Source organism: Neobacillus niacini NBRC 15566 (assembly GCF_001591505.1).
GTDB classification, from domain to species: domain Bacteria; phylum Bacillota; class Bacilli; order Bacillales; family Cytobacillaceae; genus Neobacillus; species Neobacillus niacini.
This window is the reverse complement of the sequence record NZ_BCVA01000021.1, coordinates 1-93,198: the sequence shown is the minus strand read 5'-3', so window position 1 is coordinate 93,198 and position 93,198 is coordinate 1. Positions and strand designations below refer to the sequence as shown.

General features: G+C 35.1%; 69 protein-coding genes and 2 pseudogenes. 21 read left to right on the top strand and 50 right to left on the bottom strand.

Going from position 1 to position 93,198, the window contains the following annotated elements:
• Positions 1 to 44: 44 nt before the first annotated feature.
• A complete protein-coding gene (locus BANA01_RS16075; RefSeq protein WP_063253820.1) occupies positions 45 to 1,313 on the bottom strand; it encodes a mechanosensitive ion channel family protein in 1,269 nt (422 codons plus the stop codon).
• Positions 1,314 to 1,602: 289 nt separating this feature from the next.
• Here BANA01_RS16075 and BANA01_RS16070 point away from each other — a divergent pair, with 289 nt between their 5' ends.
• Positions 1,603 to 3,156, top strand: a complete 1,554-nt coding sequence (locus tag BANA01_RS16070; protein WP_063253817.1) for an ABC-F family ATP-binding cassette domain-containing protein — start codon at positions 1,603 to 1,605, stop codon at positions 3,154 to 3,156.
• 58 nt (positions 3,157 to 3,214) lie between these two features.
• On the opposite strand, the gene BANA01_RS16065 is transcribed toward BANA01_RS16070, so the two are convergent.
• Complete coding sequence (locus BANA01_RS16065; protein WP_063253815.1) at positions 3,215 to 4,069, bottom strand: hypothetical protein; 855 nt, start codon at positions 4,067 to 4,069, stop codon at positions 3,215 to 3,217.
• A 739-nt stretch (positions 4,070 to 4,808) separates the two neighbouring features.
• On the opposite strand from BANA01_RS16065, the gene BANA01_RS16060 reads away from it, so the two are divergent.
• The gene (locus tag BANA01_RS16060; RefSeq protein WP_063253813.1) at positions 4,809 to 9,491 is read left to right on the top strand and encodes a glycoside hydrolase family 84 protein; all 4,683 of its coding nucleotides are present in this window, start codon (positions 4,809 to 4,811) and stop codon (positions 9,489 to 9,491) included.
• Between the two features lie 162 nt (positions 9,492 to 9,653).
• Here BANA01_RS16060 and BANA01_RS16055 read toward each other — a convergent pair whose 3' ends face one another.
• The 7 genes from BANA01_RS16055 to BANA01_RS16025 all read right to left on the bottom strand — a co-directional run bounded on the left by BANA01_RS16055 (position 9,654) and on the right by BANA01_RS16025 (position 20,539).
• Positions 9,654 to 12,041: an FIMAH domain-containing protein gene (locus tag BANA01_RS16055; protein WP_235847166.1), complete on the bottom strand. Its 2,388-nt coding sequence runs from the start codon at positions 12,039 to 12,041 to the stop codon at positions 9,654 to 9,656.
• A 211-nt stretch (positions 12,042 to 12,252) separates the two neighbouring features.
• A complete protein-coding gene (locus tag BANA01_RS16050) occupies positions 12,253 to 13,086 on the bottom strand; it encodes a carbohydrate ABC transporter permease (RefSeq protein WP_157411812.1) in 834 nt (277 codons plus the stop codon).
• Complete coding sequence (locus BANA01_RS16045) at positions 13,083 to 13,964, bottom strand: carbohydrate ABC transporter permease (RefSeq protein ID WP_063253809.1); 882 nt, start codon at positions 13,962 to 13,964, stop codon at positions 13,083 to 13,085. The genes BANA01_RS16050 and BANA01_RS16045 overlap by 4 nt, the downstream gene beginning before the upstream one ends.
• A gap of 99 nt (positions 13,965 to 14,063) precedes the next feature.
• On the bottom strand, positions 14,064 to 15,347 hold the full coding sequence (locus BANA01_RS16040) for an ABC transporter substrate-binding protein (protein WP_063253806.1): 1,284 nt from the start codon (positions 15,345 to 15,347) through the stop codon (positions 14,064 to 14,066).
• Between the two features lie 241 nt (positions 15,348 to 15,588).
• Positions 15,589 to 17,097, bottom strand: a complete 1,509-nt coding sequence (locus BANA01_RS16035; RefSeq protein ID WP_063253804.1) for a glycoside hydrolase family 31 protein — start codon at positions 17,095 to 17,097, stop codon at positions 15,589 to 15,591.
• A gap of 89 nt (positions 17,098 to 17,186) precedes the next feature.
• Positions 17,187 to 18,752, bottom strand: coding sequence for a response regulator transcription factor (locus BANA01_RS16030; protein ID WP_063253801.1), 1,566 nt, complete (start codon positions 18,750 to 18,752; stop codon positions 17,187 to 17,189).
• A 2-nt stretch (positions 18,753 to 18,754) separates the two neighbouring features.
• Positions 18,755 to 20,539, bottom strand: a complete 1,785-nt coding sequence (locus BANA01_RS16025) for a sensor histidine kinase (RefSeq protein WP_063253800.1) — start codon at positions 20,537 to 20,539, stop codon at positions 18,755 to 18,757.
• A 177-nt stretch (positions 20,540 to 20,716) separates the two neighbouring features.
• On the opposite strand from BANA01_RS16025, the gene pssA reads away from it, so the two are divergent.
• A complete protein-coding gene (pssA, locus tag BANA01_RS16020; RefSeq protein WP_063253797.1) occupies positions 20,717 to 21,403 on the top strand; it encodes a CDP-diacylglycerol--serine O-phosphatidyltransferase in 687 nt (228 codons plus the stop codon).
• Positions 21,404 to 21,456: 53 nt separating this feature from the next.
• Positions 21,457 to 21,930 (top strand): DUF2062 domain-containing protein, encoded by a 474-nt coding sequence (locus BANA01_RS16015; protein ID WP_063253795.1) that lies wholly within the window; start codon positions 21,457 to 21,459, stop codon positions 21,928 to 21,930.
• A gap of 487 nt (positions 21,931 to 22,417) precedes the next feature.
• Here the strand turns inward: BANA01_RS16015 and BANA01_RS16010 are convergent.
• Both BANA01_RS16010 and BANA01_RS30635 read right to left on the bottom strand, forming a co-directional pair.
• Positions 22,418 to 23,239, bottom strand: a pseudogene (locus BANA01_RS16010) (IS110 family RNA-guided transposase); the annotation flags it as partial.
• Between the two features lie 266 nt (positions 23,240 to 23,505).
• The gene (locus tag BANA01_RS30635) at positions 23,506 to 23,637 is read right to left on the bottom strand and encodes a hypothetical protein (RefSeq protein WP_268875094.1); all 132 of its coding nucleotides are present in this window, start codon (positions 23,635 to 23,637) and stop codon (positions 23,506 to 23,508) included.
• Positions 23,638 to 23,832: 195 nt separating this feature from the next.
• On the opposite strand from BANA01_RS30635, the gene BANA01_RS16005 reads away from it, so the two are divergent.
• Both BANA01_RS16005 and BANA01_RS16000 read left to right on the top strand, forming a co-directional pair.
• Entirely contained in the window at positions 23,833 to 24,594 is a 762-nt protein-coding gene (locus BANA01_RS16005) for a M15 family metallopeptidase (RefSeq protein ID WP_063253793.1), read from the top strand.
• 171 nt (positions 24,595 to 24,765) lie between these two features.
• A complete protein-coding gene (locus BANA01_RS16000; RefSeq protein ID WP_063253791.1) occupies positions 24,766 to 25,683 on the top strand; it encodes a LysR family transcriptional regulator in 918 nt (305 codons plus the stop codon).
• A gap of 1,284 nt (positions 25,684 to 26,967) precedes the next feature.
• Here BANA01_RS16000 and BANA01_RS30820 read toward each other — a convergent pair.
• From BANA01_RS30820 to BANA01_RS15925, 16 genes and pseudogenes are all read right to left on the bottom strand, one after another.
• Positions 26,968 to 27,201 carry a DUF5661 family protein gene (locus BANA01_RS30820; RefSeq protein ID WP_411835061.1) on the bottom strand — a complete coding sequence of 78 codons (234 nt, stop codon included), beginning with the start codon at positions 27,199 to 27,201 and terminating at the stop codon, positions 26,968 to 26,970.
• Between the two features lie 93 nt (positions 27,202 to 27,294).
• Positions 27,295 to 27,860 (bottom strand): annotated as a pseudogene (locus BANA01_RS15990) (cupin domain-containing protein); the annotation flags it as partial.
• Between the two features lie 847 nt (positions 27,861 to 28,707).
• A complete protein-coding gene (locus tag BANA01_RS15985) occupies positions 28,708 to 29,679 on the bottom strand; it encodes a hypothetical protein (RefSeq protein WP_063253788.1) in 972 nt (323 codons plus the stop codon).
• 564 nt (positions 29,680 to 30,243) lie between these two features.
• Positions 30,244 to 30,477 carry a hypothetical protein gene (locus BANA01_RS15980; protein ID WP_063253787.1) on the bottom strand — a complete coding sequence of 78 codons (234 nt, stop codon included), beginning with the start codon at positions 30,475 to 30,477 and terminating at the stop codon, positions 30,244 to 30,246.
• Positions 30,478 to 31,376: 899 nt separating this feature from the next.
• Positions 31,377 to 31,973 (bottom strand): hypothetical protein, encoded by a 597-nt coding sequence (locus BANA01_RS15975; protein ID WP_063253785.1) that lies wholly within the window; start codon positions 31,971 to 31,973, stop codon positions 31,377 to 31,379.
• 50 nt (positions 31,974 to 32,023) lie between these two features.
• Positions 32,024 to 32,500: a hypothetical protein gene (locus tag BANA01_RS15970; RefSeq protein ID WP_034675124.1), complete on the bottom strand. Its 477-nt coding sequence runs from the start codon at positions 32,498 to 32,500 to the stop codon at positions 32,024 to 32,026.
• Between the two features lie 327 nt (positions 32,501 to 32,827).
• Entirely contained in the window at positions 32,828 to 33,094 is a 267-nt protein-coding gene (locus BANA01_RS15965) for a hypothetical protein (RefSeq protein ID WP_034675127.1), read from the bottom strand.
• A gap of 273 nt (positions 33,095 to 33,367) precedes the next feature.
• On the bottom strand, positions 33,368 to 35,545 hold the full coding sequence (locus BANA01_RS15960; protein WP_063253784.1) for an HNH endonuclease: 2,178 nt from the start codon (positions 35,543 to 35,545) through the stop codon (positions 33,368 to 33,370).
• A 25-nt stretch (positions 35,546 to 35,570) separates the two neighbouring features.
• Positions 35,571 to 35,726, bottom strand: a complete 156-nt coding sequence (locus BANA01_RS29940; protein ID WP_169803704.1) for a hypothetical protein — start codon at positions 35,724 to 35,726, stop codon at positions 35,571 to 35,573.
• Positions 35,727 to 35,883: 157 nt separating this feature from the next.
• Positions 35,884 to 36,423 carry a helix-turn-helix domain-containing protein gene (locus BANA01_RS15955; protein WP_063253782.1) on the bottom strand — a complete coding sequence of 180 codons (540 nt, stop codon included), beginning with the start codon at positions 36,421 to 36,423 and terminating at the stop codon, positions 35,884 to 35,886.
• Positions 36,424 to 37,014: 591 nt separating this feature from the next.
• Positions 37,015 to 37,464 (bottom strand): hypothetical protein, encoded by a 450-nt coding sequence (locus BANA01_RS15950; RefSeq protein WP_063253780.1) that lies wholly within the window; start codon positions 37,462 to 37,464, stop codon positions 37,015 to 37,017.
• Positions 37,465 to 37,815: 351 nt separating this feature from the next.
• Positions 37,816 to 39,195 (bottom strand): hypothetical protein, encoded by a 1,380-nt coding sequence (locus tag BANA01_RS15945; protein ID WP_063253779.1) that lies wholly within the window; start codon positions 39,193 to 39,195, stop codon positions 37,816 to 37,818.
• 16 nt (positions 39,196 to 39,211) lie between these two features.
• A complete protein-coding gene (locus tag BANA01_RS15940; protein WP_063253776.1) occupies positions 39,212 to 40,924 on the bottom strand; it encodes a HEAT repeat domain-containing protein in 1,713 nt (570 codons plus the stop codon).
• Positions 40,925 to 40,941: 17 nt separating this feature from the next.
• Positions 40,942 to 42,726 (bottom strand): Hsp70 family protein, encoded by a 1,785-nt coding sequence (locus BANA01_RS15935; RefSeq protein WP_063253774.1) that lies wholly within the window; start codon positions 42,724 to 42,726, stop codon positions 40,942 to 40,944.
• A gap of 1 nt (position 42,727) precedes the next feature.
• The gene (locus tag BANA01_RS15930) at positions 42,728 to 44,314 is read right to left on the bottom strand and encodes a hypothetical protein (RefSeq protein WP_063253772.1); all 1,587 of its coding nucleotides are present in this window, start codon (positions 44,312 to 44,314) and stop codon (positions 42,728 to 42,730) included.
• Positions 44,315 to 44,322: 8 nt separating this feature from the next.
• Positions 44,323 to 46,824, bottom strand: coding sequence for an MBL fold metallo-hydrolase (locus tag BANA01_RS15925; RefSeq protein WP_063253771.1), 2,502 nt, complete (start codon positions 46,822 to 46,824; stop codon positions 44,323 to 44,325).
• A gap of 588 nt (positions 46,825 to 47,412) precedes the next feature.
• Between BANA01_RS15925 and BANA01_RS15920 the strand changes: the two genes are divergently transcribed.
• The 3 genes from BANA01_RS15920 (at position 47,413) to BANA01_RS15910 (ending at position 49,591) form a co-directional block, all read left to right on the top strand.
• On the top strand, positions 47,413 to 49,038 hold the full coding sequence (locus BANA01_RS15920; RefSeq protein WP_169803702.1) for a hypothetical protein: 1,626 nt from the start codon (positions 47,413 to 47,415) through the stop codon (positions 49,036 to 49,038).
• A gap of 97 nt (positions 49,039 to 49,135) precedes the next feature.
• Complete coding sequence (locus BANA01_RS15915) at positions 49,136 to 49,339, top strand: hypothetical protein (RefSeq protein ID WP_063253768.1); 204 nt, start codon at positions 49,136 to 49,138, stop codon at positions 49,337 to 49,339.
• A gap of 63 nt (positions 49,340 to 49,402) precedes the next feature.
• Entirely contained in the window at positions 49,403 to 49,591 is a 189-nt protein-coding gene (locus BANA01_RS15910; RefSeq protein ID WP_063253766.1) for a hypothetical protein, read from the top strand.
• A 358-nt stretch (positions 49,592 to 49,949) separates the two neighbouring features.
• Here the strand turns inward: BANA01_RS15910 and BANA01_RS15905 are convergent, their stop codons facing one another.
• Entirely contained in the window at positions 49,950 to 51,014 is a 1,065-nt protein-coding gene (locus BANA01_RS15905; protein WP_063253765.1) for a DUF790 family protein, read from the bottom strand.
• 47 nt (positions 51,015 to 51,061) lie between these two features.
• Here BANA01_RS15905 and BANA01_RS29165 point away from each other — a divergent pair, with 47 nt between their 5' ends.
• The gene (locus BANA01_RS29165; RefSeq protein ID WP_082799551.1) at positions 51,062 to 51,280 is read left to right on the top strand and encodes a restriction endonuclease; all 219 of its coding nucleotides are present in this window, start codon (positions 51,062 to 51,064) and stop codon (positions 51,278 to 51,280) included.
• A 389-nt stretch (positions 51,281 to 51,669) separates the two neighbouring features.
• Here the strand turns inward: BANA01_RS29165 and BANA01_RS15900 are convergent, their stop codons facing one another.
• The 5 genes from BANA01_RS15900 to BANA01_RS15880 form a co-directional block, all read right to left on the bottom strand.
• Positions 51,670 to 51,879, bottom strand: a complete 210-nt coding sequence (locus BANA01_RS15900) for a hypothetical protein (RefSeq protein ID WP_034674268.1) — start codon at positions 51,877 to 51,879, stop codon at positions 51,670 to 51,672.
• Between the two features lie 192 nt (positions 51,880 to 52,071).
• On the bottom strand, positions 52,072 to 53,859 hold the full coding sequence (locus BANA01_RS15895; RefSeq protein WP_034674266.1) for a DUF262 domain-containing protein: 1,788 nt from the start codon (positions 53,857 to 53,859) through the stop codon (positions 52,072 to 52,074).
• A 3-nt stretch (positions 53,860 to 53,862) separates the two neighbouring features.
• Positions 53,863 to 55,164 carry a DUF262 domain-containing protein gene (locus BANA01_RS15890; protein ID WP_034674265.1) on the bottom strand — a complete coding sequence of 434 codons (1,302 nt, stop codon included), beginning with the start codon at positions 55,162 to 55,164 and terminating at the stop codon, positions 53,863 to 53,865.
• A gap of 174 nt (positions 55,165 to 55,338) precedes the next feature.
• On the bottom strand, positions 55,339 to 57,240 hold the full coding sequence (locus BANA01_RS15885; protein WP_034674263.1) for a UvrD-helicase domain-containing protein: 1,902 nt from the start codon (positions 57,238 to 57,240) through the stop codon (positions 55,339 to 55,341).
• An 8-nt stretch (positions 57,241 to 57,248) separates the two neighbouring features.
• Positions 57,249 to 59,243: an ATP-dependent nuclease gene (locus BANA01_RS15880; RefSeq protein ID WP_063253764.1), complete on the bottom strand. Its 1,995-nt coding sequence runs from the start codon at positions 59,241 to 59,243 to the stop codon at positions 57,249 to 57,251.
• A 970-nt stretch (positions 59,244 to 60,213) separates the two neighbouring features.
• Between BANA01_RS15880 and BANA01_RS29575 the strand changes: the two genes are divergently transcribed.
• From BANA01_RS29575 to BANA01_RS15850, 9 genes are all read left to right on the top strand, one after another.
• A complete protein-coding gene (locus BANA01_RS29575) occupies positions 60,214 to 60,354 on the top strand; it encodes a hypothetical protein (protein ID WP_157411811.1) in 141 nt (46 codons plus the stop codon).
• Positions 60,341 to 60,478 (top strand): hypothetical protein, encoded by a 138-nt coding sequence (locus BANA01_RS29570; protein WP_157411810.1) that lies wholly within the window; start codon positions 60,341 to 60,343, stop codon positions 60,476 to 60,478. Before BANA01_RS29575 ends, BANA01_RS29570 begins: the two co-directional genes overlap by 14 nt.
• A 54-nt stretch (positions 60,479 to 60,532) precedes the next feature.
• Positions 60,533 to 60,715, top strand: coding sequence for a hypothetical protein (locus tag BANA01_RS15875; protein ID WP_063253763.1), 183 nt, complete (start codon positions 60,533 to 60,535; stop codon positions 60,713 to 60,715).
• Complete coding sequence (locus BANA01_RS15870) at positions 60,705 to 61,151, top strand: recombinase family protein (protein WP_063253762.1); 447 nt, start codon at positions 60,705 to 60,707, stop codon at positions 61,149 to 61,151. The genes BANA01_RS15875 and BANA01_RS15870 overlap by 11 nt, the downstream gene beginning before the upstream one ends.
• Positions 61,152 to 61,267: 116 nt before the next feature.
• Positions 61,268 to 62,650, top strand: coding sequence for a recombinase family protein (locus BANA01_RS15865; RefSeq protein ID WP_063253761.1), 1,383 nt, complete (start codon positions 61,268 to 61,270; stop codon positions 62,648 to 62,650).
• Positions 62,651 to 62,655: 5 nt separating this feature from the next.
• On the top strand, positions 62,656 to 64,146 hold the full coding sequence (locus BANA01_RS15860) for a recombinase family protein (protein WP_063253760.1): 1,491 nt from the start codon (positions 62,656 to 62,658) through the stop codon (positions 64,144 to 64,146).
• Between the two features lie 364 nt (positions 64,147 to 64,510).
• Positions 64,511 to 64,855, top strand: a complete 345-nt coding sequence (locus BANA01_RS15855) for a recombinase family protein (RefSeq protein WP_063253759.1) — start codon at positions 64,511 to 64,513, stop codon at positions 64,853 to 64,855.
• Positions 64,845 to 65,021, top strand: coding sequence for a hypothetical protein (locus BANA01_RS29565; protein ID WP_157411809.1), 177 nt, complete (start codon positions 64,845 to 64,847; stop codon positions 65,019 to 65,021). Before BANA01_RS15855 ends, BANA01_RS29565 begins: the two co-directional genes overlap by 11 nt.
• Positions 65,018 to 66,496 carry a recombinase family protein gene (locus tag BANA01_RS15850; RefSeq protein WP_063253758.1) on the top strand — a complete coding sequence of 493 codons (1,479 nt, stop codon included), beginning with the start codon at positions 65,018 to 65,020 and terminating at the stop codon, positions 66,494 to 66,496. Before BANA01_RS29565 ends, BANA01_RS15850 begins: the two co-directional genes overlap by 4 nt.
• Positions 66,497 to 67,146: 650 nt before the next feature.
• Here the strand turns inward: BANA01_RS15850 and BANA01_RS30630 are convergent.
• The 16 genes from BANA01_RS30630 to BANA01_RS15770 form a co-directional block, all read right to left on the bottom strand.
• Entirely contained in the window at positions 67,147 to 67,275 is a 129-nt protein-coding gene (locus BANA01_RS30630; RefSeq protein WP_268875093.1) for a hypothetical protein, read from the bottom strand.
• A 414-nt stretch (positions 67,276 to 67,689) separates the two neighbouring features.
• A complete protein-coding gene (locus tag BANA01_RS15845; RefSeq protein ID WP_063253757.1) occupies positions 67,690 to 70,146 on the bottom strand; it encodes a P-loop NTPase in 2,457 nt (818 codons plus the stop codon).
• A 342-nt stretch (positions 70,147 to 70,488) separates the two neighbouring features.
• Complete coding sequence (locus tag BANA01_RS15840) at positions 70,489 to 71,127, bottom strand: DUF1643 domain-containing protein (protein WP_063253756.1); 639 nt, start codon at positions 71,125 to 71,127, stop codon at positions 70,489 to 70,491.
• Positions 71,128 to 71,214: 87 nt separating this feature from the next.
• Positions 71,215 to 74,205 carry a type I restriction endonuclease subunit R gene (locus BANA01_RS15835; RefSeq protein WP_063253755.1) on the bottom strand — a complete coding sequence of 997 codons (2,991 nt, stop codon included), beginning with the start codon at positions 74,203 to 74,205 and terminating at the stop codon, positions 71,215 to 71,217.
• Between the two features lie 15 nt (positions 74,206 to 74,220).
• On the bottom strand, positions 74,221 to 75,474 hold the full coding sequence (locus tag BANA01_RS15830; protein WP_052106353.1) for a restriction endonuclease subunit S: 1,254 nt from the start codon (positions 75,472 to 75,474) through the stop codon (positions 74,221 to 74,223).
• Entirely contained in the window at positions 75,471 to 77,483 is a 2,013-nt protein-coding gene (locus tag BANA01_RS15825; RefSeq protein WP_034674771.1) for a type I restriction-modification system subunit M, read from the bottom strand. Before BANA01_RS15825 ends, BANA01_RS15830 begins: the two co-directional genes overlap by 4 nt.
• A gap of 824 nt (positions 77,484 to 78,307) precedes the next feature.
• Positions 78,308 to 78,526, bottom strand: coding sequence for a hypothetical protein (locus BANA01_RS15820; RefSeq protein ID WP_034674768.1), 219 nt, complete (start codon positions 78,524 to 78,526; stop codon positions 78,308 to 78,310).
• Between the two features lie 56 nt (positions 78,527 to 78,582).
• Complete coding sequence (locus tag BANA01_RS15815; RefSeq protein WP_034674766.1) at positions 78,583 to 78,852, bottom strand: DUF4258 domain-containing protein; 270 nt, start codon at positions 78,850 to 78,852, stop codon at positions 78,583 to 78,585.
• Positions 78,834 to 79,610 carry a hypothetical protein gene (locus BANA01_RS15810; protein ID WP_052106352.1) on the bottom strand — a complete coding sequence of 259 codons (777 nt, stop codon included), beginning with the start codon at positions 79,608 to 79,610 and terminating at the stop codon, positions 78,834 to 78,836. Before BANA01_RS15810 ends, BANA01_RS15815 begins: the two co-directional genes overlap by 19 nt.
• The gene (locus BANA01_RS15805; RefSeq protein ID WP_034674764.1) at positions 79,603 to 80,313 is read right to left on the bottom strand and encodes a hypothetical protein; all 711 of its coding nucleotides are present in this window, start codon (positions 80,311 to 80,313) and stop codon (positions 79,603 to 79,605) included. The genes BANA01_RS15810 and BANA01_RS15805 overlap by 8 nt, the downstream gene beginning before the upstream one ends.
• Positions 80,314 to 82,662: 2,349 nt before the next feature.
• Complete coding sequence (locus BANA01_RS15800) at positions 82,663 to 83,436, bottom strand: DUF1385 domain-containing protein (RefSeq protein ID WP_063253754.1); 774 nt, start codon at positions 83,434 to 83,436, stop codon at positions 82,663 to 82,665.
• Positions 83,437 to 83,922: 486 nt separating this feature from the next.
• A complete protein-coding gene (locus tag BANA01_RS15790; protein WP_157411808.1) occupies positions 83,923 to 84,750 on the bottom strand; it encodes a hypothetical protein in 828 nt (275 codons plus the stop codon).
• Positions 84,751 to 85,186: 436 nt separating this feature from the next.
• Entirely contained in the window at positions 85,187 to 85,897 is a 711-nt protein-coding gene (locus BANA01_RS15785; protein ID WP_063253753.1) for a hypothetical protein, read from the bottom strand.
• A 329-nt stretch (positions 85,898 to 86,226) separates the two neighbouring features.
• The gene (locus BANA01_RS15780; RefSeq protein WP_063253752.1) at positions 86,227 to 86,598 is read right to left on the bottom strand and encodes a hypothetical protein; all 372 of its coding nucleotides are present in this window, start codon (positions 86,596 to 86,598) and stop codon (positions 86,227 to 86,229) included.
• A gap of 208 nt (positions 86,599 to 86,806) precedes the next feature.
• Positions 86,807 to 87,850, bottom strand: coding sequence for a hypothetical protein (locus BANA01_RS15775; RefSeq protein ID WP_063253751.1), 1,044 nt, complete (start codon positions 87,848 to 87,850; stop codon positions 86,807 to 86,809).
• Positions 87,851 to 88,233: 383 nt separating this feature from the next.
• Entirely contained in the window at positions 88,234 to 88,632 is a 399-nt protein-coding gene (locus tag BANA01_RS15770; RefSeq protein WP_063253750.1) for a helix-turn-helix domain-containing protein, read from the bottom strand.
• Between the two features lie 683 nt (positions 88,633 to 89,315).
• On the opposite strand from BANA01_RS15770, the gene BANA01_RS29560 reads away from it, so the two are divergent.
• On the top strand, positions 89,316 to 89,486 hold the full coding sequence (locus BANA01_RS29560; protein WP_157411807.1) for a hypothetical protein: 171 nt from the start codon (positions 89,316 to 89,318) through the stop codon (positions 89,484 to 89,486).
• Positions 89,483 to 90,997: a recombinase family protein gene (locus BANA01_RS15765; RefSeq protein ID WP_063253749.1), complete on the top strand. Its 1,515-nt coding sequence runs from the start codon at positions 89,483 to 89,485 to the stop codon at positions 90,995 to 90,997. Before BANA01_RS29560 ends, BANA01_RS15765 begins: the two co-directional genes overlap by 4 nt.
• Positions 90,998 to 91,020: 23 nt before the next feature.
• On the opposite strand, the gene rlmD is transcribed toward BANA01_RS15765, so the two are convergent.
• On the bottom strand, positions 91,021 to 92,403 hold the full coding sequence (rlmD, locus tag BANA01_RS15760; RefSeq protein WP_063253748.1) for a 23S rRNA (uracil(1939)-C(5))-methyltransferase RlmD: 1,383 nt from the start codon (positions 92,401 to 92,403) through the stop codon (positions 91,021 to 91,023).
• Positions 92,404 to 93,198 lie beyond the last annotated feature (795 nt).

The following is a 93,198-nucleotide window of genomic DNA, read 5'->3' as shown; positions in this document are numbered from 1 at the left end:
GGGGCAGTTCATTAAACAGTCGCTTTTTTCGATGATTTAGTTTTTCAATAGCTTCTTTCACCAATTAAGTCTTTGTTGCTTGATTGTTCTACCATATTTCTTAAATCAGCCCCAGATGGATTCTGGAATACTCTTAGTCCAAACTCTGGTGCAACGGCAAATAGATGGTCAAAAATATCGGATTGCACAGATTCATAAACTGCCCACTGTACATCATTGGTAAATGCATAAATTTCTAGAGGCAATCCGAATTCATTATGTGCTAGCTGTCTCACTATTATGGTCATATTCTGATTGATTCCAGGATGATTTTTGAGGTAATTGCTGATATATGCCCTAAATACACCGATATTGGTTAGGGCTCTTCCATTCACGCGAATGTTCCTGTCTATTTCATTTTTGGCATTGTATTCAGCAATTTCCCTTTCCTTATGAATAATGTAGTCTGATAGGTACTGGACCTTTATAAATTTGTCAATCATATCCTCTGTGCAAAACATAATACTGCTTGTATCTATATACAATCCGCGTTTGATACGTCTTCCACCTGAGCCTTGCATCCCCCTCCAGTTCTTAAAGGAATCGGAAATAAGGGCATAGCTGGGTATCATCGTAATCGTTTTGTCCCCATTTTGAACCTTTACGGTATTTAAAGAAATATCAATAACATCTCCATCCGCCCCATACTTTGGCATTTCAATCCAGTCACCAACCCGGACCATATCATTGGCCGTCAACTGAATTCCTGCCACTAGTCCTAATAACGAATCTTTAAATACTAACATCAAGACGGCCGAGAGAGCCCCAATTCCACTTAATAAAAGTAGAGGACTCTTGCCTATTAAATTCGAGATCAATAAGATAAATCCGATAGTCATGAAAATAATGTTAATCACCTGAATATATCCTTTAATAGGCTTGACCTTGGATATTTCAAAGGTTTGATAAATATCATTAAATGCATTTAGTAAGCTTTGAATAAACACTAAACCGACAATAATGATATAGGCAATCGCCAATTTTTCAATAATTGATTGATAGGCCGGAAAGGTTGAAGAAAACGAATAAATAATGATCGCAGGAACAATATGGGATAACTTTCGAAAAACCTGTCTATCCAAAATGATTTTACCCCACTTGACTTTGGAGTTTATCACGATATGAGTAATGACCCTGATCACGATTTTCTTTGAAATAAAATTTGCTGCGATACAGATAAGCCCTATTAGCAGAATTTTGATGATAATTGAAAGATATTCTACTAACCTAGGATCTAGTTCCATATCCAGAAGTAGATTATTAATGAATTGCATTTTTGTATTCCTCCGTATTCATTTGCATCATAAGCAACTTTACGGGTAAAGCATCTAAACTGTCAATTCCTTCTTCCTCAATAATGAAAAAATGGTACCTTAGCCCCTGAGCTACTGACTTTTAAACCATAAACTCGACTTTTTAGATACTAACGAGATATTTAATTTGGGGGCAGACTACAATTTAGTCCATAATCGAATTACATTTTTTACAAAAAATTCAAGATAGAAAAAGCGGCCAAAATCTAGTATGATATCCACATGTGACATTAGATAAGGGGTTAAAAAAATGAGCGTATTAAATGTAAAAAATTTAAGTCATGGTTTCGGTGATCGTGCGATTTTTAATAATGTGTCTTTTCGACTTTTAAAAGGTGAACACGTTGGACTAGTCGGGGCAAATGGTGAGGGTAAGTCTACTTTCATGAATATTGTTACTGGGAAGCTGCAGCCAGACGAGGGGAAGGTTGAGTGGTCACGAAAAGTTCGTGTTGGTTATTTAGATCAGCATGCTGTCCTTCAAAAAGGTACAACGATGCGTGAAGCTTTAAGTACTGCTTTTCAATATCTTTTTGATGCTGAAGCAGAGATTAATGAACTTTATGCAAAAATGGGTGATGAAGGTGCTGATATCGATGCCTTACTTGCAGAAGTTGGTGAGCTGCAAGAAACGTTAGATAGTAATGATTTCTATCAAATTAATTCAAAAGTTGAGGAAGTTGCCCGCGGTCTAGGATTAGACGATGTTGGACTTGATCGAGATGTAGATGATCTTAGTGGCGGGCAGCGTACCAAAGTTTTGCTGGCTAAGCTTTTGCTAGAAAAGCCTGAAATCCTATTACTTGATGAGCCTACGAACTATTTGGATGAACAGCATATCGAATGGTTGAAGCGCTACCTGCAGGAATATGAGAATGCATTTATTTTGATTTCACATGATATTCCATTCTTGAACAATGTTGTTAACTTGATCTATCATATGGAAAACCAAGAGTTGAATCGCTATGTTGGTGACTATGATAACTTCTTAAATATATATGAAATGAAGAAGCAGCAGCTAGAGTCTGCTTACAAGCGCCAACAACAAGAAATTGCTGATTTGAAAGATTTCGTTGCGCGTAACAAGGCAAGTGTTGCGACTCGTAATATGGCGATGTCTCGTCAGAAGAAGCTCGACAAAATGGAAGTTATTGAATTGGGTAAAGAAAAGCCGAAACCAGAGTTTAATTTCAAAGAAGCTCGTGCAGCTAGTCGTTATATCTTCACGGCTGAAGATCTTGTTATTGGTTACAACGAACCACTTTCTCGCCCGCTGAATTTGAAAATGGAACGCGGACAAAAAATCGCATTCGTAGGTGCAAACGGTATTGGTAAATCTACTCTTTTAAAAAGTATTCTAGGGTTGATTGATCCGCTGGAGGGTAAAGTGGAACGTGGTGAGTATCAACACATCGGTTACTTCGAGCAGGAAGTGAAACAGTCCAACTACAACACTTGTATTGAAGAGATTTGGAGCGAGTTCCCAAGTATGAATCAGGCTGAAGTCCGTGCTGCACTTGCAAAATGTGGATTAACGACGAAACATATTGAAAGTAAAGTCGAAGTCCTTTCCGGTGGCGAAAAGGCAAAAGTTCGCTTGTGTAAAATTATTAACACACCAACAAACTTATTAATTCTAGACGAGCCTACAAATCACTTGGATGTGGACGCAAAAGAAGAATTGAAGCGTGCTTTAAAGGCATATCGCGGAAGTATCTTAATGGTATCCCACGAACCTGATTTCTATCGCGAAATTGCGACCGATATTTGGAATTGTGAGGATTGGACGACGAAAGTGTTTTAAATAAAGATTAAGGGGTACCCAATTTAATTTGGGTACCCCTTTTATTAATGGCTAACGATTAAATACGCAATAATGCACCATTAGGCTTTGGTAACTCTTGTTCTGTTATCTGATTCATTTTACAAAAGTGTTCAAAAAATTTTTGTGCCTGCTCTTGTTCCTTTGGTTCACTTTTCAACGAAACGATATCATGCAAAATTTGAGCCATCCACAGATTTTCAAAATAACGGTATTTCCCTGTATTCCATGTCATTTTATGGGGGAATTTTTCATTCACGTAATAATTCCAGAAGAGCATCTGATCCGATTCTTGTTCTGTAAGTTGGAGTCTGTATTCTGAATGGGCAGGAATAAATCCATCCTCACAAAGCTTACCGATAAAATCTTTATTCACCATATAAACACCTAAGATACGCCTGTCTTTTTCAGGCTTCTCGGAATCTATTGCTGTTAACAGGACAGCGCTATTTTGGTGCAAGCGGATGGGTTTGTTTGGCTTTCCCTGATTATTACCACTTTTTATTACACCTGAAAAAACCTTCCACTCTGAAAAAGAACGATTCTGTTCTTCTGTGTCACACCAAAAAACCATTTGTGATTCGGGATGAAGTTTATGATTTTTCATAAGTTTTTCATGTTCCAAGCGAAGTTCCTGTTTTTTTTGTTGAAGTTCTTTTTCCGCTTCCCTCTTCCACTCTTCCTCTTTTCGTTCCATTTCCTTCTCTTGTATAATTTTTTCGAGTGAATTAGCAACAATTTTATTATGTAATTTTAGGTGTTTTCCAAATACATCGGGGAAAACAAACTTTTTATTTTCCGAAGCGAAATTTATTTCAATACTAGAATCATTATGTTTAACAATACTACCCATACCAAAACGCTCGTGTGTAACTTTCTCATTGATAAGATTCATTATTCTAGTCCTCCTTAGAATAAAAACTCGGTTAATTTTCGGAAATTAATAATTTCATTCAACTAACTTCCTTTAAAGCTCATACGAATGTCTGAATTTTCCTTAGATTTAAAATAGATATTAAAAAAACGTATCCATAATTCTATCTGCAAAAAATACAGCGGAATTTGGAATACGATTAAAAATGTTATTATAAAAATATAATAACATTTTTTTGATAATATTGCAAATTTCTTATTGACAATATATTTTATACTGAGGTAAAATAAAATTTTATTCTTTTCAATACCTTTTAATACATAAAATAAAGACCCTCAAATAGCAACTAAACTTCTCAATTTTTCAAGTCCAAGGCAATTGTTTGCACTAAGCCAGCAGGGCTGCACTGGCTATAAAGCTTGGCTGGCTCTGTTAACAGCATGTCCATTCCCGCTTCCAAGCTACCATGCCCTTTGAAGGAAATCTCCCAAAAAAACTGAATAGTTCGAAAATTAATTGACTTAATTTTGTAAACGCTTTATAATCTTGTTAAATATGAGGTTTCATGTGACTGGTTCATACTAGGCATGGAAAGCAATGCAAGGTTCCTCTTAGGGATTCTTGTATTTGTTTTCCATGCCCTTTTGCTGTTATGAAGTTTTTATTTAAGGAGGTGATCATTTTTCTAATCGCTTGATTGTAATTAGTCTTGAGACTCAATAAAAGAACGATTTATTTTTTTAGAAGGTAGGGGGAGTAATTGAAAAAAAGTATTTTGTTAAATCTAACGATTATATTTGCTGTGCTATTTAGTACCCTATGTGGATTTATGATTCCGGCATACGCTGCTACAGAAACAATGAAATATCAAATCTATCCAAATCCTCACGATATACACTATCATGGTGAGCAATTCCAAGTAAGCAATTCCATCAATCTCGTATATGAGTCGAAAGTAGATTCCTATACGAAAAAACGAGTAGAAGAAGTATTGGCGGTTAAGGGCATTCCATTTACCGTTTCAGAGGCAATGGTTGAAAATAAAACAAACTTCTTGGTTGGTATTTATCAGTCAAATGAATATGTCGATCAATACTTTGCAGAAAAACAATTAAGCGATGAAACAACTCTAGCAAAGCTTGACGCTAACATTGTTTCTATCCAAGATAATGTCATTGCTGTCCTCGGTAAAGATGTAGATTCTGCGTTTTATGGTGTGACCACTGTCAAACATATCTTCAAACAGATGACGGATCGAACCATTCAAGAATTAACCATTAAAGATTATGCAGATGTCAAAGGACGGGGATTCATTGAAGGATATTATGGGGAACCATGGTCCAATGAAGATCGTGCTGAATTAATGACCTTTGGCGGCGAGTTCAAAATGAATTCCTATATCTATGCGCCTAAGGATGACCCAAAACACAATGCCAAATGGAGAGAATTATATACAGAAGATGAACTAGTGAAAATTAGCAAACTTGCTGAAGCGGGCAATGCCAGTAAAACTAGATTTGTTTATACACTGCATACTTTTATGAATAATCCAATCCGCTTCAATACAGAGGAAAATTATCAAGTAGACTTAAATATTATTAAATCGAAATTTACGCAATTGATGGACGCGGGTGTTCGAAAGTTTGGTATTTTGGCGGATGACGCTGGAGTACCTGCACAAGGGCCCAAAACATATGTGAAACTGATGACAGATTTGACTAATTGGTTAATTGAGCAACAGGCAAATTATGAAGGTTTAGTGATTGACATGATCTTCGTTCCAAATGATTATATGGGATGGGGAACGAGTGCACAAATCCAGACATTAAGAGATTTGCCAAAGTCTGTTAGTAATGTCCAAACCGGTGGCAAGGTATGGGGAGAGGTTTCAAATAACTTCACTCAAACATTTACAAACAACGCCGGGAGAGCCCCATACTTATGGATTAACTGGCCTTGCACCGATAATTCGAAGCAGCACCTCATCATGGGCGGAAATGAAACATTCCTGCAGCCTGGTGTGAACCCTGCCAATATCGAGGGGATTGTGCTAAATCCAATGCAACAATCAGAAGCTAGTAAATCAGCCATTTTTGCCAATGCAGATTATGCATGGAATATTTGGGATAATGTCGATCTGGCCAAGAAAAACTGGAATGATTCATTTGCTTACATGGACCATCTCAATATTAATGAAACTCCTGCTTCCATTGCACTCAGAGAACTGTCCAAGCATATGATCAATCAAAATATGGACTCTCGAGTTTCCAAATTGGAAGAATCAGTTGAATTAGCTCCTAAGTTAAATGAGTTTAAAGCTGTCCTAGGAAAAGAAAACATTACAAATAAAGCCCAAGCGTTAATCAAAGAATTCGAAATGATTCGGGATGCCGCTCAAACCTATAAAGCCAACCCTGGTAATTCAAGAACAAGAGACCAGATTGTTTATTGGTTAGATAGTGCGATTGATACGGCCAATGCCGCTATTTCCTTACTACAGGCAGAGATTGCCCATGAACAAGGCGATAAGGCTGCTGTATGGGAAAACTACAGTCAAGGTCAAGCTTCCTATGATTCCTCAAAGAATCATCCGTTCCGCTACATTGATCATTATGAGTATGCCGAAGTAGGCGTACAGCACATCGTGCCATTTATCAGAACTCTATTAAATGATGTATCCATTAAAGTCCAATCGATTGTAAATCCTGATAGTAACACAGCTAGAGTTATTACAAATCGGACAGATTCTCCTACTGGCAGCTTGGAAAATCTGTTGGATAACAAATTGGGTACTGAAGTGGTGTTTAAAAATCCTAACTCCATCTCTACCGGCACATATATTGGAGTTCTATATGAAAAAGCACTCACTATTCATACAGCAAGGTTTGAATTAGGTGCAATTGCAAATAGTAATGATACTTTTACTGCCAGTAAGGCACAATATACCGTTGACGGAGAAAATTGGATTGATATCGAAGGGGCTCAATATGGCCATGTCAGTAAAGTAGTGCTAGAGAATTTAAATCTTAAAGCTAGAGGGATCCGATTAATTGCAACGACAGATCGTCCTAATACATGGTTAGGTATTAAGGATATCGTTATCAACGAGACCTCAGCAGGAGACGAAACACCACAATACCAACTCATGGTTCCTTCCCACTTTAAAGTCTATCAAGGAAGCGCAGCTAATTTATTTGATGGCAATGACGTGACTCATATCTGGTACGACCCTTCAGGTACGATTAAGGATACCTCAGTTGCTGGTGATTATATTGGTGTTGATTTACAAAAGGTCTATGATTTAGGCAAAGTTTACTTTGCTGTTGGCCGGGATAATGGTGATAAGTGGACCGAGTACCAGTTGGAATACTCCACTGATAATGTGAATTATACCTTATACAAAAAATATACAGGCAAGGCCTCAGGGATGGATAAGGTAGAGGAAGACTTAACCGGCATTAAAGCCAGATATGTCCGCCTGAAAAACCTAAAAAATGTCCCTGTTTGGATCAAGTTTAGCGAAATTCGGGTCAATGTAGCAAAGTCGTCTTCTGAATATACGTATACGAATAACAATGATTATAAAAAGATTACTTCCCCGCATACACTAGAAAAAACAAGTTTAGCAACGACAACAAATATAACACTGAAACCAAACGAGTATGTAGGTGTGAAATTGGAACGTATTAAAGAATTAGATAGCGTGACGGTACAGGCAACGAGTGAGAAATTAACCTTACAGGCCTCTATGAATGAGGTAGAATGGACCAGTCCAGTTGAAGGAACGATTGCCCGTTATGTACGATTACTCAACAACACCAATGAAGAAATTACTTTCGACCTGAATGAATTTAGCGTTTCATCCAAGGAAATCTATGGACCAAGTTTCGTCGGAACGGATATGGGCATCTCCTCTGCCTATGCAGCTAGTGATTCAAGAAATGCGGGCACCCTGTTAGCTCCTTTCGATAAGAAGTTTGGTACGAAAGCTATTTTTACTGATTATCAGGTAAAAGGAAAATCGATCACTTACTCCATTGGTGAGCCTAGAATTTTCAACAGTTTACGCGTTTATAACGAAGAAAATAATATTAACTATATCCGCGACGCCAAAGTCCAGTTATCGATGGACAATGAAAATTGGACAGATGTGATTACGTTAGGTGATGGTGTGGATAATCTGGCAGGCGGTAAGGCTGATTACGCCGACATGATAGCAGATGGATACACCCATGATTCTGCCAATCCAGGAAACTATTATTATGGTAATGATCATATTGGCGGGATTCAGGCCAAATATATTAGAATTCTTTTTACAGCCAATTATCCATACAGATTTGCCCATATTAATGAATTCGTCATTAACGGCGGCGAATACGTTAGAACCGAAAACAATCCAACCTTTGTCATCGATCCAATTGAAGAAGATGGATTTAGTCCTGGGCGTCTATTGGATGGTAATTTGACAACAGCCTTTAAGCCAAATATGACAGGTAAAAGCAATGGATCACTGACCTACCGTCTCTCTGAAAAAACAGATGTATCGACCATTACCATTGTTCAAGGCTCAAATGCAATTTCAAACGCGGTCGTAAGTGCCAGGGTTGGTAAGGATAAATGGATTGAACTGGGTGTCCTGAATAAAAGTTTAAATACATTCTATAATCCACTCTATGATCGTATATTTGAAATAAAGTTGACTTGGGGAAATGTTCAACCAGTTATTTATGAGTTGAATACGTCTACCAATAAAGAATTGTTGCCAGACCGCTCCGGTTTAAAAGGATTATTATCCGAACAACTGGATGAATCTCTTTTTACAGAGGAGTCCTATAATATCTATAAAACTGCCTATGAAAAAGCAAAAGTAGTGTGCAACAACAGCCAAGCCACTCAATCTGAAATAGATGCTGCAAGCAAGGATCTCGGTGCAGCCAAAGCACAACTAATCCTTTTTGTTGACCTTGGCAAAGAGCATTCTGCGAAAGTGTCAGTCACAAAAGAACAAGCCCAGCTTTCGAAGGATCTTGGAATTCCTCTAAAGGTAATGAATGATGAGGTTACTCTCTTGATCCCTTCGTCTATTATCTCTGAGAAAAGTTTTGAGCTGACTTTGGACCGTTTAAGAGATATCAACAAAGCGAAAAGCCCTGCCTATAACTTTACAATCCTGATTGATGGTAAGGAAATTCGCCAATTTGAGAAACCAATAACGTTAACCTTTACTCTTGATGGCAGGAAAGTGAAAGAGCCTAATAATTTGAAAGTATTTTATTTCAATGAGCAAGCAAAACAATGGGAACTGATACCAGGAGCAGTTAACAACGATGGCAAAGTCTCAGTGGAAACCAACCACTTTAGTACCTTTACAGTCTTAGAAACGGACGGGGAACAGGCCGAACCAGGCACACAAGTACCTAAGATGAATAAAGAGCAGGAGTAATGGCAGAAACATAAGTAAACATGTTAAAAGCAGTGTGAAGAGAAGTCATTTTCCTTCACACTGCTTTTCGTTTCTCCTTATCCATGGATAGGCTTTGCGTAGCGACTCGCACTTTTTTAACTTCTTTAAATACTAACTGACCACTTCATTTTGGTCAGAGATTTAGATTTCAATTAAGCTAAAGATTTTTTGTAGTTTTGTATGTGTGTCTTCCGCTATATCCGTTTCTTTTGCTTTTTCAAAATGCTTGATCGCATCCTGTAAATGTTTTAAAGCTTGTTCTTGTCTGCCCATATCTCGATGATGAATCGCTGAACTTATAGATGTAGAAAGCTGCTTGCTTAATGAAGTTGTGATATTCCCCTCATTTGTGTGCTTTTCGATAAATTTCAGTGCTGATTCTAATTCTACTGCTGATGGTTTTTTAACTAGCTGTTGGATGGCTTCAGTCAATTCATGGAGGGCTGCATCTACCTCTGTTTGCGTCGCAGCCTCATTCTCTATTACCTCTTTTGCCTTTGCTAGGGACACTTTTAACACCGACCAGCTTTCTTCAGTATAGGTAGTTTCGTCTTTCTGCTCTGTCTCATCTACCACTTGTTTTAGAGAGGATTTATCCACCACTTCATCATATTGGAAGGCGATTTCTCGCATTGCCATTTTGTTGATCCATTTTAAACCAACATCAGTGAGAATAATTTTCACCTTTGTTGTCTCAATTGGAATAATATCAATTGTTTTTGTTTCACCAAGCTCGGTATTACCAGCAGAAGTCCATGGGATACTGTATTCCGTACTATTTAAATCCCAGCTATTCGTTTCTACGTTCCAAGCAGCTACTTTGAATTTTCTTATTCCTTGGTCTTGACCATAGTTTGTTGAGAATGAAATGGATTGTAATTCCACATTCTTGTTAAAATCATACTGAATATTTACTTCTTTGTCCGTCGGTAAATAATTATGTTCAAAGATAAACTCACCACTATTGCTTTTAAGGTTCCCATCAAATAATTTTGCTAATTCAGTTTGGCTGTTTGCCTTACCTAAATTTTCACTTACGTATGGTGGTGAAGGTGGTGCTGGGGTTACATCAATAACCAATGTCGGATTTTCAGCCCCATTTAAATCACTACTATTCGGAAGCACACCATTTTTCGTGATGGATTTCCCGCTATTTAATGTTTGTAAATCCTCCACGGTAATTGGATCCCATTTTACAAATTCCTGTGTAACGACACCATCATTCCAATTCACATTTACATAGGATGGTGTATTTGGTAGATTAGGCTCTGTATATACCTCGCCCTCATGTCCCTCAACAGCTGATGTATACTTCTTTAGAGAAGCCTTTCCTTCTTGTACGGTTATCTTTGCATCCTCAATTTGCACTATTTCCAGCTCACTTGCAGATAATGCAGGCTGATTTTCAGGAAGCTTTTTATAAACCCTTACATAATCAATTTCAAATGAGTTTGGATATGGCATCCACTCCCAAGGTCCTGTCCATCCACCAGCACGCTTCTCATAGAGTGAGAATAATTGAATCATTGGATAATCAATGTTTACATTTTTACTGCCTACTTCTATACCGTCCACATAGAATACTAGTCGATCTGGAAAAGCCCCTGAGCCAGTTCCCTCTTGCCAATCCATTCCATAAGTATGCCACTCATCATGGAAATTAGCTTTACTATTTCGATATGTCTGTCCCTCATCTTTAACGTTAAACGCATCTGGGTCATTCCAACCGTGATAAGCTCTTGGAACAGAAGTTGCGTCTCTTCCTAAAACTTCAAAAATATCAATTTCCGCAGAGTGATCCACGCTATCCTCGAATCCTGTTAACCACCAAGCTGCATGTCTGGATGATCCTGCCTGCCCCTTAGCTCGAATTTCATAAAACCCATATTGATTAATATGCGTTACCTCTGTTTCAACCGGATTCCTTACCACGTTGTTACCATTCCAATTATGAAGAGCATTCCGGTTACCAGTAGTAAAACCGCTTACAACTGTTTGACCATCAAATTCTGGTGCCCACGGAAGGGTATCTTCATGAATTTGCAATACCATCGCTCCATTTTTTATTTCATAAGTAGGCGATGCCAACTCAGGAATTCTTGTCCATGATGACAAATATTTATCCACCCAACGTTCTGGGTCCAATATGCCAGTCTCTGGGTTAAATTCATCATTAAAAATTAAACGATATCCATCTTTTTCGATTGGACTTGGTGCTGTATGTTTCCCCCATTTTGCTGTGAGTATCATGTTTCCTTCAGGTCGAAAGGGAAAGATTACCTCGTATTTAAGATTGTTTCCATAAAACCAGCCAAGGAAGTCATAACCCTCTTTTTCAAGTTTTGAAAATGGTACATTGCTTTCTACTAGTGGTTCTCCCACAGTAACAATTTTCGCTTCTTCCCCATTATTCGGATTAAATGTTACCTCATATTGTGTGGAAGCATCCTCCGCATAAGCATTTTTTGTAAAATTGCCAAAATTAAAAGTGGTAAAAAAAACAATTGTAATTAATACGATAATCTTCATTTTCTTCACTATCATCATCTCCTTTTTTTGTTGGACAGTTCACTCTGTCCCTACATCTTTACGAGTGACAAGGGGCTAGCCTCCCTTGTCACAAAGTTTTTTTGATGGGCTAGCCTCCGTTAAACAAGGTACACTCATGGTGAGAATTGGAACACAAGATCTGCCCCATTGAACATATTGAGAGTGACACATGAGTCCTGTCTCATCCCTTTTATCCTTTAACAGAGCCGGCTACTACACCTTCAATGACTCGTTTTTGCATGATGATGTAGAATACAACTAAAGGAAGTGTTGACATAACAAGCATTGGGAAGAAGGATGTCCAATTTGTGGAGAATGGACCAACATTCTTGTAAACTTCCTGTAGTAATACTGCCTTGTCCGGTGATTGTAAGAATAACAATGGGGTTAAGAAATCATTCCAAATCGCCAGTGTATTCAAAATTACAACAGTTGCAATGATTGGTTTTAATAATGGAAAAATAATCAACCAAAAGCAGCGGAAGGTCCCACAGCCATCCATATAGGCTGCCTCTTCCAATTCGATTGGAACGGTATGAATGAACCCACGCAATAAGAAAATCGTTAATGGTAGGTTAATACAAAATACACTGACCAAAATCACTCCAAGATGGGTATTCATTAAGTTCATTCCAGAAATAATCTGGTACAGTGGTACAATGGCAATTTGAAATGGAATAATCAACCCTATCAAAAAGATAGCGAACATAATGTGATAGATCTTCTTCGTACTCCTTGCGATTACGTAAGCAGCCATCGAAGCAAAAAAGACAAGTAAAATAACAGATACACTTGTAATGATTATGTTATTTTTCATGGCCTGAAGATAATTCATGGCATCTAAGGCTTTCATATAATTAGAAAAATCAAGTGATGCAGGCAGACCTAATGGGCTCGCTGCTGCCTCCTCCGGTGATTTAAATGTTGTGATTACCAAATAATAGATTGGCAAAAACATCACAAAACTAATGAAAACAAGGCCAACGATATAAGATATCTTTCCTAATAATCCCTTTTTACTCATGATAGCTTCCTTTCCCATTTGTTTAGGAATGTAATCACAATTCGTGATAAGATGAAGACCGCAATAAAGAATACGACGGCAAGCGCAGAAGCGTAAGCGTTCCTTCCACTATTGAAGCCTTCCCGAATGAGGGTCGTCATAATAGTCTCAGTCGCATAGCCCGGGCCACCTTTTGTCATTGAGAATATGACATCGAACACCTTCATTCCCCCAATCAGACTCATTAGTAAATTGAAGGAAACTGCTGGATACAATAAAGGCAATGTTACTGAGAAAAACGTTCGAATTTTACCTGCGCCATCAATTTCTGCAGCTTCGTATAAAGCAGTATCAATACTTTTTAAGTTTGCAATATAAATAACCATCGACCAACCTGCCCATTGCCATACCTGAGTTACTAGGACGGAATAGATTGCAATCTTTGAGTCACCCAGCCAGTTCACTGGATCTCCCCCAAAGAATTGAATAATATTATTTAAAAGTCCATAATCTGCAGAAGTCATAATGTATTGAAAGAGGAATCCAACGACTAAGATACTCAACACAGCAGGTAAGAACACTAAAGATTTTACAAAGTTAACTGCCACCATTTTCTTATTCAAGTACACAGCCAATAGGATTGCAATGATGTTCTGAAAAATGGTGATAAGTATTGCGTATTGTAATGTAGTCTTAATCGCTGAAACGGTTTTGACATCTTCAAATAACATTTTATAGTTATCCAAACCCACAAATTTAATATCAGGATTATAGACTGACCAATTTGTAAGACTATAGAAAAAACTCATCGCAGTTGGGGCGATAAATAAAACAATAAATCCAATAAACGCCGGAAGAATCATTAACATAAAGACCCGTTCACGCTGCTTGTTATACATGATAGTCCTCCTATCCCTATTAACTCTCCCATTCGATAAAAATAAAATGGATAGAATCAAAGGAAAAGTGAACTCCTTTTCCTTTGATAATAAATTTGATTAGTTAAGGGTCTTTCTTAAATTATCATTTACCGAGTCTGCTTCTTTAAGTGCATTTTCAATTGTCTTAACGCCCGCAAGTACTTCTTGTAGTGACTTACCATACGCTTCTACAATTGGATTTCCGGAGGTCCATACTGCAGTCCAAGGAGCATATACATTACCTGCTTTGAATGCTGCCTCACTATCTGTATAAATCTCACCTAAGTCTACTTCAACACCTTCTAAGAAAGAGCTTCCTGCGTTATCCGCAACGAGTACTTTTTGTGCTTCTTCTGTTGCTGTTAATTCAAGTACTTTTAATGCTTCTTCAATATGCTGTGATTTTGCATTGATCGCTAATGCAGAACCAGGACCACCGATTAACCAACCGTCTCCTTCTGTTTTACCAGGGATTGGGAACATTCCTAATTCTATATCAGGATTTTTCTCTAAAATGGTTTCAACTGCCCATGGGCCACTTTCCCACATTGCTGCTTTACCTGTTGCAAATTGATCAAGCGCCTGGTCATAGCTTAGTCCTAGCATGTCTTCTGTAATAATTCCTTCGTCGATCACTCGTGCCCATTCTTCTACGTATGGAAGCCACTCTTCTGCAAGCTTTGCTTCTCCTGCGTTAAACTTCTCATCAAAATTCCTGTTAGCTTCATCTGAATAAAATTCATTATTAACGAGTCCAATACTTTGCTTCATCATTGGCTCCCATGATTGAGCTCCCATGATTTGTGGCTTCACACCATTTTTAGTTAATTGCTTACTAATTTCAATAAACTCATCCCATGTTTTAGGAACTTCAACATTATTTTCTTTAAAAATGGCTTTATTATAGAAAATACCTTCAAACCATGATTGTAATGGGCTTGCATAAACCTTACCATCTACCATATATGGTTTTAATCCTGATTCTACATACTTACTTGTAAACTCTTCATCTGTTAAATCCAATAGATAGTTCGCTTTTGCAAGTAGCTTTGCTTCGCCGCCAACCTCAATTAAATCTGGACCTTCACCAGCTTGCAGCTGTGAGTTTAGAACATTATTAAAATTATCAAGTGCTACAAATTCAAATTCAATTTCAACATTTGGCAGCTTCTCATCTAGATATTTTAAATAAGTTGCTCTTGTTGATTCTGGATTATATCCCATCATACGTAGTGTAACGACATCATTGCCATTTTCTTTTTCTTTATCAGCCCCATTACTTGTATCGCTTCCACAGCCAGCAAGAATAGTAGCCAATAGAATAAGAACAGATAAAAATAGAGTAACCGTTTTCTTTTTCATAAAATGAATCTTCCTTTCTATTTAATATAAGCCAATTGTATATGAATGCGTTTTCCCGCTAAATAAACAATATTACCATCTTTATATAACAAAAATACGATTTTAAGAAAGCAACACATTTACACTATTATTTAATAACTGAACTATCCCTCCTGGCATTGGCCTCAATAAAAAAGGATTCAGAATCTAGTAGATTCCGAATCCTTTTTATATCATATTATACTGTTTTTATAGTAATTTTTTATTGCTTAATTAGGACGATGGGTTGTCCTGGTTGGCTAGTGAAAAACTTATTTCCCCCGGTACTTTCGATAATATCGTTTTCATAGTGCCAAATTCCCTTTGGAAGGTATACACTTCTTCCTGTTTTCCCCTTTTCAGTAACAGGAGCTACTAAAATAGTCGATCCTAGCATAAACTGGTCAGTAATCCGCTCCACAGGCTCATTTGGAAATTCATAGATCATATAACGAATGATTGGCTCTCCTGTTCGTTGGGCATTCTGAACCAAATACTCTATAACTTGTATGAACTTTCCCCTGATTTGAATACTGTTAAGAATCGATTGAAAATTAGTAGTATCCAGTACTCGAAAAGGAGCAGCAGAAAATTGCATTGCAGGCATGAGACACGCAATTTCACTGTGTCGAACAAATAGCTCCTGATCAAGTGAGCCATCTTCAATCTCTTGGAAATTAAGATACTCGCCTCCACCAATCATATCAGGGCTGCAAAATGGATGACCGGTTATCCCTTGTAATAGACTATTAGGTACAAGTGCATTAATACCTGTATTCCCCCAAGCGTGTTCTTTGTCACATAGACGTTGAAGTAAAGCCATACCACCGGCTTTAGGTGTTACACGGAATTCGTTAAAGGCATACTGTTCTCCGAATTTCGCCCATAGCATGGACTGTTCATCTGGTGAAACATTTCCAAAGGTCACAAGATCCTCACTGTAATGAGTGCTGTCTCCTCCATCAAACTTAAATCCTGCCACACCTATCTCGCACAATTGATCCAACTTCTCCTTCAACCATACGTTTGTTGCTGGGTTGGACATATCCAGCACAGCAGAGAATCCATTCCACCATTCCGTGATATAGGGCTTACCATCTTTTGTTTTAATTAACAAATCCTTATCCCGCAGTTCCCGGTACTGAACCGTATCGGGAGTAACATATGGAGCGACCCAAAGCATTACATGGAAGCCTTTGTCATATAGCTGTCGGATCATTTCTTTCGGATTTGGGAATTTTCCTTTACTGAAAACCCAATGGCCGTAATAATCGGTCCAACCGTCATCAATCATCAAGACTCCAGGTGGCATACCATTGTTTAAAATTTGGTTTGCATACGCCATGATATCTTCTTCATTTTGATAAAAGGTCAGTTCAATCCAGCTATTATAAATGGGTTGACGGAAAAGTTTCATACTGAGCTTTCTCTCCTGAAAAGGGAAGTATTTTTTCATCGCATGAAGGTAAGCGCCTTTTAAATTCTGATATCCTGCACTCACGACAACTTCCTCCGGCACTTCAATGATTCCGTTTTCAAATCGAATCACAAATCCATGGTCACTCCAAAGATAGCGCCCTTTTGATGACAGAAATAATGGCATTGCTTGATTTGGAGTCTGATTGACTCGTAAATCAAGTGTACACATAGCATCCTTACCAATTGGCTGATTGACACCCTCATGAACATACCCACCAAACCAAAATTCCTGCTCCAGCATTTCAATCCTCATTTCCTTCACTCCTTATGTCTAGTTTTTTACAGAATAAAGAAAACAGTGCCATAAGGAAAGCAAAGAAATTATGCATTTCTAAAACTTTATTACTTTTTCACTCTCCGATATTCATTAGGTGTCATAGATTCAGATTTTTTAAAGAGCATTGAAAAATAACTAGGATTCTCATATCCTACCTGGAAGGAAATTTCATAACTCTTCATATCTGTCTCGATTAGAAGCTGCTTCGCCTTCTCTAATCTAAGCTCCGTCAGATAGTTCCATAACGTAATACCTACTTCCCGTTTAAATAAATAACTAAAATAATTTTTACTAACGGCAATTTGATTACAAATCTCTTCAAGTGTAATATTTCGATTATAATTTTTTCGGATGATTTCAATCGCCTCTGTCACAAGATGACTATAGGTTTCCTTCTCGTCTTGCCCATGTTTTAGCGTTTCTATAAGTGCATTCAACATAAATTCCTTAAGGCTTCTCACATTAGTGAGTTCTAGAAGACTTTCATACGAGACATTTAATAGGCTGTTCATCGTTTCAGTTTTATCATGATTCTGAAGAATCAATTTCTTGAGCATCATAATAATTTGAAAACAAATCTCATAAATTTGATGTAATTCCAGTGGATTGATATTTTTAGATAAATAGAAGATTTCATTGATGATTTTCTCTGCCCTTCCCAAATCCTTCTCCACCATAGCCTCTTCTATTTCCTTGACCAAATCGATGCCTTTAATTTGTGTGAAGTCTTCTTCCTTGCAATTATAGCCAAATCCTAAAATATCTTCTGCATCTACATAAAAATTATAGCGACAAAGGAGTTTCGTTCGTTTATATTCAATAGGTAACTGATTGATTCCAGGAATGACGTCACTAAAGCAGGCCATTACATTCAGATTAAAATGGGTATGCAAAGCTTGTATCATTTCCTTTGAAAGAGCAATCCGTGTGTCCGGAGCAATGTTTGAAAGCAAGATAACCCAGGAATCCTCTACATATTCGAATAAAATATGCTCATATTCCTTCAAAATCACTTCCAGAATGTGATTGATATAGCTCATTTGTAAAAACTCAATTTGATGCATGTTCACATATTCATCAATAGTACGATGATTTAATTGAAGGATTAGTAGATAATAATTGTCAAAATGAAACGAAAAGTGCTCTTGCACCTTTTGAATCCTTTGGATATCCTTCCCCGTTCTCATAAAGCTGTGGAGCTCCATTTTCTTCATTTGAGACTCACTTTTCTCCAGCATATGTTCTTTTTCCTTTTCACCCCGGATTTTATCAGTAGCTTTCTTCAGTGCATCATCAAGTTCCAGTTCATCAATTGGCTTTAAAATATAGTCTGTACACCCTAACTTCATCGCTTTTTGGATATAAGAAAAGTCACTATAAGCACTAACTAAAATGAATTCAGTCTGACGGTTAAGAGTCTTTACCTTTTTTATAAATTCAATACCCGTCATATTAGGCATATTAATATCTGTAATAACAATATGGGGCTCATATTTCAGCAGGGCTTCATAAGCCTCCACCCCATCCTGTGCGTAGCCCACCGGTTCCAGATTGAACTTTTCCCAATCTATTAAACTCTGTAGCATGCGAATTGTCAGCATTTCGTCATCTACTAATAGTACTTTTAGCATGTCTACCCCTCGATCCTCATTGGAATTGTGATAATTACACTGGTACCACCATGTTTTTTGGAGTAAATACGCAATCCATATTCCTCTCCATACTCACTTTTAATCCGTTTATCTACATTTAATAGTCCAATGCTTTTTTCGGCTGTATAGGAATCTCTGTATTTTAAATCCTCATGTAGTTGTTGGACCCGTTCTGCCTCCATGCCATCCCCGTTGTCGGTAATCATAATCGTAAGGTCTACTTCCTCCCTATCAACGGTAATGTGCAGCAGTCCACTCGCTTTGTTTCTGAATCCGTGTTCAATTGCATTTTCTACTATTGGCTGGATAATCAGCTTAGGTACCATTACACACTCTAATTCGGGATTGCACATAATAGAATAAAAGATTTTATCATCAAAACGGATGTTTTGTATTGAAATATATTGTTCAATATAGCTTAACTCCGTCTTAATTTTTACTTTCTCATAAGGCTGGTAAACCGAATAGGTCAACATTCTTCCTAATAATGTACTTAGTCTTGATATTTTTTCCAAATTTCCATCTACTGTGTATGCCTTAATCGATTGTAAAACATTATTTAAAAAGTGGGGATTAATTTGATGTTGAAGAACCCGCATTTGCTCTTTTGCAAGCTTTTTCTGCTCTAGTAACACCTCATCTGACAGCGCCAACATATTGTGAATCATATATTCTGCTGTTTTCGAAAGCTTTTGGATTTCTTCACTGCTGTTTTCTTCAAATGTAACCGAATAGTCACCATCCGCAATCCGATTAAACTTTCCGATTAGCAGATTTACAGGGTTCAGGATGGTTTTTGAAATTAATCCAGATACGATAGCGATTATTATCCCTGATAAAAAGAGAAGGGTAACAAGAAAGAGTAGTGCAGCAACTTTAAAGTCATATATGCTTTTCAGACTTTTGATCCCCACCACGTTCCATCCTGTAATGCTAGAGGTCTTCATAACGACTAATTGATCATAGTCGTTCCAATTCCCTCCCTCTATAAAAAAATATTCTTCGCCATCCTCGATCTTCTCCTTGATGTGAGCAATCTGCTTATCTGAAATATCCACTAATTCTGGTAAATGCAGCCACCCTGTATGGTTATAGATTGCTAATTCGACATCATTGTCCCCCATATTTTTGAGCAAAATTGAGGACAAATCCACATCACTGATCAGGTATGAACTCTCAGTCGGTTTATAAGAAGCCGTATTTTGTATCGGCGTCACCATTGATATCGTTTTTTCACTCTTACTACTTAAGAGATAGTCCGTATTGTGAAAATCCGTAAAATAACTATTACTAAAAGCAATGTTTTTTTGAAAATGACGATACCATTCCTGATCTCCAAAATCATACTTTTCCTTCATATTTCCTTTATATGAATAAATCCCCTCATCATTACTTCCAACGATGACAGCGTTTCGGATATAGGGCATTAATTTTAACTGCTGTAATGTATCATGCACATTTCGCTGGTTGTGCAGTTCAATCGAATAGTCTATCTCATCTGTTTGATTTCGATAGTCTACCGCCGCACGGACATCCGGGTCACTCGCAATCACATGTGCTAAGCTTTGCAATCTCGCAAAATTACTATCCAACAATTCAAGATTAGACTCTACCATACTCTTCAGATTCTGGTAGCTATGCTCCTGAAAGTTTTGATTCACAAACTGCATCATTGTAAAACCAACAAGTAAAATAACCGTAAAAAAAATCAACGAGAAAAAAACAATCATCTTATTCTGCAATGTATTTTTTATTTGTAATTTCATTTTCACTAAATCTCCACTTCCGAAACATCCTCAAACTTTATTCTAACACAGGATCATGAGCTCACCTCGACACCACCTTATGTTAGGTGGTAAAATTAAACAATTAGAGATGAATGATCAAAATTGAGCAATGCAAACTGTTTAGTACTTATAAATATAATTAGTAGGTGATTGAATTTGCGTTTTTCAAAAAGTATCCCAAATATGCTAACCTTAGGTAATTTGTATTGTGGTTTTCTTTCAATCGGATTTGCAGCAAATAGTCATTTTAAAAACGCAGCGATTTTGATCATCATTGGGATGATGCTGGATAGTATGGACGGCAGGTTAGCTAGAATTTTAAAAGCTGATAGCTCTTTAGGGAAGGAGTTAGATTCATTAGCAGATATTGTTACTTTCGGTGTCGCTCCATCTTTTCTAATATATTACACCTATTTTTATCAATTTGGATTACTCGGATTAGCTGTTGCTGGATTGTTCCCGTTGTTCGGTGCTTTTCGATTAGCGAGATTTAATATTAGCACCAATAAATCATCTCAACATTATTTTATTGGTGTTCCAATTACTGCAGCTGGTGGTATTTTAGCATTACTTACTCTGTTTGGTAATCTCATTCCGAATATTGTTACAACCGTTATCTTTACAGCGCTTTGTTTTCTAATGATTAGTAAGATTAGAATACCTAGTTTAAAGGATGTACCATTACCAAAGTATGGCACGATTGTTACTATTTTTTTGGGATGTTTATTATTTCTAATATATAAAGGAACATACGGAAGGTTTCCTTATCTGATATATATTGCAGCACCTACTTATATCATCTATTTATTTTATCAATTAGTAAAAAGGATAAAAAATAGTTAATCATTAACTTTTTTAAGCGATCGTGTTTGGATACCTGGAAGGGATGTAAACAGATGAAAGTAACACGTAGAATTAAATATAATATCATCCGTCTATTTCGCCTAAAATCAAGTCCTCATCAAGTAGCGCTGGGTTTTACTGTGGGTTTTATTCCAAACTGGATTCCTACGTTCGCGCTAGGCCCCTTCCTTTCGGTTGCTTTTGCAAAACTTGTTAGAGCGAATACCGTTTCTGCCATTGTGGGGGGTGTAATAGGAACTCCTATTTGGCCACTACTTTTCCTATTAAATTATAAGGTTGGAAGCTTACTATTGGAAAAGAAAACTAAGATTGATGAACTTGAAGAAGTTGATTACATTGATGCTATTCAACATACATTTGAAGGGATAGATGGATCCCCTTCGGTTGGATTCTCATTTCTAACAGGTGCAGTAATTAATATCCTAATCTCATCAATCCTCATTTACTTTATTGCGTATTTCCTATTTAAGATGTACCGGGTAAGGATTTTAAATAAAATTAGATAAAATCAATAGGTGGGAAGGCCATGATAATAATTAAGTTATTAGTGTAGAGCTCAAACTTCTATAGTTGCCAATCAGTAAATACAAATGAAGTTAGCATGTGAAATTTAATACGATTACCATAGCTAAGATTGAACTCAATTATTAAGTCTGAAATGTTCTTCATTACAATGGGGAGTGGAGGTACAGGTCTTATTGATCCAGCTACCGTAGGCCCTTTCAATGTTGAATAGGAGTAAAGAGGGGGCAAATCTTAAAGAGGTTAAGATATTGGCTTTTGACTCCAAATTATTAATATTAGATTGCGTGGACATTACTAAAGAAATTCCATTGAATAAGTTGAATTAAATACTATTCCCCCTAATACTTTGCCATGTATTAAGGGGGTTTTTATATTATTAAACGTACTATTACTTTTTCTATGGAGTTGTATTTTCCACTTCTTGTGTTATTACCCAAATAAATCCTGCTAATTCTCTAGCCACAGCAGTCATGGCCTTACCAGCTGCCTTTCCTCGTGATAACAAGCAAAAGTATTTTTTATGGAGGCGATTTTGTGTTTTCCATGAGATTGCTTGAATACTAGGTAACTACTTTCTTGTCTTTTCTTTAGTTCTCCTTTTACGGCGGGCTGGTAACGATAACTCCATGCTGATTCTACCAATAAACGGCGAACATGGCGGTTCCCTGTTTTTGTGATTTTCCCCTGTCTTCTCGTTTCACCACTAGAACTTTCACTTGGAATTAATCCGGCATATGCCATTAACTTTTTGGGAGATTCAAATCTTTTGAAAGATCCAATCTCAGCCACCAAGTTGGTAGCGGTAATATGTGCCACACCTCTTAAAGATTGAAGGGCTTGAATTATAGGCGCACGGACACCTTCAGTTGCTTGTATTTGAATCTCTTCTTCTAATCGTTTCACTCGATGTTCAATTTCTTGTATTTGATGCAGATACTCTTGGAAAACAATTCTAGATGCTGAATGCTCAAACTTTAGAGAATTCAACCATTCTCGATTTTTACAAGTCCATTTTCTTACTCCAGAAGGAGGATGAATATCATACCGTAATAGGAATTTAGTTAGTCGGTGTTTGGCTCTTAATTCATCTTCCTTCGCATCTTCACGGGCTTGTACAAAATCCCTTAGTGCTTCATCGTCTTCAGTTGGAACATAGACCGGTGTTAATTCGCCTGAACGAAATAATTTTGCTAAATTAATGGAATCCCTGCGGTTCGTTTTAATGCATTCGCCATGTTTCTTTGGAATTAACGATGGTGCAATGACTTCACACTCAATTCCTAGAATGAGAAAGAGCCTATATAACCCATAACCAGTTGGGCCAGCTTCATAACATACGCGAAGATTTTCTTTTTCTCCAAGTTTTTAACTAACTTTCTTACAGATTCCGGAGTGTTTGTGATCATTCCCCAATACCTTGGTTCTCCACGGCCTTCTTCAGCAATAGCAACTGCAATTTTTTCCTTTGATAGTCTAAACCTACATATCTTATGGTATCTTTCGTAATGTAGCTCTGATTTGGTTTGTTTTCCAGTAAACATTCTAACCAAATTAACCTACGCTGTTACGAGTAAGGAGCTAGTTTCGTTCATGATAACTTCAAAAATTCTTTCCCAGTCGTCAATAGCATCATCATGCACTCTGTTCATTAACATTTCACCGAATAAATCTAGACCTTTTTCGCTCATTTTATCGTTTCTTTCTATCGTCTTAATACTCTTACGGTTTAAAGATCAGACGGACAAGGTTCTTTGATGTCAAAGTTCGGTCAATTTAAGCTTTACTTCATAACATATTAAGTTTTCTGGAGTTCATTAAACGAAAGGCACCATGATAAAATTTAACCTGTTAATTTATAAGTTTTTATTATGGATGTGTTCAAATTGGACAAATTATTAATCAGGGATTGCATCATTATATTAGCAGTGATATTAACTGGCTTTACTGACATGTTTCTAGATACAAACAGCAAACCTGAGTTAACACCGTCCGCTCAAGGCAAAACTGAATCAACACCGTCAGTTCATGCAAAACAGATTGATGACAGTATCCACGTTGACGTTAACCCAGAGAGCATTTCTGTTCTTGTAAATAACCTACATAAGCTGCCAGAAAGTTATTCTCCACCAGATCTTATTTATGTAGATATTCCATTTGTTTTCCAAGATAAAACTGAAAAGCGAAAAATGCGTGCTGAAGCCGCAGGTGCGATTAAAGACCTATATACCGATGCAAAAGAACAAGGCATTTCATTATTAGGTGTTTCGGCTTATCGTTCACATGCAACTCAAACAGCATTATTTCAATCTTATGTTAGGAAAGATGGGTATGAAGAAGCTAAAACGTACAGTGCTTTGCCTGGCACGAGTGAACATGAAACCGGTCTTGCAATCGATGTTACTGGAGGAGATGGCAAGTGTCCTGCAGAAGACTGCTTTGGGGGGACAAAAGAGGCCATTTGGCTAGAGGAGAATGCAGCCGATTACGGCTTTATTATTCGATATCCGAAAGGAAAAAAAGCCATTACTGGTTATCAATATGAGCCTTGGCACCTACGTTACGTTGGTAAATCGATTGCTCTAATAATTATGAACAAAGGAATTACACTGGAAGAATATTTTCATGTACAACCAGTTAATAAGTAATTAATCATTTCTTTTGGAGATGGATGATTTTTGATGTTCTGTTTACTTTTTATATCCATTATTTTTTTAAATCTTTGTAGAACCACTGTGTCTGGCGGAGAATTAAGAGCAAGTGTAAAATGTTTTCATAGATTAAATGTGGATTGGATCAGCTGAAGTTGAGGTGGTATAGTGAATTTTGAACAAATGGAGTATATTGTCAATGTTGCAAATGACATGTCCATTACAAAAGCAGCAGAAAAATTATTTATTTCGCCATCAGGGATGAGTCAATCAATTACACAGCTAGAAAATGAGCTTGGAATAAAAATCTTTAACCGTTCAAAACACGGAATTACTCCAACTTTTGAAGGTAAAATAGTTATTTCCAAAGCAATGGCTATACTTAAGACCATGAAAGAACTGAACAAAGAAATTTATGATTATAAAAATAGTAATCAAATTCATTTGAAAATTACTACAGCGCCGACTTTTTCTTATGTAATTCAAGAAACAATGGTTGAGTTTAATTCGAGAAATAATGAGATTACATTCGAATTTGTAGAGCAAAACCCTACAGATATCATTCAAAATTTCAACAAAGAAAACTATGACTTCGCATTACTACCTGCATCTATTAATGAATTAAAAAAAGAAAAAAATATTTGTTTTGAACATATTCATGAGGGTCACATCTGTATAGCGGTCGGTAAAAATTCACCCTATTATACTTTTGATTATGTAACTCTTAGTGATTTAAAGAATTCAAAATTTGTTCTATATAATTCAACGGATTATACAAAGGTATTAAAATTAATAAAAGTAAATCCCAATCAAGTTTTAATTAGAACAAATAGCAGCAGCCTTCTTTTCGAGTTGGTAAAACAAAGTCAGGCCGTTTTATTTTTGCATGATTTTTCTATTCAACATAGTCCCATGGTTAAAAATGGAGAAATAAAAATCATCCCTCTAGAGGAGGAAAATTATTTTCCAATTGATTTCTGGCTTATATATTTAGAAACAAAAGGTTTAACAAAAGTAGCGAAGGAATTTATTGGTGACCTTTTTAAAAACCTAAAAAATAGTAAAACAAATAATATAGATAAATAACGAAGCTAAATCGTTTCAGCTTGTAAGCTAAAGTCTAAATGTTTTCAGAAGCCTCTTAGTGGTTCGATCACTGATTTCAATAAAACCTAATTTACTAATGCGTTGTCGATAAAAAAGGGTTTAGGAATGGTTTTCTATAACCTTTTTTGCAATTTTGAGAAAACAAGAGAAATATAGCGAATGAGTGAGATAATCATAGATGATTGACGCTTTCATCATCATTGTTTTCGTTTTCATCCCCTTTGTTTCCGTTTTCAGCGACGTTGTGGAAAACCCTTCCAATGATAGATAATAAAGGTATCAAATCGCTAGGAGGAAATGAATATGAAAAAGTTTTTTGAAAAAATCATTGAGACAATCGAATGGATTAACTACCTTCCAACAGATAAACACAAACAAACCAATTCACCTAAATAATAGTGAATTGGTTTTTTTATTTAAATAAAACTGATGGAATCTTCATTCTCCTCTTGTTTAATGGTAGACATTTCTCTGATTCCTTGTTTTTGGGATCAGGAGCGGGTTTTGAGGAATGTAGTTTACTATCTTTCGGTTACCATCTTTATTAATAAGTTACTAACTATAATGTCATTGGTTCCCTACTTTCTTTTCACTTGGTTCCAGACTTTATTAACTGGTTCCGGACTTTTTTAAAATGCCATGGCGTTCGTACTCATATAAGGTTATGATCATGTAAGAGTCCCTCTCCCCCTGCTGCAGCTTCTTCCTCTGCTACCATGGAATTTTATGAATTTGTTTTTTTGAATAAGGACACCAGTTTCGGTTTTAGTTGATGGAGCGGTATTTTTTGTTCTAGATAGCTCCCATTTCTTCATCATTCACTACTCATGGAGAAGCTTCCCCGATATGGTGAGGTGCATAAAATGAACAGGGTACGGAGAATTAAGCCGGATATTTAAAACAAAGTCATACATTAAATTCTTCTTGCTTCACCCCCAACAAAATCCTACTAATTCCCTCAAGCTGTACACTATATAAAGGTAGTCCTTACGCAAGAATTTTAGTATTACCTCAATTTTGAGGAATCTACTCAATATAAATAGGTATTTAAAATTGGATTACTAGACTAAAATTATTTAAACAATATTTAACAACTGTGACCAACCAGCGTCCAACCACCTATATGCGGACATTTTATTAACCGTTTTGATTGACTAGAAATATAGAAAAAAACACGCTTTAGCGCGTGCTCCTTTCCTTCTTATTAGTTTTGGTTTTTGTTTTTTATTCAATTAAGGTGGAAATAATAAATTGTCTGGTATATTATTTGTTCCAATACGCTTTTGCTTCTTCCTCAAGAACTTTTAACCTTTTATAATAATCAGGAAATTCGTTGAGATGAGCCAATGCAATTTTTCCAGTAGTGATAGGTTCATCCGCAGTAACATTTGTCAGATTGTATTTTCTTCCATGTTCAAGTTCTGTATTTACTCCCAACCAAAACTCATTTAAATCAAATTTACTCTTGGTAAAATCAATGCCTAAAAGTAAAGCTATTGCTGCTGCTTCCTCTTTAGAAAAGCTAGTTTTAGAGATGTTTGAATTAGTTGTATTAATATTTTCTGGTCTAAATGTATTTAAATTTTTTGTAGTTATATTTTTTTCATTCCGATGACCGTAGGCTTTTTCCACAGCTACTGCATCTGATTTGGTAACATGGACAGTACCAAATGGATGGTTAGGAGGAGCGTAAATCGAGTAAAGTTTTAGTGGAATATTACCTGTGTTGGTTAGATTATGCCATGTTCCAGCAGGTATCATTTTGCAAAATCATCATTGACATTTCTTTCAAAGTCAAAATTATCTTTACTCTTGCCCATTTGAACAATCCCCTGTCCTAGTTCAATACGTAAGAATTGATCAACGTCGGGATGCATTTCCAAACCGATATCTTCGCCAACATTGAGACTCATTAAAGCAACTTGCAAACGATTCCCTGTCCATAAAGCGGTACGATAGGTTTTGTTTCGCTTCGTAGCCTCATTGATATTAACTACAAATGGTTCTGGTCCATAATCTTTAAAACTATATTGGTTAGTACCATTAGGAATATTCCTGTAAACAGACTGTCTTTCATAGTTATGCATTGGTGCAGTATCATAATAATGATATTGATATTGATTTTGATATTGATACGTACTAGGGACATTGTACACTTTTTTCATTCCCTTCACAGATATACAAAAACATCATATGCCTATGCTTAGGGAATGTTCTTCTAATTATTTAAACTACCTTATCACCTGATTCTCCACTTTTCCCACCACTTAGTGATGAACACCGCTAAAACTACAAATTTCATTATTAACGACATAAGAAAACTTCATTCTTTCTAAAGATTATGTAAATTGGTAGAGAATGTTTGGACAAAGATGTTAAAATCAAAAAAAAAGTTTTTTTGTCCCCGCACATCATGACAATTAATTAAGAGCCTCCCAATTCAGGAAAGGCTCTCTACTCACTAGTGCATCTTTAATTATCTTTTCTTACAAGTATTGAACAACACTCCACATGGCTTGGATGGTGATGGCAGACTATTTCAACACTAACTGCGACACGCATTCAACATGGCTTGAGTGGTGATGGCAGACAATTACGATGTAGTAGTGTTTACTATCTTAATTTCACAATACAACAAATATTTTAAAGTACAGTCTGAATCTTCTTTAAACATTTGATTATCTCTTCTACTTCTTTAGGATATATCCTTTTGTTTTATTCCTTTTGATGAAGCAATCGTATGAATTATACTATCCGTAATTTATAATAAGTTAACTTTAATATTTGTCTTTCTCTTATTACTTTTAAGAATAAATGCATACCTTTCATATGGTTGATGACGATATGACTAATATATATATTACAATGCATTTAATAATCTATATTGCAAAAAAAGTGATATTATGGCTTTCACATTGTTATCCCAAACCTTCAGGAGAAATAAATCCTTTCCAAGTTCATCAATATGTTCGTAAAGAGAGTAAGAGTAGTTTAAAAACAGGGTCATTTTTTCAAATCTAGTGTAGTTTTACTAAATGTTAATCGCCTAATAAATTTCTTTTGATCTTCAATTACAAAAGACATTACAGCTAAATAAGGATTATCTACTATAGCCATTTCAAATAGTTCATCGTACTTATCCCTATTTGGATTAATAAAGTTTCTGCCTGCTAAAGCTCCAGATAAATAATCTGGCATGCGTACCATTTCGTCATACCACAAAGATTTTACTTTTAAATCAGGTTCCGCTACTGCTATTTTGCGACATTCTTTATCTGTAATTTTTTCCGCATCGCACATATTATGGTAGTTCATCTGCAGTAAATCGTATAAAATTCCACCATAAGATGTTATCAATTTATCACGATCTGAAAACCAACCGATTAAATCTGGTTTAATAATTGACTCTTTACTAATAATGAGCATTAAATAAGACACAATAGCCTGAATCATATTGATATTTTGAAAAAGCTTCATACTAAATGTTTTTCTTTCCATTTCCTGTTTCAATTTCTTTACCTTTTTTATAACAGAGTTAAAGTAAACTTCGTTAGTTGGTGTTGTTACTATCCATAATTCAAATTGTTTAATAATTTTATCTAAGTCTTGAAGATACTGTTCTTTTGAAGAAATTCCAAAATAATGATTTTTTCCTTTTTCAAAAACAATTGAAATATTAAACATATAACCTGATTTCATAAATGCACAAAAACGCTCATCTACGGAGGATGCTCGTTTAAGATCTACTGGTGCCATTTTGTTTATTATTTCTTTTAATTCTACAATATCATCAATATAAGGAAGTATAGTAAATGTAGCAGCATTATATAGTTTCTTTTCATCATCAAAACAATAGTCACTATAAATCATCCACTTTGTAACGCCTATTTTATTAAATGGATCAATAAATGAGCGAAAGTCAGATATTGTAGATTTATGAAATGTATCGTGAAATACTTTAAGTTCACCTTGCATGATTACCCTCCAAATTTAGTATATGATCAAAAGGAATCTCAAACCCTTTTGCAATACAACATAAATACCTCATATAGTATTTTAATCAAGATCAAAGTATTTAGAAAAAGTATTTGCCACCCCCGGTGACACTCTAAATACCCCACCACCCTCTGACATTTTATTATTTATATAAAATTGAACATTCTGGTAATATGTATTAGTGAAAAATTGTAAAGGAATAATAGAGTTAGCCATAATCATTTTACCAAATATTATAGGATGAATAGTATTTATACAAAAAATTAATAACAAATAATAAGAAAAAAGCAGTGACCATTTGGTCGCAGCTCCTTTCTTATTAAAGATTTATATCCAACCTAAATGACTTGGATGGTGATGGCAAATAGATTGCTGTAGTGGTGTTTACCTAATTTTATTAATAATATCAACTCTGCCAGCGAAATTAGAAAGTTTTTAAAAATTATTTAAAGAGTTGAAATGTTTGCATTTTGGTAGTCTAATTCTTTGGAAAAAACAAAAAGGTAGATTAAGAAAAAACTACCTTTTTAAATAGATGAATATTTAATAATTAAGTGAATATCCCAAACATTCTAAGACTAATTTCATCCCATCTAGTTTATTAATAATCTCTAATACTTCAGGGTCATTAGCTATAGCTTGCTCGGGAGCCTTGATGTTATACTCGTTTTCAAGTTTTTCTGCTTTTTGTTTTACACAATCAATTTCAGTGTTTGTTAAATTCCCATTACCAGTAATTGTAACAGTAATGTTAGGTGTAAAATTTTTAAAGCCCATTTGATACATACCTCCATAGTAACATTGATTTGATTTGATTTGATTTGATATCAATCTACCATATTATAACATCAAGGGGTCTAGTTTTATAAATTTCATATTGAATATAGTATAGTAACAACCACGGACCAACCGAATCTTATTCCATTATGTATTTCAAGCAACAGTTTTTGTTAAATAGAGAAATATAATTCATCCTATTTATTTAGGATAGATTTGGGTACATCAAGGTACTCCTCACTACTATTATAAAAAATTACACTTTCGATTGGACCTGCTTTTCCATAACAAAAGGATTGACCATATTGATTAGTTTAGTAGTGGAGGGAAATTGGATGCTATGGTCACCTTTTCTCCTTTTATACTCATAGTTCATTTAGGTCTTCATTTGAATCTATGAAAGCCCTATTTACGATTCGGAAGTAGCAAGAGCATTTCAGTGTTCTACATACTATATTAAAGACAAATAAAAGATTTGCTCGATACCTCCAAAAACAAGAAACCATTATTCATACATATAAGAAATTTCTAGAAAATAAGCTTTTGAAATAACTTTTAGCCCAGTTTGATAATAAATTTAATTAATATAATTTACCTATAATTAAAAAGATTGATTTCAAAACGTTAACTATTAAGAATAGACTTAAACAATTAATTAAATTATCATTTCCTTGTGTATATTGATATGTATGTCAATTATCGCCCCTCTGTTACTTCGCTTGACCACTCTTTAATTCCGTTTGGCTCTTAATTCTTTTTAATTGGTAATTCTTTTGTAATAAAATGTGATTCTTACCAATACTCTAGATGGCTTAGGTCCTATTTCTCCTACAAATAAAAGATGATCCTCATACATTTACGAGAATCGCCTTTTATATCAAGTTTTAGTTTTACATAACTCACTTAATAAAAACCACATATACCTTATCCTTCTGCAATTGAGTTTGGTCATTATATACCTCAATTTTCCCTCTATAATCTAGAGGGATGTTCTTGATCAAGTGTTCCGTGGCTTTTAAGGTATGTTCTCCAAAATCATACATAACTAGGAACTTGTAAGCATGAATCGGGTTAAAGTTCACTTTTGTTTTTCCCTCTAGTAAACCCTGAATATCCTTAATAATACCGTTCTTTTGTGCAGACCCAAACTTAAACCCATTATTAATAGGTTTATTACATTTAATTTCGGCAACTATATTAACCTTTCCAGTAACCATAATATCGTAGCCATTAACACTCGGCTTTACTTTTAAAAGATCCTCCAAATAAATCTCATAATTCTCATTTACATACGAAAAGTGATCTCTTAACCAATCCATAAAACTAATTGTAGTCTTATATGTAATTATATTGTTAATATCGCTCAATGTGTTTTTAATATCTACAAAATCTTCTATTGTTAACTTTGAATAATAGTCTTTATTCTCACCAGTTACTTTTGACATGATGAACTGGTTAAAGCGATTTTTCAATTCAGCTTCCTTATTATAATTCATGCCTATTTTTACTACCTCTCTCCTGCTATTTAGGTTGAACTGGAAATTTATTAAGTTTCTCTAAAACTATTAAACACATTTATTGTACCCAACTTGATTGCTGCATATATTTGAAAAATCGCGCGTTCATTTTCATCAGGCACCTTAATCATTTGCACTGAATAGTGTTTATACATATACTCTCTAGCATCTCTTATTGTGATTAGGTTAGGATACTCATCCTTTAATGTAGTTAGTTTGTATGAGATGGTTGCTTGCTCTCTAGTTAATGCTCGTAAATCCACACCTATTCGCGTGGCTAAATTTCTAGAACGACCAACATAGAGTACTTTATTGTTGGTATGGTCGCTAATAAGAAAAACACCTTCAATTGGTAAGCTGTCTTCTCCAAAAACTTTCTTAATAGTACCCTCTGTTAAGCTTTTTATTTCATACTTTGGCGCACTAATCAATTCATCTAGTAGCTTGGGTAAACCTTCATATATATCTTCAAATGAAATTACAACATTATCAAATTTGTTTTTCATTATTCCACCTCCATTTAAAGTCACTGTGTATCACTTTCATTTGTTATTGCTATAATGTCTTCCAATGATTCTTAATCATTTCCATAATTAATTGTGTATTGAGTAGCAGGGAGTGTAGAGTTTAATGATTTGAACTCTCTTTTTATATCTTTCTTAAATTTTGTTAATTTCGTTTGATTTAAAAATGATAATCAACATGATTCTTCCCTTCAAATTCATCTCCATTTTGAAGTACCGGTACCTCACACTCCCTTTTATATTCTTTTCAAAATGTTGAGGCAAGAGCTTCTTTAAATTTGTTGTTCTCAATAGGCATGTATTGACCGTTTATAAGTAGGTTACGCCCAAAATATCAACAAGCGAGGCTGACTTCTCTTCAAGCAAGGACGGATTATTTTCCAGTATCCTATTAACACTATCCAGAATTTCCGGAGTACTTAGTTTCTCTATTACTTCTCTTCCCTCTATGTATGCTCCAGGTATATCACGGTCTTTTCTGATACGAGAATTCGACAGTTTTCTTATCTTTGCGCAAAGTATAGCTGTAAGTATAAATATATCAAGAAGCTCTCTCTGGGCCTCTTCACTGGTCATGCATGGCTACTTTTGAATTCTCAAACATTTGTTTTAAGGCAGATTTTTTCTCCTCGCAATCAATGTCATAGGCGGAAGATTGCAACCAAAATTGAACAGAGTTTTAAGTAGTTATCAATGCCATCTGAAGCTAACTTTTTTAGTTTTTGTATTATGCTAAGGGTATCTTCTTCATAACCTTTTCTATATTATCTTTAAAATTCAATTAAAGGGAGTGTCGCTCTTTTGTAGTAGCATAGGTGATAGAAACTCGACAGCTCCTCCTTTCTGTTGCTATTTTATTAAGGTAGGTTTATTAGTCTCCGCCCAAGCTTCGTACATTTCCTCTCCCCAATCCTCTAACTCTTCTTCGAGCACAAGGATTTCATCAGGAACTTCAAGGGTTTCGGTCATCCCTTCTACTTGCAGATGGTAGTTTGTAACGACTTTTAAAACTGCTCCGTTTTTCGAACGGAAGTGCAAGCCATTCTCTTGATCGTAGCAAAGCTCTTCATAACCACCGTCTGCATAGTGAACTACCTTATGATGGTGGGCACAAAGACAAGTGACGTTTAAATATGAATCTAGGTTATCTTCTTCCTCGGTCATCTCCAACCATTCTGAGATTTTTCTAATATGATGAACCTCAGTATAAAATTTCCCGTTCCCCATATCAATTAAAGGGATGTGATTCCCCTCATAATCACAAGCTTGGCATTTATGACCATAAAGTAACTTCAATTCGTTGGCTAGAGTCCGACTTCTCTTAATTCGTAACTCTGTAACTTCAGCTACTTCTAACATGGTTTGGATGTTTTTCAGTTTTTCTAATCGATCCTCTCGATCCATAGGAGTATCAGCAGATTCATCATCATTGTCATCCTGCTCCATATCCTTCCGCCAATCATAAGGTGCTAAAGAGGGATCCAATTGAGGACGATAATATCGTTCATAACCCCAATTTTGCAGCAATTCATTTAAAGACATATTCTTTTTTACTGATAAGTCATAAAGGCGAGAATAAAGTGGATCTTCCGTATGGATATAAACCTTATTAGAACCCTCTTCGATAACATACTGTTTCAATATCTCAATATATTTCTCTTCCGTTTCCTCTCCCACATTTACCTTGAAATCCTTACGCCAATCATACGGAATAAATCCTCCAGGTAATTGATGTGGTAACAAACGGTTGAAACCTAAGTCCCCGATAACTTCATCAATTTTGAGGCCTCGTTTAAAAGCGAATGTATATAAACGAACATAGAGTGGGTCATATGACTTGATATAAACCGAGTTGCCATTCACAAGATATTTCTTCATTTCCTGCTTAAACCCATCGAGGTTTCGTTGATACATATACTCTTTATAGTAAGAGGTATAATCAAAGCCAAAACTTCTTACAAATGCCTCTAACGAGGGATAACCAGAACGACTTGCACGATTAGCCATGTTATAGTGAAGCGGGTCATCACAAGGAATATGGACCATATTCCCCTCTACAACGTACTTTTTTAGTGTCTCTTTTAACTCTGTTTTAGTTATTTTATTTGGGTGCAGACGACGATACCCTAAAAACTCCGTAAATTCAGCCACAGACATATCACGTCTTGAAGCAACACTCCGAATTTTACTTTGCAAATCGTTGTCTTTTACTCTCGTATAATTTTCATAAACAAGATGCTCTTTTAACGCCTCAATAAGCTGTAATTCCTCTTTAGTATATTGATTGTACCCCTTTGAAGATAACGCTTCATTAATTTTCTCAGGCATATCAAATAAAACTTTAATAACATCGTCACGTTTATAAAAAATGGCCACTTTATCATTCATATCATTAAAAATATAGAACACAGAGGAATCATCTTCGTAGGTGAATTCCCTTTGTTCCAGTAAGTCAAAAAACAAGCGATACCCTTCTTCATCCAAATCTTCCACAATCCAGTTTGCTGTTGAACGGGTGTTGTTCGTCACCTTCTTCCTTATGGCTTCTCTAGTGACACCAAGCCATCTTGCCATAGTCGCTTGATTGCAAGAAAACTCATCATGTAGTCTCTTCATCGCAGCTATGTCATATCTGCCACCTTGGGTTCCTACCGTAAAACCTATTCGTGCAACCAAATCTGAACGTTTAATGTCCTCTTCTCGACAGAACTTCAGTAATAAGTTGTTCGTTTCAATTGAAATATCCGACAGTCGAACGATCACTTTGTCAGGAAATTGTTCCACTAATAAACTCTCTATCTTACTTAGTAATTTTTCATTACGCAACTTTACCTTCTCAGGCGACTTTGAAGCTTGTCTCCGTCTTTGTTCAAATCCAAGCGATACGAGATAGTCCTTCACAGACAGCCCTTTTTCCCTTGCCTTTCCATTTACTAGAGCGTAAAGAGATGAACTCTTATCGTGAAGTGAAACGACTACTTTATCAGGATATATATTTAAAAGCTTTTGTTTAATAAACGAATCCATCTTCCTTACACCCCTATTTTCAGCTTTACAGCATACCTCGACTTCGTAGTTCTTTTTCAATAGCAACCTTTACAAAATCTTCAATGGTCATGTTCCCTTCTTGCTCAATAACCTGAGTAACCTCTTTTATATCAGACGGAATCACAGTATGAATCGTTTCTAAGTCGCTATCCAGCGTCACACCTTTATGGCGGACGATTACCTTCTCTTCAGTGCAATTATGTGTAAAAGGTCTATTGCTGACTTATGTTCTTCTTTATTCAGTAGAAGTAAGGTTGGCTTTACAGATACCTCAATGCTTGTTTCATCTACTTTTAACTTCATGTTATTAGGTCCGATTAATTGGAAAACATCTCTACCACATCATATATTGGTGATTGCAAATGACTTGGCTTAACAAAGCGGAATACACAATACCCACGCATGTTATTGGCTGTTTTTTCTTCCAACTGAACAGATGACTGATAACCTGTACTTACAAGGGTTTCTAAAGGTAAATCCGTACCTCTTTCGGTTTTGGCTAAAACATCGCCGTCAGTTGAAACTTCAGTAACCCTTGCTAATTCTCCAGTTGTAGAGTGAACAAAGGATTGAAACAAAAAGGAATTGGTCTCTTTATCGTAGATTGGAGTTTTTCGTTCAACTTTGTATTGTTCCTTAAACACTTCTAAATCCTCTTTCCTTACAAACGACACCGTTTTCCCTAAATAAAAGGCTGTAAACGAAGGGATTTCTTTTTTAATCAATTTTTGAGCAGTCGATAGAGACACTTGTAGTTCCTCAGCAACTTCTCTATATGTCAGACCTGGCTTCCGATACAGCTCCTTCACTTTTTCAACTGTCGCAGCATCAAAACCCCTTAATCCTTTTGTTAGCAACTAGCGGAATGCGGATCCAAGAAGTAGCGAAAGCCTGATGGGGAGAGCTGTTTTATGATGAGTCCATGGAAGTATACTTTTTATCCAGTGTCGGTAAAAACGATAAACACCGAGACGTTGTAATATTCCCATATGTTTTAGATGCTTTGAAGGTCCTTCGAAAAAGAAGGAGATTACCGGTTGAATTGGACCAAACTGATGTAACCCCTCTTATCCCTAGTCAAAAACAGCAATTTTACGATTTCACTTACCTTAGTCGTTATGTCAGGGATATTATTAATTAAACGAATTTGCCATTTTTAAAGCACAAAGAAAGCGATATAACACCCGATTTTTTCAGGCATTATTTCCGCCTCCCAATCACTTGATAACAGGGCTAATCCTTCAATATATAAGGCAAAAAATAGGACATACTATGCTGAAAACTACACAGGGTTACTTGAGGAAGAAAATAGAGCGCAGAAAAAATGCTGCTCTTACATGGAATCAACAAGAATTCTAAACGAGAAAAATAAAGTTGGAAACCGAGATAACTCATAAAGGGAACACGGTTTCCAACTATTTAGTTCGGTTTACGACTTTTTGGAAGGTTTAAAGTTTTTGTTTTTTCCATTCTGGATACTCAATCCCTTGTTGATTCAACCATTCTAGCCGGTCCACAAACTGACCAAATGTTCTCATCTCATTAAGTTTGGTAAAACCAGAAGGAGTTGGAAAAAAGGTCACGCCTCCTCCGCCAGAGTTTACAGACCAAGCCCCTAGATGGTCTCTCGGAATGATATCCTTGGTTAACTCTCTGAAATGTTTATTCGATGGAGAATCGTGGTGTACTACGATGTAATGTACATCCTTGAACCATTCATTCTTAAAGAAAGCTTTCGCTCTAGACATTGCTTCTTTACTATATTCGTGAGTTTCAATTGAATCAATATCTTCAAAATCCATTTCATCTTCCGTATATATTCTTTCGCTCACATTAATACGAATGGTAAGTGTCTCCTCATTACCATAAACATATATTCTTTTCGTAACTTCTTTCATTTACAATTCCTCCCAAAAGATGGAATAATTTCATAGATAATATGATTGTACTTCAATCGCTGGGAAAATGGGAGAAGTTATCCACCCCGTTACCAATATTTCATTAACAACATATTCCTCCGCTAACAATTGAGGGTCAACTACTACGGCCTGTATGCTGTGTTTATCTTGGTGTTTCCTCCTCGTGATAATTGAATAAATAAAAAAAGCGCACATCAACTCTACAAGTGTTTTGCAAAGTCAATCCGCGCTTTGGCGTTTTTAAAATCATTTGATTTAATCTATCTTAACTATACCTAATCTGCAATTAAAGAGCATTAGAGAAGTTTAGCCAACACACCACAGATAAGTCTAGTTTCTTGTTGGTTTGTTATCGAATTCAACAAATTCTTCAAGGTCTTCTTCATCGAAACCAAATAACAAGTCATCATCGTTTTCAGGGGCAACTTCATTCGGTGCTGGAGCGTTTTTCAATTGTTCCGCTAATACATCACGCTCTTTTTCTACTACCTGTAAATCATTTTTCACAGTTTTTAATTGGTGTTCTTTTTCTTCAAGGTTACTCGATAAAGTTGAGGTTTTAGCTTGTTCTTCCACTAGCAACCTTTTTAATTCATGAATCTGATTTTCCAATTCATTTGTAGTTTCATCAAAGTGCATTTGCATCTTAAGAACTTTCGTGTCATGTTCTTTTTCAAGTTCTTTTTTGGTTTTCTCAGCAACAGAATCCGCTTTTTTTTCAAGAGTGGCTATGCGCTTTTCCAAAGTATTATTAGCCTTTTCAAATGCCTCTTTTTCTTTTCGGATATCACCTACCAAACCGCCTAATCGCCCATTTTCTTTTTGCAGATTCTCAATTTTGTCGTTAAGGGTATAAATAGTTTTCGTATGGGTTCGGTTTTCTTTTAAAAGAGATTTCACCTGTGAATCCTTCGATTTCCCTTCTTGGGCTAGGTTATCGACTTTTGCTTGAAGAGTTTCTGTCTTTTCTTTTTCCAATTCGTACATCTCTCTGAGTGCTTCTGTTTCTTGTACATCACCAATGCGTTCAGAAACACCTAAGATTAGCTTTGCTGCTACCAGTAGTGCATCTTGAGGGCTTTGGTCAAATAAATCAGGTGTAAATTCGTCATCATTTAAGTCATCCACTAAATCGGGATCAAATGGATAATCATTTTCTATGGAGTCCCAATCAATATCAAAGTCTTCTACCTTTACACCGGTATCTTCGAAGAAATCCACCACAAAGTCCTCTTCTTCAAAGTATTGTTTAATTAAATCTTTAAATTCTCCATTTTTATAAAAACGAAGAAAGTTAATGACTCCATAGGTAGGCATTTCATCCATATACAAATTTCTGATTTCTTCGTCCCATTCCGCTGCTGTAAACTTCGTATAGTCTACATCATGAAAATGCTTTGCGAGAGTGTTGTGCAGGATTTCATCCCACTGATTTGCTAAAAAGTTATAGAAATCATAATTCTCTAGCAGATTCTGAGAAACTTTCTCAATTATCTCTCGTTGACTATAAGTATTTCGTTTCAGGTCTTGTACCGAAATTCCAGCTTTTTTAATGATCTTTAATTCATCGGACAGCGAGTGCTCTAAAGCAGCCGGACCGCATGTTCTCAAAAGAGCCGCATCAAGATAGTGGTTTTTTATACCTTCAACCTCGATGTAAGGGAACCGTTTTGTTTTGCTAGGTTTCTTTCTTTTTGTACTCTTGACCATTTTGAATCTCCATCTCCTATTCTTCGTCCCTAATAGTTGAAATACGGCCTTTTTCTTTTCTCATATTATCTATAATTTGGTCCAATTCACGCACAATTCTAGGGCTGGTTTCCTCTTGTCTTGCCTTATAAAGAACATCCTGAGATAGTAACTCACGCTTTTTATTAACGTGCTTTCCTATTAAGCGATAGATTTCAAGTTTTAATGCTGGAATAGGGTTTTGATTAAGTTTCTTCTGTAAAATCGGCCCTACCTCTTGAGGAATCAAGTTTGCATTTTGCAAAGCTGACACCAGCAATATTGCTTTATCATCCGGACATGACAAAACTTTCTCAGCTATTTTAGAAAGTAACCTGAATGGCAACTTTATCAAATGTTTTTGCAGGATGTATTGCTCACCTTCATCACCGTTAAGCAGTAGATCCACGAATTTATTGAATGCTTCGAGATCCCCCATACGCACCATACAGTTCAAAGCATCTAGATACAGCTTGCTTCGTCGTTCATTGAGGTAAGGTTTTACCACAGGAATTAAACTTTTATCATTATCGGCAAGGAAACCGATTGCACCTAAACATTCCTGTTTAATTCTTAAATCTTCTGATGATTTAAGTTGCTCCACCAATAAAGGAAGCACTGATTTGTCCTTTGTATGACTCAAACCTCGAATAATAGCTCTCTTTTTATCTGGATATTTTCTTAATGCTTCCACTAACAAGTTAGTAGAAAACGACATTTGTAATCCGCCAAGTGTCATGCAGATTGGAACTAGCTTATTTTCATCCGTTTCTTTCGCCAACACTTCCGATAATACAGGAATAGCGTCTTCTTTAAAGGAACGAAGGGCAAAGGTGAAAATAGGACGAATGGATTTCTTTTGGTTACTTAGATAAGCTTCAAATACTGGTTTAACCGCTTCTGGACCGAAATCAGAGAAGCGATGAGACAGGGAAATAGATTGATCAATTAAATCATTACGGTTCACGTCTAAGTCGTTAATTCTCTGTATCAGTGGTTCTACGGAGTTTGTATCCCGAATCTTTAAAAGGGCCTCAAATCCATTTACAAAGAGATCAGGATTTAGCATATGTTCCAAAATACCTTGAACTGCTTCACGTTCACGCACCGAACCAGCAGCTAGAATCGCTAAAGCAATGTGCTGAGAACTGTTTGCCTTTTCAAGAACAGCTTTGATAATTTTTCGCCCTTTTAAACTCCTAGCAGTTAATCGGCTTAATAAATGGATAAGTTCTTGCCTTCTTTGGTCAAGAGATAGGTCATATTTCCGACATTCTCTAAAGATGACGGTAATGGCGCGTTCGCCAAATGCCTCAATTTCCTTTGAAGCTTCCCTCCGCTTTTGAGTGTCATCGCTATAAGCCATTACCTCACATGCATCAAGTATCTGTCGGTACTCTTTTTCATTTACATCTTCATCTAGGTTTTCAAACGAAATGTCCACATATCCTATACGTCCAAGGTATTCGACCTCCACTAGTTTCTCATTTCCGTCTTCTTGTGTAGGGCCAGACAATGACGTAAAAAAGTCATCGTCTATCCCTTCGCCTTCATCTTCTTGTTCCGCTTGTCGCATTAATTCTTCGCGTATTTGAGCCTCTTCTTCTTCAGTAAACACGCCTTTTTCATGTAGTTCTTCCTTCGGCAACACTTTTTTCATGTCGGTTAATTTTTGAAGAACACTCGCAGACATTCTATCTTGTAACGACATTCGTTTCAGCCCCTTATTCACTTGATTTTATTGATACGCTCTTGTTTTGCTTTCAAGTTTTCAATTTCCTTTTCCGTAAATTCATGACCGCCAATGTTTACGTCAATTACTTCTGTTTCATCATTTTCTAACCATGCTTTAACAGAAACTTCACGTTCTTGGTTACATTCCACTTTAAGAACCAATTTTGAATTAACAGGTACTGGTTTTTTAAAGTTGACTGTCGCTGATTTCAGCTTTTTCGTATGAATGGATTTAGCAGAAGTAGCAGTGAAAAGTTCTAACTGCATTGCGTTTACGGTCTTTGTTGCTCCTGTACCGGTTACAATGAAGCGATCCTCAATAATCCGTTCAAATGGTAACTTTGTACCTTTTTCTAGTAATGCTACTGGGTCAGCCCCTATTACATCTATATAAACGTTGTTTGGAATCGTATTTGTAAACACTACATCTTGGCTGGAGATTTCAGTATCCGCTATCGAGATTTGGTCACTTGTTTTAAAATTGATTTTGTCGATTTGATGATGATACACAGCTGCACCACGACTTACAGCAAACATTGGATTTATGGATTTGATCGGTCTAATGCGATGGCCAAAAATGTCATAAATACGTTCTTGAACAGTGTGGTAATACGTCATTCCGCCTACTAGGAATACTGCATCAATATCATTTACGGTCATTGTGCCTGTTTTAGCGTGCTCTAGTGCATTTAAGATAGGTTCCTCAATGTTTTTACCTTGTTTGCTCTTTTCGCTATAAAGCAATTCCTCAATAACCGTATCATACTCTTTCTTTGTGATACTTAATGTCGTAACTAGATCCGTAGGCAATTGAGAAGAAAGCATTTCACGAAATGAAAGGTTATCAAACTTTTCCTTGCTCTCAAAGTAATCAAGTTGTTGGGTACGAAGCTGGTTCTCGATTCTTGTACTAAAACTTTTCTTTGCTTTTTCAGCGAAATCAAGAAGGTTTTCCCAAAGGCGCAAGATATCCTTTTTATCGTACTTTTCTTTTAGTTGTTTGAAACTGATGTTTAAATGTTTCAATAGCTTCTTCATTAACTCGTTAACTACTTTTCTATCAAAATCTATACCACCTAACTCGGTATATTGAGAGATAGATAATTCTTGAATATCAATTCCACCGTTAGTGGTTTCACCTACTTGTAGAATTGAAACGTCACACGTTCCTCCACCAAGGTCAAACACCATTAGATTCTTTTTGCTTCCATCTAACTTTAGACGACGAGCTGATGGATCCAGCTTCTTTTCTTCATTTAGGAAGTCAATTAACGCGGCAGTTGGTTCAGGAATCATATGAATACTATCTTTATCAAATCCACTTAACACACCCGCTGCTTTCGTAGCTTGCTGTTGTTGAAAGTTGAAGTTTGCAGGAATCGTGATTACTACGCTGCTGATTTTCTCGCCACCGTAATACTCCTCTGCTTGAGCCTTCAAGATTTTTAACACGTATGACGAAACCACTTCAGGGCGGATTGTTTCATCATCAATAGGCCAAGACACATCTTCACCTATATGTCTTTTCGCTTCTTTAATAACTCGTTGAGGGTACACACCGTTCATGCGTTTTGCAAAGCGCCCAACATACGGATGCCCTTGATCATCTATATAAAGTACAGATGGGAGAGTCTGATCCTGTACAATTGAATTCCCGCTTTCATCTACTTGTGCTACTTCCAATGCGTGAGCCTCTATATCTCCTCGAACAGTAAGGTTAGCAACACTTACAGTCGAGTTTGTTGTTCCAAGGTCAATACCGATATATCTTTTTGTCATACTAGACTTCCTCCTTTATTTCAGTCACTAATGGCTGAATTACAACCCTTCCATTGATTGTCCATCCATATTTCAGCAATTTTATTTTGATTTCGTCGCCTTGACTTGTTACTGGACCATCAATGCGATAATTTTTGATAAGTTCATCTTTACCTACTGAGAATGTATCTCCTAATTCATAGCCGTTGCTGTGTTCCTCTAGGCCGATAGCAAGACTTAAGCTTGAAAATAGGTTTATGAGTCTTCCTGCACTGATGTTAGGATTACTAGGCGCTTTTCCTTGGCTTTCTTCGAATAAATCAGATAGTAGATAATTACTGCTTTCACCACCAATAGCTTGAAGTACTTTCTGGTACGCTTTTTCTTCTACCTGTTCTACCTTTTCTTTTTCTTGCTGAAGAGCTGATTTCAACCGATTAATTTCTTCTTCCGCTATTTTTAGTTGACCAGGTGAAGCTGACTTCTCTGATATCTCAATTTCTTTTTCTACCGCAGGTAATTGTGACGCTAAAGCAAGAGCAGATTGCACCGCGGAAAGAGCATTTTCTAATGATGAAACAATTCCATTTTTCGGCTCGGCATCAGTTTCTGCTTTCTCAACACTTTTTTCCTCTTGAACTGAAAGACCTATGCCACCGACTTCGATAGGTACTTCGCTATCTTCAATGTTTTGTTCATTTTCAGCGGACGGAACTTCTTCTTCACTGGAAATTACCTCATTTTCAGTTTGAGTGGGATGCTCATTATCCTGTTTTGGCTCTAAAGAGCTAGGCGCATTTATTTCCGGAACGTGTTCATCCAATAAATCCTCAACTTGAAAATCCTCTTCGGTTTCATCAATTTCATTTTGCAGTTCCTGCTGACCTAACGATTGTAATTTTTCTTTGAGCGGAGCCAAGAGTTCATCTTCGACATTCGATAAAGCTTCCAATAAGATGGTCCGAATTCCCTCACCATAAACAAGGTTTTCAACACCTATGACTCTTTTGTAAGCATTCATCTTTCCATAAACCAATTGCCCTTTTCTGTTTTGGAAGCCCAATCGGTTTAAAGCATCTCTGTAATCTGACCTTGAAGAACCCTCCATTAACAATGGCATTATGCCTTCGAGGACACGAAGAATGTTGTTGATTTGTTGTTTTCCGCTTATGCAAGTGAAATATCGAATTAATAAGTCAAGGAACAATCTTGGTTTACTATTAAAGGTCTTATAGCTTTGCAAATCACCATCACACACAGACATAAAAGCTTTACGAGAATTTAAAAACTTTAATTGAACCGTATATAGAAAGCTTAGAACAACCGACTGGTTGATTTTCGGCTCTTTTGATTGATTCCAACCCCCAACAATCATTTCAGCTAATCTTTCGTTATCATCCGAAGCACCATGCTCAGCTACGCACTTTTCTACAGAGGTTTGCAATTCCCAAAAGAACGTATCCCGATGGGTGTATTCTGAAAGGTTTAGCTTGTTAAGTTCATCCATAAAGACCTCTTCGTTTACATTTTCCAAGCTAGAAAGAAGCTCTTTATCCGGCTTTCCATATTTCCTTAAAACAGAATCTAAAACTTGAGTTTGAATATCCATAATTCCTCCTAACCTCTCTTATCCAAAAAGTAAGTTTTACCGTTATAAGCGGGAGTCACTTCAATTTCTTTTTTTAGATGACCCAATAAATTAATAACAGTAGGATAAATTTTCTCGCCCCCCACAATCGCTTGTGTTGGTTCAAATTTTTTATTGTGTTCTCCATGCATCAGAAAAACTCTTTTAGGCTGCAGGTCTGCAATCAACTGTACGATTTGTTCTCGGCTCGCATGAGCAGACAATCGAAATGACTCAATTCTTGCATGAAGCTTTTTATCAACACCATTTACTCTTACAGTTTCATCTACATCTGCCTTAGCTGTTTGAATAACGTGATGACCAGGACTTTCTTCATCCATATAACCTGTAAAGGATATGGAATTTCGTTCCTCTTCTATGAGGTATTCAGCGTAGCGAGCGGAAGCACTGTTAACCGTCAACATCCCTGAACTAGCAACAATACAATTATTGCCCGATGCGATATAGTCCTCGATGAAGTCCACAAATGTAAAATCACTGTTACGACGGTTGGAGTATATTTCTTGTGCTGATTGAACGCCTCCGCCAAAGAATAAAGGCTCAGTTTCTTCACTTTGATAGAATGCCGGGTTGATGTAACGGTGTTGTTCGGAAAACCTTTGATACACACGACAAACATCAGTTACTCTCCCGTCTAAATAGAGATTAAACGGCAAATACTTTTCATTTTTGAAAGAGTCTTTCAAAATAAGAATGATCTCTTGTGCCCTTCCCACTGCAAAAGCAGGGATTAACATAGAACCGCCTTTATCCATAGTTCGCTTTATCGATTCAATAAAAAGCTTTTCTTGCTTTGTTCGGTCCATACTGGCGTTGGTAGGTAAAAATCCATAGGTGGACTCGGTGATTAGCACATCTACTTGTAAGTTATCTGGCAAGCTGAGTCCCGTCACAGTCTTCTGTTCACCAACGGAATAATCGCCAGTAAACAAGATCGATATTCCCTCAATCTCCATATGAATGGCAGCCGCGCCTAAGATATGTCCAGAAGGATAATAAGTTATCTTCCATTCCCCTTCTTTTGAAGGTATGGTAAATGTTTTATTAAAATCGACATTGTTTATGGATAACAAAGTGCTCTGAATATCCTCTTCACTGTACATATTCGAGGATTGCTCCTTGCCGATACGAACAGAATCAGTAAGCAACAGTTTCATTAATCTTACCGTCGCTTCCGTAGCGTGTATGGGCAAGTCTTTACGGAGATTATGCACATAAGGCACCGCTCCCGTATGATCCATATGGGCGTGTGTAATTAACAATGCATCGATATCCTCAAATGAGAGGCCTTGTTCAGATAAAGGGGAATAATCGGGGTGATACACATCTTCATGCAAGTGCATCCCGGCATCTAATAGTAAGTGATGTCCTTTCACACTGACCAAAATCGAGGTGCCACCAATTTTTTCTCCGCCACCAAAAAACGTTATTGTGCAATCGTCTAAATTCAGACTTTCTTTCTCTTCTTTTTTCGAAATATTCCAGTAGGCCTTGACCGCTTCTGCCCTATCCGCGTGTTTTGGAAACTCCGCTTTCCAGAATGTTTTTAATTCCTCTGGTCGGACTGCTTTTAAATAATCAGCATAAAGGAGAGTTGTTAATAGGTCATCGGGTGCTTGAATCCGATCTTCCTCTATACCTTCAAACCAATCCACGCCACCTTTTAACTTCATAATGAGGCGAAGATATGAATTTCTTTTGCTCTCTAAAATCACATCTTTGAAAGGTTGTTCTTGAAGTTGGTCAACGGTTTGCTTTGTGAGAGCACGCTGAGATAGTTCTCGATAAAACTGACAAATTATTAGGACATCTCCAGATAAAGTGGCCTCAAACTCAGACCAGTCTGAGCGGATAACCAGGCTAGGTATTTCATCTAGAATCGCAGCCCAATATGCAATATCTTGGATCCTCGTCATTCGTTCTTTGTTTAGGAATAGTAATTTTCGTAAATGGAATCGAGCTTGATTGAAGTTTTTAAACACATACTCCAATTCGATCAAATTCAATAAAGCATGAACATAAAACGTAAATTCACTAGGATTATTACGGAATAGCCTTTCCATTTTATTGGCCACCTCTAGCGAAACCATATACGCTTTATCGGTTTTTCCATATCTGAAGAGATGTTTTGCGATAACCAAACGCTCTACGGAAAGATAATCCATGCCTGGTTGATTTAAAAGCCACTCTAATTCGCCAATATCTCGACTTACCTTTTCCCAAGCCAAGATGAATAAAGGCGCTAGTTCACGTATATCCCCTAATTTTGCAATCCCGAGCCGAGAAGCCTGTAACACAATATTGGATTCATCTAGCGAGTCATAGAATTTGCTGACAAAGGTTAATTCCTCAACATTTAACAAATCAAAATGACCCTTCACCTGGTCATAATGACGTTTTGCTTCGTTTTTAAATCCTCTATTTTCTAAAAATAACGCTTCTTTTAAATTCTTTTTTAGTGATTCTTTCAATCCAATCCCCTCCTTTCTACTGCACCTGTCATTATTAAAAGTTAGTTTAGGAGACCTATGATAATTGTACTACTTTGAAAATTTAAAGGATATGATTTTTCGACAAAATTAGGTAAAAGTTCCAATTTTTCTGATGTAATCAGACTCCGTTCCTTAACAATAAGACCTAAACAAAATGTCAGCAAATTTCCTTACCCCTCTGCACTAGGTATGGAGAGAAAATGCAGGAAGAATACAGTTTTTCATACTAAAATTACCACCATACTCGCAGTATTCGTAACAACGCTTTGAATAAATAAAAAAGCGCAGAGAAACTTTACAATTGTTTTGTAAAGTCAATCTGCGCTTTGGCGTTTTTAAAATCAATGATTTTATCTGAAATTTCATTATACATTCGCTCAATAAAGGTAATTGGCAGGACCCACAATGACCCCTTCCTGTTATATTACAAATATTAGTAACATAAGCTGTTGTTATATCAATTATTTATGATACATTTTTTTATTTTTACTTGGTAACTAGGGTTAAATCGCATTCTATTTTTATTTATAATATAAATAACTATCTTGAGAGCTTATATAAAGGGACGTGTCAGTTTTGGAAGCAGCCTTCTTTTTAGGTACGGTTTTTGATATTGAATTTAAAAGGAAAGAGTTAGAGGAACAGAATTTAAGTAGAAAAGAAGTTAAGGATACACTAGAGAAAGAGTATAGAACATTCTCTAAAAAAAGTGCTTTTACATGTCTTTGTTGCAACAAGCCAGTTAACATGAATCTTACAAAAGACGAAGGAAGACCTTTCTATTTTAAGCATATTGACGGCGAAGAGTGTACTTACTCCGAAAACAGCAAAACCTATGATAAACACATTGATAAGCACGAAGATAAGCGAAAGAAAGATATTGGATTAACCTTATTCAAAGAGATTTTAGAAGGACAACTAAAACCACTTGGTATTGAGATCGAACGCGGATTCTTGTATAAAAAGAAGTTATCGATTATTCCTGACTTCATTTTAAAGTTCCGGAATTCTAATAAAATTTGGGCGGTGGATTATTTCACTTCATTTGCCCAAGGATTAACAACTGGTTCATATGCCCGTCATTTAAGAAAACGGATGGAAACCTATAAAAATGAAGGTTTTTTACCATTTTCCTTTATAGATAGCAGTTGGTTAGCAATTGATAGAGCTACTGACAGAGGAACTTTGTTGTCAGCTGAAAAGTGCGTGATCAACAAAAGCGAACAAGATTATAATTGGGATGAGTTTTTGAGCAACCAAGTCCCTAAGGAAGTATTGCAACACCTTAAAGATGATTTAGGTGACAGCGACTTATACATCGACGTTAATAGCATTTCTTATGTTGATATCGATAAACGGACTTGTAATATAATACGATTCTTAGAATTTGCACAATCCGAAAGAAATATATCGTTTTATAAAATTTGTGACTCTACTATCCCTCTAGAGAGGGCGTTATCCTACAATCCAAAACAAAAGCAATTTCAGTTATTTTCAGAAACTGAACAAACACTAATGCTGGATTTCCAGAATTCTTTAGTAGCAAAGTGGGAAAAAGCCCAAATTGAAATTCAACAAAGAGAAGAACAAGCCAGACTAGAGGCTTTCGAAAAAGCGAGAATGGCAGAGGAGTTAAACAAAAAGCGGGTACAATTAGAAACGGAAAGAAAGTTTATCAATGAGAACTATTACAGAGAGAAATCGATAGGCGACCAAGAGCTTACGCTTGAGATGGAGCAAATCATGAAAGAAGCTGCTCAACGCCCCGTAGATATGTCTCCTGAAGAATGGGAATGGTACAGAAAAACTGGTAGGAGATTCACGAATAAGAGTAAATATACTCCTACTCAACCAGCGATCGCATATGAAAGTACCGAACAAAGGATACAAAGAGAAAAGCGGGAAAAATTCAAAGAAAAATTATTGACCCACCCTATTTCAGGTGAAAATTATTTGGCCGGCGAACGCGAATATTGGAGACTATTTATTTTAAAATGGATAAAAGACCATAAACAGAACGATGTGTTAATGGTTCCAATGAGCAAATTGTTAAAGGACATGAAAACAGCAGGGATCAGTTTTAATCAAATAGATAAACTTGTTCAATATCCTGTAAAAAGCTTTATCACCTTTTATCAGCAGGAACTTAAAAAGGATTTAAAAGAGAAATTAATCCTTACTTATATGGATTGAATTCACTCATTTTTGTTGAACTAATTATTAAACAAACTGGTAGATTCGAAGGCTAGTTACAAGTTATTACTAATCTATATAAGAGGAGTGCAAAAAAATGTTGTGTAAGTATTGCAAATCAGAGATGATGGGTCAAGATAACGACCATATGGGAAATGGTAGATATTCTAAATATTATGGTTGTACGAAGTGTGAAGGAGTATATGAAGAATGGACAGATAAGAAAGGAAAATTTATGTTCGGTAAATGGTGGAATCCTGAAACTAAAGATTATGATGGGGGAAGTCCTTTTGCAGAATAACTCTATGAACCACTTGTATCAGAACTAGTTGTATTCAACACTAATCTATTTTTGGGGGAACTTATGACTAAAGCACACTTTAATACAGATGGAAGAATATTAAGGGACTCCGGTAGAATTATCTATTTTAAAAAAGGCGGAAAAATTGAAGTCATTGGTGAAGACCATCGGAGCTACTTTATCAGGATATTAACAGGAAAACACAAAGGACAGGAAACCAAAGTTTACAAAGAAGATGTAGACTTGGACTGAAATAAAATTTTAATGTTGGTAAATGAGTAAATTAAAAGGGAAGCCTTTTAGTGAAGGTTTCCCTTAATATATATTTCTTTCATCTTGATCGTTATTTTAAATATAGTTTAAGAAGAAACTCACTAATGTACTTTCGTTGCTACGACTATCCAAGAATATGAACCAAGCAAGGTATTTATCGAGATATTTTGAAGGAGCCAATAAAAAGGAAAACTTTATTGATTAAGTTTCTCTCTCACCTTAAAAATCTATCTTTTCTAATAGTTTGATTGATTTATTAATGGCCATAATTTTAATTGTGATAACTCTCTCTTCGATTTCCTTAACAGTAGCTTTGTAAATAAAACCACAATCAATTTTAAACGAAAAGATACTGGCCCATTCCTTTGCAACAAATCCAATCTTCACCGTTCATTGTAGTAACCAAAATTGCGTTCCTATCGTATGGATTATTTGGTTGTCTTATTAGCATTAGTGATTCACCAGTTGATAATTTCTTAACGTTCATTCTTCTCTTCCCTATAGTTATTCCTATTACAGGTAATTCAAATGATGTATTGTTACCTATTTTGCTCGTTTCCCAATTTGGAAAGGACTCTTTAAATTTTTCTTCTAACAAAGAATAATAATCCGAGTCAATAATAATGATTTTCTCCTCTTTCGCTTGGGTAATGGCAGCAGATACTTTTTTTACACTTCTTTGATCCCATCTACCCTTTACTTCGATAACATGTACTTCACCACCTCTATACACTATAAAATCAGGTATGTATGCTCCTAATTCACTATCATAAATTTTAGTTCCCTTTTCATATTTCCACTCAACACCTTGATAATTTAAGATGCGGGCGATATTTGCCTCCCATGATGATTTAAAACCTGGATCTAGATCCGTTCTAAATCCACCAGCTGAGTAAGAAAAATCTCCGTATTCATCTTCGTCTATTGGGAAACTTCGTATATTACTTAATGAAATATAGCTATATCTATCCGGATCTGGCTTTTCATGGTAATAATAATATCCAACTCGAATTCCTGCACTTTCCGCTAAACGGAAGGCGTTTCGTACAGGATGTTCTTGTAGTGAATATTGGCGAGGATTATTTAAGAATCCAATATAAAATGTTAAAATCCGTCCCTCTGTTAATTCCCTATGGTACTTTGCTGGATTTAAGTTTTTATATTTTAAAATCTTATCCATCTCGTCATCCATTTTGCTATTAATCACAAAAATATACTTTTCTGCTTCCCCTTCGATTTGTATAAAATCGATTAATGTAAAAAATTCTGGGAATCGTTTCAAAAAGATTTCTAAGCACTTCCATGCGTTTCCTTTAACACAGTATCTATAATATCCCTGTGTTTCAATGTGCTGGATTCTATCCCTATATTCAGCAGTTATCTTCCCCATTTTTACAAACATAGCTAATTCTTTATGTAATTGTTTACCGTAATCTGTTTCTAGAAAAGATGAAAGTGTGTGGCGGTGCGGGTTATTGGAATGCACAGAATAAAGTCGTCATTACGAATCGATACTTTACAAAATCAGCTATTCTATCTGCTGAAAGAAACAATGTCAAGCTAATAGATCGTGATGGCTTACAGCTTCTATTACGTGAATATCGGGATAGTCTGGAGAATAAGAACTTATTTCGATTCTTTCCACTTAGTAAGCAAGCAATTAACTAAGTCTATATTAAAAGAATAAGCTGAAGATATGTATAAAATCTACATATCTTCAGTTTATTTATAGTTGATATAATGCAAAATTATTTTTGTGAAGATAAGTGTACGTCTAGCAATTGATCTCCTTCAAGGCTCCCGTATGGTTGAATATCTTTCTTTTGAATAGTATCCTTGTACTGTGCAATAGTTGTTAAACAAAGAAGCACAGTCAATCAAATATTTGGGCATTAAAATAAAATGAATTTACTTCTACCGAAATATGAACTTTAGCTTATGATAGTTTTCAATTGCTATAAAAGAAGTTGCTGCCTTTTCGTGGCATAGCAACCTCGCTAGGAAACAAGTTTTGAAATACTTACGGTCTAAAGCATTCACAACTCGATAAATAATAATTAGACACCCTGTTCATAGTCTTCGATTTCCAAAGAATTGAATGCTTGCCAGTTATCTTTGAAGATCTGATGAAATTCTCTTTGTGAAACAGGCTTTTTATTACTTGGCGTTAATTGCACATAGGCTGCATAAACTGCCGCTTGAATGCTCACGCGCTGATCAGCTATTATTGCATTAATTATTTCTTCATCTCTCGGTGAAAGATACATATTTTCTTCCTCCTGTCTCTTTTCTTTTAAGTTTCTTAAGAATATATAAACTCCTAATTAACCCCATGTCTTTGCCCTAAGTCAATCAGCAAGCTCCTGTGTTCTAGTCAGCTGCTCTGTTTCAAGGATTTATGTCAAGTTAAATACTCTTGAGCCCACGCGCCCTTGGACTACAATGCCTTGAGTAGTGTTCTACCCTTTATTTTTCAAAATGTTGAACATTTCATCTTTATGTCTACTTGCCTTTTCTTCTGTCCACTTCCCATCGCCAAGTCTTGTCATTTTTTCCATGACTTTTAATTTCAGACTTTGATTGATGATACTCGGATATGAATTGATTTTTCCAGCAGGTGGCAAGTTAGAAAACTTTGAGTTCCCCGAAACCGTTAGTAACGCTAGATTACCGAATCCGTTCAAGTCATGTTGTTCCCAACATTCTCCTTCAACCGGATGTTGCGGTTGGAAATGTTCAATGGAACTTCTAAACTGGAATTGCCAATCATCTTGAAATGGTGATATGATTTCTTTTCCATCATATGAATAACCATCTCGATAAATTAAATAATCAAGATAAGAAAATACAATTCGTTCAACTCCAAAACCATTCCTGTTTTGATAATCGGAATCAACAACCTTCTTATTACAATAGTTTTCTAACAAGGGAATAATGTCAGTTGCCTCGTTTTCTAACAAGTTAGATAAAACCACCGAAATCCAGTGCATAGTTTTTGGTGATGTATAAGTAATACGTAAACAAGATTGAAGGGTTCTTAGCTTCTTATTATCATTACCTTCATCACCGAATGTGCCAACGTATTTAGGTTTATCGCTATTTTTCTTATTATCATGATATTTTTCTAAACGTTGCAGAGACCATTTACCCGTTTCTTTGTAATCTCTAGCAAACTCACGTTTTAACACATACTTGTCAAATAGCACTCGACACTTCAATAGAATGAATAAGAAATCTTTTGCTTTTTCAGGTGTTGACCATGCCCAAGATAGATTATTAAGGAAGTGTTTATCATCAAGACTTGCATCTTCTTCTCCGAGTTTTCTCAAAACAGCATTGACTTGCAATAAGAAGTTTGGAAAAGAAATAGTTGATTCAAAACGTTCATTCTCATCTTCGGATTGCGTGGTTAACACATTAAGCATTTTATTATCTCTTAAGATTTCAATCAAAGTTTTTTTATCTATTGATTCATTAGCTGTCGGGATTTTACTTTTTATCGAATCAAAATCCTTAATTGATTGACATAGACTGCTCCAGTTCTCAGTAAAGATACTTCTTCGCACTTTCACATCAAAATTCATCTGAACATACGAATTCATATCAGAACATTTTTCCCAAATCAGCGCTGCTATATTTTTGTCGAGGTCGCTTTCAAGCACTTCTAACAACTTAGCTTTAGCGATTTCATGAAGTTCTAATTGTTCTCCACGGGTATTCATAATTTCAAAGTAATGGTTTAAATCAATATTCTGCGGGACTTGAACTCGAATAAGAAAAACTCGTTCCAACTTTTGAACAAAGCTGCTTTTATCGATATTTTTATTCTTGAAGTAGTTATCAACGATTTGAAAACCATTCAAGATTTCTGGTGATGATAATTCTTCAATTAATTCCGGATTACTACTATCACTGACATAAGATAGGGTACGATTTGATTTTTCACGAGCCTCAAATCTCAACGCTTCTTTCGCAAATACAACACCTAAATACTTCTCGAGAAGATATAAAGTCGTTAATCGCTGCTGACCATCAATTACTTCGTAAACATTGTTATCCGTTTGATTAACAATCAAATTACCTAAAAAGTAGTTTTTATTAGAATCGTCAATAGAGCTCTCAATATCTTCAATCAATTGTACTATTTGCGTTTCACTCCAAGCATAATTACGTTGATAAATCGGCACTAGGTAATTGATGTTGGCAAAAACGTCTGATACCGGTATTATTTTTAAATCGGCTGTCAACTTCTACCACCCATTCCATTTACAAAGCAATTCATATATTGCTTTATATTTCTCTTTATTATTATCATCAATGTCTGGCTGTGTAAGCACAAGTAAATTCAACCCCTCTGGATCCCTCATTTCGCTGATTGCAGAAAACATATCGATTCCATAGTTTGCTCGTTCATGCTGACCTTTTGCATATTTATTGATGGTCTGAGGATACACCGCAGTCATTGTCAATCGTAATGAATAACTCCATGAATAAAGTTGCTGCATCACAGATTGGGTTAAGCTCTCGAGACCAAACCTATCGGCAAAGAATAATAATGAGCATTCATACAGCTGCTTAATGTAAATATCGCCTGAACGCTTGCTTGGAATTTTATCTTGGTCATGAAAGCGATTAATTTTTTTTTGTATTTCTTCCAATAGTTCTCCGTAATGAAGTGTGTAATTAAAGAATCGGTTCCCGGCTATCAAGGGTTGTGTTAATTGGAATTGATTCAAAAATTTTGAGGCAAGCAATTCATTACTACCATTAGCATTGAATTGTTCTACATAAAGATTACTAGCTTTATGGTAAATTGCATAATTGTAGATATTTGCTCCCTTAATTCCTTTGAAAGAATCAATTTTACTTGAAGAATAACCTAAACCATCTTTTCCTTTATACCATTGAGCCAGTGGGTACAAATAGCTTTTAAATAAATCGGCTAGATTGTCTTGGTTCATGTTTTCCCAACGATTTATGATTTTCACTTTTTGGTTTTCAGCTTCACTATTCATTTCTCTCAAATGGTATGATTTTAACAAATCATGTGGGTCTAACTCTTTACCACGAGAATTTTGTGAATCGAAGAACTGAAATGCCTCTTGCTCACTGTCTGTGACAATTTGAACTGTGGTGCATTGATTCAAAAGATAATCTTTATATTTTTGACGTTCATCATAGGTTAATTCGTTAGTTCTTTTAGAAAGGACGGCAAAATTTGTGACAATAACATCGTTCGATAGTTTACTGTATTTTTCTTTCAACAGACTTTGTTTGTCATCTCCTAAACTATAAAGTAGAATTGATAATGTAGTTAGCCTTTGTTGACCATCAACAATATTATATTTTTCAGAGCGTTCTTTGTGTAAGATTACCGACCCAATACGATATTCATTGATTCCATCTTTAAACGCCTCATATGTATCAGTAAATAAGGTATTGGTTGACTTCACGCTCCAACTATATGGTCGCTGATATGATGGCAAGGTTAAATTTATAGCAAGCAAGTCTTTTAATTTGGTTATTTTTAATTCATCTTGAATTAGTGCCATTATTATTCTTCTCCTCATATTTTCTATTAGCACCATTATGCCAGAATAAATCCCATTTTATTTTAATCTCAATATATCTAAGATTATTGGAAGGATGAGGGGAATGAAAAAAGCTATACATTCAGGTTCAGCCGGCTAAACTGTCACTTAGATACTAGTTTCTAACAGAAAAAGTTAATAATTTTTCGTTTCAACCTGCGCATTCATTAACATCTGATATAAAGAAGATATATTACTTCTATTTTGATTAGCAGTCTGTAATCTCCCATATTTTTTTATTTCTCTCGAATCAGAGAATGTAAAATAAACTTCATTTTTTGCCCTAGATAGGGCAACAAAAAATGCCCTTATATCTGATTCTGACTGGTTCCTAAAGCTCCAAAATGCATCATCTTCTAAGCCTATAAAGAAGACTGTATCGTACTCTAACCCCTTACTTTTATGAATTGTCATTATAGGAATGCTGAACTCTCCTAAAAAATCCAAAATTGCTTTTTCCCATTCTCGATGCTTTTGAAAAGATTCACTCATTTTTTCAATAGCTTTTTCTCTAGTTTTTTCTAGTAAGTTACCGGTTGAATACTTTACAAAAAAACTTTTTATTTTGTCTAGTCCAATAAAGTTAATTATCTTATCAAACAAATGGGTAATATAAGTCTTAACCTCTGCAGTATTATCAGAGATATTCTTCATTTCTGCCCTTAGTTCACCGATGAAATTCTCCAATTGTAACTCTAACTTCCATAGTTTCTCTATTTCTTCATTATAATCAATACCATTTATGTCTGTTAGAACTCTAATAAGGGATTGCCAACTATCAAAAGCATTTTTAAAGTGTGCAATCTTTAAAATATCAACAATTAAATTAATATATTCTTCTGAAAGAATATCCTGAAACTCTTTCTCAACTCGTGATTGGATTCCCATTTTATTTAATTCCTCTATTAGTTGTTTAGCATAGATACTTTCTTGTTGCTTTACTAAAATGCAAATATCACGAGGTTTTATTTGTTTGAGTTTTAATTTTACGAACTCTGAAATATGCTTTGCTTCTTGCAAATGATCTCTAAAAGTCCATACTTCACATATTCCGTCTTCACTTGTCCACTTATCTGAACATCTCACTTTTACTGAGTTAGAATTAATAGATTGTGATAGAACATTTTGAACCTCAACTAATCTTGGTGCTGACCGGTGATTTAAGACTAATTGCTGAACCTCAGCGTTAAAGTCTGAAGAAAATTCCTTAAATGAATTTTCCATAGCACCTGCCCACCCCATGATCCTCTGTTTATCATCTCCTACTGCTGTTAAAACAGTACTCGACCCTAAGAATCCATTTTTTAACAAACCATATTGAATATATGTAGTATCTTGAAATTCGTCTAAAAAAACGTGACTATAGGTTGTTCTTAGAGCAGTTGTAATCATAGGATTTACTTTCAAAATATATTCTGCCAATCTCGCTATCATTGGAAATGTTAACGAACTTTGTAATGAGCCTTTTCCTTTAACCATTGCATTCCACAAACGGAGACCAATCCAACCATATAAATCATCAAATCCTTCATAAAAGGGTAAAGGGGATTCTGTAACCCTTTTGAAAAGAGTGCCAAAATTTATCTCATATTGCCAATTAGGATGGATTGGATGTTGCTCTGTTACGAACCCCTTTACAATATCCTTTAACTCCCCGTCATTAAATATCAAATTATATTCAGACGATGGTTGATATTCTGATGGAAGCGCAAGTCTAAATCTATCAAGTATGGATTTAGCAAAAGAATCAAATGTCCTAGATTCAAATCTCTTTGCCAATTCAGAACCAACTCTTTTTTCAACCCTCTTTTGTAAATTATCAGCGGCATCTACTTTAAAACTTATGGCAAGAATTTTTTGTGGATCCTCACAAATATTTGATTCCAAAAGATAGGATGCTCTTTGGGCAAGTAATTCTGTCTTCCCAGCACCTGGACCAGCTATTACTAAAGTATTTAGGTTACTTTTAACCGCCAATTCTGCTGCATATTCAAGACTTATTCCACCAGAAGGTTGCCAATTTATCTTTTTAAACATAAAAACACCTACATCAATATTTTTAGCTTAATCCGTTCGAGTAATCTTACCAAGACTTGAGGACAATCATTTAAAAGTGCGTTTTCACTAATCTTAGTTAAAGCTTCTATATGTGTACTAGGCTTACCTCTTCCTAAAAATAATGAGTTGTACCACACCATTAATTCATGTTGCTCTTCTGAATATGTCTTACCAATTGCATTAATATTTTTCAAGGTTGCTTGAATTGAAGAGTTAATCTTTTTTCTATATTCATCGGGCTTATCAGATCTATCTGGTAACCTTGGTCCTATTTTCATTATTTCCTTATACGCCGAAGGGAACTTTTCAAGCATTAGAAAGTCCATATCTAATGGACCAGAGAAGAAAACATTATATTCTGGTTCTTCTAACCTATCTAACCATGTTTTCATTTCATCTAAAGAATCCTTATCTAAGCCCCATTCATGCATTTTCTCAAACTCTTGTGCAGTTATCGTGGAACAGTTTCCTCTCTCATTAGACAATATTTCATCCCTATCATATCCATTATTAATCAATTCTTGTAGAATATATTTTATCCTTCCCCAGCCTCCACCGCCTCGTTCAAGGTCTAAATCTAATAATGTGATATGTGGTATATCTAATTGATTGAGTAACCTCCACATATGGTTGACGTGTCTACCCCCTAACGGAACAATAGATATACAAGACTCAAAAGATGAAATCTCTTTCACCTTTAGTAGTTTAGGGATAATAATTTCTTCTGTATCACCTTCACCTAAAATAACAAGCTTAGCGAAATATATCTCAGGAAAGGCCCTAACAGCTTCTTTGATATACATATATGCTTCAGATTCCTTACTAGGAAGATCTATTTTTTTTGCAATCGTTTGGCCCGATTTTTTATCAATTCTAAGGTGACAAATATCCTCTGGAGAAACATTTTTTATTATTGTTTCACTGTGCGATGTAAGTAAAACTTGTGCATTATTTTTTTCTGAAATTTCTTTTAAATTCTCAACAACTTTCCCTAATAAATGCGGTGAAATATGGTTCTCTGGTTCCTCTACCGCAAGAATCGTTAGTGCAGCAGTTGGCTTTTTTGTGATTTGCTGTTCTACTTCTAATAACGAAGAAACAAGTGATAAGTAAAATAAAGATCTTAATCCATCACCTAACTTTTCTATGGTATAAGTACTAGATTCTTGTGTAGGAGAAAATTGCACTTCAATTTTTTTTAATATTGAGTCCAATGTTGTACTATTGAATTTAATATTTGCATCCTGATATCGATCTTCAAAATGATATTTCTTCCACTGTTCTCCTATTACGTTTTTTATTTCACCTACACCTTCAGTTTTTTCAAACAAGGCATCAACCGATTTCATTTCTAATTCTATTTGTTGGTCCATATCCTCTGGCCAATTTATGCTATTCAAGATTCTCCATAGAATGGTTCCAGAAGCGTTCTTTAATTGTGTTAATGGTTCTCTAATTGCAGGTACATAGATCATTTGAATTGCTGAGCGCTGATGTGGAGATACTGGCGAAATAGTAGTTTCATTAACATCTTCACCGTAGGGGACAGTAATAAAATATAGTTTTTGTTCTATTTCACCTTCAGGTGTAGTACCAGCACTCCATTTCCCCACTAATCTCATTCTTACGTATGGACATTCATTAAGAGAGTTTATTGTAAAATGGTTAAAAAAAGGAGGGATACTAAGCTTACCTTCTAGCTTTTCTGTGTTCTTTAATTCAGGAAAGTCGATTCGCACCTCTATGTATAGATCCCTTTCACTAGTAGAGTCAACTTGTGAAAGAGCTGAAGTATGAAAATCCCCTTTAACTAAAGTACGTTCACTTGCGGTTAACCCAAAGAGTTTTTGAATTGCTTGAAGTACTGCAGTCTTACCAGAACTATTACCACCTACAAATGTACTTATTTTTGATAAATCAATAGTGGTTTCAATATTCCCAAAAGATCTAAAATTTTTGATTGAAATACTTTGTATTATCATAATCTCTAATCTCCTATTTATAAAAAATAAATCGCTTTTCTATTGTTCTAACTGTCTATTTCCTTTCAATGATGAATCAAATTTACCTTATTTTACTTTTTGAAATTAAGGTAATTATAGTAAGGTTATTGAATATTTACTAAATAGACTTTTGCTCCCTCCCCTCTCCTTATCTAGTACTAGTTACCTTAATTGTATAATTTACCCACACGCTTTTCTACAAATTCCGCTAATATTTTACACATCTCAATTAAATAAAAAGGAAAAAGATAATTATTATTAAAATTTGGCACGCACTTAAAATGTCTGTATAATTTGTATGACAAAAAAGATGAGGTGCTAAACAGTTCTTCATTTTTTTGTTATTTCAATTCATTTTTTAGGTTTGAGGTAATAAAAATGAATGAAATCAGCGAGAGTTACGGAGTTATATCTTTTTATATTTGTTTAGGAGCATAAGAAGTGAATAATATTCATAATAAAAATCAGATATTCTTTTTTTGCGCAAGAAATGAAAAAAGCTTCCCGCAAGTTTAGTGAACTTATGAGAAGCACTATATATTTATCAGTGGTTATTGGCCTTGATTTTCATTTTATCCCCCTATATGGTTCATATATTTCTATAAGACTATTTATCTATGATATTATACCTTAATAGGAAATGTAAAAAATGCTGAATTCCCCATTAATTTCATAAAATAACTTTTTGTGGTTATTTGCTCGCCTAAGTCATATAATTGCGGTAAAGTGTACCTCTAGCGCTGCCCCACCTCTTTCATCAAGAAAAAATTTTAGTGCTTTTGTTTGCCATCTATCCAAATATGTCTTAAGATAATAATCGTAAAATAAAATATTGTAACTATTGCGAAGCACGCATAGGTTCATGGTGTTATCAATCTTTCAGAATTGATACGCCATGTTTCCTAGCGTGCTTTTTTGTTTTTGGTTAGGTTACAGGAAGGGAGAAGTGATGGTAAAAAAAACACACAAAACGCCATCTTGGTTTAATGAATTACTAATAAATCAAGTTGTGTCAAAAGAAATTCTTTTGCATTTTAAAAAGCATTACCTTAAACCAATTGGAATGGAGGAAGAGAATGAAGGACTTTAAGGAAGTTAAGATACCTGGAATGCAAACGAGATTTGTCATAAAGAGAATACCTGGCCGAGTAAATTCTGATGATTCTATTCAGTTAGCTCTGCCTATATCCCTCACACCTAAGAAAAAAGTATAAAAATGTTGGCTCCCGTCAATCTTCTTAATAACAGTTATGACGGGAGGAATTTCAGTGGACAAAAAATTTAAAATAGGCAAAGTGTCGTTTTCCGAGGAGATGCCCAAGGAATCAAGACAATGGCTTGATCACTTAGTGGAACGTCTCCTATTAAAAGAGCTTAACTTAGATCCATCAATTGAAGCTAAGTTGATAAGTTATTCCACAAAATCATCAGGGGGAACAAATGGTAAATAATAAAAAGACAGTCGTTTATGCTAGAACGAGTACAAAAAAGCAAAATTACGAATTGCAGCTAGAAGCCGCAAAACCCTTTCTCAAAGGTAATCAGGGAGAAAATTTGATTTTTATTGTAGACCACGGTACTCCTGCAACTTCGAAACCAAATGGTCTCCAACAGTTACTTGATTTAATCAAAAAAGATCAAGTTGATACCTTGATTATCTATAAACGGGATCGTTTAACTCGAAGTGAGGATGAATATCTAGATATTTTAAAATCAATCTACGCCAATAGGATCAAGGTTGTACTTACAGCAGAAGAATCCTTACCCTTCAACCATGATCAAAAAAGTGGATTTTTATCTGAAAGTCTCATCATCAAGGTAATTAATATGGAAAAAACTCATATGTCAAACCGGATTAAAGCCGCTTTAAAAAGTAAGCAAGCCTAATAACCAATGATGCAGAGGATATCTAAATTCCTAGAACATTTAATACGCATATTTATCCTCTGCTTCCTTTGGATATCTCAAGAATTATAAACTTTTGTACAAGGAGGGTTCTATTATTGTTAACAAAAGGAAAAGTTGTTGTCTATACAAGGGTAAGCTCTGATCAACAAAGTTTGGAAATGCAACTAGAAGCGGCTAAACCTTATGTAAAAAACTATCAACCGGATGAGGTGATATATTTAAACGATCCCGGAGTATCGGCTACAAAGAAAAAAATTGAAGAACGTCCTAAACTAAAAAAATTACTTGAAATGATAGAAAGTTTCCAGGTTGACACGTTAATTGTTTACCAGCGTGATCGCTTAGCACGAGATTTTTATGAGTATCTCGAAATTATCTTGTTAATTTATACCTACAAAATCAAAGTGATTTTTACCGCTTCGGGACATCTTCCTTTTAATCACGATTTAGAAAGTGGGATTTTTAGTGAGGGGGTGTTTGGGATGATGAGCCAAATAGAGGGATTGAATATCGTGAATCGTACAAAAGATGCATTCCAAAAAGCTCCTCATAGTATCTTGGGATATATTGTATCAAAAAACAATGGTGCAAAAACATACACTATCAATCCAAAATATAAAGCGACTATTAAGCAATTATATAGAGATTGTGTTTCCATAACCCATGCTAAAGAACTAATTGAGCTTTTATTGAATTATAAAAAGCTTATAAACAGAAAAGAAATAGATGTTTTCAACATCTTAATTAGACCCTTTTACAGCGGTCATGTCGAAGTTAATGGTGTTTTTGAAAAGCTAGACAAGGTTCCAGAAATTATTACAATTGAGGAATTTAAAAAGGTGCAAGATAAGTTGCGACAATTAGTACCGAATTTTAATCTTAACACTCTAAAAGATGGAGAAATGCCATTAATTGTCCCAAAATGTCATATATGTAACGAGGCATTGGTACCCAGTAATTCTTTAGAGAATACTGTTTTGAAGTGCAAAAGACACCAAAAAGTTTATATTCGGACAGATACATTTAATGAACTTATTGATGAGGTTCTTGATGACATTTTTAAGCATACAAATCTAGATCAAATTGATAAACAAACATTAACAACATTACACAAATTGATATCGTTCATTAAAGAAAAAAAGGAAGCCATTCAAAGAGAATTTGAACAAGTTCAATGGAAGTTATTTACTGAAGTTAATTTTGCAAAAGAAAAAAATCTAGTTAACAAAATGAATCACACTCTTAAGACGTTGCAAGATGAATTCCAAATGGTTATTGAGTATGAAATAAAAATTGAAAATCAAATTGAAGATGTTACACAGTTGGTTAACCTTGTTGTAAGCAAATTAAATATTGAAATCAAAGATTATCGTGAGTTGATGATACGATGTTTCGTAAAAGATATTATTATTCATGAGGGATATGCGAATTTTGAATTGTATTATTCAGATTTTTATGTCACGACTAATGTGGGGTGAAAACAATGATTGTCATAGTCAAAACAGCTGTTGGTTATTGCAGACGTTCCAGTAGTAAACAAAAAGGAAATCATTCTATTGAGTTCCAAAAGGAACAAATTATATTAATGGCAAATCGTATGGGATATGTAATTGAGGGCTGGTGTATTGATGATGCCGTAAGTGCTTTTAAAACTAGTGCCGGCGAGAGAAAAGGATTAAAAGAATTATATGATTTGGTATTAAATGATAAGGCATCCGCTGTATTCTTCTATGATGAAACACGAATAGACCGATCTATTGTTACATTTGTGAATGAGATTTATAAACCTTTGAAACTTGTCAAACCTAATGTAAAATTTTATTCTACCACATCTAATCAAGAGTGGGATCCGTTCCAAATTGATGTTGAACTCAAATTAATAAATGCCTCATATGAATCAGTTACTAAATCGCAAAGAACAATAGATAGCCAAAAGAATCTTATGAATCAAAAGAAACGCCCTGGGAGCCGAACACCATTTGGTTTAAAGAAAATTCCAAGTTCAGATGTTCAGAATGAAAACTTTATAGAAGATGAGAATGCCTCACTTATAAGGTTCATCTACTATCTATATATATGGGGGTACAGCATAAAGCATATAACTAAAATTCTTCATAATAGTCAGGCTCCAGCCCCTGGAGGCAAAGTTTGGCATAGGAGAACCGTTGAAGAAATATTGAAGAGACCCCTTTACCGGGGGGATAATGAATGGGGAAGTCAAAAAAACATAATTAAAAATCCAGTCATTGAACCGGAATTGTACGAACTTGTGTTGCAAGCAAAAGACTTAGAAAAGAAATTTGGACAATTCAGCACAGCTTTTACATTCCGATCGATTGCTTACTGTATGAAGTGCAATGTACCGCTAAAAACAAGAAATGATACTCCTTCAAAGGCTACATCTCCACGAAAGTATCAAAATTACTTTTGCCCAAATTGCAACCAGAAAGCTAATCTTAATAGAGTCCATACTGTTGTAAACGATAATTTTTTCAAACATTGGGCAGTGGCATTAAGGTCAATGGAACAAGCAGGTTTACAGAAATTAAAGGAAATGAAGAAGGTTATTGAAAAGGAACTGGATCGGCTAAAAGTTCGTGAAGATATGCTCAAGTACAATGAATCATTTATTCCGAGTCTTGAAACCCCCTCTTCAATCGAAAAGCATTATATACAGGTCAAAGCAAAACTGAATAGCCATCGTGAAGCCTTAAATAATACATTAGAACAAATATTAAATTTACTTGAGGATGAAAGATCCTTACGATTCACTTTACATTTGTCTCTTTCAGGTTCTTTTAACAAGCTAACAGACGTTGAAAAAAGGATGATTGCCTTAACTTTTATTGGGAAAATCAGCATAAATATGGACACTATGAAGGTTGATATTGATTATAGGCTACACCCATTTATTGAGTTGGAAGACAAAGTGAGTCGTCTTACCGAAATAAATAATTATAAGATGGATGCCTAACCGAATTATTTTCCTCTAAAATTTTATTAAAATTTAAAAGATCAGCGAAAGCCTATGAAATCAAAGGATTTATTCCATAGGCTTTCGGTAGGCTGCACATAATGGGATACCTTTATGTGCAGCCTACCGAATAGTAAATAAAGTAAAGATGGGCAAGTTACCGAATTACAAAAAATTTTTTTTATTTTAATGTGTACTTGTTGTTGCCGCCTACTGCACAGCAAGATATGATTGAATCAGGAACCAAAAACAAAATATTTTAACACGGAAGCACCGTTAATTTTCTTTTGCAGAGAGTATATCCTTTCTCTTCGAAAGATTAATTAACGGTGCTTTTTTGTATACCTTGAAAGGAATGAACCATATGAGTAACAAAATTGAGAATGTGCTTTATATTCGCTCTGCTAACAATTCTATACCCTCCATAAATTCACAAAGATTATATGGTGAGAATTATGCAAAGCAAAATTCCCTACATCTGAGTATTATCGAAGATGCTCATATATCTGGACTTACTCCAATAAATGAGCGTTCTGGATTAAGGTGGCTAATACACCTAGTGGAAGTGGGGTTGATTAAAACTGTGATTATTGACTCTTATCATAGAATTAGCCGTGATTTAATTGAATTGTCTTCATTTTTATCACTTCTTAAAAAACACAATGCAAAGCTAATTGTTCTTGTTGGAGGTGGAGAGTTTGATAAGTAAGAAGACAAGCTTAGTTGAACGTGTTTATTCACATGATAATGGCTGCGACTTCAATATCTTATTGGAACGAATAATTACTAATAAAATTGAAGAACTTGTCAATAATGCTATTAAGGTAAACACTGCTACATCTCAAAACACTCAAAAAGGAATTGATGTACTATGAGATGTGCAATATACACGCGGGTTTCGACTGATAAGGAAGAACAAAAAGCTTCTTTAAAATATCAAAAAGAACTGTTTTATCGGTATGTAGAAGAGCAAGGCTGGGACATCTATGATTTTTATATTGATGTCAAGACAGGAACTACAGCTAAGAGGGAGCATCTTCAAAGAATGATTGAAGACGCTCAAGAAAAAAAATTCGATATCATTTTAGCTAAAGAGCTGTCCCGTTTGGCTCGAAATGGAGAATTATCCTATAAAATCAAAAATCTTTGCGAAAATCAAGGGATCCACATTATCACCTTAGATAATGCTATCAACACTTTGAAAGGCAATACCTCGATGTTCGGGTTGTACGCCTGGATGTATGAACAGGAATCACAAAATACAAGTAATCGCGTTAAAGAGACCTTGCGTACTCGGGCAAAAAAAGGCCTTTTTAAAGGATCTAATCCCCCATTCGGCTATGAGGTTCAAGAAGGTAAACTATATGTTAAAGATGACAATACACCAAACATTGTTAGAAGAATCTTTGAAGAATACCTTGCTGGAAATGGGCGCGATAGTATCGCGAGAAGATTGTACAATGAGGGCATTCCTACACCTGCTGAAATTGCAGGAAAAAAGAATGCAGGAGATAAATGGAATGACTCAACAATTAAGCTTATTCTCATTAATCCTCATTACGCAGGCGACTTAGTTCAGAACCGTACAACCACAGTTAGTGTTACCAGTAAAAAAAGAAAAAAAGTTGATCTAGAAAAGCAAATAATAATTAAGGATACTCATGAAGCTATAATTCCCCGTGAAGTATTTAATACCGTACAGCATCAAATGAAAATTAGAACCAAATTTATAACAGCACCTAAAAAACATCTATTTACGAATGTTCTATTCTGTGCTGACTGTGGAAAAGGCATGTGGTACCGGAGTAATCGAAAAGGATATATATGTGGGAATTATGCACGACATGGTAAGAGGGCCTGTAGTAGTCATTGCATTGAAGAGGATTTACTCAAAGATACAATTTTGACTGATTTTCAAGAATTTGTGAAACAAATTGATAAAGAGCAATATCTAAAACAGTTAGAAGCCCAAACAAAGAAATCCAAGCAAAATCTTCAAAAACAACTGTCAAAATTAGGTAAGCAGATCGATTTAATAAAGAGCAGAAAAAGAAAATACATCAATATGTTAGCCGAAGAAATCATTTCACACGAGGACTACCGTGAAAATGTAGAGGCAAATAATATTGAATTGGCCGAATTAGTGGAAAAGAAAAATGAGTTACAAGCAGCCATAGAAAGTGAACAAACGGTAGATAACCTCGAACAGTTAAAACAAGAGTTACTTCAGTTTCTTAATTTTGATGAATTAACACCTGAGATCTTGCACCGCTTGGTAAATCGTATTGATGTAAAAGTTGATGGAATTCCTAAAATCCACTATCGATTTTCGGCTCCGAAAATCGAATAAACGCAGCAGAATCCCCTATTTGGGGTCTGCTGCTTCTTTTAAAACTATCTGCGAGACGCACTCAACGTGTGAGGAGTTGATAGTGCATACAATTAAAAGAAACTATCAGAGTAGCACTTGCCTGTATAAAAAGAACCCAATTTTGAGTTGGGTTTAATGCACTCCTCAGTTTCAAGTAGATTTTCTTTGTTGTTATAAAAAATTCTGGTAGACGATTTTTCGTTGTACCAGTAAAAAATTCACTTGCCCATTTCCTTGCTTGATCCAAAGTTTCAAAGCCTTTACTTGGAAACTTTGGACGATATTTAAATGTGTGAAATATCGCTTCCTAATACGAATTATCCTTACTTGCACGCGGTCTTGAAAATGAACTTTAAAGGCTCATTTTCTCAAGCAATACATGAAACGTCATCTTTTTCATTAGGATACCGTTATATGAATGAAGGACTGTAGCTCCCCTTAAATCTTTTCTTTAATGACCGCTTTAAATTAATTACTTCGTAAGTTTCACTTCTGCTGATTCGTCTCCTTCCCAGCCTACTGCCTTTTCTTCACTAAATAACCGAGAATTAAATAGAGTCGGCGGGAGTCGAACCCGACTTTTCCTGAAACAGCTTCACATCAGTATTCACGTAGCCTTTTTATGTATTTTATAAATTACTAACATCGGTTTTCTTAAAAACACCAATTCGGAGACAAGGACCTACAAAAATAATAGATTCATCTAAATATAAGATAATACGATGGTCAGGGTAATTAAGTTGAGATACGTTAGCCATAGTGGCTTTAAAGAGACTAAGACATATTCTTCTCAAAGAACAATCTCTATAGATGAAGTTGATTCTAATATGTTATATGATTTTATAATTCAGCAACAACAACTCTTCGAACAATTTAAAATAGAAAATCCGCTGAATCAGATTTTTTATCCTTACATTGAAGGTATAGTATCTATTAACTCTGTAAATCAATCCTTAAGACGTGCATACATCTAGGTATTACACCTTTAATTATGATGCATGGTCAATTCATACTTTTGGAAGTATCCTGATTTATAAATGAGTAGACATAGCTGTTGAGTCTGAGATTCTAGGTCATAAAGATACCCTATTACAAGTAAAGTTTATATACATGTAATTAAGGAACTAAGAGAGATAAATAAGGGCATTATAAAGTTAATAACTAGAAATTTATTATTGAGTAACAAGAGAATTGAATAAAATTAGTTCTAATTTATTTAAATCGTCTATAATCTTTGTTTGATTCTTTACAGAATATTTATTTTTTAAATATTTTAAGCGTTTCCTAATTGCTTCTTTTTGTTTCGAATTCCAAGATAATATATATTTCACCATAAATGGTTCAATTAATTTAAATTGATTTGAGATATAAAAATATTGTTCAGGCCTTTGTACAAAGGCTTTTATCCAATAATCTAAAGACTTAATCAAATCATCCGCAGAATCAACTACATCTTCATTAAGACCTCGTTCTAATAAAAATCTTCCATATTGAGTATCTACCTGATAAGTATCAAAATCACTTCCTTTTTGTACTTTTTTCGCAACTTTGAATGAGTTTTCAAAATATGTTTGAGCCCGCATATATTCTTTTGCATCTACAGCAGCCATGCCATATTGTAACCAGAAAAATATGTTGTTACTATATTCGGGATAAGCATCAAATTGACTATAATAACTTAATATAATTTTGTCGACATCATTATCATTATAATTTTTATTTTTCACTAATAGTTTTCTCATTGTAGATACTGAAATTAACTTTTGTCTAACCTTTTCACATTCACTAGGTGATAATCTTGAAGCGTTATCAATCATTCTTTTTAACACACCCAGTAACTCCTGATTAAAATCGTTGCTTTCTAAAATATACGATGATAAAACTGAAGATTTCATTCTTATTTCATCGTTATAAACATCTACAAACTCAGAAAAATCTTCATCTCTTTCGATATATGAAATTTCATTATAATTTTCCAATAGCTCAATTATATCCTCAAAACTCAAATCTAAAGGTACAGTATTATTAATTATAATTGCTAGTAATGATTCTTTTTTTACTTCATTTGAAATTACTGAAGCCACTTTCTTGTCAATTTCTCTACGAATATTAGGAGACTTAATTAGAAATAATAATATTTGTGATAGTTTTTCACCACAACTTTTTACTAAAATATCTTTTACTGTATCTGCATTTTCTTTAAAAACAGGTGTAAATCTTCTCTCAATTAAATATTGAGCAAATTTATTTAAATCAGTTCTTGAAAGCTTATTTAAATCATATTCACATATTTTCTCTTCATCTATTCTCTTGGTTAACCTATAGTAAAGGTTTTTAACAATATAAGTTCTCCCTGAAATAATGATACTAATATTATCATCAATAGTTTCCAGTATTTTATTTAGCACTTCAATATTGTTATTATAATTATCGATTATTATAACCTTACGACCTTCTAATTTTATTATTTCTTCAATCTCTAATTCCCAATTATCCATTAATTTATCAAATTGGAAAACCTCTATGCTCTCTGCTAATTTATAAGCTAATGTTTTTAGTGCAACTGTTTTTCCATTTCCTAAGTTAGAATGAACTACACTAATTTGAAATTTATTATTTAATACTTCGTCTATTATTTTATTAATCTTTGTTCTTTGAACAAAGTATTCATTATTATCAATATTATTTCTAATAAAGCTATCATTGATTTCTCCTGTAAATAAGAAGTTCCATATATCTGTTTCATCTAATTCTTTATGTACATAACTTTTATCATCTCTTATTTTTACAAATGTTTTCCAATCAATTTTATTTTCAAGTTTTTTAAAACTTTTTGATTGTGTTGCTATCATTTCGCCAAAATTTTGGGCACCTATCTTATATTGAATACCTAACTCCAACTTTGTAGAATCTTCAATTTCATCAACTTCTTCCCCTTCTTTTAATGGTCTATCGATAAAGACTATTTTTTCTTTATTTCCCTTATTAGCTAATATTAATCTTTGGATATCTAAATCCGAATCTAAAGAAACTCCAATAAATACAACTACCTTTGAATTTTTAACATCATGCTTGAATGCTTGATAAGAACTACTATTTAAAAACGAATCGGATAAATAGCTTCTCTGAGTCAATTTAAATTCATTGTCCAATGAATCCGTTGTAACAGTTCTACAATATCCATTGAGATGTACTATTCCAGGGTTTTTTAAAATTATATTAGTATCCGTATTCATATTAAAAATCTTAATTCTGTCTTTACTCGATTTTTCTACTACATCATCATAATTAGTTGTATATATTCTTCTCCATGGGCGATTAATAATTGATTTATGATATCCTTTTACTTCACGTGTAAAATATAAATTTTGTATGTATGTAACTAGATTTAACTTCCTTTGTTCTAATTCCTCTTTACTAACACTAGAGCTTTTCAAGTAATGATTTGACACTTTTGCTAAGTTATTATTTATCTTAACTCCAAGCTCCCCACATAATAGTTTACTAAGTTCAGATGCATCTGGCATATTATTACCTTCTACATTTACAGCATCTCTAGAAAATCCAGCACCCAAAAAGAGTATTCCATCGCCATTTAGTATATGATCAATAACTTCTTCTAACTCCATGCAAATCACTCCTATAAATTGAACTTATTTAATTATACATTATTTGTATTTAATTTTAGTTATACTTTAAAACCTTTATCTACAAAATTTTCTACATAAAAAAAGAACCCTTGATAAATAAGGATTCTTCACTGCAATAGATACCGATAGTCAAAGTCGAAATAACGGTCAAAGTTCTGAGTAAATAAGGTTGGTAGTGGCAATATGTTAATAACCCTTGCTTTATAGCCCCATAATCAATAGCTAGGGTGTAAGTCGAATAAATACACCTGACAGCTATTTAAAGAAGAAAATCAACATTTACCTTTACTGGTCCTTTTCTATAGCGGCACTACTCCCCCTTTAATTTAATCCTAATAATTCATCAATACTTGTTTTGACTAAACCATTTAAAATTGCTGACCATCCAGCGTGCCTTGGATCACCATGTTCGGTAAATTTTGTGTTTGTATTTCTCATATTAAATACATAAATATCTTTTTCCATGTTCGAAATTACTTCTATGATTTTATACACTTGAGAATAATAATAAATATTATGTATTGTTTTTACATCAGGTTTTCCCCATGCAAACACCACTATATCTGAATGACTCATAATTGAACTCACTTTATTAATATTATTCTTTTGGACAGGTTCTAAAAGATTTGTACTATATAAGCCTTTTAATTTTAATAATGTATCTGCTGATTTTTGTGCATAAATAGGTATAATGTTTCCGATATGAAGCTGCTTCACTTGATTTCCGTCAATAGAGTAATTAAAAAAGAAATCTATTAATTTATTTACAGTTTTATCTGAGATATTCAAATCAGCTTCTGCTGGGTTCATTAATATTACTATAACTGTAATACCTTCCCTTCGGTTTTTAAAAGGAATTGATAAGCTATATCTTAAATCCACACCCGGTATAATATTTTGCTTATAATCAATAGTAATAGACGAAATATCTACCTTATTAGAGTCGTAATAACACGTCAATAAAAACTTCCTTTCTGTAAATTATATAAGTAACGGAGCCAAGACTAACCAAAAGATTAAATTCTTAACTCCGTCCAAACTAAAAAGCTAACTATTCACTTCGCCATAAACCTCATTCATCATATCTTCCATAATATACGTCTTAAACTCGTCGTTCTCTAGTATCTTCATAAAGAACTCTTGATTGCTGCTCATACGGTCAATAACGAAGTCCATAAAGGATTTTTCAAAGGCGAATTTGAAGTTTTCTTTTGTGTTATTTTTTGCTTTTTGGCGAAGGTCTTTATCATTTAACATGTCCTCTTTCACTTGCTCACGAGAAAGGAAATCTGTTTCTGTGAATTGCGTGCCAAAACGCTCATTTAACTTATCTAAAATACTCGATAATCGTACTTTTTCGTCTTCAGGTGCACCACCAGCTCCGTGTTTCTGTGGATCAAGTTCTACACCACCCGTTTTCTCAAGCTCAATGCTGCCTTCAAATACTTTTTGATTGCGGTAGTATTCAAGTGCTGCATCATCCGCCAAGTAAACGTCCTTATCACCTCGACCACGTGGCAATTTACGTAACAAGTACTTCAGGTAAATATATTGCTTGTGTAGATCTAAATCGATAAATGTTACAACTTGTAGTACAAAGCCATACGTACGTGTATATTTCGTAGCCACTTGTTTAAATGCGAATTGTTCTTCTCCCGAAAGCTTCTTAAAACGCTCCACACCTTTATCGAGAACCGAATTTAACTCGGCTTGAGCCTTCGTAGACTTCTTCACATCGCCTATTACCTCAAGCTCATTTACCCTTTGCACTTCTTCTTCCGTAAACACTTGATATGGTTCTAGCTCGGCCTGCATATCATAAAGGATATTCGGATCAGTAATTTCTGATAGACTTGTCGATTCATAATAAGGCTGGAAAGAAGCTTTCATGTCTTCTGGGTCATTTACAAAATCCAATACGAATGTATCGTCTTTACCAGGGCATGTACGATTTAAACGAGATAGCGTTTGCACCGCCTTAATACCGCTTAATGGCTTGTCTACATACATTGTGTGCAACAGTGGTTCATCAAATCCAGTTTGATATTTTTCCGCTACAAGCAGCACTTTGTATTCGTCAGAGTTAAATTTTTCAGGTAACTCTTTTTCAGAAAACTGATTCATTTCTGGCTCGGTATAATTAATTTCACCATCTTTCACAGTACCTGAAAAAGCAACTACTGTTTTTAAATCATTGTAGCCCATTTCATTAATATACTTATCGAAAGCCATTTTGTAACGTATTGCATGTAAACGGCTCGCTGTTACAACCATTGCCTTTGCACGGCCGCCAATTTTGCGCTGTACGAAATTACGATAATGCTCGATAATAATTTCTGTTTTTTGTGCGATGCTATGTGGATGAAGTGACACGTATTGTGCTAGCTTTTTCGTTGCTTGTTTTTGTGATACCTCTGGATCATCGTCTACAGTCTTTGCAATTTTCCAGAACGTTTTATAGGTCGTATAGTTTTCAAGTACATCTAAAATAAATCCTTCTTCAATTGCTTGTCGCATTGTGTACTGATGGAATGCTACTGGCTTACCATCTACACCAACTGTACCGAATTTCTCTAATGTCTTGGGCTTTGGTGTCGCCGTAAATGCAAAGAAAGATACGTTATCTTGCTTACCACTTTTCATGATTGCTTCAACGATTTTTTCGTCCACATCATCTAAGTTTTCTTCCGCAATACGGTCTTCCTCATAAGCTGCTTCTAACGTTTTATCCGATAACACATTTGTTAATGCAGTTGAAGCTTTACCACCTTGGGATGAGTGCGCCTCATCAATAATGACCGCATACTTTTTACGCTCTAAGCCCGCTACTTTTTCTAAAATGAACGGGAACTTTTGAAGCGTTGTAATAATAATACGTGTCTCATTATTAATGGCACGTGCTAATTGCTCTGAATCTTTATCAATCGGCTCTACCATCCCTGCTTTATGCTCTAGCTGGTACACCGCATCTTGTAATTGCTTATCTAACACTCGGCGATCGGTAATAACGATCACACTACTAAAAATTGATTCATTGTCCTCGTTATGTAGCTTCGCTAAACGGTGTGCAAGCCACGAAATCGAGTTCGTCTTGCCCGATCCCGCAGAGTGCTGAATTAAATAATTATGACCGACAAGCTTTTGTGCAACATCTGTTTCTAACTTACGTACAACATCAAGCTGATGGAAACGGGGGAAAATGAGCATTTGACGCTCACCAATAGTTTCACCGTTTGAATCTTTAATGTCGTCCTTCTTAATAAAGATGAAGCGGTATAAAATGTCGAGCAAACTATCTGGGGCTAAAATTTCTTCCCATAAATAATGCGTACGATAATTGTCACCGTAAGTTAACGGATTACCTTTCCCACCTTTATTGCCTTTGTTAAATGGTAGGAAGTATGTTTTGCCTTTATCAAGCTTTGTCGTCATAAATACTTCATCTGGGTCAACAGCAAAGTAAACGGCAACACGCTCATTAAATTTAAATAGCTGCTCACGTGGATCGCGGTCATTCTTTAGCTGCTTCATCGCATGTTCAACTGTTTGATTTGTTAATGGATTTTTAAGTTCCATCACAACAAGCGGCAAACCGTTTAAAAATAGCACCATATCTAAGCTATTGTTATGCTTATCACTGTAATACACTTGGCGAGCAATTTTAAAGCGGTTTTTCCCATACTGCTCATTTAATGTTTTATTCATATCCGTAGGTGGCTTATTATACGCAAGCTGTAATGTCACACCACGGTCTTTAATACCTTTACGTAAACATTCGACCAAACCTTGGCGATGTAGCTGGTCTTTAATACGTTTTAAAACTTCTTCTTTATAAGAAGGACCATACGATTTCTCTAGCGTACGCATACGTTTTTCCTGCGTATCCTCTAAAAAAGAAAATAGCTCTTCTACATCGATGGCATGCTGCTTGAAAGAACTGCTTTCCTCACCTTCTAGCACACGCTTTTTATAGCCATTCGCAACTAATGCTACTTCTATATTAGCTTCAAAGCCTTTTTCTGAAGTGTCCACTGCCATCACAACTCACCTCACTTAATCAAGTTCCATATCACGTACATCAATTTTTCCTGTTACCGCTTCGTAGATTAGGGACTGGCGGTATTCTTTGAGTTTCTCAATTTGTGTTTTTAACATATCAATTAGTTGTTCATTTGCCAAAACTTTTACTTTTAATTGATTAATAATTTCAAACTGTTCTTCAAGTGGCGGTAATAAAATAGGTAGTTTCTTCATTTCAGTAAACCCCATAGATTGTCTTACTCCACTCCCTAATCCATAAAATACTTTTGTTAAGTCATACGAATGCAATAAGTAATAAGTATATTCAGAGATTGACTTATTAGATTGTTTCAAACCTAAATAAGCAGATGTAATAATCCCTTCTTCATTTACTAATCCGACACGCAAACTTCTCTTATCATTTTGTAAATCGGTTAGTCTTAAAACAATATCGTCTTTTTGTATTATTTGATAAGTTTCGAATGAATCTGGTAGTAACCCAAAATTCGACTCTACATCTCTACGCTTAATTTTCCCATAACTTAACGAAAGAACATTTGTAATTACATTCCCCTTATTTTTCAATTTGTTTTCTTTATATAAACTATATAGTGGTTTAACTTCCCAATGCTCAGGAATCTCACCTATCCACTCAACACCTGAATCTTTCATTCTCGCATTCGGATTTAAACCTTTTGTCACAGCTTCTGTGATGATTGATTGACGTTGTTGTTCTAAAAGATTAATCATCTTTTCTTTTTTATCAATTAATTGATTAGTTTCTTCAAATTTATTATCAATAAAAGTTACTATTTTATTTTGCAGTTCTACTGGTGGTACAGCTATTCTGATATCTCGAATAATACCTTGACTAATATTTGGCTGTCCTCCACCTTGAGAAAGATTAATGATTTCTGCACGATGTCCCATTAACCAATAAAAAATAAATTTAGTAATAACTTCTCTAGGTTTTGATAACACACAACATGCTTGATTAGTAGTTGTTTCATATCTAGTTATGCCTAGTTTACCAATGGTTGCCCCATACATAGCCATAACTAAAGAATCTTTAGGAAAAACAGTTAAGGCTGAAAATTCATCTAATGCTTGCTGAGACACGTATTTAGATGTTTTTTCTATATAATTATCTGTTAAATCACCTGTATTTAACCAAGCCATATCTGGAGAGTCATAATATAATTCATTTAGTGCTGAAGGTGTAGTACCACTACCTATTACATCGAATAACCATGATATTTTTTTCTTTGGCCATAGCTTATTACTCATCCCATCACCTTCTTCAACTGCTCAGCAATCTCCGCTTCTAACGTACGAATCTCGTCCATAATTACTGCTGAGCTACGTAATGCAGTGTATTTATAGAACTGACGAGTAAATGGAATTTCATAGCCGATTTTTGTTTTTGTTTCATCGATCCATGCATCTGTTACGTGTGGCAATACTTCACGTGCAAAATATGCATGGATGCTTTCTTTTAACGGCACGTTTTCTGTATCACGTAAGTCTGAATCCGGCTCGATGTCTGTTTTATTTTTCATACATACATCGGCTGTTTCATCCTTTTCAGATAGACCCGCTAAAATTGCTTTTAATACAGGTGCGCCAATTATAATACCCGCTTGTTTTAACGCATCTTTCACTACTTTCGTGAACTCCTCACGATTTTTATATACTTTATCGCTTGCTAAAGTGCGTAACACATATAAAATTTGCGATTGCAGCTTTTTACCTTCTTCGATTTCAAAGTGACCTGCATCGCCTTTTTTCTTCGAAGTTGCTAAGTTCGCAAAACCTTTTTCCTCTACAACACTTGCAAGACGTTCTTCATTTACTTGGAAGTTTAAACGTAAAGGACGTTCTACTGTAATTTTTGCGTAGCCAAATTCTTCATTGTCGAAAATCTTCACATATTCATTTGGCTGTGCATCACCGTATAAACGAACAATTTCGTTAATTTGTTCTTCTGTAATTTCGTTACGCTTGCTACCCATCGACTTTTTCTTTTTTTTCGAGAAGTCTACGGCATTGACTAAACGTACTTTCCCTTTATGGAGAGGTGCTTTATTGTTCGTTAAAATCCAAATGTACGTTGCAATTCCTGTGTTGTAGAAAAGGTCGTTCGGCAGTGCCACGATGCCTTCTACTAAGTCGTTTTCAAGTACATACTTACGAATTTCGCTTTCACCAGAACCTGCATCACCTGTAAATAATGGTGAGCCGTTCATAATGATTGCTAAACGAGAGCCTTGTGGATTTTCTGCTGTGACTGGCTTCATTTTTGACAGTAAGTGCATTAAGAATAATAGTTGTCCGTCACTTGTACGAGGTGTCCCTGGACCGAAACGACCATCAAAGCCTTGCTTCTCATGTTCTTCTTTAATTGGCTTCTCATATGATTTCCAGTCCACTCCGTATGGCGGATTCGAAATTAAGTAGTCGAATTGTTCACGTGGGAATTGGTCATTCGATAACGTATTCCCTAAACGAATATTACGTGCATCTTCGCCTTTAATAAGTAAATCTGCTTTACAGATTGCATATGATTCAGGGTTAATTTCTTGGCCGAAGAACTCTAAGTGTGCTGTTGGGTTTTGACTTAGTAAATACTCTTGTGCTACAGAACCCATACCACCTGTACCAGCTGCACAGTCATATAATGTTTGTGTTAAACCTGGCTTCGTTAAAATGCTCGCATCGTCATGTAAGAATAATAAATGCGTCATAAGGCGAATTACTTCACGTGGCGTATAGTGATCCCCTGCTTCTGCATTTTCATTGAAACGACGGATTAATTCCTCAAATACATAGCCCATCTCAATATTTGACACTGTTTCTGGATGTAAATCGATTTCACTAAAGCGTTTAATCGTTAAGTACAACAAGTTATTTTGATCAAGCTTATCGATTTGGCGGTCAAAGTCAAAGTGATCCATAATATCACGAGCCACTTTTGAGAAACCATTTATATAGTCACGTAAATTATCAGCGATGTTATCTGAATCTGTTAATAGCTTGTTGAAATCATATTTACTTGTGTTGTGGAAGTTTTGCTTTGACACACGATTTAAAATTGGTTCACGAGCATCTTCATTCATTGCAGCAAACTGCTCTGCCTTTTCTAATACTTCCTCTTTTGTGCTCTCTAATACGCAGTCAAAACGACGTAATACTGCTAATGGTAATACGATTTTACCGTAGTCTTCTGGTTTATATGGTCCACGTAAAATCTCTGCGATTGACCAGATGAAGCTTACTTTGTCTTGGAAGTTAATCATCTTATATACCTCATTTAATAAATTTTTTTCGAATCTACTTCTCATGTAGCTAGGTTGAGATAATTTGAGCAATTTTTAACATGCTTATCACTTTGTAATAGCTAATCTCATTTTATCTCTCATATCACCTATTGACACCCTATTTACTGATTCGTCAAAATAGCTAACATTACCTTCAATTATAAGTGTTCGAACAACAAAAAGTAATAGTATATACAAACAACTTCGCCAAGAGTAAAGGCCTTGCTCTTGACTTGATATAAGTAATTAATTACGGACATTTTTATTTAGAAATAGATGATTATAAGCATACAAATAAGGCAGGTTTTAATAGTTGATAGAGATTCAAATTAGATTAAGTGCGGGACTTGTACCCTATATGTTAGGAGCACACAAAAAAGAGGTGCTTAATAAGCTAACGGGGTTCCGTTACCTATCGCAAAACGTGAATTTACAGTTAAATATGTAAAGTAAAATGTAGTTCAATTTGCACCGTTTGCGGTGCTTTTTGTTTGCAAAAAATAGCCCAGGTCCTTTTGAACTTGGGCTATACAACGTATTAATTTCGAAAGACATATAGAACTAAGCACCCTGCAGTTGAAGAAGGACGATAACCAATTTTATGGCTATCGTTATTTCATACTGAACAGTATATTTGTACTGTTCAGTAAACAATGTTTAATTTATCAATTTCTTTCAGAATAATGCCGATTGCTTAAGGTTGAATTCTTAATTACCTTACTTATGATATAGCTCACCGTAACGGTTATAACGGAGAATTTATAGATTATTTCACAAGAAACAATGTTAAAAAAATTCTCTTTTTATTTTCCTAATACCTTGAGATAATTTACTTTTACTACACACTCAAAGTCATAAAAGGGGATACCATTATCCATTATTATATAATGTGTTTCTTCAGCTGGATCTGCATCATAAAAATATTTATAAATCTTTCCATATGATAAATTTGGATCACTTTTTTCAATGATTTTTATATGTGTAGCCTCTTCTTGGCTGCAATAAACATAATTCTTCCCCATTTATTTCACTCCTAATAAGTAAGTATCTAAAAAATGAAGTAACTAGTTAAATTTAATTAGAGTTTTTTTAGATAACGAAAACTAACAGTAACAATCACCCGTTTTAAATTATTATCAATAAATACTACAAATAAATTCGTTCCAGGAATTTCCCAGCGAGTTAATTTATTTATGTCTTCATTATAAGGAATTGAAAGAAGTTGACGGCGAAGCAAAGATGTATCTATATTTCTCTGTATACAACGTTTCTTTGCATGATTGGTGAATACAAAATTATATCGGATCATATTCTTTTCCTTTATATTTACTAATTGTTTCTTAACCAAAATAGAAAATCCTCAACAACCCAGTCAGGATTATTTTTACACTCGTCAATAGTATAAGATCTTACACTAAGTCCACTATTTTGGTACCACCTATTTGTGATAGCATCTTTGGTTACTTTGTGTGTATAATCACTAACTATATCGAGTATAGCAGCCTTCCCACCTTGAAATACTAAATAATCTGGTTCACGCTTGTATGAACCTAATACTGCTCTACAATTTGGAAAGAAAAGAACACCAGCTTTCTTTAGTGGTTCAAAAAGAAGGACTTCCCCAATAGAACGGAAAATAACATCCTCTACCATATACATCGGATTATTTGAGGATATGAAGCTAGCGTTATTAGTTACTTGGTTTTGGACAAGAACCTTCTTAGCTTCATTGTTACAATATTGTAGTATTCTATTATGACCACTAAAACCTTTTATATTATCAGCATAACTTTCTACATATTGTCTATTTACTAGTTCTGGCCATTGACTTTGCTCTGGCCATTGACTTTGCTCTGGCCACTGGCTTTGCTCTGGCCACTGGTTTTGCTCTGACCATTGATTTTGCTCTGGCCACTGGTTTTGCTCTGACCACTGGCTTTGCTCTGGCCACTGGTTTTGCTCTGACCATTGATTTTGCTCTGACCACTGGTTTTGTTCCGGCCCTTGGTTTTGCTCTGTCCACTGGCTTTGCTCTGGCCTTTGGTGTTGTTTCGGCCACCATTTCTTTATAGATTGATTGATTTCATTAAATGGGTTATTATTCATCTCTACCTCTCCCTTTTGATTTTCTATTTCTATCTTTAGAAAGTCTATATTCCCTATGACAACTCTTAGGTTTCTGATGAACAGAAGGATATCCTTTTTTTGAGTTTGCTAACTGATAGCGACTTGGATTACTTATATATTCACCACAATGTGCACACTTTAGAATAGTATGATGTGCATTTATATACTCCTGAAAGTTGTAATATAAACAGCACTCAAAATCTTTAAAAACAGGTGCTATTACTTGAGCTATCTTGTACCCAGCCATTGGCTGATTCATTATGGAATAAGGAATTTTACCCAAAAGTTGATTTAGCCTTTCAACTTTTTCTGGAGCTACAATATTAATGAACTTTACCATTCCTGTTTGCTGTTGATTAATTTCAACCATCTGATTAAAACTTTCGATAAAGGAACGAAGCTCCACCTGAAACGGTATTAACTTTGAACGATACTTCATAATGACATTAGTATAGTCTAAGTTTTCTCCTTCATTTTCTAGTTGTTCCTCCATAAGTTCCCGCATCCTTAAAATATACCAATCATCAGGGTTTGAAACATTAGGAGTGTATTCAGGCATCCAACTTACTAAAAAATCATGGAATTCTTGATCATTATTTAGATCTAAATTAGCAAACTCGATTGCAAACCATTTTCTCGGTCCATTTTGTTTAATTCCTTGATAAACTTCAAGTTTTGACATATAAAGGCTCCTTCCATATATTGATAAAACAATTGTAGATCAAATATCATTTCCATCGTAGATGGAATTTGGTATGGAAAATAATTTTTTTAGTATTTATAAAAGACTTTCTTTATAAAATCAAGATCTCTTGGCAATAACCATTAACATCACTCGAAGTTTTCAACTAATACAAACAACCCCAGTTTATACACTGGAGTTGTTGTTAAGTAAGAGCTTTAATCAAAATCCGCTCCTTGAAAACAAACACCAATAAAATCTATTGGTAGACCTAAAGATGGGCAAGATGGAAGCAGAATATTAAGTTGGTTATTATCAAAAAAACATAAATTTTATGCAGACGAGGTATCTTCAATCCCTGTTGAAATCAAATATTTTTTCAAACTTTATCAATGATTAACGCATCTACAATACAATTATAAAAAAGAATTTTTTTGGTTATTTGGAGATGAATTAGAAGTATAACGATCCAGTACAGTTAATAGATATTGACTTTAATCAGTTTTTTCCAACCCAACATCAGTCGAATCTGGCCGTTTTTTTAATCAATAATCTATAAATAAAAGATACTTCTTTACTTTAAGTAGATTCTTTCATAAAAGAAGTTATTTGCTGCACAGTATTACGTCTACTACGCATCTACGACTTGCTTATTAAACATTACTGCCCCGTTTGTTTAGTAGAACTTATCACAAACTCCATTATATTTTAACATAAATATCCAATTATATTTGACTGAATTCCATTCTGAACGTTTTTTATAAGACGATTTGTATATCAAAATGCGTGGTAAATTGCTGAGGTACAACAGCCATTGTACCCTTACAAATTGGGGTACATTTTCACATACAAATTTTAGTGTAATTTCCGCTCAAATCACACTATATCAATAAAAAATGAGTGACAAATTAGCATAAAATTTGGCACTCATTTTGAGTTGCATTTTTAATGTTTGTGATAGGAAACGGAACCCGTTATTAATTAAGCACCTCTCCTTTGGACTAAACTGATGACAACTTTGAATTTTATACAGAACAAAAAGAATGTGAAGATTCACGAGGAAGAATTGTCAGCGTCCCTGACGACCTGTACAGCTCCTCTTCGAAGATAGACAAGGAGGACAGCGAACTTGCCGCAGAGAGCGTTTCAGGAGCAAATTTGGATAATTTGCGATATACGTGAACACAGATAAAAACGTTGTACACTGTTATCTGTTTATGTGAGTAGTGAGCAGCCTCTCAATTGCGGACGGTATCTATATAGGAGAATCTCTATTCTCTTTAAAGAGAAATACGTTTATCGCTGTGACAGCATTACTGGCAGCCTAAGTCGACAGAAACGTTTTCAAGAATTGCACTAAATTGCAACATTTTCTAATGAAGTACCTAGTCCTGGGAGGCTATTTCCATAATCTTCAGTGACTATAGACATCGATCCTCAATGATTATTGCAGTAGTCTCAAATTCCTTCTGAGACGTCGTACACGCTCCGTTTTTAAGAAACGGGGGCTAAAATCCTCCTGGAGCATACTTTCACTGTACGGTACTCTACATAAAACGTTGATACTGTAAGAACGAAGTAATTTCCCCCATAAAACTACGTATTGTCACGTATCTGATGTTCATACAGAGGGGATATAGTATAGTTACAGTAGGATTTCTTTTTAATACACATACGAAAGGAGAAGTTTTTGTCAATTAACCTTTCGTCAGGGATTGAGAGAGACATCTCTCACGATAATTACATTTGAGATCTTAGATATAAGCATATGAAATTATTTTCTGGATTTTATATAAACTATCGAGAGACATAAATTGAAAGGATGGAAACTACCACTACACACCCATCCATGTATATACCTATTAGAGAGAACAAGTGAGGTCGCTACGGATCCCAAACAACAAGTTCTATACTTAAATATAATTCCAAGGGCCGATCTCGCACTTCTAAGTGAAAGCTTCGTGTTAATTTAGTAACCTATGGTTATCCCCTTCTACAATATGAAAAACTATCCAGAGAGATAATTATAAAAGTTTGCTGACGGCACCTAGTCTTATTATTTATTTTATTGTTAGAAAAAAAGAGCCCCGTGGTGTTCATTCGGAGAACTTATAAATTATTAGAAAATTCTATTTATAGTGGGAAATAAATTCCCATTATAATCTTATTTCGAGGTAAACTTTACCTCGAAATAGAAAACCACTTACATTAGGAGTAAATGGCTTTCTTAAGCGTTATTTAGTTATATAATAGCTTCTCTCTTTTATGTGCTTTGATAAGATTGTCATTTGTTAATAAGTCTGAGAAAAAATAGGCTAAACCTTGAATTATGGTAATAAAATAATTGTATTAACCATTCCTTTTGTTTCTTTCTTCTATTACTAGTGCTTTATATGCAGCAGTTGCAACCTCTAAATGTTCTTTTGAAGGCTTAGAGGTAAATAATAAATACTGAGAAATCCCGCCTATCCAATAAAAAGGAACTAATAGCGTAGATTCAAGAAGAAATACCTCATATGCCAAACAAATAGTGAGCATAATTAAAACAAAAAAATCTGAAATAAATAAAGAAAGGATAGAGTAAATAACGAATAAAAATACGACAAGGTTTGTTCCACAATTATTATGTATTCTTGATTGTTTAGCTATATTCGATATAGAGAGGCTTTTAAGTGATTCAAAAGATGAATCCGTCATATGCTCTGCTGCATGGTACTTACCTAGGTTACTTAATTTGATAACTACAGCAAAAATAACTATGATGATAGCCAACGCTTGCAAGAAATGCTTTTGAGCTATATAGAGAGAATTAGTTATAGTTGAAAAAGACGAATTATCTACGAGGTCATTTGAAGTCCACCTACTCAGGAGAAGAACAAAAATAAGGAGAAAACAAGTTATTAAATAGACCTTCCAAAAAGTAACTATAGGTTGAATAAATAGAAATAGTCCTCTTATTAACGGTATGCGTTTAATAAATCTTTCATATTTAGAAGCTATCTTTCGTTTAATTATTTCTATACTAATGGCCCCATCACTTTTCCTTATAGCCCTTGAACTAAAATTCTCGGAATAAAAAACTACGCTGTTAAATCCTGCTGCGCCACCTTTTATTATCGACATATTAACCTCCTAATAATATTTGTCTCCTTAAACTTTCTACAAATATTTAATGACCAAAGCCCAATCATGTACCATTGATTGTAATGACAGAAGAACAAAAAACAGTCTTAATTATAGGGGGGAATTTCTGAATAGTACAGAAAGTTGTATCGTTCAAATGGTATCTATATCAATTTTTTTCAGAAAAAGTTAATTCTTTTCAGAGTACCTGCCGCCAATAAAGTTGGAAGGCTATGGCTCTTGACACAGAGCCTCTGCTGGCATGATTTTCCAGCAGGGAAGCCGATTGTTACTATATCGGAGTCGCCACACAAGGCTATCATTCCCGCCACTCCAGTTTTCAAACAAGATACCATACTTGAACAAAATACGCTAAAGCATGAATGATTTCATAAAGCCACAACTTTCGTGGTAATTAATCACCAGCCCTCATATATTGCCTATGTTCAAGTGATGATCAAGGGGAAAGGGGTATTGGATAGTAGCTTATTCTTTAAATTCATTAAAAAAGAGTAAATCTATTAAACTACTCATCTTAGCTTTAAACCATTCTGACTCTAAGGGGTCAGGAATGACAATACCATAATACTCTTTTATTTTCTGTAGAATATATTTTTTTATATTCTCATCTATTAAATATAAATTTCCTACAGTTTCAAATTTAACATTCTCCATAAAAAACTCTAACTCAAAGCTAGAAAGTTCAATAGTAGGTAAGACTAAGGGATATAAAGGAAAATTCGGTATGACTAAAGCATAGCCTGAATAGGCCTCATCTACATCTGTACCATCAAACTTAATAACATCCCATTCAGTTAACTTCCCAGCATGCTCATTAATTGTAATTTTTCTACAATACAAAACTTCAAGTAATTTATCATCAAATGACTTCCCCATATATTCTTCATTTATTTCCTTTTTGTTCACCAAATCTATAACCTTAAACTCAGGTAATGAAGGCAAACTATCATATTCTTTTAAATTACTATTAATATACTCCGCTTTAGCATACTCAACTGAATATGCAAAAGGTACAAATGCCTCAGATTGCACATATACTGGATCATACCAAATTAAATTACCGTCCCAATATTCATCATATATTGCTAAATGTGGTTTTCTATGTATACTTACTAAGTCACCTGCAAAAAGTGGTTTCCCATTTTTATCGTCTTCAATATAGTCCATCCAGTATACACAATCACCATTTTTTAAACTTTTATTCAAGTATTCAAATGGTCTCTCTAAATCGGATTGATAAAATAGTTCTTTTCTTGTCTCATTATAAATTCGAAATGGTGTTATTCTAATCAAGATTAATTCTCCTTCTAATTCGAAATAAAACATCATACAATTTTGCTACCTCTAGGCATTGTATATAAAGTAAAGCTGTAAATAACCTGGCTAATGAATTCGTCACAATGTAACGGCGTATTCACTTGGTAGTTTCTCTGAAGCGTCCTGTTATACTATCAGCCTCACTTGGGAACAAAGGTTGAAATCGAGAAGCGTCTCGGTGGAAAAAAGGCAAAGTAACAATGAATGAGTTGATACTTAAAGTCTAGAGAGTTATTAAATCTGCTGACGCTATCCCTAATTCATTAGAATTAATAGACAATGCATCTAGCTCTTGATAGTTCTTAATCCTTTATGATGTGTTACACAACAGTACTTGAGAGCATCGATTTCCTCTTAAATAAACTTGTAAAGGAGGCATTATTACTTATTAAATCTTTCACAATCAACCCTCCTATTTGCTAACTTTTTTCTTCCAATAGTTCACTTTATTGCGTTCATTGTCTTTTTTTAAGTTCTTTATATCCCTACAAACTTTAGCATGAGTAATAACACCACTAATTTTGTAGTTAGCTAATTCTCTTGCTGTAGGCTCAACAATATACTCATTACAAATAGTACATCTGATGAGCTGGTCATTGTTTTCTATGAATTGCATCAACATGTAATATAAATAGTTCTCTAGAGTTTCAAATTCCTCCAAAATTTTTACTCGAAAAGATTTCATGCCACCTTCTATATCGTATACTCTATGAAGGTATCTAATATTAGAAATCACATTAGCTGCCTCTTCTAAAAAATCAAATCCCTCTTGTCCATCTAGTCTGTAATTTGTTGTACTAAATACATCTATATATTTTTTTATTTTTTCCAATGTCTTACTAAATTGTTGTTCAGCTTCAATAATAATTTGACAATGAATTTTAGTAGCTGTCTCTTCACTATAGTCTTGTTTCAATTTATTCAGTTTATTAGAATCCAACAGCTTTTCACATAAACCTAAGAAATAATGAGCGTGATAATTCGATGTTACTTGTCTTTCTTTAGGCCATTCTTCCTGCAAAAATAGCTTTACCGATTCAGTATCTTTAAAATTTGTAGCTAATACTTTCTTAAAAAATATATTGTCCATTATTTTCACTCCTTTCTGTAACTTTTCGTTCATTATATTCCATCCTTTAATAAATATGGAGTGGAATATGAGATGGAAAATATTCTTAATAAAAAACACTTTTCTTGTAGTTAATATGCCTACAAAGAAAAGTGTGAAATTTGTTTAATATGCTAAATCCTCACTTATACGTCTACTGGATGACTAGGAGTCGCTAAAAACATATTAATCAAGGCATCTTCTTTTACAATTTGAAAAAACTAATATAGACAGAAAACAATATAAAATTTACTAGGGGTACTTAGTCTATCATATATGGAATCTACTGAAAAAAAGAGCCTCTGGGTGGCCATTTCAGCTACCTCAAGGCTCATTATCCAAAGTTAAGTCGTAAATAACTTAGCGAAAGTATTCGGTAAGAAAGTAATGTTGCTATTACTTGGTAATAACACTGGATTGATTCCTTCTTTACAAAGATGTTCTCTTATAAACTCGTTAAACTTGCCCTTAAGTATTTCATAACTACGCTCGCTATTTGCTCCTCTAAATCGTTCTGGTACACTGTCAGCATCATTTCGGATTGCTTGTAAAGCATTTGGTAGAGAACCAGCAGCTTCAATAAATATAAGGACTTCAAGTACCTGTTCTTTCGTTCGTTGTTGTTTCCCTTTCATTTCCTTGATCCGCTTCGCGGCTTCATCATATGTGTAATAGGCTCCAGCCTTAATGTGACGTTCATGGTGAACTCCAACCAATATTCTACAGCAATAAGGTCATGGATGCTTTTAGAGCTCGTTCTACATAAGTTGAGACAAAGGCTGTATTAACTGTAGGCAATATCAAGTCCTCTCCTTTTTGAAAAAAACAATAGGTCAGCAAAAGTATAAAAATCTGCTCGCCCTACTTAGTATTATTATTACTGATGTGGTAATAGATTTTAGCCCTTGGGTGGTCATTTAATCATTACAATAAATTTAGATGTCCAAACAAATAATGATGGCTATTTTGTAAAAAGTCCTCTTCACAATCTTTTGGCAATAAAACTGGATTAACACCGTTTTGAGATAGATGTAGCCGTATGTAATCATTGAACCTCTTCTGCATAGAATTAGAGAAAGCATTGTTCAACCGATTGTTGAATTGATCTGGTACGGTTTGACGGCCTTCAGTAATCGCTTGAAGAGCGTTTGTAATTGACCCCTCATTCCTAATGAAATCAAGTGTTTTCATTGCTGACGTAAGATTATTAGATCGTTTAATTTTGCTTTTTAATTGTTCATAGGCAGCGTCACGAGAGTAGTAGTCTCCTTTTTTAATATGATGCTTATGAAATCGCATCAGAGCCTCTAAAGCAGCTGCTTCTGTAAAATATCTCGTCCAATGTGAACCTAGCCCTATGTTATTGAGCTTCAAATCATAGGGACGAATACACTGACGTTCCCATCGATACAGATTATGTGCCTCTATTTTGTATTGTTCTACGTGATTTCTTGTTGCAGTTTGCAACTCTTTAGAGTAAGCATTCAAAATTGAATTGCCATTTCGACGCTGTAAGCTACCGTATTCATATGTTTGAATATCAGAACTTGGACATGTACTACAGCTTTCTAGATAAGGATAGAGTGCATGATGTGGTGTTTTGAACTGCATCGCATAATCAATACGCGTTAAAGTCCATTGCTTGTAAGAAAGCTGCACATCTTGATGTATCATTTCTACACGGCGTTGTAACTCCTTAACATTTGCTTTGGTAGGTATAAATAAAGAAGGAGTCATACGCTTTTCTAGAAGTTGCTGTGCGTTGAATACAAGCGTAATTTCATAAAGCAATGTATTCTGAAGTCTTGTCACTATAAGCTTTTGTACGCCAAGTATATGTAATGGATTAAGCACTATATATACACTATCGCTTACTTTTTGTTTGCTGTCTTCTGAGATGTTAAATCTTGAATCTATTTCTCGTTGGGTTATCCCTACATTAGTAGTTAGTTCAAATGTATCAATCATATTTCTACGCCTCATCTATTACTTAGTTTATTTTACGTTGCTTATCACTCTTTTACACATTTTTAGGAGTTCCTCTTTTAATTAATCTATTGTGCGTCCGTACATACCTTGGTACGATGTGAATTAGTAACACCTTCGGATCCGAAGTAGATACTCAAATTTTCCTCTCTTCGGTTGCCCTATTTACATTCTAGGTAGCCCTGTTTTATACTACAACTTGGTATTTCTTCTTAATGCCCCTCGGACTCCACCTCACTTGAGACATCCTTCCCTCTGACGAAAAAATCAAAAGCCCTTGAGAACTACTCTCAGAAAAAAGTTTCGTTTCATAAAAGAAATCTTGGTATCATCAGGTTTTCTTCATTCCTAAAAACAAACAATATTCAGACGGTTAGATTTAGTCTTTTTAGATTTTTGCTGAACTGAATACCTTTTGTTGAATCCAAATCAATCTTATTGACTTTGCTCGTCTTAGTATTTTCTTTTAAGCTCTTCTCCTTAATATCATTAATTACATGCTCCTCCATTAGCATCCATTCGAAGTACAATGTGTCTAATTCTTTAACTAGGTCTTGATGCTTAATGATATGTTCATAGAAATGCGATAGTATACCAGCATCTCTAACGCCCTCACCATTTTCTAACCTTGCTAGTCTTGTATCACTTGTGTTCATTAACCGTGCTAGTTCTGCTCTACTCATTTGATGATCTTCTCGTAGCTTCTTTAAACGGGCTCCCTCATTAATCCACTCAGCTTCTCTTTCATTGATGGTCTTTTTCATTTCTTTGTACCTCCCATATAAATTTTTTGAACAAAAAATAGCCCATTGCTAGCCAAAATTGACAGACGAATCCTTTCTTTGAAAAAAAAGAGTCGTTCATGTTCAATTCATTGCGCTAGCAACGCGCTTTATCTGAGAGTGTATTTAAAAATCTTTTTATCGAATGTGAATTAAAAAACATTTTATCATTGGCTACTTTTAAATAAACCTTAGCCGTGTGTATCTAATCCTAGTACATTTCCATTCTACTTTGCAACGCTTTTCTCAAAAATATTTTGATTATTTTTATATTGACAATTCATCCTCTCATGTCTTAGAGTATGATTTATAAAAAGGCAAACAACATTTTCATGCCTTTTCGATCACACACTATCAGATAAAGACGCAACTAATTTGCTTGCGTATAAGAAAAGAACATAAGTACAAATTCATTCGCATGCCACTATCAGAAATGGCTTCAGTGTGAATCTATGTACTTTTTGCTAGGCAACGCCATTTATTTGCGCCTAGTCACAACTCTTATACAGCTAGCTTGTTAGTTGCTTTTTTATTATTGCCAACTCAACTTAGATAACTACTAGAGTTAATAGTGCACTCCAGATAAAGATAGCTAATACAGCTATTAATACACTTCAGATAAAGATGGCGAAAGTAGCCAATATCTTTTTACTGGAGAGACTAAAATGACAAAGAAAAAAGAGAATCAACTAACGATTAAAAGAGTTTTCGCTGGATCAGAAAAAATAGAAAATTTATTGTTACCATTCATCAATCACGAAATTGACGAATTTATACAAAATTTATATGATGAAAGTATGGCAAGTGCTACTCCGGAAGGAGTGGCTAATAAATGAAATGTGCTGTATACTCTCGCGTAAGTACTCAGAGGGAAGAACAAAAAAATAGTCTGCATAATCAAATTGTATTAGCAGAAAGCATAGCTAAAGATAATGAGCTAATGATAGTTGCAAAGTATACCGATAGTATAAGTGGTGCAGGTTTCAAGAACCGTGAAGGTATTCAACAATTATTAAAGGATGCAAAAGTTAAAAGATTTGATACAGTAATTGCAAAATCCGTATCACGTTTAGGAAGAAACATGCTCCAAAGCTTGCAAATTGCTGACGAGCTTGAGCGATTGCAAATTAGGCTTATATTACCCGAAGATGCATATGATACAAAGACAAGTTCTACTCGTCTCATGTTTAATTTAAAAGCTGCTTTAGCAGAAGAAGAAGCTGCTAAACTTTCAGAGCGTGTTAAACTTGGTTTACAAGCCAGTGCAAAGGAGGGAAAAGTAAAATGCTCACTTCCTCCCTATGGCTACAAAATCAATCCTATTTCAAGAAGTCTAGAAATTCACGAAGAATATGCACCGATAGTTAAGGATATTTTTGACTATTATCTTCATAAAGGATGGGGAATGTCTAAGATTGGTAACCATCTAATGAGACTAAAAGTAGCGACACCAAGAAGCGTAGCAGGTGCTAGCAATGCTGGTTTTCGTTGGCATCAACAAACCATCAAAACAATTCTCTCAAATCCTACGTATACGGGAAAGCTTGTACAACATAGAAGCGAGTCGACTAAATATCTAGGAAAATCTGAGACTTACAAATTAAGAAGATCTGTAGATGCTGATCGTCAAATTATTGTAGAGAATACCCATCCCGCCATTATTTCGCAAGAGGATTTTGAAACAGTACAAGCTCTTATGAAATCCAAAAGACGAGCAAAAAGCAACGGGAGGGAGAGTCTATTTGCTAACATTGCAGTTTGTACTGACTGTGGTTGTGGTATGCATTTTAAAGCTGAACGTAGAAATGGTGCCTATGTCTGTGGTGGTTATATCAAGCATTCAAGTAGTTTTTGTACTTCACATATTATAGAAGAGAAGAAGCTACTTGCACACTTAAAAAAAGATATCACAGCTCTTACGGAGAATGATAATATCGAGTTCCTATATGGCGTAGCAGAGAAGAGAGCATTAACAATACAGAAAACGATACAATCTAAGATAAAAAGTTTAGAGAAGCAATCCGAAAAGCTTAATCAACAATTTAATAGCCTTCTCTCTCTGCATGCAGAAGCAATTATTACAAGTAAACAGTTCAAAGAAAAGAACCAATCGCTTTCCGAACAACAACTTGTATTAGCTAATCGCAAATTGGAACTGCAATCTCAATTGGACAAAAAAGAAGACCGAGATAAACATATCCAGGCCTTCAAAAAAATTATAAGCAGCTACTTGAATCTCGACATAAACAACCATCAAAAAATGAAACAAGTTCTTCGACAACTTATTATAAAGATTGAAGTCTCCGAAAAAGAGGAGATTGTCATTCACTACAATCTGGCACCGTAAAACTTTAAACTATTAGGTACAGTTTATTCGACTGTACCTTTCAAAACAAGTTTCACTGTCACCTCCACATGTGTGGTCTGCGGAAACATATCCACAGGTTGAACTTCAATGGTTTTATAACCGCCTTCTTCTAAAATCCGTAAATCACGGGCCAATGTGGCTGGGTTACAAGAAACGTAGACAACCTTTTTAGGTTTCATCTCAATAATCGTTTGCAAAAATGTCTCATCACAGCCCTTGCGTGGCGGGTCCACTACGAGCACATCTGCAGAATTCCCCTCTTTATACCATTTGGGAATCACAACCTCTGCTTCCCCAGCCTCAAACTCAACATTGGTCATCCCATTTAACTCAGCATTCCGTTTGGCGTCTTCAATCGCTTCTGGAACAACTTCTACTCCAAAGACCTTCTTTGCTTTTTGGGCCAGAAACAAGGATATTGTTCCGATCCCGCAGTACGCGTCAATCACAGACTCTTCTCCATTTAGCCCAGCATATTCCAATGCCTTATCGTATAGAACCTTCGTTTGAACAGGATTCACCTGATAAAAAGAAAGAGCTGATATCGCAAACTTAACGTCTCCTATCAAGTCAAAAATCACTTCATTTCCCCAAATGACCGTTGTATTTTCGCCAAGGATTACATTTGTTCGCTTTGAATTTACATTGTGTACAATCGATTTGATTTTAGGTAGGCGTGCGATTATTTCCTCCACCAATTTGTCTTTGTTTGGAATGTCATTCGTCCTGGTAATCAGCACAACCATCAGTTCACCTGTTTGTTGTCCATAACGGGCCATAATGTGGCGTAGAACACCTTTATGTGACTCTTCTTGGTAAGGTGTTATCCCCAGCTCGCTGCATATTTCCTTAACAGCTTGAATAGCTTCATTAATTTCTGGGAGCTGGATCAAGCTCTCATTGGTATCTACGATTTCATGACTCCTAGGCTTAAAAAATCCAGCAATCAGCTTCCCATCTTTTTCACCGACTGGAACCTGTGCTTTATTTCGATAATGCCATGGGTTATCCATCCCTAGAATTGGGTGCACGGTCACATCCTCTAGTTTACCAATACGTGTTAGCACTTGGCGCACTTGATTCTCCTTATATTTCAATTGCCCTTCATAGCTGATGTGCTCCAGCTGGCAGCCGCCATATTTATGAATCTCACTGTTAGGGACCTCGACTCGATATGGGCTTTTTTCATAAATTTCAATCAAACGCCCGAAGCCGTAGCCCTTGTTCACTTTTATTACTTTAACCTGTGCCTTTTCGCCAGGCAGGCCGTTTGGTATGAACAACGGAAAGCCTTCCACCTTTGCCACACCTGCACCATCGTGCGTTAGATCTTCAAATACCACATCTATATAATCATTTTTTTTAACCGGTATTGTCTTCTTCATTATTTACTTCCTTTACTCCGATTTGACTAGCAAGATTGTACCATAAACCCAGTCTAATTGCGAAATCAGCCATATTATGAATGTATATCACTTTCTTATGCGTAAATTGTCGGAGCATTTTAATTTAACAATACGATAATAGTGTTTATAATGATAACTATCCTATGGAAGGAGGTGGTTACGATAAAGAAGGTAAATTTTCTTCCGATCGCATTTCTGCTCGCCTTCATTTCATTTTCCGTTTTTCATACTTCCAACCTATTCATTCAATCACATCATTCAAATAAAGCAGTGCTCATGATGGATGATTGGAGTATTAATTCACAAACGGATGATGAGGAAAAACATTTATTTCATCTTGATTTTGTCAAAGTACTATCCCTAATCTCATTAGTCGTAGTCACCCTTCACAGAATCTTTTCTTATAACCACACAAGAAACTTCATCTTTCTCGTTCCGGTTTTTCATCAATCGAATTATGTGATCTCTTCTCCCAATTGTAAATATTGAACTTACAAAAAGGGAGGAAAAAACTATGTGGATTCGCTTTGTGATGATTGGTGTCTTTTCATTAACTGCTGCGGGTATGCTCACCTTTCAAGGTATAGAAATTTACCATGCATTCGTGGATTTCTTTAAGAATAAATAAGATGTATAACCGAATATTCGAATAGGATTACAAATAGATGACCTCTGCGTTTGGTCATCTATTTTTATGTATAATTAATTATTGTCAATGAAAAAAAAGCATGATGACTGAATCTAATTGTTAAAGTTATAATTATGACACTCTCC

Bases quoted from the DNA above. Each gene is read 5' to 3' on its own strand.
- BANA01_RS16075 (WP_063253820.1), bottom strand. From the start codon at position 1,313: ATGCAATTCATTAATAATCTACTTCTGGATATGGAACTAGATCCTAGG.
- BANA01_RS16070 (WP_063253817.1), top strand. From the start codon at position 1,603: ATGAGCGTATTAAATGTAAAAAATTTAAGTCATGGTTTCGGTGATCGT.
- BANA01_RS16065 (WP_063253815.1), bottom strand. From the start codon at position 4,069: ATGAATCTTATCAATGAGAAAGTTACACACGAGCGTTTTGGTATGGGT.
- BANA01_RS16055 (WP_235847166.1), bottom strand. From the start codon at position 12,041: ATGAAGATTATCGTATTAATTACAATTGTTTTTTTTACCACTTTTAAT.
- BANA01_RS16050 (WP_157411812.1), bottom strand. From the start codon at position 13,086: ATGAGTAAAAAGGGATTATTAGGAAAGATATCTTATATCGTTGGCCTT.
- BANA01_RS16045 (WP_063253809.1), bottom strand. From the start codon at position 13,964: ATGTATAACAAGCAGCGTGAACGGGTCTTTATGTTAATGATTCTTCCG.
- BANA01_RS16040 (WP_063253806.1), bottom strand. From the start codon at position 15,347: ATGAAAAAGAAAACGGTTACTCTATTTTTATCTGTTCTTATTCTATTG.
- BANA01_RS16035 (WP_063253804.1), bottom strand. From the start codon at position 17,097: ATGAGGATTGAAATGCTGGAGCAGGAATTTTGGTTTGGTGGGTATGTT.
- BANA01_RS16030 (WP_063253801.1), bottom strand. From the start codon at position 18,752: ATGCTAAAAGTACTATTAGTAGATGACGAAATGCTGACAATTCGCATG.
- BANA01_RS16025 (WP_063253800.1), bottom strand. From the start codon at position 20,539: ATGAAATTACAAATAAAAAATACATTGCAGAATAAGATGATTGTTTTT.
- BANA01_RS16015 (WP_063253795.1), top strand. From the start codon at position 21,457: ATGAAAGTAACACGTAGAATTAAATATAATATCATCCGTCTATTTCGC.
- BANA01_RS30635 (WP_268875094.1), bottom strand. From the start codon at position 23,637: ATGAGCGAAAAAGGTCTAGATTTATTCGGTGAAATGTTAATGAACAGA.
- BANA01_RS15985 (WP_063253788.1), bottom strand. From the start codon at position 29,679: ATGCAAGGTGAACTTAAAGTATTTCACGATACATTTCATAAATCTACA.
- BANA01_RS15980 (WP_063253787.1), bottom strand. From the start codon at position 30,477: ATGGGCTTTAAAAATTTTACACCTAACATTACTGTTACAATTACTGGT.
- BANA01_RS15975 (WP_063253785.1), bottom strand. From the start codon at position 31,973: ATGAATTATAATAAGGAAGCTGAATTGAAAAATCGCTTTAACCAGTTC.
- BANA01_RS15970 (WP_034675124.1), bottom strand. From the start codon at position 32,500: ATGAAAAACAAATTTGATAATGTTGTAATTTCATTTGAAGATATATAT.
- BANA01_RS15965 (WP_034675127.1), bottom strand. From the start codon at position 33,094: ATGACCAGTGAAGAGGCCCAGAGAGAGCTTCTTGATATATTTATACTT.
- BANA01_RS15960 (WP_063253784.1), bottom strand. From the start codon at position 35,545: ATGGATTCGTTTATTAAACAAAAGCTTTTAAATATATATCCTGATAAA.
- BANA01_RS15950 (WP_063253780.1), bottom strand. From the start codon at position 37,464: ATGAAAGAAGTTACGAAAAGAATATATGTTTATGGTAATGAGGAGACA.
- BANA01_RS15945 (WP_063253779.1), bottom strand. From the start codon at position 39,195: ATGGTCAAGAGTACAAAAAGAAAGAAACCTAGCAAAACAAAACGGTTC.
- BANA01_RS15940 (WP_063253776.1), bottom strand. From the start codon at position 40,924: ATGTCGTTACAAGATAGAATGTCTGCGAGTGTTCTTCAAAAATTAACC.
- BANA01_RS15935 (WP_063253774.1), bottom strand. From the start codon at position 42,726: ATGACAAAAAGATATATCGGTATTGACCTTGGAACAACAAACTCGACT.
- BANA01_RS15930 (WP_063253772.1), bottom strand. From the start codon at position 44,314: ATGGATATTCAAACTCAAGTTTTAGATTCTGTTTTAAGGAAATATGGA.
- BANA01_RS15915 (WP_063253768.1), top strand. From the start codon at position 49,136: ATGTTGTGTAAGTATTGCAAATCAGAGATGATGGGTCAAGATAACGAC.
- BANA01_RS15910 (WP_063253766.1), top strand. From the start codon at position 49,403: ATGACTAAAGCACACTTTAATACAGATGGAAGAATATTAAGGGACTCC.
- BANA01_RS15905 (WP_063253765.1), bottom strand. From the start codon at position 51,014: ATGTTTGTAAAAATGGGGAAGATAACTGCTGAATATAGGGATAGAATC.
- BANA01_RS29165 (WP_082799551.1), top strand. From the start codon at position 51,062: ATGAAAGTGTGTGGCGGTGCGGGTTATTGGAATGCACAGAATAAAGTC.
- BANA01_RS15900 (WP_034674268.1), bottom strand. From the start codon at position 51,879: ATGTATCTTTCACCGAGAGATGAAGAAATAATTAATGCAATAATAGCT.
- BANA01_RS15890 (WP_034674265.1), bottom strand. From the start codon at position 55,164: ATGGCACTAATTCAAGATGAATTAAAAATAACCAAATTAAAAGACTTG.
- BANA01_RS15885 (WP_034674263.1), bottom strand. From the start codon at position 57,240: ATGTTTAAAAAGATAAATTGGCAACCTTCTGGTGGAATAAGTCTTGAA.
- BANA01_RS15880 (WP_063253764.1), bottom strand. From the start codon at position 59,243: ATGATAATACAAAGTATTTCAATCAAAAATTTTAGATCTTTTGGGAAT.
- BANA01_RS29575 (WP_157411811.1), top strand. From the start codon at position 60,214: ATGGTAAAAAAAACACACAAAACGCCATCTTGGTTTAATGAATTACTA.
- BANA01_RS29570 (WP_157411810.1), top strand. From the start codon at position 60,341: ATGAAGGACTTTAAGGAAGTTAAGATACCTGGAATGCAAACGAGATTT.
- BANA01_RS15870 (WP_063253762.1), top strand. From the start codon at position 60,705: ATGGTAAATAATAAAAAGACAGTCGTTTATGCTAGAACGAGTACAAAA.
- BANA01_RS15860 (WP_063253760.1), top strand. From the start codon at position 62,656: ATGATTGTCATAGTCAAAACAGCTGTTGGTTATTGCAGACGTTCCAGT.
- BANA01_RS15855 (WP_063253759.1), top strand. From the start codon at position 64,511: ATGAGTAACAAAATTGAGAATGTGCTTTATATTCGCTCTGCTAACAAT.
- BANA01_RS15850 (WP_063253758.1), top strand. From the start codon at position 65,018: ATGAGATGTGCAATATACACGCGGGTTTCGACTGATAAGGAAGAACAA.
- BANA01_RS30630 (WP_268875093.1), bottom strand. From the start codon at position 67,275: ATGGCTAACGTATCTCAACTTAATTACCCTGACCATCGTATTATCTTA.
- BANA01_RS15845 (WP_063253757.1), bottom strand. From the start codon at position 70,146: ATGGAGTTAGAAGAAGTTATTGATCATATACTAAATGGCGATGGAATA.
- BANA01_RS15835 (WP_063253755.1), bottom strand. From the start codon at position 74,205: ATGGCAGTGGACACTTCAGAAAAAGGCTTTGAAGCTAATATAGAAGTA.
- BANA01_RS15830 (WP_052106353.1), bottom strand. From the start codon at position 75,474: ATGAGTAATAAGCTATGGCCAAAGAAAAAAATATCATGGTTATTCGAT.
- BANA01_RS15825 (WP_034674771.1), bottom strand. From the start codon at position 77,483: ATGATTAACTTCCAAGACAAAGTAAGCTTCATCTGGTCAATCGCAGAG.
- BANA01_RS15820 (WP_034674768.1), bottom strand. From the start codon at position 78,526: ATGGGGAAGAATTATGTTTATTGCAGCCAAGAAGAGGCTACACATATA.
- BANA01_RS15810 (WP_052106352.1), bottom strand. From the start codon at position 79,610: ATGAATAATAACCCATTTAATGAAATCAATCAATCTATAAAGAAATGG.
- BANA01_RS15805 (WP_034674764.1), bottom strand. From the start codon at position 80,313: ATGTCAAAACTTGAAGTTTATCAAGGAATTAAACAAAATGGACCGAGA.
- BANA01_RS15800 (WP_063253754.1), bottom strand. From the start codon at position 83,436: ATGTCGATAATAAAAGGTGGCGCAGCAGGATTTAACAGCGTAGTTTTT.
- BANA01_RS15785 (WP_063253753.1), bottom strand. From the start codon at position 85,897: ATGAACGAAAAGTTACAGAAAGGAGTGAAAATAATGGACAATATATTT.
- BANA01_RS15775 (WP_063253751.1), bottom strand. From the start codon at position 87,850: ATGATTGATACATTTGAACTAACTACTAATGTAGGGATAACCCAACGA.
- BANA01_RS15770 (WP_063253750.1), bottom strand. From the start codon at position 88,632: ATGAAAAAGACCATCAATGAAAGAGAAGCTGAGTGGATTAATGAGGGA.
- BANA01_RS29560 (WP_157411807.1), top strand. From the start codon at position 89,316: ATGACAAAGAAAAAAGAGAATCAACTAACGATTAAAAGAGTTTTCGCT.
- BANA01_RS15765 (WP_063253749.1), top strand. From the start codon at position 89,483: ATGAAATGTGCTGTATACTCTCGCGTAAGTACTCAGAGGGAAGAACAA.
- rlmD (WP_063253748.1), bottom strand. From the start codon at position 92,403: ATGAAGAAGACAATACCGGTTAAAAAAAATGATTATATAGATGTGGTA.